Below are 112,943 nucleotides of genomic sequence, written 5' to 3' on the forward strand. Positions count from 1 at the left end.
TTGGCGTCGATTCGTCGCGGGCCCCGTGGGGCGCGGTCCGCGCGGTGCTCCACGGGGGTGTTCAGGACTGGGGTGGCTCGTATCCGGCGATGCGTTGGAGCAAGTTCCCGGCCCGCAGTAGAAGGTCCTGCTCTTCGGGGTCGAGGACCGTCTCGATGGCCTGGCCGAGCCAGGAGTCGCGTTCGCGCCGGCTTTGTGCGACCACGTCCTGGCCCTGGGGTGTCAGGACGACGCGGACCTTCCGGCGGTCCTGCTCGTCCCGTTCGCGAAAGACCAGTCCGGCCGCCTCGAGCTCCCGCAGGGCCGCGGCGATGTTCGAGGTGGTCATCTGCAACCGGTCGGTGAGATCGCCCGGCCGGGTCTGCGCCGAGCGCGCCGCCGCACCCAGCACGCGGGTCGCACTCCGAGAGAGTCCGGCGACCGGAAGCGCCTCTCGGCGCATCCGGTGCTGGAGCAGCTTGAGCTGATTGCGTAGTCGTTCGATATCCGCATCCTGCATGTTTGCTATGCTAAATAGCTATGTTCCATAGGTCAACGGGGGGCGGGTTCCTCCCCTCAGCCGAGCTGGCCAGGGGTCGCTGCTTGACAGCACTCGATGTGGTGCGCAACGTCGCGCGGACCTATCTCTGCCGCGAACAGGCGTGTCCTGCGACTGGCCGATCGGCGCCGCCGCGACGATCGCGGTCGGTGTGCCCGCCTGCCTGGGCGTGGCGCTCGGCCAGCAGAGCGACGGTATGTTCACGGCGATCGCGGCACGATTTCGAGACCGCCTTCGCGCCCGCGGTCGGCCCCCCGGTCACCGTGCACACCTGACACAACGCGCGTCCTCTATCGAGCGTTCGCCTGGCCCGTGAGCTTGCCCTTGCGCAGGTGGAGAACGTGGTCGGACTGGGCGGCCAGTTGTTGGGAGTGAGTGACAACGACCACGCATTTGCCCTGTTCGTGGGCGAGTTCGCGGAAGGTGTCGATGATGCCCTGGGCGGTGTCCTCGTCGAGGCTTCCGGTGGGTTCGTCGGCGAAGAGGATGTCGACATCGCACGCGAGGGCACGAGTGATGGCGACGCGCTGCTGCTGGCCGCCGGAGAGCTGCAGCACATTGCGGGTGGCCATTGCCCTGTCGAGGCCGACCTTCTCAAGCAGTTGCAGCGCGTGGGCCTTTCGGCTTCCGGTCGCTGGTTTGGTGCCGGTGATTTCCATGGCGGTGGTGACGTTCTGGAGGGCCGTCATGTAGGGGAGGAGGTTGTACTGCTGGAAGATCGTGGCGGCGTGCTTGTTGCGGTAGCGGCCCAGGCCCAGGGCGGTGAGGTCCTTGCCGTCGAAGGTGATCGCGCCGGAGGTGGGGGTGTCGAGGCCGCTGGCGAGACTGAGCAGGGTGGTTTTGCCACTGCCGGAAGGGCCCAGGATGGCGTAAAAGGTGCCGCGTTCGAAGGTGCAGTCGATGCTCTTGAGGACGGTGGTTTTGCGGCGCTGGCCGTAGTAGGTGTGGCTGACGTCAGCGAGACGCAGGACCGGTGAGGTGATGATGGCGCTGGTCATGACGGGTCATTTGCCCTTCGTGAGGATGGCGCGGGGGTTGAGGCGGAGCACGGCGCCGGCCGGGACCGCGGTGGCGAGCAGGCCGATGCCGAGGCCGACGGCTCCGACGGTGATGAGGTCAGCCGGGGCGAGCACCACCGTGATCTTGTCGATGGGGTCGGCATTCTCGACAGGCTTGTCATTCGGGTCGATGCCCTGGTCGATGCCGGTGCTGCCGGGAGCCGGAGGCTTCCACGAGTCGATCTTCTTCTGTGCGGAGGAGGCTTCTTCGCCGAGCAGCGACTGACTGGCGCTCTGGGTCAGGCTCGGGGCGAACAAGGAGCTCAGACCGATGGCGACGGCGGCGACCACGAGGATTTCCAGGGCCTGCTGGGCGATGAGCTTGCCCTTCTTCTCACCCATCGCCAGCAGGACGCCATACTCTTTGCGGCGTTGCTTGACGGCGAGGTTGACCAGGAGGGCGAGCACGGCCGCACCGGCGAGGGCCATCAGCCACATGGCGACGGTAGCCGTGGAGCGGATGCTTTTGAGTGGGCCCGTCATCTGTTGGATGGCCTTGTCGTTGACATCCAGCTTGAAGCCGTCGAGCGCCGAGCCGGCAATCCGCTTCGCCTTCTCCTCGAACGCGCCCTGCATATCAGCGTCCTGGAGGAGAAAGGTCGCCTGGCTCACCTGGAGCGGTCCGTTCCCTTCGGAGTTGAGTGCGGAGAGGCCGCCCACCGTCCCGTACAACATGTTGGCCGGGCTGACGCCGTATTCGGTGTCGGGTTCGGTGCTGGGGCGCGGGTCGCGGTAGATGCCGCCGACAGTGAAGTCGGCCGTTGTCTTCTCGTCGTTGCCGGTCAGTGTGATCTTGTCGCCGACCTTGAGACCGTTCTTCTTGGCCAGCCGCTCCTCGATCAGCAGCAGCTTCTTGTCCTTGTCGGCGACCGTGAGGTGCTCACCAGACAGGAGCTTGAACTTGCCGTTGCGGAAGTCGGGCAGCAGCGAGGTGTCGAGCATGCCGACGCTCGCGGTGCCGCCGGGGCCCATCGGGTCGGCCGGGCCGCCCTCGACCAACGTGTACTTGCCTTTGAGAATGGCGCGGTCAAACATCGAGTACGTGTACTTCTGCACCTGGGGGAGAGCCCCGAGCTTGTCGACGGTCGTGGCATCGATGCGCGGGGCCTGCATGCTGCCGCCACTGGCCATCTGACGCATATCCATCTCGAGGTTGACCTCGGCGCCCACGGAGCGCTTGGCGTCCTGCTCGGCCTGGGCCGTCGCGTCGTTGATCAGGACGCCGGCCAGGGCCATCACGGAGATGACGAGGAAAGCGGCGAAGACGATGAGGGTGCGGCCCTTGCGAGCCCACAGGCTGAGGCCTGCGCGTTTGACGAAGTTCATGGAGACTGGCTTTCTCGGTCCGGGCCGTCGGTGGCCGTTCGGGTGTTGCTGACCGGTCGTGCGGTCAATGCCGGCTATTCGATGTCAGCGAGGATGGAGCGGGGGTGCAGGCGCAGAATCCCGATTCCCGGGATGGCAGTGGAGACAAGGGAGATACCGAGTTCGATGCCAGCGACCTTGCCGACGATGGCCGGCTCGACCCGTAGCGTGGGCGGGGCGATATCGGCATCCGGTACACGGTCGGCCGCGGCCGGCTTGTCGTCCTGACGGCCAAGGAACGCGTCACCCGCGGGCTGTCCGGCCAACCGCCCGGCCAGCGCCGCGAGCGCGACGGCAGGCAAAGCCACAGCCGTCACCTCCACGGCGTGCTGGCCGATGAGCTTCCACTTCTTCTCACCCATCGCGAGCAACACTCCGAGTTCGGCGCGCCGTTCGCGGATCTGCAGCGTCACGATAAGGCCGAGGATCAGAGCACCGGCCAGCCCGACCACCCAGACGATCAGCGCCGCGAAGGTGCCCACCTGCTGAATGGGCCGGACCTGGTCCCGGTAGGCTTTGTCGTTGACGCGGAAGTCGAAACTGCCCGCTCCGAGGAGCCGCTCGGCCTGGGCGTGCAGCCGCTCGGCTTGGTCCGGCGATCCGATCCTGAACATCGCGTCGCTGACCGAAGCCGTACCGGTAGCGAGCTCCCGCGCCGTGCCCACCGGTACGTACAAGGTGTTGCCGGGCAGTTCGTGCGGTGGCGTCCACCCCGACGGGTCCTGGGTCGCGTCCTGGAAAACACCGACGACCGTCAGGGCTGCCGTGCGTTTGCCGTCCGTGGAGCGCACCTGGATGGTGTCGCCCACCTTCAGGTGGTTCTTGTCGGCCAGGCGCTGCTCGATCACCGCGGTGCCGCGGCCCGCGTCACCGGGATTGATGCCGCGGCCCGCCGTGATCTTCGTCGAGCCGTACGAGAACGGCAACAGCATGCCCGAGTCACGGACACCGTGCACGGTTAGCGGGACCTGCTGCTCCTCCTTCCCGGTGCTGCCGCCGCCCGGCTTCGGCGTGCTCGACGTCAGCGGCGTGAAGTCGCGCGCCCCAGCCCGGACCGGAAGCTCAGGGGTATAGCGGTGCACCAGGTAAAAGGTGCCGAGCCGGTCAACCAGGGCTGGGGTGAGACTCTTCTTCTGGACGGTCACGTCGACGCCGATGGTGCGTTGCGCGCCCGCTACCTGGCGGGCGGCGGCGGCCTGCAACAGGAAACCGCCGAAGATGAGGGCGCACATCACGACGAAGATCGCCAGCAGGGCCGCCGTCTTGGACTTTCTGCCGCCAAGGCTCATCCCGGCACGCTTGACGAAGTTCATGCCGAAGACACAAGCAGCCCGCTGTTTGCGGCGAGATAAGGGTGTTACAGCGGAATAAGGTTCCGTCTGGCCCTGACCGAGCACGCGGGTTTCGGATCCGGGCGTCTTCTCCGGCCGACGCGCTACAGCGTCGGCCAGCTGAAGCACATCGCCCGGCGCCTTTATTCGGCCGCAATCGCGGTCTTGGTTTGATGGGGGCATGAGAGTCCTGGTAGCCGAGGACCACCACGTCCTCGCCCGTACCATCGCCACCGGCCTGCGCCGCCAGACGATGGCCGTCGACATCGCCGCCACCGGCGACGAGGCCGAGCGGATGTGTCAGGCCACCGCCTACGACGTGCTGATCCTCGACCGCGACCTGCCGGTCATGACAGGCGACGAAGTGTGCTTGCGGCTGCGCGAACGCTCCGACGTGCCGCGAATACTGATGCTGACCGCGGCCGGCGGACTCTCGGACACGATTTACGGTCTTACCGCGCTCGGCGCGGACGACTACCTGGCCAAACCCTTCGACTTCACCGAACTTGTGGCCCGGGTGCGGGCGTTGGGCCGCCGCGTCCCCAAGCCGCCGCCCACTGTGCTGCGCTTCGGAAGCATCACCATGGACGAGACGCGGCGCAACGTGTCCGTGGACGGCCGGCCACTGGAGCTGACACCGAAGGAATTCGCGGTCCTGTGCCGGCTGCTCCGGGCGGACGGCGCCCCAGTGCCCCACGACGAACTCCTACGCACCGTCTGGGATGAACACCTCGACCCGCGCACCAGCGCGGTCCGTGTCACCGTCAGCCGGCTGCGCAGCAAACTCGGTGACGACGGCCTGATCCTCGTCGACAAGGGAAAGGGGTACCGGCTGTGCGAATGAATCTCCGGGCGCTGCTGAGGAGACTGCCTTTCCGTGCCCACCTCGCCGCGGCCATCTCCGGGCTCTTCCTGCTCACTGGGGTCGCCCTGCTGGCCTTCGTGGTGGTGCTCGCCCGCTACGGGACGGCGCAGCAGGTCGATGGAATGGAGACCACGTACGGTACGGAGGCCGGCAGCGCGGTCCCGAACGTGCCGTGGCACTCCACGGGGAGAACGCAACCATCCCTGGCCAGGCCCGACCACGATGTCGCCGAGATCCGGATGATCGACGAGACGGTGCAGGCCGTGCAGACTACCGCGCTGCGCCAGACGGTGCTCTGGTCGGCCGTCGGGCTGCTGATCATGGCACTCCTTGCCGGACTGCTCGGATGGTGGCTGGCCGGGCGGGCGCTGCGCCCCGTCGTCTCCATGACCGAGGCCGCCCGCCGCATCAGCGAACAGAACCTCCACCAGCGCCTCGCGCTCGTCGGCCCCGACGACGAACTTCACCGCCTCGCCGACACATTCGACACCATGCTGGATCGGCTGGAGAAGTCTTTCGAGAGTCGACGCCGCTTTGTCGCTAACGCCTCCCACGAACTCAAAACGCCTCTCGCCGTCCAGCGTGCCAGCCTCCAGGTCGGTCTCTCCGACCCCCTTCCCGAGGGCCTCGCCGCCGTCCGTGAGGACCTGCTCGCCGCCAACCGCGAGGCCGAACAGCTGATCAACGCCCTTCTGCTGCTGGCCCGCAGCGACCGCGCCCTGGAGCAGACCGAGAGCGTGGACCTCACAGCCACCGCAAGGCTCGTGTCCGCGGAACTCGGCTCCGAGGCAACCCGGAACGGCGTGCACGTCGATGTCGACAGCGATGCCCCACTGAATGTTTCCGGCGACCCCGTTCTGCTGCATCACCTGCTGACGAACGTGATCCGCAACGCCATCCAGTACAACCACCCCGGCGGCCACGTCCTCGTACGGTTCGACGCCCCATGGGTGACGGTGGCCAACACAGGCCCCCCCGTGCCGTCCGAACGGATACCTGACTTGTTCGAACCCTTCCGCCGCCTCGACGGGGATCGCACCGCTACCACGGGCCACGGGCTGGGCCTGTCCATCGCCTCTTCGATTGCCGAGGCCCACTGCGCCACGCTGACGGCGCGACCCGGCACCGAGGGGGACTCATTCTCACCCTGCGCTTTCCCTGAGCCATGACCGCCTCGCGCAAGCGCCGTTGGAAGGCAGACCGGGTCTGCACAGGGCGTTGTCGTATGCGTTGCCACCGAGTTCGCGCATCAGCCGCTCGACCGTGCAGCGGGTGACCTGGTGCCCCTGCCGCCGCTGGTGGTGCCGGATCTTGCGGGCCCCGTAGACGCGTAGTTGGTCTCGAAAACCTCCTGGGCCAGGACTTTCAGTTCCGCGTCGCGCACGGTTCGGGCCGAGGGCGGGCGGGCCTTGGCGGCGTGATAGGTGGACGGGGCGGTGCTGAGGCCGTGCTCGGTGAGCACGGTGCAGATCGTCTCGACGCCGCCGAAGCGGTCCCGGTGCTCGTCGATGAACGTCACGAGCGAAGATGTGGCCGGTCGAGCTCGGCCGCGAAGAAAGCCGAGGCCGCCTTGAGGATCTCGTTCGCCCGCCTGAGCTCGGCGACCTCCCTCTTCAGTGCTTTGACCTGCGCTGATTCCTCCGTCGTCGTCCCGGGCCGGGTACCGGAGTCGATCTGGTCCCGGCGGACCCACTGGCGCACCGTCTCGGCCGCACCGACGCCGAGGTTGCTCGCGACCGCCTTCATCGCGGCCCACTCGGTCTCGTAGTCCGGGCGCACCTCGGCGACCATGCGCACCGCACGTCGCCGCAGCTCAGCGGGATAAAGGGAGGACGTGCCGTGACTCGATCCTTTCACGAAATCGGTCTCTACCGAACCCGGAACGGTTCACTACCGCAGCAGGTTGGAAAATTGTGTCAGCCACTGTTAGCCAGAGTGACGACCCTCGGGGCCGCTTGCGTTTCCGAGGGATCTCGCCGCGTCCGGGCAGGCCAGGGCCGTTTTCTGTAGGGAAGTGGCGGCAGGGCACTCAGGCTGTACGACCGGCCCCCAGGGTAGGGGGCGCTGTCCTTCGGCTAGGCCGTCCAGGGCCGCTGACCAGTGCGAAGGTGGGGGAGTGGCTGCCGGGCGGGCCTGCACGATGCGTTCTGAGCTCGAAGAGAGCAGCAGTCAGGAGGCCGTGTGCGTTTGTGGCAGGTACAAGAAAGGCTCTGACCGGCGTTTCTGCTGGTCAGAGCCTTAGTCCGGTGGTGCCCCCGGCAGGATTCGAACCTGCGCACACGGCTCCGGAGGCCGGAGCTCCTTCCGGAATTTGCGCAGGTCAGAGCGTTATCTGATGCTTTATCATGCGCTCTGCGCCACAAATACGCCACTCGCTCCGAGCTGAAATCTGAGGTGCTGTCAGGCTGTCCGGCGTCGGTCGGTCACCGGGTATCGGTACCCCGTTCGGTGCGCTGGCAGTCCGTGGCCGTTCGGGGGGCGGATGGCGGCTTGGGTGATGGGCGACCCTGCCTCCTCGACGTGCGGGGAATGGGCCCGGTGCAGCAGTTGGTGCAGGGCGGGTTGACCGGTGTGGGTGGCGGGCTGGTGATCGGCCGCTGGCGGCAGCGGGAGTTCCGGGCGCGGGACGCGCGAGCACGACATCCCCGCTCGGGACCGGCTGGTCTGCAGGGTTCTCCGCGGCTGCGGTTGACGCCACCGTGCGCGAGCCACAGCTGGATCTTTGCTATCGAGCCGACCCGGCTGCGTGATGTCCTGCGGCGGCCCCGCGCCGCTGGGTGCGGGGCGGGGCCAGTGCGCAGGGCTGATTGGGGTCAGCCTTCGTAGCCGGGCGGGGATTCGATCCAGCTCGGTGGGACGGGGAGGGCGGTGCTGGTGTCGTCGTCACTGACGACCAGCGCGCCTCCTTGGAGGGTGTACGCGGTGAACGTGTTGGTCGGGTCGATCACGAAGGTGCCGTCGGCGGGCGTGGCGGTGACGGCTTGGGCCAGCCAGGTCGGCGGGACGGCGACGGACTGGGTGAAGTCGTAGCCGAGGTAGCCCTCGTCGTCGGAGGTGATCGGGACAGCGGTGCCGCCGACCAGGACGTACTGGTTGCTGTCGCTGCCGGTGGCGTCGTCGACCAGGGTGCCGTCGGCCGGCCTGGCGTGGTCGGCGGTGCCGAGCCATGCGGTCGGTACCGCGACGGGGGCGGCGAAGGCGCCGCCGGCGGCCTCGTCCGCGGTGAGCGGGACCGCCGCTCCGGCGAGCGTTTCGTACGTGGTGGGGTCGGCGCCGGAGGCGTCGGTGACGGTCATGCCGTCGGGCAGGGTGGTGGGCAGGTCCTTCCAGAGGCTGTCGGTGACGGTGACGGCGGAGCCGGTCTGGTAGATGTCGCCGTCCGCGGCGAGGTCGTCCTGGCTCAGGGGGAGGGCCGAACCTGCGAGGAAGACCCGGTACTGGCCGGGGTTGTCGCTGGTGGTGATGACTTCCTCGTCGGACAGGCCGGAGGGGTCGGTGACGACCGGGGCGCTTTGCGGGTCGCAGTCGGCGGTGTCGGGTGCGTCGGCGTAGGGCTTGACGGACAGGTGTTGTGCGGTGCCGTCGAAGGCGTCGGGGACGGTGCCGGTGGCGTCGGCGGTGGTGCCGCGTGCGCCCAGGACGAGTCGGGCGGTGGGGGTGAACTGCGGGCTGGTGACGGTTTCCGTGTCGGCGAGGCAGGAGTCCAGGTAGAGGGTGATGGTCCTGCTGGCGGCGCTGTAGGTGGCGACGAGGTCCTGGGTGCTGCCGTCGGCCCAGTCGCTGGTGCTCTGGGCGGTGACGGTGCCGTCGGCGCCGGTCATGGTGACGAACCAGGGGGTGCCCGGTCCGCTGTCGCCGAGGCACAGGTCCGCGGCCCCGGTGCCCGCCATCTGGCAGGCCACGTCCTGGGTGGCAGCCTGCGGCACGTCGCCGCTGGTGTCGATGGATTGCTGCGCGGTGACCTCCATGGTGAAGTCGTGACCGGTCGTCAGGGCGGGGGCGGCGGTGGCGAGGTAGTCGCTGGAGCCGTTGAAGCTGGCGGCTCCGGTGGCCTCCGCGTTGTCACCGGTCAGCACGGTGTTGCCGGCCGGGCCGGTTGCGGGGTTGTCGGTGTTGGTGTCGGCCGCGACCGCGACGGGGTTGCCGGCGGCGTCGGTGGTCGGGGTCAGTGCCCAGGTGTCGGCGTCGAGGGCTTGGGCCGGGGCGTTCGGGACGGTGTTGTTCAGCGCCCAGGAGGCAGCGGCGTCGGTGGCGACGGTGCCCAGGGTGGCCGGGGCCGCCAGGGCGGTGTCGGGGCCGTAGGCCGCGGAGTAGACGACCAGGCTACCGGGCGGGTCCTGGACACCTCGGCCTCGCTGCAGCAGTCCGACGCGGAAGTCGACCGCACGGACTACCGGTACAACGCCGCGGGCGAGATCACCGCGGTCGACGACTGGCAGATCGCCGAAGGCGCGCACGACCTCCAGTGTTTCGACTACAACTCGCTCCAGCGGCTGACCCAGGCATGGACCGACACCGGCACCATCACCGAGGACCCGTCCCAGCAGAGCCAGACCAGCGTGCCGGCCGGTGGACTCGGCGGCTGCACCAGCACCTCGCCCACGGCGACGGCGAACCCCGCACACCCGAACCAGACCACCGTCGGCGGGCCGGCCCCTACTGGCAGAGCTACAGCTACGACCTGCTGGGCGACCGGACCGAACTGGTCCAGCACGACCCGGCCGGCAACTCCGCCGCCAACACCGTGCAGCAGGTCGACTACCCGGGTGTCGATGCCACCAAGGCCACCACCGACCCGAACCGGGCCGGCAGCGTCACCACCACCGGTCCCGCCACCGACTCCAGCCAGCAGTTGGGCTACGACGACGCCGGCGACACCATCACCCGCACCACCAACGCGACCGGTACCGGCGCGGGCACCACCCACCAGGCGCTGACATACGACGTCCAGGGCCGCACCGCCACCGCAACCACCACAGGGCCGGACGGCACCGCCCACACCAGCAGCTACCTCTACGGCGGCGACGGCTCCCTCCTGGAGCAGGACGACGACGGCACCAAGACCCTGTTCCTGTTCGGCGGCGTCGAGCAGATCACGCTCAACACCCAGGGCGGCGCCTCCACCGAGAACGCGATCCGCAGTTACACCGGGCCGGACGGCACCGAGATCATCCGGGACAGCTCGGGCAAGCTCTCCTACCAACTGGCCGGGCTCCAGGGCACCGGCACGCTGCTGGTCAACGCCGCCAACGACGCGGTGACCCGCCGCTTCTACGACCCCTACGGCAACACCCGCGGGGCACTCCCTTCCGCGTGGGTCTCGCCGTACGACACCCGCGGCTTCCTCAGCCAGCCGTCCGACCCCGGCAGCGGCCTCGACCTGCTCGGAGCACGCCAGTACGACCCGGTCCAGGGCCGCTTCCTGTCACCCGACCCGATCTTCGAGGCGGGCGACCCGAGCCAAATGGGCGGTTACACCTACGCCGCCGACAACCCCGCAAGCGGCTCCGACCCGACCGGCATGGACAACTGGTGGGCCGATCCCACCGCGAACACCCCGACCATGCCCGGCGCGCCGCCGATCACGCAGCACCAGGCCCAGGAAGAGGGCTTCGGCGCGGACTGCACAGCGACGACGTGCAGCGACTACAACGCCCAGCAGGCGGACGCCGACCGTGCCGCGATCGAGGCGCAGTCGAAGAAGGAGGCGGCCTCGGCCGCCCGCGCCAAGCTGGAGAAGGGCGCCGTTGCCGAGGCCGCGCACCGGCACTGCTCCTGGTACAACGTGGGCTGCCAAGTCGAGGTGCATGCCGAGCAGATCCTGCTGGCGGCGTTGATCGCGCTGGCCATCGTTGCCGCGATCGCTCTCGTGGCCACCGCACCCGAGATCGCGGTCGCAGCAGGACAGGCGTTCCTGGAAGCCTCGGCAGGCGGTGCCGGCGCGAGCATGGCCACCGTCGCAGCCTCCGCCGCCGGCGTGAGTGTCGCCGCGGAGACAGCCGGTCTGGACACCGTCGCGGCGGGCTCCGCGGTCGTCGCGGACCTTGCAGGGGCCGACAGTTTCACTGCCGGAGAGGGCCACGGAGGCGGTGGTGGGGGTCGGCGGGCTTCCGGCGGATCCTCGGGGGACTGCAGTTTCTCTCCTGACACACCGGTCCTGATGAGCGCGGGCAAGACGAAGCCCATCGGCAAGATCAAGGCGGGCGACGAGGTCGAGTCGGCCGACCCCTCGACGGGCAAGCACAAGGGTCCCCGGAAGGTCCAGGCCATCTGGATCAACCACGACAAGGACCTGCTGGATGTAACGGTCGAGGGTGCGGACGGCAAGAAGGGCACCCTTCACACGACCTCCAACCATCCGTTCTGGGACGACACCGACAAGGCATGGGTCGCGGCCGGCAACCTGAAGCCGGGAGACGCGCTCAACACGGCGACGAACACCCACGTCACCGTTCTCGCCACCCAAGCCACCCCCGGAACCGCAAACCGCTGGAACCTGACCGTCCAGCAACTCCACACGTACTATGTTGTGGCGGGCGGTACACCGATCCTGGTGCACAATACTGGTTGCCCGACAAATTCAGCCCAAGCTGACTTGCCGGTTCATTCGCAGCCGACCAGATTCTATGCAAGGGCTGGAGAGATGCTGGACCGGGTTGCTGGAAACCCCACAAGTGACGAGCAGATGTATGGCAGCGTGGATGCTGGGCATGGAGGGGTCTCGGCTTTGTCGAATGAGGATCTGATTCGGTTTGGTGGGCCCAATGGGCGGGAGCCAATAACAGGATTCAGGGAATACGTACCGGGAGACGATATTAACTTCCCCGGATCGCGCCTCAATATCGTTGATGGCAATAATCGGACGGCTGAAATCGCCAATCGGGTTCTATCTGGGCGAATGGATCCCAACACGCTTGTCGAGATCATGATCGGAGGGCGATGAACGGCGTTGCGGTTCGACTGGACGCTCCGCTGCACTTCACCGCGTATGTGCTGCGCGGGGATGAGGAGCGCGCTGAGAGGACATGGGTCTGCGTCCGCGCAGCGGATTCGACGCCCCCGGTTTCATGGCTCGGATGTTGGAGCAGAGATTCGGAACCTGGATTTGGCGAGGTCAAGAAGCTCCTTCGGTTTCTCTCGCAGGCGGTCACCGCAGGCGCGGTGATTGGCCCGTATGGTCCAGCGCTAGGAAGGATCGACTCGTTCCAATCGTGGGATTCATGGGGGCCCGGAATGCCTCGCCCGATCGTCGGATATCGGCCTTGGGAGTTGCGGGATGGTCACGCCATGGCTGAAGTCTCCATTGATGATCTGAAACTGATTTGAGGGGTCTCCGCTTCAGCGTCGATGGAGCACGAGACTTCGCTTTTACGAAGGGCTAAAGAGCCCCACTGGATTTACTTCCTGTGGGGCTCTTTGAGTGTCTTGACGGCAGTAGTTGACGGCGATGTCAGCGGACGGGTGCTGCACAAACCGGCGGGTCGTCGCCGTTGTCGGCTCGGGAGAGGGCTGCTCAGGGTTCCCGAGTGCGTGGCCGAAGAGGTCGACGGCTTGTCGCTGGAGGCGGAGTCGGACGTGGGCGTAGACCGTCGCGGTCACGCCGATGTGGGCAGAACGGGGTTATCCCGCGACTGGGTTGGGCCGTTCGGGTGGTGGTGCGGATGGTGGCTTTGCTTGGTGGGCAGTCCTGCCTCCTCGACGTGAGGGGCGTGGGCATGGTGCAGCAGCTGGTGCAGGGCGCGTTGAGCGGGGCGGGCAGCGGGCTGGTGATCGGCCGCCAGCGGAGGCGGGAGTTCCGGCATGACGTCCCGGTGGCTCGCGGCCGGGGTGTGACTGCGGCGGCGGGTGAGTTCGGTGCGGAGCTGGCGCGGGCGATCCGGGTGGGGCTGGCTCCGTCCGGTCCGGGGCCTTACGGGTCTCGGGGGCCGTCGGAGCTGACCTGGTACGCCTTCGCTGTCGCCTACGCGCGTGACCACTGGGTGGGGCGGGCGGCGACGACGCGCAATGAGACGAGTGAGGCGCTGGCCCTGGTCACGAGGGCGATGCTGTGGGATGTGCCGGGCCGGCCTGGTGAGGATGTGCTGCACCGCGCGCTGCGCTCGTGGGCGTTCCTGGGCCCGGGTGCGAGCGAGCACGACATCCCCGCTCGGGACCGGTTGGTCCTGGCGTGGGTGGCGAAGGCATCGAGGCCGCTGGTCGACTTCCACGACCCGGTCGTGGCCCGCGGTGTTCTGGAGGCGCTGCGTCTGAGGCGCGACGGGAGCGCGGCGGCGCTGGAGACGGTGCGGCGCAAGCGCAAGGTCCTTGTGAACGCCCTGTATTACGCGATGGAGCAGGGGGACCTGGGCAGTCATCCGCTGAAGCAGGTGCGCTGGCGGGTTCCGAAGCAGGCCAGGTCGGTCGACCCGCGGTCGGTGATCAACCCCCTACAGGCTCAGAACCTGCTGGCCGCGCTCTCCTACGTTGGCGGCTACAGGCGGGCCAAGGGGCGTCGACTCGTGGGCTTGTTCGCGGGCATGTACTACGCGGGCTTGCGCCCGGAGGAGGCCGTCGCGGTGACCCTGCCGGACTGCACCCTGCCCGGGACCGGCTGGGGACGCCTGGTGTTGCACCGCACCCGCCCCCAGGCGGGCAAGAAGTGGACCGACAGTGGTGAGTTCCACGATGAGCGCGGGCTGAAGAACCGGCCGCCCGGCGAGGTCCGCATCGTGCCCCTGCCACCACCCCTGGTCGCGATCTGGCGCGACAGCGTCGAGACGTTCGGCACCGCGCAGGACGGGCGGCTGTTCTTCACCGAACGCGGCAACATCGTCGGCTACACCATCGTCCACCGCGTCTGGAAAGAAGCCCGCACCCTGGCCCTCCCGCCCGAACTCGCCGCCACCCCACTCGCCAAACGCCCCTACGACCTGCGGCACTCCGCCCTGTCCACCTGGCTCGCCGCCGGCGCCGACCCCGCCGAAGTCGCCCAACGCGCCGGCAACAGCGTCGAAGTCCTTCTCACCCGCTACGCCAAATGCCTCTACGACCGCCAATCCATCAACAACCAACGCATCGAACACCTCCTGACCGCCTACGACCAGCCGAATGAGCCGGATCAGGCGTTCAAGTAGCCAGGCCCGGGACGGTCAGGGCGTTGATGGCAAGTGTCACGTGCGGAATCTCAGAGCGGCGATCGAGGCACGGACGGACGAGAGGCTGCGAAACGAGGGAGGTTCTGAGTTTTATCGAGTAAAAGCTGTACTGCATAGCCAACCGTGCGCTGGGGCCGGGATCCGAGCCGGGGCGCCAATGAGCGGTGCCTAGATGTTCACGGCACCCAGGAGCATGCCGCTCCGGTCGTTGTCGATCGTCTCCACGGACGCTGTGTAGATTGTCCCGGGGTCCGGGGGCGGGGGCGGAGGGCGTCGCCGCAGACTCTGCGGGAGCTGTCATGGTTGGGAGCTCTGCGAACAACTGGTAGAGATCGGGCACGTGGGATCCCTTCTCGAAGTCTGGTGACCATCGAGTGTAAAGGCCAGCACTGACACGAACATGAGCGCGGAGATCACCGCCAGGGTGACTGCGTCTCGGAAGACGGTCAGGAACGTCCTGACGGTCTCTTCGCCAATGCTGACCTGGTGTACGTACGCGGCGGCCAGGTGCTTGACTGTCGGGCGAGGGCTTTGTCCTGCCAGGCGGGCGTCAGTACGTCCGAGGACTGCTTGCCCCGCGAGGACTGCGGCGGCTCCGGCTACGGCAAGGGAGGCCAGGAGGCACGACGCCGCCCACAGGGCGATGATCGGCCAGTGATGTGTGAATACGTCAGCGGATTTCGCGACTGCAGCGGCTGTGAGCCCGAGGGAGACGGTGGCCAGGGCGCCGGCGCGGTTCCGGATGCGTTCCAGATCTGCGCTCTGGCGGTCCAGTTGTCGGCGCCCCTCCTCTACTAGGTGGACGTGATCGGATTCTTGGAAGTGTTCCAGGTTCCCGGTATAGGGTGAGGGTTCCGCAAAGGTGGGAAGATTGTGGCCGGGATGCAGAAGAGTTACACAGTAGTGCAGGTAGAGGCGCGCCTCTACGAATCTACCGGTGATAGCGGTCAAGTCAGTTGCCTCGCAGCCATTTGGCAAGACGCTCGGCGACGCGCCGTGTCAGGCTGTCCGGCAGAAAGAGCCATTGACCACCGGGGTTGAGATCGACGAACGCTGGGCCATCGGAATCGACAATCCAGTCTTGGCAGCTGAATCCTGTTCCCAGCGCCCTGGCGAGATGCACTGCCTGGCGCTCCACTGTCGGCCAGCCAGCGGATTGTGCGAAGGAATGATGGGCCGACGCGGCCTCCCGCCAGTCCAGGGGAAGCCCGGTGGCGTCCAGTTCCGCTGTCCAGGCTTGTGCGCGAACGGTCACGACCCGCAGGTGTGCCTGGGCGACGAGCAACTGCTGGGCGAGGAACGGTGCGCCGAGCAAGTCAGCTCCGGCGAGCTCGTTGGCGGTGACGACCTGGGTGTGCACGATGCGATTGTTCCCTTGGTCATCCGTGAAACTTCCCGGCCCAAGAGGCTTGACGACAAAGCGTTCGCCGAAGGCAGCCGTGAGTTCGGCTGTTCCGGCACTCACCAGCGTTTCCGGTACACGTATCCCAGCGGCACGAGCCGCCCTGTATTGGACGATCTTGTTCTCTGCAGCGAAAAGAGAATCGACGTTGCACAGCCAGTTGGTGCTGGCGTCTCGCAGTAGGGCGGCCAGAAGAGTCATGCGCGAGGCCAGGCGTGCGGCTGCGTGACTCCCCAGTCTCGGGCCATCGTCCCAGCCAGCCGGGGCGAGGCGCCTGATCCAACCGCGGGCGGCGGGGTGTGAACCGGCGAGGTCGACGGGCTGTCCCGTCTCGTCGATCAGGGTGCTGTGCCCCAGGCCGAGGCGCTGCAGTATTTGCGGGAGCGTGGAGGCGTCGACGACGACGGTGCCACGTGCGGGCAGCTGCTCGACGACCGCTTTTATGTGCGGGTCTGCGCTGTCCCCGATGAGGAGCGCTTTGACCGACGGTCGGGCGCTATCTCCTGCGTCCTCGCGTGTCACCAGCCGAACTCCATCTGGACGGAGATGCCGTCGGTGATGTCGGTCTGCGCAGAGGGCGAGACCGTCACCGGTACACCGAGCTGAGTGGCGATGGGGGTGTACAGGTCGGTCGTGATGTCCGGGGTCCGCAGGGAGACAAGGAGCGCATAACTGACAGGTAGACCGATCCGGTCTGCGCGCTTGTTCGCCTTCCACCATCCGCCCACGGGGTAGACCGCCAGCATGCCGCAGTCCGCCAGTTCTGCGGCTGATCCGCGCCAGATGTCTGCGTGCAACGACCCGAGGTTCCGGAATTTCGGGCCAACCAGCCAGCGGGGGTTGGATTCGAACGCCTTCGGGCTGCCGGTTCCGTCGGATTCGTGCTCTGCCTGTTCGGCGAGCCGGCTCCGGAAGGCGTCCCCGGATTCGGTGGGGCCCTTGATCGCGAATCTCAACCCGTGCGAGGCGTAGCTGTAGCGGCCGAGCATGCCGCGGCGTCCGGGGTTGGGTTCGATCATGTAGGCGAGCGTGACGCGGAGGTCGACGGTTGTCTCAGCCAGATCGCGGAGTTGCTCCAGTGGCCAGGGCAGTTGGTGGAGTTTGAGTTCCGCCAGTTTGACCTGGCTGCCCGGTGCGCGTTTGAACGGCACCAGGGAATTTTCGACGATCATCGTGACGGCGTTGGAGGCGCTGCTGAGGATCCGTTCGGCGGTAGGCACGCCCCAGCCGTAGCGGCGGATCACCTGCCGCATCAGGATGCCCTTGGCGAGCTTGGGCGTACCAGTGGTCTTGAACAGTCCCTGGTCGACCATGGCGGGCGTCCACTGGGCTTCGTGGACGAGCAGGGCCCGGATCGTCTCAGGGCGAAGGCCGGGGTAGGTGCGCATGGCCAGGGCGGCAAGCGCGGCTGCCTGTGCGGTGGCGGCGCTGGTGGCGTTGGTCCAGGTCAGCTGACGGGCGGGGTCGTGATGGGTGGTGGCGACACTCAGCAGCTCGTGTTCGTCCAACAGGCTTTCGTCCGGGGCGACGAGCAGATTGCCGCCTTCCAGGACGATGTCGGGCTTGGTCACGGCTGCGTCGGTCAGTGCCACCGAGGTTCTGCTGAACGGCGACAGGCCACCGGGCGCGACCAGGGGACGGAACCCTTTGAACTCGGGTCGGTCAGGGACGGTGTCGAGGTCGGTGTAAGCGCCGACGGTCAGCACATTGTGCGCGTGCGCGGGCTCTTCGATGCGAGAGAGGTCGGATATCTGGAGCGGGTCCAGCCCGCCGGTCTCGGAGCGCATGTCCTGGGGCAGGGGCCCGCGGATGTTGCCGGCGCTCACGATGATCAGCCGCGAGGCGTCGGGGTCAGGCGCACCGATCAGTTCGATGCGGTCATCGCGTACGGCAACGTCCGTGCCCGCGGCCAGGGCGTCGAGGGTTGCTGACCACAGGGTTGGTGTGCCGTCGGTGCCGTTCACACCGTCGCCGGATTGCCGGGTGACGGCCATCGAGAAGACCCGGCCGGACGGTGCTGGCCCGCCGTTTCCGATCTCAGCCGTCGCTACCGCGTTGGCTGTGGTCTCGGCGAACGTGCGGGGAAGCGCGGCCGGGGCTTGGCTTTCGTGCAGGATCTTCACTGATTCCAGGCCGTGTCCGAGCACCACCGGGTCCTGGGATTCCAAGGCTGCGGCAAGGTCTCCGAACAGTGCCAGGCCAGCCATCTGGGTACCGTGTCCGGCGCGGTCGGCCCGCGTCGCCCCGGGCACGACGGAGTAGGCGCGCTCGTGAAGCGAGGGCTTGAGAAGCGTGTGCTCCTGGGCGATCCCGGTGTCCAGCACGCAGACGGCCGGCGCATGCGGGTCGGCCGGTTCGACCCGCTCGGTGAGATCGGCGACGAGAGCGGCACGGAAGTTTCGGTCGATGTCGTAGAGGCCCTCGGCGAACGTCGGTGTGCGGATCTCGGCTGGACAGGCGTTTGTCGCCAGCAGCGCCGTCAGTTGCTCTCCGGTCGTGGCGACATGGGCGACGACCCGTTCACCGACCTGGATGGCCCGGTCGCTGACCTGCCAGTGCCGCTCCTCGGCGAGGGCGCGCAGGATGGCCACCGGGTCGGTGGGCGAGATCCGCGGGTCGAACCACAGCTCCCACCACCTCTCCTCGTTCAGGGAAGGAAGCTCCTGCTTTTCCTGCCACAGGTTCCCGAGGAGAGCCCGGTGGATATGCTCCATGTTGGCCACCAGGGCAGCCTGCTGCGGGTTACCGCTGTCGGTGTCCTGAGCGAATGCGGTGATCCGTTCCGCGAACGAGGAGACCTTGTCGAAGGGCACCCAGACCATCACGTCCTGGGGAGCATCCTCGGTCTGGGGATGGCTGCTGAGCAGCGTCAGGCCCGAGCTGTCGAACTTCTCCAGCATCAGCGACTGATCCGGTGCGGCCTCCACGCGGATCGCGAAACCGTCTGGCTGATAGGCATCCGGTGTTACCTGGGCGAGCTGGGCGGCTTCCTGCTCGGCGGTCTCCAGGCCGTTGACGAGTCCGGCAGCGTGACCGGCCCGGTCTGAGCGGTCCAGCCGGGCGGGTCCGCTCCCGCCGGACGGTTCGGAGCGTGGAGTGAGAGTACGGGCCTGCCACGGGACTACCAGGTGAGGAGTGGGACTGCCTGAGGCTCCTGGCTCAGGCATGATGGGACGCGTGCCGCTCGGTCAGCGCCTCCAGCAGGAGCGCTTCGTCCACGGTGTCCTGCCCGGCGAGAATGGCGCGTTTGGCTGCAGATTCGGCGGCCTTGACCAGCTCGGCATGACTCAGCCCGGATGCACTTTCTGTCACAGCGTCCCACCGTAGTGTGCCGGTCTCCATTCCGGCCAGCCGTCTGCGCATAACGTGCACCGCTTGTTCCGGCGTGGGGGGACCGTAGGTGGCGATCATGTCGAAGCGGCGGAACAGCGCCCGATCCAAGAGCTGGTGATGATTGGTACCGGCCACGACCAGGCTTTCGGATGGGGCCTCGTCGAGGAACAGCAGGAATGAGTTCAAAATCCGGCGGGCCTCACCGACATCGTTGCCCGCAGTTCGCTCGGCCCCCAGGGCATCAAACTCATCGAACAGATACACGGCCCTCGTCTGGGCGACGGCGTCGAAGACCAGGCGCAGTTTCGTTGCCGTCTCACCCATGAACCGGCTGATCAGCCCGTCCAGGCGGATGGTGAACAACGGCAGCTTCAGCTCACCGGCCAGTGCCGCGGCGGTCATGCTCTTGCCGGTGCCCGGGGGGCCCGACAGCAGGATGCGATGAACAGGGGTGAAACCGAACCGCTCCAGCCGGGCACGCTGCCGCTGCTCGTGCAGCACCCGATCCAGGGATGCGCGCAGCTCGCTATCCAGCGTCATGTCATCCAGCCGCGCGTCCGGATACCCGGCTGTCAGCAGATTGGACAGCTCACCGCGCGGCTGGACCACGGGCGTCGCGCCCCGGCCAGCGCCCCCGCGGCTCTGGTTCTGACGCGCTGCCTCGACCAGCTCACGCAGCTCCACGGCGAACTTGCCCTGCCCCTGACGGGCGGACTTCGCCGCCACTTGCAGGGCCACGTTGTAGAAGCGATCGTCGTCGGCCTCGGCGTGGGCACTCACCAGAGCCTTCAGGTGCTCGGCGTTCGCTGTCATAGGCCTGTCACCCTTCCGCGGCTCGCTGTCGAAATGTCGCCCTACTGGGATTCCTACCCGGGATCCCGAGGGAACCCCGTCCGCATCGTACGGCCCGCCGCTCTGTGCCGCCGCCCGTACGCGAGCAGCCCGAGAGGTCGCGGCGCCTACGCGCACAGTGCCGGAAGGCTGCGATCTTGGTCGGATTGCAACGCTCGTGAGGGACCAGGCGGCTCATCGCGTGCGCTCTGGAACGCTGCGCCGACGGTGACGATCCGCGTGGTTGCGGTTGCAGGCCAGCCAGCTCTGCGGGGTAAACCCCACGGTGCGCAGGAAGGCTCGCCGCCGGGTGTCCTGTGACCACAGAACGCCGGTGTCACCACTTGCTAACGATCGGTAGCAGTCTGCTCGCTGCTGGCTACAGCACGCGCTACGCCGCGGCGATGGGCGACTGCTATCGGTGCGGTGACGGTGACAGAGGAATTGTCACCCGTGGTGATGTTGATGTTCTGTACGGCTTGTGCGACCTGGTCGGGTGTCGGGTCCTTCTGGCCGTGTGGCATAGCTGCCCGGAGCTCGCCGACCAGTTGGACGAGTCGGGTCCGCACCTGGTCCAGGATGCCTTCCAGGGCTGAGGGGTCCACCGTCCAGTACAGCCTGAGCACCTGCCGGTGGGAGTTCTGGCTCATGAGCACGGCGAGTTCGGCAGCCATGGGCGGGGCGATCCGCACGCTGTCGCCTGGTTGTCCGGCGATCAGCGACTCGATCTGGCCGATGCTCTTCCCGAACCGGATCCCGTCGCCCAGGCTGTCGCGGGCGAAGTCGGGGAGGTCGAAGGAGCTAACCGGTTGTTCCCGGAACTTGAATCTGGCGGTGAGACCGTCCATCACCAGAGGTGCCGGGATCCTCCGGTAGTCGGGGATCGGCACATCCGTGCCTTCGTAGCCCTGGAGCTCCCGCAGTGCCCAGGTCCTCAGCGGTTGGGAGTGGGCCTGGCCTCCCAAGGCGATGACCTGGCGCAAGATAGGGGCCAACCTGCGGTTCTCATCGAGGACATCGTCCTCCATCCGGTCGAGGCGGCCTCGGCGGAGTTTCACTTTGCCACGACCACCGTGGCAATCACGGCAGCGACGGCCGCGACTGCTGCGACAGCGCTCCAGATGACCGAGGTGCGGTGCCACCAGGGCTGCGGAGTCGGTGGCGTGGGTTCGTTGACGTTGGCGCTGGCGGTTGCTCCGCGGTCTGCCTTCGCGGTCGGGGCGACGATGTGGAACGTGGAGCCGTCGCCTCCGGTGATGTTGAGGGCCTGTTGTGCGGCTGACTCGATCTGGCTCGGATTGGGATTCTGCTGGCCGGCGGGCATGGACGTTCTCACTTCTGCAACGAACTGCGTCAGGTGGGTTCTGATGTGATCGAGGACGCCGGCGATGCTGGCTACGGAGACGTCCCAGTGCAGCGACGTGATGGTGGAGGCATCGTTTCCTAGCTGGTGCTGTTCCTGGGTCATCAACAGGGCGTACTCAGCCGAGCCGGGCGGGCTGAGGCGCAGCGTCCTGTTGCCGAGGGCCACCAGCGCTTCGAGTTCCTTTACCCCCTGCCGGATCGGTGCGCTCTCTCCGATTCCGCGGTCGCGGGCGGGGCGAGGGAGCTGTCCCGAGCTGATCCGTTGGGTGTTGCCCCGCACGATCTGACCCGGCAGGTAGAGGTCGGCCACGATTTCTAGCGCGGCCGGCACCCGGCGGTAGGGGGAAGCTCATCGGCTGACGGATATCCTTCCAGTTCCTTCAACGCCCAGCCTCGCAGCTGACGATGCTGCGCGTACCCTGCCAGCATCAAGCACTGCCGGAGGGCAGTAGCCAACGGGGTGTTGTCGTCCAGGACCGCGTGTTCGAGCCGTTCCAGCCCCCGGACGTCGGGTGTCGTCACGGATCCAGTCTGCCGTGCCCTACTGACAGTTCGGGCGCACCGCGTCACTGACTCTTGGCCACATACATGTCCCTGGGCGGCTGAGCACCTCTGCGCCTGCCACCCAGGTCACGTCTTCTCGGGAGCCCGTGTGCCGCAGGCGAGGGCCTGCGCCGATGGCGGAGATCAGTGCGAGGAGCGCGAAGCGCTGGGGGCAGCCGCCCAGGGGGCCTGCGAGGGCGGTTCCGGTGACGGGGGCGAGGGCGCCGGCGATGGTGACTGGAGCGGCGAGCAGGCCGGACAGGCCGCTGTAGTGGGCGGTGCCCCAGCGGTCGGTGACGGCGGTGTGCAGAGGGTGAGTTTGCCGCAGACCGTTCCGGCGAGCACGGCGAGGGCGATCAACAAGGGGATCGGGCCGGGGATGGTGGCGAGCAGAGCGGTGGTTGCTCCGCACGTGGGGATGAGGGCGGTGGTGTGCGGGACGGCGCCGGTCCGGCGGGCGAGGGCGGCGTAGAGGGTGCGGCCGAGGGTATGACCGAGGCCGCCGAGGCCGGGAGCCCGTGCGGCGTGGTGGTGCTCGCGCCGCGGAAGGTGAGGACGGGGGCGCAGCCGATGACGACGGCGTAGACGGCGAAGCCCGACAGGGTCAGTGCGGCGGCGAGCAGCAGGAACGGTCTGCTGCGGGCGACGGAGTCGCGGCCAGGTCGCGCTCCCGCCGGGACCGGGTGGCGCCGCCAGCCACCGGGCCCGCAGGCCGAGGGCGTGGGCGGGGATGGTGACGGCGGCCAGGATCGCGGCGTAGGTGCCCCGCCATCCCAGATGCCCGGCCAGCACGTCGGTCAGCGGTGCGAAGGCGGTGGCCAGGCCGCTGGCGAGGGTGAGAGGGTCAGGGCGCGGATGCGGGCGGCCCGTACCAGCGGGTGAGGGCGGCGAAGGCGGGTTGGTAGAACGCGGCGGCCATGGCCGTTCCGGGCGACGCTCCACGCGTGGTGAACAGGATCGGGTTGGGCGGGGCGGCGACTGCGGCCGTCCGCGTGGTGATGTCGACGGTAGGACCGGGCAGCGCTGCTGCCGCGGGTGGATCTGAGGCTGGTTCCCGGCCGCGCGATGCTGCCGAGGTGCTGCTGAACCTGGCCGGCCGGCAACTGCCAGCCTGTCTGGGCGGAGTCGGCGAACAGGACCTGGCCCGGGCGCTGGCCGCGTTCGCCGAGGAGCCGCAACCACCGGCGCCGGGCGCGCAGATCCGGCTGAGCAAACCAGGTGGCTCTGGCAGCACGGACAGCAGCATCAACGGCTCCTACACCGACTCGCACACTGCGGACAGTCGCTGGGCGCTCCTTGGCAGGCGATCAGGGTCACTGGTGGATGAGGACTACGGTGCGGCGGACTCCGGCATCCATCAGCGCCTGGGCGCGGTGCTGCCCGTTGATGTAGTGGCCTTCACCGCCGGGCTGGATCGCGTTGGCCAGGCTGAACAGGCTTCCCAGTGCCTGGCGCTGCCAGACGGTCGCGCCCTCCGCCCGGGCGTACTGGTCCGCGTAGCCAGCCATCGCCTCGGCAGGGACATCTTCGCGGCGGGCCAGATCCAGGACGGTGAGCGCGAGGGAGGTGATGGCGTGCCAGTCCCCGCCGTGGTACCAGCAGCAGGCCGTCCTGGCCGTGGGCAGAGCTGCGTGCAGCAGGCGCCTCCACCGCGGGGGGCCACCAGGCATGCACCGGGGTTCCCGGAACGGTTCGGGACGGGGCAGTCGACTCACCGGCCAGACCTCGAAGTACGGTTCGGGCTCCGGCTCGGCCGGCCGGGGCACGTATCCGGCGCCACGACCGGGGTCGACAGGAGAGCCGACCAGTTGGTCGAGTTGGTCGTCGGTCAGGGTGTGCCACCGCGGTATGTGGAGCTGGAAGGGCCCGACGTCGGCGAAGGTGACCAATTGCCATTGCTCCTCACCGTGGGCGCGCGGCGGGTCGGCCGACAGCTGCCGTTGTACCCACAGAGGGGGTTCGGGCTCGCGGGGGCAGTGCCGCTCCCAGACTGCCTCGGCGTAGCGCTCAGCGGCGTTTGTCAGGCTTGGGCTCTCGTCAACGGTCTGGGTGGCAACAGCGACCGGACGCAGCCCGGACGCGGTGAACAGCTGCAGCCGAAACGACGCCGTCGCCTTGAGCCCGAGGTCGTGACCGGGGTCGGGGTCGGGGCGGAACATGTGGTCGTCCACCACGAGTTCACGCGGCGCGGCCAGCTGCAATGCTGCCCTCACCTCAGCGGCGATCTCCTCGTCCATGCCGTGATCATGCCGCACCGCTAGCTCGTGCGTCACCGATCCGCGCAGACCAATGGGTTGACGTGGCTGGGCCCCGCATGGCTCTTCGCGGCTCTGCGATAGGCCCACTGGCAGGTTCGATTGGGAAGGAGGCACGGCATTGTCGAGATTGCGCTGACGGCATCCAGGGAGCGGCAGAAGCTGGGCCGCACAAGTTTCCGGCGGACTGCACCTCGCGCTCACAGAGGCGGCAGCTCGGCCGTACCGAGGCCGTGGCATTAGCCTCAATACCGGTAATTAGGTGCATTCTGGTCGTTGTTGGTGGTATGGCGAGAGCGGGTCAGCTGAAGTCATGTGGTGGGCGTCTGTCGGACCGGGTCGCGGTCGGGGCGCTGACGCAGGCGTTTCCTGCGGGGCTTGTGGAAGAGATGTTGGCGGGGACGGGCCGGGTGCAGCAGCGGAACCGGCTCTTGCTGGCCCGGCTGGTTGTCTACTTCGTGCTGGCGATGTGCCTGTTCTCGGAGCAGAGCTACGAGGAGGTCGCCCGGCTGCTGACCATGGGTTTGCAGGGTGAGCGGCGGTGGGGGGCATCGTGAGTGGTGCCGAGTTCGGCGGCGATCTGGAAGGCGAGGTCGAGGTTGGGGGTGGTGCCGCTGCGGGCGTTGTTCGCGCGGGTGTGCCGGCCGGTTGCGGCGCCTGGCACGCAGGGCGCGTTCTACCGCGGCTGGCGCCTGACCGCGGTCGACGGCACCACGTTCGACCTGCCCGACACGACAGGGAACGTTGAGGCGTTCGGCCGTCCGCCGCGCTCCGGGCGGGGCGAGCAGAACGTCGGCTACCCGCAGATCCGCATGGTCGACCTTGTGGAGTGCGGAACCCACGCCGTCTTCGACGCTGCGCTCGGCCCTCTGCGGACCGGAGAGCAGGCCCTGGCCCGGACCGTCCTGGGGTCGCTCGGGCCGGGGATGATGCTGCTGGCCGACCGCGGCTTCTACGGCGTGGACTTGTGGTGCAAGGCCGCGGCGACCGGGGCCGACCTGCTCTGGCGAGTCCGCAAAGATCTCGTACTACCCGTCGTTGAAGAGTTGCCGGACGGCTCCTGCCTCACGGAGATCTTCGACCGCAGCGACATCCACCACACCCGTCGCGGGGTCCCCGCACGCGCGGTGGAATACGCCATCGCCGGCCACGAGGGCGTCTACCGACTGCTCACCACGATCCTGGACCCCGGCAGGGCCCCTGCCGCAGAACTGGCCGAACTCTACGCACAGCGATGGGAATTCGAATCCACCCTCGACGAGATCAAGGCGCACCTCGGCGGTTCCCGCCTGGTGCTGCGTTCCCAGCACCCCGACTGAGCCGAGCAGGAACTCTACGGCTTCCTCCTCGTCCACCACGCCATCCGGCAGCTCATGCACCAGGCCGCGCAGCAAGCCGATCACGATCCCGACCGGATCTCCTTTGCCCGCTCGCTGCGTGTCGTGCGCCGCCAGGTCACCGACCAGGCGGCGTTTCCCCCCGGCAGACTCGCCCGCGCGGTCAAAGCCACCCACGCTGAACTCCTCGAACGCCTCCTGCCACCACGACGCCGCAGGGCCAACTCCCCGTCATCAAACGTAAAGTCGCCAACTGGCCCCTCAAACGCGCAGCCCACCAGGCTGCAGACCGCCCACGCGCCCCGGCCATCACCATTGTCAGCGCCACCAAACCCAAACGGTTCAAACGGGTCACAGTGCCCTAAGTTACCGGTATTGAGGTTAGGGGACGCGTCGCTTGCGGACGGGCAGGATGCTCAACGCCATGAGCGTGCCATCCGGACGCACCGAGAGGGGGCCGTTCCAGCCGGCCGACTCGGCAGCATGCCACGATGCGCGGAGCCGGAAGGCTTCTTCCCGATATTCTTCGACGCTGCCCTTCTTGATCAGCTCATACAGGCTGTCGGCCATTCCGGAGAAGGCTTCGACACGCACGGAGTCAATGCGGAAGACATGATCGGTGCCGACGAATCGCACACCGCCGACATGGAAATCGGCGTCGTCGGTACTTGATGTGGCGGCGGCGCTGGGAGTGTCGTAGTGCTCGCGTCCCTGGCGTGCTGTGAGGTACTGAGCGGTGTTCCGGCCCCCGCCCGAGAACGCGGACAAGCCGGCCGCGCCGGTGCGGGCGACGAGCTGGCCGAACCACGCGACGTCGCCTGTGTCGATCTGGAAGCCGTCGACGTTCCGGGCCCGCCTGCCCGCACGAGCCGGTATGCGGATGGCATTGGGGTACGGGACGCCCGCTTTGTCGGGGATTTCCTCGTCGGCGTTTCCGGGGGTGTTCGGCACGCGCAGGGGGAGAACGGCTTCTCCCGGTGACTGGAGGACATTGACGACGATCCCGCCCTGGCCGAGGATTTCGGTGGACAGCACCAGGCAGGGAACGCTGTTCCAGGGACCGATCTGCATGCCCTCGGTGAGCTCGGATCCCTTGACCAGTTGTTGGATGGTGGTGCTTCGGGTCCGGCCGGCGCGCTTGCCGGCCTTTTGGTGGTTACCCCGGCAGGCCACGAAGGTGACTTTGGACGGCTCGCCGGGCTTCCACGCCTCGATGAGGTAGTCGGGCCGGGGTCGACCCGTCTTGTTGCGTTGCGAGACGGCCAGAGGCCACCCGGCCCGCAGAACGGTGCTGGTCTCCACGACCGAGACGATGTGGTCCGGATACCGCTCCTGGACGAGGTGCTCCGCTGTCGCGAGCCCGAAGCCGACGGCCAACTCCCGTGCCTGCATGGACTTGTACCAGCGCTCCGGAGTACGGCCCTTGTCGGTAAGGTCCATCGCGCCAGCCCGGTTGCCATCCAGCGCCTCGCAGAACTTCAGGCTCAGCCAGTGCTCGGCGAGCCCACGGGCCATGCCCTGGCCGGCCAAGGCGTATCCGCGGGACAGTGCGTGCAGAACTTGCCATGGCGTCAGCTCGATTCCAGACTCCGCACGGGTGTCGATCGGGACGAGCATCGGCTTCCTGCGCAGAGGTTCTTGGCCCTTCTCCCGGCGCTTCTTGTCGCGTGCCGCCCCGGCGGACTCGACGCGCCCGGCGAGTTCGGCGGTGGAGTGGATATGCAAGGTCGTCGAGCGGCGCAGCGCGTTCATGGTCTGTCGTGCTGTCCTCGCCATGTTTCCCCCACGGTGATCGTGTGACCTGGCTGCCGCGGAACGTAGCCGGAGGCGTCGGGGCGCACACAAGTGCGCACACGGCGCACGGAACCGGTAGCACGAGACGGGGAGGGCAGCGGCGCTGAAGGCACCCGATGGGCACTGGCTCACTCGTAGTCGAAGTCGAAGGCCACGGGTCATCGAACACGAAGAGCGACGGAAGCCGTCCCCGTCAGGCGATGTGGCATCCCGGCTCACGTCTTCTCGCCGACGCTGCGAGCCCTTCGCGCCGGTCTCGGAAGTCCCCCCGCAGGGGCGTGTGCGACGCAGCGGATGCCTGTCGAAACTCTACAAAGTCAACTCGCCTATGGACGCTGTCGGTAAGGAGCAACGACCCTCGGGACCTCTTGCGTTTGTGGCATCCGTCGCAGGTCGTGGGGCTGCTTGTGCGGAACGCGGCCGGCGGGTGAGTCGGAACCGCAGGGTGCCCTCGGCGAAGGGGGAGGCGGTCGTCGCTCGATGACTGGCCGCTTGACCTGCGGCGCTGGCCGTACGGAGTGCGCTCAGTGCTGGTTTGTAGGGTTTTCCCGCCGAAAGAGCAACGGTCAGAAGACCGTGTGTGTTTTGGCAGGTACAAGAAAGGCTCTGACCGGCATTTCTGCTGGTCAGAGCCTCAATCCGGAAGTGCCCCCGGCAGGATTCGAACCTGCGCACACGGCTCCGGAGGACTGTTCGAATTGAAAAGTTTCCGCAGGTCAGCGCTTTACCTGACAGGGCATCGGCTCCGCCGTCCCGCGCATGTCCCGCACGGAAGATTCGTCCATGGATGTCCAGATTTCAGCCCTGCCTTCTCGGCTTTGCATCCCGCGAGGTCCACGAGGTGTTCGAGCGGACGCGACGAAGCACTGCAGCGGCACTGGTGCGGCACCGCTGCGCCAGCCGGTGTGCCGGCGGCGTGGCGAGGCCCCTACTGCGCTGGCGGCGCTGGTTAGGGACGTTCGGCGGCGTGCTGGCCGTGGACGGTCCGAGACCCATGCCTGCACTCAGACAGTGGTGGGTATCAACGGCGAACTACCTCCAGATGCTGGGCTGGGCGACGCCCGGCGACGGTTGCAACAGGCGAGTCGGCTGACAGTCCGACCGCTCGCCTGCAAGAGGGCGTGCGCCTTACATCCGGGCAGGCTCGCGCGCCTGCGGCGCGGGTCCGCCCGGATCGGTGTCGTGGGCGCCGGTGTCGGTTGTGGTTCGTATGCTGCGACCATGCCAGACGCCTGAGATCACAAGGACCTTCTTGACCTGCACGGCAAGGCGGCCGTGCTGGAAGCGCAACGCGCTGCGGATGCTGCGTGGGCGGCTGTGGAGGACTACCGCAAGCGGGTGGACGCGGAGCGGAGGGCCGGTGCGGAGCCGCCGCAGCGCGGGGAGCGCCAGGTGCTGCGTCCCTGGACCGATGAGGAGGACAAGGCGTTCGGCGAACTGCACGCTGCCGCGGCCGCTGCGGGTGTCGAGCGGGTACGGGTTCTGGAAGAGGCCGGCCTCGCCTCGCCCTACGAAGTAGAGGTCGAGGTGCGCAAGCACTCCCGGAAGGCCCGCGCAGCCGACGGGTGAGACCGAATCGCCGCGCTGGCTGGCACGCTGACGCTTGAAGTGACTTAGCCGGGACGGGGGCGTCAGGCGGTGAGGTCCTTGCAAACGCAGCGACAGGTAGCCAGTGGCGATAGTTGCGGAAGCGAGAAACGGCTGGATTCCGGCTTGGTCTCAGTTTGTTTCTGATCATCCGATCATCCTCTCGTTGAGCTAAGGTGTGGATTTTGCGCGTAAGGGATGCTTGCTCGGCCGGTCTGCCAGGATGTTCTTCGGCGTGAGAGGTATAGGTATGGCCTGGTAGTCGGCGCTGATCTTTCTCCGAGGGGGCAAGTGTGGGTAAGAAAGTTCCTCCCGAGGTGCGTGAGAGGGCCAGGGAGCGGTCGTGTCCGGACTGCCATGTCTTGCCGGGGGAGAAGTGTGCACCGGATAGGGGTGGGCGCTCTCAGTTGCACAGCGGGCGGATCTGGTCGGCAAGGAGGAGTATGGCGCCGATGCCGGCGCGCCAGATTCTTCCCCTCGACGGGGAGCGCCACTATATGCCGCTGGTGCCCGACGACTCAGAGTCGCTTATCTTGTCGATCCACCAAAATGTTGTGCACGCGTTGGTGCTTGATCATGACGAGTTCGGCCTGCTCGTGGAGATCGCCATGCGGCAGGAGTCGCGGCTGCGAGGACACCCTCTGCCTCTGGCCAACCCCATTGTCGGCTTCTTCCTTGCTTCGCTGCGAAGCCTCACGCTGCAGGAGACTTGGGAGACTGCTGACCGACTGGTCGCTCGCGGTTTTGCCGTCATGCCCGAGGAGCACGGATACGCGGTGGACGAGACTGCGATCAGGATCGTCGAGAGGTCGGCGCTGTCTGCTTCCTTTCTGATGAGTTGGAATGCGGCCAAGGTGGGATGGGACCGTGCGACGACCTCCTGAAGACGGCGCGTTCGATGATGAACCCGGGCACAGAAGCCGCCTTGTGAGCAGAGGGCCGGGGGCGTTGGGGCGGGGAACGGGCCTTTCTCTCGATGGGCATAAAGAGGTGGGCAGAGTCCTGTCGGATATGCACGAGAGGCTTGTGGGAGTGGTTGTCGACCTGGGGGCTGCTTATCCTGTGCGTTCGCCGGGCGGTCGTGCCGTCAGGCGCATGGAGAATATCCTGTGCCTGCTGGCCTGTGTGCGATCGGAACTGGAAGAAACGATGTTCCGTGAGCACCGGGGGCGGGGGGATGGGTCCGTTTATTTTCCCAGGGCGTCTGCTGGTCCTGGTGGCCCGGTGGGGAATGCTCGGCCGGGCGGGACGGCGGTGCCGCACGGTGCGCGGTCGCAGGAGCGTGTGGGTGTCGTGGCGCTGCCTGAGTCCTTCTAGGGCGGAGTTGGTTCGTGATCGTCGGATTTTTTGTGTGAGGAATGTGCAGTGGCGGGCCGTGCGGTGATGGCCGGGGTCGGTATCGGCGAGGGCCTCGCAGCGGGGTCGGAGCGTTTCGCGCGGGCCGACCCGGAGGTCTTTTATCGGGTGCTGAAGGGGAATGCTCGCCGGGAATTGCCTGCGCCCGGGCTGGAGGAGGAGATTCTCCGGCGCTGCGCGGGCGGGGAACTGGGTGTGCGCGAACTGGAGGTGCTGCTGCTGCGGACGGCCGGATCCGGGTGGCGGCGTGTGCGGGAAGCGGCCATGGACGCGGTGGCCTCGTATCCGGCCTGGGCGGTGAGCGTGCTTGCCGCTCACGCCCAGACCGGTGGCTGCTCGGTGCCGGAGTATCGCGACGAGAGCGAGGGCCGGCCGCCGGACCAGAGTTTCCGCGCCGTCGCGGTGATCAGTGCGCCGGCGGAGCTGGTCGGGCACGGTGGCCCCAGCCGTGTCCTGAAGCAGGCCCGGCAGGCAGCCGCTGTGCAGGTGCTCGCTCAGTTGGCGGGAGTGCTTGCGCCGCGTGTCGCCTTTCCCGAGTCCAGCCCGCAGCCGGTGCGTCTGCGGGTCGGCGGCCACCCGGTGGCCGCGCTCAACGAGTTCGCGCAGAGCAGCGGCATCAGCATGCCGGTCTACGGCGGGCTGACGCGTACCGGGCCGGCGCACCGGCCGCGGTTCACGATCGAGGTTTCCTGCCGGTTCCCGCCGGACGGTCCGATGGTCCACGCCTCGGGCAGCGGGCGCTCGAAGGGGGACGCGCGCACGGCAGCGGCGGCGTCCCTGGTGGCCCAGTTGCAGCAGTTGATGCTGCCGGGCCAGGCCCGTGGCGAGAACGTGGTCCCCCAGGTGCCTGCTGCGGTCGAGAGGGCGGGCACGGGTGCGCTCCCGCGGCCCGCGTCGTCGCAACCGCAGACGCGGCGCTCCTCCGCCGAGCAGACGTCGGAGGCTTCACACCCGGCGTCCTGGGAGTCGGTTCTGGCCGACCCGCGTGCTCGGCTGGAGTTCCGGCCCGGCAGGGCGCCGGGCGACGGAACGTTCCGGGTCTTGGGCGCGGGCGTGGCGCGCAGCGCGCCGTTTGGGGAGCTTCTGCCCCTGCTGCTGGCGTGCTCCCGGGATGCGCCGGCCGGAGGGGAGGTGCAGGCGGGCGGCTGTCGTCCGCCGTGGGGTGGAGTACGTGCGGGACGGGCGCGTGTATGCCGGTGTCAGCGACAGCGGATTCGCCGCATGGCGTGTGGGCCGCCCGGACCGGGTTCTGCAGGCTCAGGCCGAGGCTCTGGCCGGTGCGGAAGCCGGGCCGGCGCAGGCCGCCACGGTCTGGCTGGTGTGGCACGAGATCGCCGACCTCCTGGTCCGCGGGCCAGGGGCCCGGCTGACCGTGGGGGAGGGCCCGTTCACCGGGCGGCCGGTCCTGCTCGATGCACGGCAGGCGGCGGCTGCGGACGCCGCGTCATCCGCCAAGGTGATCGTGCCGTCGATGATCTTGCGTATCTCAGCCCCGGCCGGGCCGTCCCGCGGTGTCCCGGCCAAACTGATCGGCTGGCTCATGACGACCGGACCCGACGGCGTGGCCGCTTCCCCAGTGGTCTGGTCGGCGCTGGGGGAGGCCGAACGCGAGGGGTGCCGCCGCCGGCTTCGCCGCGCTGCAGTGACCTGCCCGCAGCTCGAACCGCTGGCCCGGCAACCCGACCCCGCCACGGCGTTGCTGGAGCCCAGGACCGTGCTGGCCGTGCACGAGTGCGCCGCGGCTCTGACGGCGGCAGGGCTCCCGGTGAGGTTCGACGCGCAGGTGGGCAACGCGATCGCCGTGCACGCGAGCGTCGGCTCGCCGACCTCAGCAGGACCCGGGGCGCTGTCCTTGGACCGCCTGGTGGATTTCCGGTGGCGCTTCACCATGGCCGGGCAGCCGTTGACCCCGGCCGAACTTGACGCTCTGGCCCATGCCGTCGAGCCGCTGATCCGATTGCGCGACCAGTGGGTGCTCGTCGACCCGGAGACGCAGGCCCGTGCCCGCCGCCCGCGCTTGGACCCGCTCCCGGCCGGCCAAGCGCTCCTTGCCGCGCTGACCGGAACGGTCAGCATCGACGGCGCGGCCGTCGACTGCGTCGCCGAAGGAGAGCTGCAAGCCGTCGTCGGCCGGCTCCACCAACCGGAGACGGCGCCCGCGCGTGTTCCCGCAGCGGTTGCCACCACGCTCCGGGACTACCAGCACCGCGGCTTCCAGTGGCTGGCGGCGCGAACGGACCTCGGGCTGGGCTGCATCCTCGGCGACGACATGGGGCTGGGCAAGACGCTGTCCGCGCTGGTGCTCCACGCCCACCGCCAAGCCCGCGCCGAGCGTCCCAGCCTGGTGGTGTGCCCGACCACGCTGTTGGCCGGCTGGGTCCGCGAAGCCGCCCAGCACACCCCGGCCACCCACGTCGTCCGCTACCACGGCCCGCAACGCACGCTCGCCGACGTACGGCCCGGCACCCTCGTCGTCACCTCCTACGGAACCCTGCGTGCAGACCTGGAGAAGCTGGCGGCACTGCGCTGGGACATGCTCACTGCCGACGAGGCCCAGTTCGCCAAAAATCCCGCCAGCGCCACCGCCCGCGCCCTGCGGCGACTCGATGCCCGCGTCACTCTCGCACTGACCGGGACACCGCTGGAGAACAACACCACGGACCTGTGGGCGCTGCTCGACCTGACCAACCGCGGTCTGTTCGACACCATCCGCGGCTTCCGCGCCGCCTACGGCAAACCCGCCGAGGACGATCCGCGCGGCCCCGCCGCCCAGCGGCTGCGCAACCTCGTCCAGCCTTTCATGCTGCGCCGCACGAAGGACGATCCGGCGATCCTGCCCGAACTGCCGTCCGCGGTCATCAAGACCCAGCCGGTGCCGCTGAGCCCGCAGCAGACCGGGCTGTACGACACCGTCGTGCGCCGGCACCTCGACCAGATCGAAACCGCCGACGGCATCCAGCGCCGCGGCAAGGTCCTGGCCCTGATCTCCGCGCTGCGGCACATCTGCAACCACCCCGACCAGTACCTGCACCGCGAGCCCGCCGCCATCGCCACCGAACCCGACTGCGCCGCCCGCTCCGGCAAACTCCAGGCCTTGGACGAACTGGTCGCCGCCATCGCCGAACGCGACGAGCACGCACTGGTGTTCACCGTCTCCGCCCGCACCGCCCGCCTGCTGCACCACCACTTCGAGCGCCGCGGCCACGCCTGCGCACTGATCACCGGCGACGTTCCTGCCGCCGCCCGCGAGCAGACCGTCGACACCTTCCAGACCGGCCGACACCGCCTGCTGATCGCAACGACCCAGTCCGCCGGCTACGGTCTGACCCTCACCCGGGCCCAGCACGTCGTGATGTACGACCTGCCCTGGAACCCGGCGAAAGAAAAACAGGCCATCGACCGCGCCCACCGCATCGGCCAGAACCGCACCCTGCACGTCCACCGGCTGCTCGCCGAAGGCACCGTCGAAGACCACATCGACACCCTGCTCGCCGGCAGACGAGAACTCGCGGGCGCTCTGGTCACCCAAGGCGAAGCAGCCCTGAGCGAACTGAGCACGCACGACCTGACCGCTCTCGTCACCCTGAAAGCCCCCACCCCGTGAAACCACCCACCCCCACCCTCACCGACCCCTGGGCCCGCGCGTGGGCAGCCGAGACCACCCGCCTCATGCCCGCTCCGCTCACCGCCCGCGCCGCCCAACTCCGCCACGACGGCGCCATCAGCCAGGTCACCACCACCTACGGAACCATCCGCGCCGAAGTCAGCAGCGGCAGAAACAACCCCGCCCACACCGCCGAACTCCACCTGCCCGCCTACAGCGCCGTGCAGTGGGAGAAGATCACCACCGCCCTCGCCGGCAGACCCGGCCTGCTGACCGCACTGCGCGCCGGAACCCTGCCTGCCGGACTCGTCGATCCCGCCCACACCGCAGGGCTGCCGCTCGCCCCCGCCCCCGGGGAGATCACCACAGGCTGCACCTGCCGAACACCAGGAACAGCCTGCCTCCACGCGGCGGCCCTCGCCCACGAAGTCACCGGCCAGCTCCAGCAGCGAAGCGGACTGCTCCTGCTCACCCTCCGCGGCCTGACCCCGGCCAGCCTCATCGACCGCCTCACCCCGCCGGCATCACCCACCCCCCACAATCCCAGCGGAGCGACTCGCGCGAAAACCTCCACCCCAGGTCCCAGGAATTCCCCCGACGCCTTCGCCCAGCGGCCCGACCCCTTTCTACCGAGCAAGCCCGACCAGGAATTCCTCCTCATCGACGCGGCCTTGCGCGCACGACAACTTCTGGACGGCCAACCCCTGATCACCGACCCCTTTATCGACGCCGTCCGCGCCCTCGCCGCCCCGCACGGACAAGCCCGGCTCACCGCCGTCGCCTCCCGCGCCGACCGCACCCCGGCGGAAACCAAGCACATCCTTCTCGCCTACCGACACAACGGACCCGGCGGCGCCCACACCGCCGCGCACCCCGACAACAGCGACATCGACGCCGGCCTCGCACGCGAGTGCCTGCACACCGTCGCGACCCGTCGCACAACCGGCGGAGAACTACGCCTGGACAACGGCCACATCACCGACCTCGGCGCCGGCATCCAACTCCGCTTCGGACCTGACAACCGCTGGCACCCCTACACCACCAGCCCGACCGGGCACTTCATCCCGGCACCGGGCGCCGACACCAGCGCCACCACCGCATACGAGGCAGCCCGCAGGGCGCGCCGCCAACGCGGCAGATAACCAGCTTCCGTCGAGACAGCACGCCAGTGCCAGTCCCGGCGGGAGAGCAGAAGGTCCGTCGGGCGATCATCCATGCCTGTGCGCTCCAGGTGCACGTCCGAACGTGCGAATCCTGGAAATAAAACGCGCGGTCGCGGCGCTGGTGATGATTCCGGATTGGTCAGTTGGGGGGTGGGGTCGCTGAGGTTGTTTCGCACCGTAGGCGGGGTGCACGAGGTGATGTTGCGGTCCGCCGGAGCTGAGGTCGAGGTGCAGCGTCTGGTCGAGGCGCACATGGACACGATGCTCGGCGTGCGGTTCCTGGCGAGCGAGTACGGCACCGGTCCTGTGCACGGGGGCCGGATCGACTCGCTGGGGATCGACGAGAACGGCTCGCCGGTCGTGGTCGAGTACAAGCGCGGGCGCGACGCCGGCGTGATCATGCAGGGCTTGTTCTACCTGGCCTGGCTGACCGACCACCGCTCGGAATTCCAAGCCCTCGTCCGCGACCGGTTCGGACCGGCGGCTGCGTCCGGGGTGCGGTGGCACGCGCCCCGGCTGATCTGCGTCGCGGAAGACTTCACCCGCTATGACCGGCACGCGGTCCGTGAGGTCCGGCGCAGCATCGACCTGGTGCGCTACCGGCTCTTCGGCAGCGAACTGATCGGCCTGGAGACGGTCGTGGCCGCCGGAGCGGCGAGCCACAGGCGGCAGACAAGCGCCCGCTCCCTCCGGCCTGCGAGGCAGGGACCGGCCGGGGCGAGCGCGGCCGGGGAACTGCGGGCGGCGCTGGACGAGACGCTGGTGGCGCTCGGAGGGGACGTGCGGCGGATCGAGCGCAAGCAGTACCGGGCCTACCGGCGGCTTCGCAACTTCGCCTGCGTCGGCCGCAGCCAGCGCCGCGAAGTCCTGGTCTACCTGCGAGCCGACCCCGAACACGTCGACCTCATCCCGGGCTTCACTCGCGACGTGACCGGCGTGGGCCACCACGGGACCGGCGACCTGGAATTGCGGCTGCGCTCGGAGAAGGATCTGGAACGCGCCTGCGGGCTGCTTCGGCTCAGCTACGCCGCCGCATAAGACTTCGTTTCTTATGGCGCGATCGTTCGTTGTTCCGTGCATGACGGATCTGGTTGAGCGGTTGGTGCCGGACGAGTTGTGGGTGTTGTTCCGGCGGGTGGTGCCACCGACTGAGGTGATACGTCCGCAGGGCGGCGGCCGACGCCGGGCTGGTGACCGCGAGGCTCTGGCTGCGATCATCTTCGTGGCGACGTCGGGCTGCACGTGGCGGCAGTTGCCGCCGGTGTTCGGGCCGGCCTGGCAGACGGTCTACCGGCGGTTCGCCCAGTGGAGCCGGGAGCGGGTCTGGGCGCGGTTGTATCGCGTGATCCTCGACGAGCTCGGGGCGCGGGGCGAGTTGGACTGGTCGCGGTGCGCTATCGACTCGGTCAGTCTGCGGGCGACAAAAGGGGGCCTTTGACGGGACCGAATCCGACCGACCGCGGCAAACTCGGATCGAAGATCCACCTGATCACCGACCGGAACGGGCTGCCCCTGTCCCTGGGGATTTCCGGCGCGAACATGCACGACAGCCAGGGCCTGGAGCCGCTCGTGCGAGGCATCACGCCCATCCGCTCCCGCTGCGGGCCCCGGCGACGGAAGCCGGCGAAACTGCACGCCGGCAAGGGCTACGACTACGACCACCTGCGCCGATGGCTCCGCGAGCGCGGCATCCGCCCCCGCATCGCCCGCAAAGGCATCGAGTCCTCACAACGGCTGGGCCGACACCGCTGGGTCGTGGAGAGAACCGTCTCCTGGCTGGCCGGCTGCCGACGGCTCCACCGCCGCTACGAACGCAAGGCCGAGCACTTCCTCGCCTTCGTCGGCATAGCCGCAATCCTCATCGGCCACCGCCGACTCGCCCGCCTAGATGCGCAAGGGCATTCAGTGTGAGGTTCCAACGCTGCTGGTGCAGACACGCAAGGGCGCGATCTCAGGCTCCGTCATGACCTGCTCCAAGTGGCCGTCCGCCTCGTCCAGCTCCGGCCAGGCGACGACCCCTGGCATGTTGTCGGCCAGGAAACCCTCCACGATCGGACCAAGTTGGTCGGCAACCCTGTAGGTGCCGTCGAACGGCAACTCCTCCGGAGGAACGGAGCCGGTCGAGCACCGGAGCTGCCCGGCCTGCCCGTCGTGCCACACATAGAACGTCGCCACTCCGGAGAAGCCCAGCTCGCGGATGCGTTCCCGGATGCCGGCAGCAGTCTGTTCGAAGGCAGCGACCACCTCGGCAGCGGACAACGGCCGCCCGTCCTCGTCACCTGCACCCAGCGACCAGGTGTTCGTCTCCCACTCCACCCGCCGGTTACCCGGCTCCAATGCAAGCGGCTCTTCGGCCACCTCAGCGATCCATGTCAACAGCACTGAAAGCAGTATCCCCGCCTGGAAGGGGGTGGGGCCGACCATAAGAAACGATGTCTAAGTCTCCGCCGCACGGCCAATGATCGATTTTCATCCTGAATTCGCAGGTCGGGCCGCTGGTGTGGGTGGCGATTGACGCGCTCGCGCTGCTCTCGGCCGTGATCGTTAGCAGGTGATCATCTGCCACGGGCCGGTTCGCGGATTCTGGGGTGGCGCATCCGGGCGTCTCGTAGGTTCCGCAGCGGGAGGGAGGCGCATGGTGGACGTGCTGACGTGGACGATCGAGCGGCGGATGCGGCTGACGGAGCGGGCGGAGCTGCTGCGCAAGGAACTGGCGGAGATCGACGTCGAGCTGGGCCGGCTGGAGGCGGCCGAGGTGGTGTTCGGGCAGTGGGCCGAGGCGACGGACGGAGGAAGGCGGCCGTCGGGCATCGTGGAGCCGGAGCCGGAGCCGGAGCCGGAGCCGGAGCCGGAGCCGGAGCCGGAGCGGGTGGTGGTGGTGACGCCGGGGGCGGCCGGGATGCGGCTGGTTCCCGACCGTGAGGAGGGCATGGGGGTGGAGGTGCTGACGCCGGAGTACCGGCGGATCATGGAGATCGTGACGGCTGCGGCGGGGCCGGTGATGGCCAAGGACGTCGCGCTCGCGCTGGGCCGGGAGAACACCCCGGGGAAGGTCGAGCCGGTCCGAGGGCAGTTGCGCAAGCTGTCCGGCCGGGGCTGGCTGGCCCGGAACGGCTCCGGGCGCTATCTGCCGTGCTGACCACGCTGACGCCGGGCGGATCGGCCGGTTTCGGCCGTAACGTGAGGACCCCCGGCAGGAGTTGGCGCCTGTGTGAAGAAGCAGCCGCCCGCCGGGGGCTCTCCCGGTGTTGTCTACCAGGTCCGGCTTCCCGTGTCGAAGCGGACCGTCGATCTCGTCGCCGGACTGATACGCCGGCGCCGCAAGCAGCTGGGCACGCGCTGGCGCAAGGCCGCCCCCGGCACCCAGGCGATCGTCGTGCTCGCTGTCCTGCGTCACGACCAGCGCCTGGCCGACATGGCCGGCGGCAACGCGGTCTCGGCCGCCACCGTCCGACGCTGGGTCCTCGAAGTACTCGACCTGCTGGCCGCGAAGGCCCCACGTCTGGACCGCGCCCTGAAGAAGATCGCCCGTTCCGGCGGTGCGGTGGTCCTGCTGGACGGCACCCTGGTCCGCACCCGCCGCCGCACCGGGGCGGCCAACCGCAAGAACTACAGCGGGAAACACAAGGCCCACGGCCTGCTCTTCCTTGCTCTCACCGATGAGAAGGGCAACCTGATCTGGATCTCCTCGGCCCGTCCCGGCCGGGCCAGCGAGATCACCGCCGCCCGCCACGACCACATCACCGCGCATCTGCGCGAGGCCGGCCTCGGCGCCCTTGCCGACCTCGGCTTCGTCGGACTGGACGACGACCCTGACGACAATCCCGTGATCATCACCGGCCGCAAGGCGACGCGCTCCCGCCGCCTCACCGACGCCGAGAGGGAGGCGAACCGGCTGGTCAGCCGCGAACGCGCCGCCGTTGAGCACGGCTTCGCGAACCTGAAGACCTGGCGCGTCCTGACCAAGGTCCGCATGAACGCCCGTCACGCCACCACCCTGCTGCGGGCCCTGCTCGTCCTAGCGAACTCCGAGGTCCGACGGTGACGAACGATCACCCCAAGACGATCAGGCCCTCGGCCTGCACGAGCACCCCGTCACGGACTCACACCAGTACCGCGACCTGCGAATTCAGGGTGAAACGATCTCAGTGGGACGACGGCTGCACGCCGATTGCGTCTAGGTAACTTATAGAGTCAGATATGTGCACTTGATGTTAAATCGGGTGGATCCTTATCGTTTCCCACATGAACCTCACCGTCCTCGCGGCCTCGGGCCGCACCGGAATTGCCCTCACCCGGCAGGCACTGGAGCGTGGCCACTGTGTGACCGCCATCGCGCGTCACCCGGAGCGGATCGCTCTGCCCGATTCTGCCAACCTGCGGAAGGTGGCGGGAGACGTGAACGACGCGGTCGGCATCGCCGCCGTTGTGAACTCGGATTCCGTCGTCCTGTCCGCACTCGGCACCGATCAGGCGGGGACGCTGCTGACCGGAGCGCGGGCTGTGCTCGCAGCCAGCCGCAGCGGGTGATCTGGCTCGGCGCCTACGGCACCGGCGCGTCGGCTGACGCAGCGGGCGAGGGTGCACGTGTGCTCGCCACCGTGCTCGGCGACCGGCTGGCGGACAAGATCGAAGCGGACAACCTTGTGCTCGCGGCCGGAGGCACCGTATTCCATGCCGGGGTGCTCGACGACGGGGCGGAAAGCCCCCGACGGCGCACCGCCGGCCTGGACGGCGGGCCTCTGTTCGACCTCGGCGCGAAGGTCAGCCGGGAAACCGTCGCCGCGGCGATGCTCGACGAGGCCGAGAAGCCTCGTTTCCCCGGCGCCGTGGCACTGCCGTTGGCGCAGTAGCTCACTAGGCGGCGATCTCCACGAGTGAGGCCCTGACCTGCTCACGGAGCCAGACGTGCGCAGGGTCGGAATCGAAGCGCTGGTGCCAGTTGCAGTTGATGGCCGCCGCCTCGGACTCCACCGGCAGCGGCCGTTCCACCAGGCCGAACGCCTTGATGAGCGGGCGCCCCAGCATCTCCGTGCAGGTAACCAGCGCGTCACTGCGGGCGGCGATCTGCAGGGCGGTGGACACGGTGGCCACCGCTGCTACCACTTGTCGCCGCAGACCTTCGCCAGCCAGCACCTCATCGATCGATGCGGTGAGGCGGCCGCGCCGGGAGATCACCACATGCGGCTGCGCCGCGTAGGAGCCCAGGTCCAATGCGGCGGCGCACGGATGGTCCGCGCGCATCGCCACGACGAGCCGGTCGGCACCGAGCAGCTCGGAGCGGAACTCGGGCAGACCCGGCCGGCTTCCACCGAGTTCCAGCTCGACCCGGCCGTGCCGCAGGTCGTCCGTGTCCACGCGGTTTTCTGCCAGCACCCTCAACTGCACCCCGGGAGCCCGCTGCTGGATCCGCTCCACCAGCACCGGCACCAAGGCCGCGGCCACCGCGTCATGACACTGGACCGTGAAGATGCGCTGCAGTTCAGCCAGGTTCAGCTCGCGGGCCGGTGACAGCACTTCGTGCGCCTGCCTGACCAGCCGGTGCACCTCCTCCCGTACCGAGACCGCGTACGGCGTGGGGGTCATGGAGTGGCCGGTACGCACCAGGATGTCGTCCCCCGTGACGGCGCGAATGCGGCCCAGCGTGCGGCTGACCGCAGGTGACGACAGGTGCAGTCGCTCGGCCGCGCCCCTGACGCTGCCCTCTTCGAGCAGTGCATCCAGCACGGTCAGCAGATTCAAGTCCAAGTGCATGAAAGTAAATCTTAGCCAGCATTAGGTCCATTTCGATTAACTCTGAAGTGCCCGTGAACCAGCATCTGCTTGCCGCGACCGTCGACGCTGTCCGTCAGGCCGGCGCCCAGATGATGACCCGCTATTCGTCTACCGGGCTCCGTCCATCCGGCCTGCCGGAGCTGCTCACACAACTCCGGGCCAACGACGCGGCCGTCGTCGAGTCGTTGCGGCCTGCCCTGGCCGAGGCGCTGCCGAATGCGGGTTGGATGAATGATGAACACGGATCAGGTCCGATTGCTGCGGGCCAGTGGTGGCTCATCGACCTGGTCGGCGGCAACGTCAACGCCGTGCACGGACGGCCCGACTGGAACATCGGCGTGTGCCTGGTCCGTGACGGCCGCCCGGTCCTTGCCGTGGTCTATGTGCCTGCGCTGGACGAGATGTTCACCGCGACCGAGGGCGGCGGGGCGTTTCTGAACGGAGTCCGGCTGCAGGTTTCGTCCAAGACGTCGCTGGACGGCACACTGGCCGGGACCGGCCAGGCCAAGCCGGGGCACGACCCGCAGCTCGCGGTGCGGACGGGCTCCGCCGTGACGGCGATGCTGCAGTTGTCCGCTTTGTGCGTGCAGGTCTCCATTCCGGTCAGCGGCCAGCTCACCCAGGTCGCCGCCGGCCGGGTGGACGTGCACTTCACTGGCAGTTCGACAATGTCCGCTCCCACGCAGCAGGCGTCCTCCTGGTCCAGGAGGCCGGAGGCGTGGTGACCGGCATGGACGGCACACCCTGGGAGCTGGCCACCAAGAGCTACCTCGCTGCCGCACCCGGCGTGCACGGCGCCGCGCTGGAGGTCCTCCCCATCTGACGGGGAACCTGCCGCTTCGCACGCTTGTCGACTACTTCATGCGCGCGTGGAGTGCGTGGCCGCCGCGTTGTGCCACGTGGCCCAGCAGGGCCCACACGGCTGCGGCGGCCAGCAGCCACACCACGGCGACGGAGGGCAGTTCGTCCCCGACGAATCCGACCGCCAGCGTCACGGTCAGCGGCGGAAGCAGGCGGCCGAGCAGTCCCGTCCAGCTCGCACGGGTGTCCTCGGCGGGTCGCGCCACCAGCGCGGCGAGTGCGGCGATCACCACGTAGCCGGCGAAGCTCGCACAGAGCACCCAGCGCACACTGGCCGGCAGGTGGTCGTGCCGGTGCTCTATCAACGCGCCCAAGCCTGCGGCCAGGGCCGTGAGGGAGCCGGTGGTGATGCAGTGCAAAAACAGCACCAGGCGCGGCGGGAGGGCGAATTCGCGCAGGTTGGGCACTCCGCCGTATCCGTGCACCAAGGAGAGCTGCCAGATGCACACCAGCAGCAGGAAGCCGGCGGAGCCCGAGTGCCTGCAGGGTGCGGTCCCACGTGGTGTCGGAGCTGGCGATCACGAGCTGGGCGATGCCCTCGCCGAGGACGATGATGGTGAACAGACCCAGCCGCTCGCCCAGGTGCGTCGGTGCGATGTGGGTGAAGGTGAAATCGAGCTCTTGCTTGTCGCGATCACTGAGGCCGCCGTGGTGCTCGGCGCGCTGCTTCAGCGCGGTTCGGCGGGCCTGGATGTTCTCTTGGAGGTTGCGGGCGGACAGGGTGAGTGTGGCCCACAGGTCGACGGCAAGGCCTGCGGCCCAGAGCCAGTAGCGGGCGGGCCCGTCTACCCAGATGGAGACGATCCAGGGCATCACGCCCGCGCCGAACTGCGCGAGGGGCCAGTCGACCAGCAGTTCTCGGCGCCGGCGCCAGACTCCGCTTGCCACGAGGCGGAGCAGGACATAGGTGATGGCGAATGCCTGCAGATGCTCGCCTTCGTGCACACCTGCAACGGACGCGGCCAGGATCGCCATGCCGAGCATGGCGCTCAGCATGGTCCAGCTGCGCGCCCGGTCGCCGGCGGCGTTGCCGTAGACCGTAAGCACATCCAGATCGTCCAAAACGCGAGGAAGAGAAGGATGTACTGTCCGACGTCCCGCAGAGACGGCTCTCCGTGCAGCACGTGCGCCAGTTGTGCCGTACCGACGACGACGATCAGGTCGAAGAAGAGTTCCAGCCAGGTAGCATGCCGCTCCTCATCCGTGGGTCGCGGTGCGTTCTCTTCACTGGGTGCATCGGACACAAAATCCCCTAAGACATGCTGGCTTGGACGCTCTCCCTCCACGTCACCGATCCTGCGGAGTCCCCCAGGAGGCAGATGACGCGGGACCGCTGGTTTCGGCTTCGCGCCGGGCTGCGACCCTGCGAGTGCTTCGCTTCAGGTCAGCAGTGTGGTCAGCAGTCTTGCTTGCCCGACGCTGTCCGCTCAGCAGGGACACGTGGTGGGGGCGGGATCTCGCTCACCACAAGTCCTGCGCGCGCTGGACGGTCCATGCGGGGGCCTGCGAGTGATCGGTGGCGGTGATCACGACATCGTCGCCGGTGTCGGCTGCCCGTCTGCGTGCGGGGCCGAGCAGGGCGATCAGGCCGAGCTGATAATCGTCGGGCAGTCCGCCTCCGCCTCGCCTGTCGGCGAGAACGATAATGCTGCCATCGTCCAGCGTGGCCGTGATCTGCTGCGGCGAACTCGTGAGCGCGGAGACAGTGTCGGATCGGGCTAGGACAGCAACGAGCCCCAGGGCGCTATCAGTGCGCTGGCGGCGTCCGTAAATCCATACGTGGGCCATGACGGGCGAGTTCCTCGATCGTCGCGGTCTTGCGGGGTGTCGGAACTCATTTCGGCTCTCTTCTTACTCATGGGCTCGCGGAGCCTTGACTGGCGTGACGGGGGCGAAGTAGTTACCGGCAAGGATCAGCCGGAGAACATCGTTGAAAGCACGGACCTGCTCCTCGGGCACCCGGCCGACGAACTCCTGGAATGTCTGGCGACGGTGAGCGAGATCCTCACCGAGGATTTCCTGCGCGCGCGATGTCAGAGACACGAGCTTGACCCTTCGATCAACGGGGCTCTCTCGTCGCTCGACCAGCCCGAGCTTCACCAGACGATCCACGTTCCGCCCGGCCGCGTGCACGGACAGCCCCAGTCGTTCAGCCAGAGACTTGATCGGCATCGGTTCCGAGTTGGCCATCGATGTCAACACGCGGACCTGGGTGAACGACAGCTCGTAGTCGGCCATGAAGCTCAACCCTTGGGCGACGATCAGGTTTTGGAGTCGCTCGCCGAAATCCTCAAGGTTCTCAAACAGCGCTGCACGATCATCCATAGCCACGATGATAGCGGTGGCGCGATAAAAATCCTAGCGCAACTATCGCTATCGCTGGGACATAAGGCCTCCAGACCGCGCCCCCCTCCAGGCAAGATCAGCTTGAAGACGGGCCTAGTCTGCCACCGTGGCGGATTGGGGTGCTGCAGAGGGGGTCGTCGGCTTGGGTTGGGCACGCGGCAACAGGAACGACAACGGGGTGCCGAGTGCCGCGAAACCGGTCGCGCACCAGAAGGCCGTCTGAAAGCCGCCGACGGTGCCGCTGCTCGTCGAGGCATGGAGGATGACGGCCAGAACTGCGACCCCGAAGGCGCCACCGATCTGGGTGGCAACGCGGCTGATGATGCTGGCGTGCGGGACATCAGAGCGTTCGATTCCGACGTAGGCCACGGACATGAGCGGGATCGTGACCGCACCCAATCCGAAACCGCGCACCAGCAGGGCAGCCATGAGAAGCCACTCGTTCGTGGCGGTACTGGCGAACGCGAACGGAAGCGTGCCAGCGGCAACGATCGCGAATCCCACGACACACACCCACCGAGCGCCGATGCGGTCGGACAACTTCCCGGCCGTCGAGCGGCTGAAGAACGTGCCGATCCCCTGCGGAATGAGGAACAGTCCCGCCCCGAGCGCGTCCGCACCGCGGAGCTGCTGCCAGTACAGGGGAAGCACGAGCATCGCGCCGTAGAGAGCGACGCCGGACAGGAAAAGCAGCGCGGAGGAGGTGGCCAACGGACGGTGGGCCAGCAAGCGCACGTCTACCAGCGCCAGCTTGCGGCGCTTGCGAGCCCAGGCGACGAAGTGAGGTTCCCCCGCTGCGCGGGAGTGGCTGACTAGCTGGTCAGGGCGGGTTGACGGGGTTTCAGGTTCACTGGTTCGGTCGCTGCCTGGTTGGCGTAGTGCTTCTCCTCGACCGGTTCTACCGCGCCGACACTGCCCGAGGCCGTACCCACAGCGGCGGCGCCGGCCTCGGCCTGTCCATCGTCCACTCCCTGATCACCATCCACGGCGGCCGAGTGGAAATCGACACCTCCCCCGGGCAGGGCGCCACCTTCCGCATCGTGCTCCCACTGCACACCGACACCGCCGTCTCCTGAACACGCCGCGGTATGCCCGCGTGCACCAACGACTGATGGCTACACAGGCTCCGCGTCGCGTCTTGGCGTCGGCCTACATCGTTCCACCGATGCACGCATTCACCTCCGTCGAGTGATCATCTCTTCCTCAGACTGTGGAGTATTTCTTCGGTGTGTTCTCCCAGGTCCGGGCCTGGGTGGTCGATCGGCAGGGACACCGGTCCGAGCAGCGGCACGATGCCTGGAAACGTGACGGTGCGTTCGCGTCCATTGATTTCGGTTTGAAAGTCCTGCAGCATTCCGCGCGCGATGAATTGCGGGTCGACGAGAATGTCCGCGGCGGTGTTAATTGGCCCTGCGGGGACATCAGCCTGGTCCAGGGCCTTCAGCACCTCTGTGCGGACGAGAGTCGAGGTCCACGTTTCAAGGGCGTCGTCGAGTATGTCTCGTGCCGCCCATCGCTGGGCGTTGGTGGCCAGGTTCGGGTCGCGCGCGAGGTCGGGGCGGCCGATGGCTTCCATGAGCCGAACGAAGATCGAGTCGCCATTGCCCGAGATCACGACGCTGTTGCCGTCCTTGCAGCGGTAGGCGTTAGACGGCGCTATGCCTTCGAGTCGGCCGCCGGTGCGTTCACGTTCGATCCCGTACGCAGTGAAGTCCGCGACAAGGGACTCCATGACCGAGAAGACGGCTTCGTGCAGGGCGACGTCGACGGTCCGCTCCGCGGGTGCCCGCCCCCGTTCTCCCGCCTGCCTGCGCCGTTCGCGCTCAAACAGGGACATCACCGCGCCGAAGGCCCCATACAAGCCGCCCAGCGAGTCGCCCAGCGACACACCGGTGCGCGAAGGCGGTCGATCGGGTTCGCCCACCAGCGCTCTCAACCCGCCCCATGCCTCCGCGACAGCCGCGAACCCCGGACGTGAAGCCAGGGGGCCTGTCTGCCCGAATCCAGAGATGCGCACCAAGATGAGTTCCGGGTTGATCTCTGTCAGGTAATCCGGGCCCATGCCCCAGCGTTCGAGTGTGCCAGGACGGAAGTTCTCGATGAGTACGTCGGACTGCCCGATGAGTTCGAGGACCGCACGCCGACCCTCGGGCGTGCGCAGGTCGAGCACCACGGACTTCTTATTGCGATTGATCGTGCGGTAGAGCATCGAGGTGGATCCGGCATACAGGCGCCAGTTGCGCAGCTCGTCGCCGGTCCCAGGCCTCTCGATCTTGATGACCTCCGCGCCGAAGTCCGCGAGCAATCTACCCGCGGTGGGCGCCGCTATATAGTTCCCCAGCTCGATGACGCGGACGCCGGACAGGGGGCGCTCCGCGCGAACTGGACCGCGCATCTCGTTTCGCGTCATGGGCTGGTCCTCGGTGCTTGCGGGAAATCGCCCGCGCGTGGAAGAAGGCTGCGAAGAGGGCTGCCGAGTTGTTGGGCGAGCCACTCAGCGGTTGTGGTCAGGGACGCGAGGTCCACAGAGGTGTGCGGGATGTCCTCTTGTCGCAGCAGGTAGCCGAGATCCTCGGTCGCAATGTTGCCTGTTGCCTTGGGGGCGAACGGACATCCGCCGAAACCTCCGACTGACGCGTCCAGCGCCACAGAGGGCAGGCCCACAAGGCGCGCGGCTCGATGCGCGTTGGCGTAGCCGGTGTTGCGGGTGTTGTGGAAGTGGAATCGGAGCCGTGCTTTCGTTCCGTGCCGTGTCGTCATCTCGGCCATGTCAAGGACTTGACGCGGTGATCCGACACCGATGGTGTCGGCGAAGGCGATCTCGTCCACGCCCAGGGCAGCGATCCTGGTGTAGACGCTCTCCAAAGCCGCGAGAGGGACGGGGCCGCTGAAGGGGCACCCGAACGCCACGGCGAGCGTCACCGTGACCTGGATTCCTGCCTCTTTGGCGATCCGGACGCAGTCCGCGGCTGCGGTGATCATTCCGCTCACGGTGGTGTTCTGGTTGCGCACGCTGAACGCGTCAGTGACGGGGACGACGATGTTCATCTCAGCGCAGCCGGCCAAGGCTGCCCGCTCGGCTCCCCGTCGGTTCAGCGCCAGGCCGATGTAGCTGAGATCGGGACGCCTCGGCAGCTGCGCGAGCACCTCCTCGGCACCGGCCATCTGCGGTACGCGGTCCGCCCGCACAAAGCTGACTGCCTCGATGCGTCGGGCGCCGCATTCCACAAGGTGACGGATGAGCTGCACACGCGCGTCGATGGACAGTGCGCGGCGTTCGTTTTGCAGGCCGTCGCGTGGTCCTACTTCGACGATGTCCACGAACGGCGCAGATTGGTTCGCTGGCATTTGAAGCAGTCACATCCCCGTTGTGGTCGCCGGTGGGCCGATCGCCGAAGGAAGACGGGTGGGCTCAGCACGAGAGCGACCAGCCTTGGTCGAGGACCTTCAGTGCGGTTCCCTCTGGCGCGAACGAGGAGACGACAGCCCGGTGTAGCGCTCGGTGTGCGGGGGCGAGGCCTGCGTCGTGGATGGGGATGACGGTCCTGGGCGCGACGGCGCGGACGAAGTCCACGCCGTCGGCGAGTTTCATCCAGGGGCCGGCCAGTGGGGCGAGCAGGACGTCGACCTCGCGGGTGGGCAAGGCAAGGGCATCACCGGGAACGAACACGCGACCGGCGATCATGTATGACAGGTTCTCTGGCAGGGGTACCCCCGGGTAGAGCGTCTCGTGGGCGGTGCGGGTGGCGGTGACAGGCACACCGGAGATCTGGAACGCCCCGCTCTCCACCACCGTCACGTGCGTGTCCGTGCCCCGCAGTTCCCCCTCGACGTCCGCGGGCCCGAAGACGGGAACGGTGCCGGATGCGGTCAGGCGATGGATCTGCGCGGGATCGAGGTGGTCGGGGTGGCTGTGCGTGATGAGCACGGCGTCAACGGGTGCGAGCTTCTCCAGCGGCGGGGTGAGGTTTCCGGGGTCGAGGAGAATCCGAGTCCCGTGGCCGCTTGGTGTCCTCACCTCGATGAGGAGGCTGGAGTGCCCCAGGTAGGTGATCTCGATGGATTCCGTGGGGGTGTTCAGTTCCGGCATGGCGGTTGTCTTCCGAGACGGGGGCGGGTTCGGTTGCGGTGGCTGTGCATTCATGAGCGGCTTCACGTCCGCATTCCGGTGCGGGATCCGGCCGGCGGCTGCGGACCGCGCCCGCTGCCCGTGGTGTGAGACCGCACTGCTCCGTCCGAGACCACGGTCACGCGCAGCGGCGCACCGAGGCCCGACAGCTCGAGCGTGATGTCGTCGCCGTCAAGTATTTCGTCGACGCCGGCCGGGGTGCCCGTGGTGATGATGTCGCCGGGCTGCAAGGGACTGATCCACGACGCGTACTGGACGAGTCGGGCAACGTTCCAGATCAGGTCGCGGGTGTTGGCCTGCTGGCGGATACGACCGTTCACCGCGCACACCAGGTCGACGGAGTCGGGATCACCGAATTCGTCTGGTGTCACGATCCAGGGACCGAGGGGGGTGAAGGTCGCAAAGGACTTACGTGTCGAGCGGTCCTCGCCGCCGCGCATCGTGATGTCGAGCAGGCCCGTATAGCCGAACACCGCGGCAAGGGGGTCCTCCTGCAGCTGGAAGGCGGGCTGGCCGACGACGACCGCGAGTTCGCCTTCCTGGTCGAAGCGACGATCAAAGTAGGGCAGTCGAACGGTGCCCGCGGGGCCGATGACCGAGGAGGGGGCCTTGAGAAACAGGCCCAGAGAACTCACCTGGGCATTCACCTTCATCTCGGCCTGGTGGTCCGCGTAGTTCACCGGTGCTGCGAGGATCTTCGACGGATCCGGGATGGGTGCTTGTGGAGTCACTTCGTTCAAGGCGTACCGGGGGCCGTCAAAAGCCCCCGCGCGGTGACCTAGCTGCGACCACTGCGAGATCAGACGACGCATAGAGCTGACAGAGCTGTAGCCGTCCGAGCAGTCCAGCAAAGGAGTCAGGTCCACCACGTGGTCGCCGTCGACCCTGCCCACCCGGCCTGCATTGAAGCTAACCAGTCGCATGACTCGGCCTCCGATGGTTGCTGACCGGGCGGTGCCCGTAGAGCCAATGCACCTGCCTGAAATCGCTACTGCGTCGCGCGCGCAGCAGCTCGTTTCGAAGGTCGGCGGTAGTTCCGCTGGCGTGCACGATGCGTCCCATCGCCCGCGCCCAGCGCTGGACGGTGCCCGCAACATGTGCCCGCTCGGCCTCGTATCTTTTGAAGGCAGTCTCGATGTCGGTCTCTGACGTGACGCACTCGGCAAGGCAGGCGACGTCTTCCAGTGCTTGGCAGCCGCCCTGCGCGAGGTACTGCACCATGGGGTGCGCTGCGTCACCGAGCAAGGTGACGCGGCCGTCGGACCAGCGTGGGATGGGTGCACGGTCGACGATCGACCAGACACGCTTTCGGTCGAGCTGGGCTGCACCTTCCATGACGAGGGGGTGCTTGCCCTCGAACCGTTGCGCGAACTCGCTGGCGTGATCCCAGCCGGATGTGTCAGGGCCACGGTGGCTGCCGGAGAAGACGGCTACCTGGTTGTAGAGCGACTTTCCTCGCACCGGGTATTGGATCAGGTGCATGGACGCGCCGACCCACCAGGTCATGTCATCTTTTCCCTCCCGGTCGGCTGCGTCGGCGTAGGGCACGGTGCCGCGGTAGGCGAAGTCCCCGGAGTGCACCAGTTCGTCGGGGCCTACGACGTGGCGGCGTACCACGGAGTGAAGACCGTCGGCTCCGATCAGTGCGCGCGCGTGGAGCTGTTCGCCGTTTGCGAGTGACAGCCCGATGTCGCCTTTGGCGTCCTTGCTGATGCGGGAGAGTCGGCAGCCGGTCCGGATCCGCACGAGCCCGGTGGCCTCCGCCGCCGTGAGCAGCCCCGCGTGAAGGTCACTGCGGTGGGTGACCATGTACGGGTAGCCGAAGGCAGCCAGGAACTGGCCCCCGAACTCGAGCTGGGTCAGGACCTCGCCCGTGGTGGCGTCGCGCATGGTGGCGGCGGGCGGGAACACGGCGTTCTCACCGACGACCTCCAGGACGCCGAGGTGGTCGAGCACCCGCAAGGCATTGGGGCCGAGCTGGATTCCTGCGCCGATCTCGCCGGTCTGAAGCGCTTGTTCCAGGACGAGCACGGGGTGGCCGTGCCGGGCGAGGGCAAGGGCGACACCGACGCCTCCGATGCCAGCGCCCACGACGACAAACGGCAACGCCGAGTGAGTGTTCATGTGCGGTTACCTTCCGGGGTTTCGCAGCCTCTGCAGCGTCGGCAATGCCGGCCGGCCAAGGTGGGGTTAGAGCAGTTCCCGTCGGCCGAGCCCGATCCGTTCCAGGACAGGGCTGTCCGAGAGCACGAACAGGTCGCTGCGGGTGTGGGCACGGTGCACGACTGCCTGCCATGAAGGGATGACGAACACATCACCGCGCTTCCATGACAGGTCTCGGTCGCCGACCGTGGACATGCCTTCGCCGTGATGCACGAGAACGACCGAACTGCCCACTTGCCGTTGCTTGCCCGTGGACCCTGAACGGCGGATGCGCAGCATTTCTGCGCGCAGGGTCGGCATCACGTCATCGCCGGTCGTGGGGTCGGTGAAGCGGAGCAGCGCGCTGTCTTCTCCGGATTCGGCGAGGTGCGCTTCGAGCGCTTGGTCGGTGGCTTTCCAGCGGTAGGCGAGAAGAGGCGAATGCCTGCCCAAAGACGCATCCGGCATCACCTGTCGGGCTGGCGTCAGGCCGACACCCCCGTACAGCTTCTCGGAGCGGCTCTTGACCGACGCTTCGTAGAGTTCGCCGTGGCCCGCCCCGTCCTCGAAGAAGACGGCGTCCAGGCTCTGGACCATGGGCAGGTCGAGGCCGTCGAACCAGATCATCGGGGAGTCGCTCGGATTGTCGTGGGCGTGCCAGTTGAAACTGGGCGTCAGTACAAGATCTCCCGGCTCCATGAGAACCGGGTCGCCGTTGACCATGGTCCAGACGCCGCTGCCCTCCATCACGAACCGGAGCGCTCCGGGACTGTGGCGGTGCGGTGGAGCCGCCTCACGGCCGTTCAAGAACTGGATGCCGGCCCAGAGCGTGGGCGTGGCGAAGGGCTTTCCGTTCAGGTCCGGGTGCGCAAGGGCCAGGACGCGGCGATCGCCTCCGCCCTCGACCGGGACGAGTGCACCTGCCTCCCTGGCCAGGTTGCGGATCGTCTCCCCGGCCCAGAGGTGCGGCGTGATGGTCCGCGGTGTCTGGGGCAGGAGCCCGGATTCGCGCCACAGGGGCCTGACGCTTGCCCTCGTGAAGTCTTCGTACATGCGCTGCAAGCGATCCGTGCTCGTCTCACTCGCCATGATCGACTCCCATCGGGACATTACTGTTCGTGTACGGAGCTTATGCTGGCGGAGACCTTGGGTCAACAACGGGATCCCGTGGACGCTCTCCTGGTCAGCCGACCGCGTCGGCGCGGCGCACCAGGTAGTCGTATCCGGCCCGGTATTGCTCCTCCGACCACACGGTCTCCCGCTTGCTGGCGATCTCGGCTTCGTTGGACCAGCGGGCGGGGCCGCCGGCGGAGAGGGCTTGGAGCTGGTTTCGGCACGCGCGTTCCAGCAGCACCGCGCGCATGACAGCGACGGCGAGGCTCGAGCCGACCGTCACCAGGCCATGCCCCGGGATCAGCGCACCGGCCGAGTCGCCCACGGTGTCCGCGAGCGCCGACCCCGTCCGGTCGTCGCGGATGAGGTCGCCCGACTCGTAAAACCGCGGGATGTCAGGGGCGAGGAAGGGCACCGCGTCATGGGACAGCGCACGAAGCGGAACGTCCAGGGAAGCGAAGACACACGCGGACGGGGCATGGCTGTGCACCACCGACGCGACGTCCAAACGTGCCTCCATGAGCCGGGTGTGGATGGGGTATTCGATATGCCGCCCGCCTTCCCCGAGGAGGACCTCGCCCCCGGGGAGACGAGGACCACCTGCCGTGCGGTGATCTCCTCGAAGCCCCAGGAAGCGGCCTTCATCCACACCCCGCGCCCGTCGGGGTCGCGCGCGCTCACGTGCCCCCACACCATGTCGGTCTGCCCGGCGAAGGCGAGAGCGCGGTGGGCCCGAGCAACCGCTTCAGTTGGGTCAGTACTCATGGCATCCATCTCATCCGTTCGTATGCGGACTATCTGCGTCGATGGGGTCTGCGTATGCTCAGCCTGCAGGCCCAGGCTGATGGTCTCTATCGGTAGGCGACTCGCCGCAGCTGGTTCAACAGGCTCTTCAGCTCTGCGGGCGAGAAAGGCTCAGCCAGGATCTCGTTGACTTTTCGGACGGCCGGCTCCAGTTCAGTGAGCAAGGCCATCGTGCCGGCGGCCGGGCGTAGCAGCTTGCGCCGCCGGTCTGCGGGATCGAACTCGCTGTCCAGCAGGCCGCGTCGCATGAGGCGGCCGACGATGTCCGACGTGCTTGACTTGTCCAGCGAGGCCCGTTGACCGGCTTCGCGCTGGTCGAGCCGGGCGTCCGTCGCAACGGCGGTGAGCAGACCGTACTGTGCAGGTGTGAGCACCGATCCCACGTGTGACTGCCAGTGGGTCGCGTGGACCTGTTCGGCGCGGCGGATGAGGTGGCCGGGCGTGGTCTCCAGCCTCATGTGCGCGATGCGCGCGTCCGTGGCCCCGTCGGTTCGCTCGGGGGCCGTGGGTGGGTTGCCGGCGTAGGCCAGCGCGGCGAGCAAGTCCACGAAGCCGGGCCGCTCTTCGAGGGAGAGCGGTTCCAACAGCGCGCGCTGCACGGCCTCCACTCCCACCCACAGGTAGCGCAAGGAGGTCTGGGTGGCGGGGGTGGGCGTGATGGCGTTGCGGCGTGCGTCGAGAGGATCGCGGACGCGGCGAATCCACCCATCGCGTTCCAGCCGGGCGCAGACTCCGGCGGTGGTGGCCTTGTCGAGCGACACAATCTGCCCGAGAGTGTTTTGGTCCAGTGCTCCGGCTTGGACCAGAGCGGTCAGCGCTGCGATCTGCGGGCCGGTCACATCCCCGCTGAACTCAAGCGTCCACAGCGCGGTATGGGCTTGCTGCGCCCGACGCAGCAAGTGCCCCAGCGTGCTCTCCAGCGGCATGGTGGGCGGGCGTTTTGCGCCCTGCTTCCTGGAGTCGCGTGCAGACGAAGGGGCAGACACGGGCACTGGCTCCTCTCGGAAACGGTCCTTCGATTGTCCCTGCATCTGACTTAACGCTCCCAGGAGGCGAGCGCACCGGTAGAACATAGTGGATCCGTGATCCAGGAATCATCGATGTGCGATCGGGCCTCTGTGGGCGCCGAGGTGTCGGTCCTTCGATGGGCCACCGGCGCGTGGCTGACATTGGAAGTCGCCTCGCCGCTCCCCCGCCACAGCGCTGTGCACGGACTCGTCAGCCGAACGGCTTGTCAGGGTCGGGGGCCGGCACTTCGACGATCGGATCATCCACGTTGTCGTACTCGAGCCGGAGTGCTCGGATCATCGTTCCGTGCGCCATGTAGAGACTGACGATGTAGGAGAACTCTAGGATGGCCTCGTCGGGGAGGCCATCCTGCAATACCTCGACTACCTTCGGCTCCACCCGCCCATGCTCCGAGGTGATCGCATCTGTCAGTGTGAGCAGTGCCCGTTCGACGGGTGTGAACAGAGGGCTCACCTGCCAGTTGGGGATCGCTGCGATTTCCTCGTCGGATATTCCGGCGAACATCCGTGCGGACTTGCAGTGTTGCGAGAAAATGAACTTGCAGCCGTTCACCCACGCCTGCCGCAGGACGCCCAGCTCCCGATGCCGGGGCGACAGACTCAGCTTGGATTCGGGATCGGCGGCCATCAGAAGGAAGTCGGCGCTGTTGCGAAGGACGCTGGGCGAGAGGGCGAAAGTGGTCCACCAGTCGCCAGGAGTGCCGCTGGCGGTACCGGGTTCGGCGACCGGATCGCGGTCACCGAACGTTCGCCGGTAGTGCTCTCGGATGTCCGCATCCTTGACCTCGTGGAGTGATACCTGTCGAAGCAACGGCATGGGTCGCTTCCCCTCTTCTCTGTTTCATCCAGCTTCATGAGCACGTCGGTCGGCGCCGCAGAGCCTGGACCTCAGGCCCCTGCGGCTCCGGGCTTGGTGCGGATCGTCGGTCAGTGGGCGCCGGGAGGGCCGGCGTTGAACTTCTCCGCGGCGCTGTAGTCCGGGATTTCGTACTGCTTGAACGCGTCGGTGAAGTGCACGGCCCGAAGGGTGTCGATGTTCAGCATGTACATGGGCATCCGGGTGAACAGGCCCTTGCCGGACATCTCCAGCATCATGGCGTTCGGCCCGTGGCTCATGCCCCCGGGAACCACCGCCGTGAACCCGTCCTTCGGTCCACCCGGAATGGGGTCGCCACCGCCGAGCATGAGCATGATCTCGTCGTAGTCGACGTTGCGGTGGTACGGCTGGATGGGAGCGGCATCACCCGTCTGCAGCGGGCGCGGGCACATCGTGACGATCCAGACGCCCTCGGCCTCGAACGTTGCATGGGTGACGGGCGGTACGTCGAGGCGTTCCGATGTCAGGGGCCTGATGTCGGACAGGCGAAGCCGGAACGGGGTGACTGATCCCTGCCAGCCTTCCACATCCAGGGGGTCGAACGGGTAGAAGATGGAGGACAGTTGTTCCTCGCGCTTGACGACGATCTCCCATTCTCCCTGCTCCTGGGAGGGCGGTTCATTCCGCTCGAGTTGTGGTGTGTCCAGGACGCCGATGTCGAACGGCAGGAACTGGCCGAGGAGTCCACGGTCCGGGATCCGGATGGCCGACCTGGTTTCGATGATGTAGGCCAGGGTTTCGCCGCCCTCGGGTATCAACTTGTAGTTGGTGCCTTTCGGGATGACGAGGTACTCCAGGGGGCCGTACTCCAGGACTCCGTAGTCACATACCAGGCGGCCTGTTCCTCGTTGAGTGAGGATGGTGACGTCCCCGTCGGTGTTACGGATGTAGTAAGGGGTCGGTGTGGACCGCCTGCTCACCGAGACCTTCATATCGGCGTTGTACATGAGCAGTGTCGGCGTGGCACGGAGGTCCTCGGCGTCTTCGGCCGGGATCTCGTCCAGTTGAATACCCCGGGGGCTGATGGGCCCTTCGACCCTGGTCCAGGCGGTTGTGGGGTGTCGTCGGTACAGCTGGGAGCAGTCTCCCGCGAACCCGTCTCGGCCGTGATGCTCCTCGAAGGTGCCCTCTGGCCAGCGCAGGTGCGCCTGTCGGTTGACCGTCCCTTGCGAATGCTTGGCATACATAGCGCGGTGGAGCTCCTTTGCTGAGAGTTGTGCCCCCGTGCCAGCGGAACCGGCTGCGGGCGCAGCCGCCGCGGGTGGCCGGCAGACGGCCGTGCTGCGGGAGGTGACGTCGCCTCAACCGGATGAACGCGTGGTGTTGCGTCGGGGCGGCGGTTACTGAAGGGATTCCCGTGCCCAGTGGCCGGCACTGGCGGCCAGGTCGTCGGGAGCCGGTTCAGGTTCGGCCGGTTCTGTGACCTCGCCCGCCTGCTTCTCGAGGGCCGCGATGCCGGAGAAGAGGCGGAACGAGCCTGGCGGCAGCTCTCCGACCTGGCGCGCCGAGGAGAGGGCGTCAGACCACCAGGCGAGGTCGTCGAGTGTTACGGACAGGGCGACGTCGGTGACGGGGTCGACCGGCTCGTCCCGGTCGTTGAACGCCTGTTGCACGTCACCGATCAATACGGAGTTGCGCAGCGGCGCCATCTCGCTCTCGATCGCGACGTGAGAGAGGTGCTCCACGGCGCGCACACCTCCGTAGGGGCCGCTGCTGTATCCCACGAACGCGGCCGGCTTGTTCCTCAGGGCGTAGCTGATCCAGATGCTGTCGAGCGCGTTTTTGAGTTCGCCCGGGACGCTGTGGTTGTACTCCGTGGTGACGAACAGATAGGCGTCGCCCTCTGCGATCTTGTGGTTCCACTTCCGAACGATGGGCGTGGAGTAGGTGGGGTTGGAGAAGTCCCCGACCGTCGCGAAGGTCTCTTGGAACATGGGCAGCGGCCAGTCGCGCAGGTCGATCAGCTCGACGTCGAAGCGCTCGTGCTCGCCGGCGCGGCGGAGCACCCAGGGAACAACGCGGTCTGCGGCCCGGCCGGGCCGGGTACTCCCGACGATCACCTGCAAGCGGTGCGATTCAGTCATGAGGCGCTCCTCGCGTCCGTGCGTGCGGCGGTCCGGATAGCCGCCCTAAGGAAGCGACGGCAATGTACTCCGTGTACTAACGTATGGAGCCTCGCGGGGGCTGTCAATACGAAGGACTTCGCCTATGTGGCTAAAATTTGTCCGTATTTGACCTCAACAAGCGAGGCCTCGTAGCGCTGAGGAATTGAATACGTGTACAAACTAAGGGTGCTGTGGGTTGCGGCGTGCCGTGCTGCACTCAGCAGCTCGGTGCCTTGCATGGAGACCGGGCGCCTCGTGGGCGCAGCCCGGCCGGATGAGGTGTCCGGGGCCTGCTGCCGCTGTCGTCGTGCACGCAATGCACACGCCGCCGACGAGCCATGCCTGGTGTGCGGCTGGGCTGGCCGTTCTGCCTGCGCAGCAGATCCCGAGACTCACGCACTGGTGGGGTCGTGCAGGGTGTCGTTGGGCTGCTGCTCGACCGCTCGGCTTGAGCAACTGGCGCCGGCCGTCAGGCAGTTGGATCGCGCAGGTGGCCTGCGTCTGCTGCTGCTGTGCCCGCCGAGGCGGGCGCAGCAGCAGTGAACTCCACTGGCCCCGCCTCGGCGTCGGCCCAACTGCCCCGCCTGCAGCCGGAGAAGCATCCCCTGCCCACGAGGCACTACTGGCTAGTTGACCAGCAGGACCAGGCGGCCTCGTACGCGTCCGCTCTCGCTGACGCGGTGGGCTTCGGCGATGTCAGCGAGGGGGAAGGTGCGGTCGACGGGAAGCCAGAATCGTCCGCTCTCGATGAGTTCGCCGATGGTGGCAAGAGAGTCGAAGCCGTGGCCGTCGACGAAGCCGTTGCTGAAGTGCACTCCGTGCTCTTTGGCCCCGTGGAAGTCGGCGAGGGTGATGACGTTCTGTGCACCGCCCGCCATGTCGATGAGCTGGGGCAGAACACCGCTTCCTGCGATGTCGAGAGCGACATCGACGCCGTTCGGGGCGAGAGCGTAAACGCGCTCGGTCATGCCGTCGCCGTAGGTGACGGGCTCTGCGCCGAGCAGGCGGAGGTAGTTCTGATTGGCGGCGCTGGCCGCGCCGATGACGCGTGCACCTCGGGCGACGGCGAGTTGGATGGCAGTGCTGCCGATGCCGCCGGAGGCGCCGTTGATGAACAGAGTCGTTCCGTTGGTGACGCCGAGTTGGTTGAGCGATCGGGTGGCTGTCTCCAGGGCGATGGGGAGTCCGGCGGCGCCGACGAATCCGAGGGAGGGCGGGATGATGGCACGGAAGGTCAGCAGTGCCAGCTCGGCGGCCCCGGCGCCGTCGTCGGAAATGCCGAACACGCGGTCGCCGACGGCCACGTCGGTGACGCCTTCGCCGACCTCGTCGACCACGCCCGCGACATCGCGGCCCGTGGTCTGCGGAAGCTCCGCACCGAAGCTGAGCTGGCCCTGGCGCAGCTTCCAGTCGGTGCCGCTGATACCGGCGGCACGGACGGCGATGCGGACCTGGCCGGGGCCGGGGTGCGGATCCGGCAGGTCCACGATCTTCAGGACCTCCGGGCCCCCGTACTCGCTGAACTGTGCTGCTTTCATGATTTTTCCCTTCAGATGCATGGGGTTGACGCAAAGGGTGCTATCTGCACCCTGCGGGAGGATCGGTGCGGGGGCACCGGCAAGACGGGGCGGGTACGCCGCCCGGGGTAGTGCGGGGCTGGGACGTCAGTGGGCGGCGACCGGCGCGGCGTTGGGATCGACCTTCAGTGGGCCGCTGCGGAACAGAGCGGCGGTCAGGATGGCGCACACCAGGAACACGGCCGCCGCGATCCAGAACACCAGGTGATAGCCCGCGATGGTGGCGTTGGCCACGGTTGCCGCCTGGGTGGCCGACTCTGCGTGGTCCTTCAGGTAGGCGGTCATCGCGGTGACGGCAAGCGAGCTGAACACGGCTGTGCCGATGGATCCGCCGATCTGCTGCGTGGTGTTGACCATGGCGGACGCCACTCCGGCCTCTTGGGACTGGACCCCGCTGGTGGCGGCGTTCGTCGCCGACCCGAAGATCATCCCGGATCCGAGGCCGAGGACGAGCAGGCCAGGAAGCACGCTTCCGGCGTAGGCGGTGCTGGTCCCGATGCCCGTGAACAGCGCCATGCCGATGACTGCGAGCAGGCACCCGGCCGGCACCAGCGGGCGCGGCCCGACACGTGGCAGCAGAGCTCCCGAGATGATCGCACCCACGATGAGCAGGCCGACCATCGGCAAGAACGCGATGCCGGTCTGGACGGGGCTGAACCCTAGGGCGTCCTCGAGGTAGTAGGTGAGGAACAGGAAGACCGCGAACGATCCCACCCCGGCCAGTCCGATCGACAAAAACGCCGCTCCCCTGTCGCGGTCCAAGATGACACCCAGGGGCAGCAGTGGGTGGCGGGTGCGACGCTCGATCAGTACGAAGACGGCCATGAGCAGCAGACCGGCGACCACCGGCCCGAGCGTTGATGCATCGGTCCAGCCCTTCGAAGCGGCGTTACCAAGGCCGAACACGACTCCGAACAGGCCCAGCACGCTGACGCTGGCGCCCCATATGTCCAGGCCAATCCGCTCCGGCCGGTCGCCTTCGCGGAGCCAGAGCAGGGCACCGATGAGGGCGACCGCCGCGATCGGCAGATTCACATACAGGCACCACCGCCACGACATGCTCTGCGTCAGAACGCCGCCCAGCAGCAGTCCCACGGCGCCGCCGGCCCCGAGACTGCGCCAAAGATTCCGAAGGCACGTCCCCGTTCGGTGGCGTCGTGGGCGAAGGTGACCGAGACCAGGGACAGCGCTGCCGGAGCGAGCATCGCACCGAACGCGCCCTGGGCGATGCGAGCGGCCAGCAGCATCGGGAAGCTTTCGGCCGCGCCGCCGAGTGCGGATGCCAGGGCGAAGCCACCGACGCCAATCAGGAACAGCAGCTTGCGGCCGAAGAGATCCGACAGACGGCCCCCCAGCAGCAGGAGACTGCCGAAAGCCAGGGCGTATCCGGTCACCACCCACTGCCTGGCATCGGTGGAGAACCCTAGATCTTGCTGGGCGGTCGGCAGCGCGATGTTCACGATGGTCGAATCCAGGACGACCATCAGCTGCGCCAGACTCAACACGCCCAACGCCGTCCAGCGCCGGGCCGCTCCCGATGCGCTGCTTGCACTACCGTGGTCGCCGACCTCGAGGAGAGCCGTCTGTCGGCTGCTTCCTGTCGGCGGGGTGTCGGAACTCATGTGGTGTCTCTCTTCTTACTCATCAGCTCGGTGCTTCTTGGCCGGTGTGACGGGGGGCGAAGTAGCTGTCGGCAGGGGGCAGTCGACGGAGAGCCGTTGAACGCACGGATGCGCCCCTCGGGCGCTCGGGAAAGCCGCACGCCTTGCGAACCGGCGGTCCAGCGCGCATATCGGGCCTGGCGCGCAGGAGGACTTCGGCGAGGGCTCGCCGTGCGTTCCTCCTGCACCGGCCCGGCCCTGCCGTTCAGGTTCGGCAGTGGCCTGCTGAAGCCCTCAACGGTCGCGGTCAGTGCTGCACGATCACGCACGCCGAAATACTAGCGATGGCGCAACTAAAACACAACTGCGAATATCGCTACCCCCTACCTATCGCTAGGTGGCCATGATGCGCGCCGAGTACGCATCCATGGGAGCGTGCCACTCCGTGGCACGCATCGAGACCCGGCGCAGAGCGGGCCGCGTTCCGGCACCGAGCTCGGGCTTCCCGAAGAGGGAGCGGCCGGAGCCGACAAGCGATGGTCGCCGGCCCCGACATTGACGCTTCCCGGCCTGCCGCCCCGAGGCGGGCCGGCGCCACGACAAATGCTGGATTATCAGCAGTGGAATAAGTCTGTATCAACGTTTCACTGGTGTATATCGGCCCGCCTTCCCTACCGTCGGAAGCACTCAATGCCCAGGAGGGCGCCGTGGACATCAGCGTCTGCCCATCGCGAGCACCATGACCCCCGTCCCCCGGTATGCCAGCACAGGTAGGTGGACGGTGAGGGCACCGTCGTGATCATCCGCCGGGGATGGAAATGGAGATTCCACAGCTGCGCGCCAATGCCGCCGGAGCCTGCCCCTGGATTCCGGCCCACTGCGCCGACGGTCTTCGACCATCTCGGCGTCGGCGTCCCGGTGCCCGAATCGACGCGCCCACCGGGACGTACATCCACGATCCGGCCGGACGGCTGCTCAAGACCCCGACGTTCGATCCTGAAGACCGTCAATACCTGCTGGCCCACCGGAACAAGCTGATCGAGCTCGTCTCCCCGACGCGGTACGACGGCACAAATCCGGCTGTCCACTGGGCTGCGGCGCACGGAGCAACGTGGCCCGTGGCACAGGACCCGTGAACCTCAGAGGATCGCTCACCGGTGCGTGCCGTGTGACGGCTCGGCCTCCGAAGGCCAGGCGAACACCGGCTCATCCACCACTGGAGGGTGGCGCACACACTCCACAGGGCTCTTGCGTCGCCCACGAGTTGGCCGTCGACGGGCCGGCTTGGCGGAGGCCGCGAGGAACGCACAGAAGAGGAAAGCATGTTCTACGAGATACGCACCGAGCACGCCCGTCCCGGCAGTGGCCCCGAACTGACCCGCTATATGGACGTGACCGTCATCCCACTGCACCAGGAAAGGGGGATGCAGGTGCTGGAGCATTCACGGTGAGCGATGACGAGAACAGCTTCGTCTGGATCCGCCGCTTCGAGGACGTCGCGGATCGGCAACGGGTCTTGGACGCCGTCCACCAAGACCCCCGATGCGCGTCCATCGTGGCGACCGTGTCCGCGCTGACGGACGGCATGGCGTCCACCATCCGCCTGAATCCCACCCCCTGGTCGGGCCTCAGGTGATCGCGTTCACATTCCCGCCCATCTAGCCATCGACGGCGGCCGTTACCTGCGTCTTCGAACGCGGGCCCTGGTGCCCACGATCGTCCGCCTCCGTCTCGCCTCACCTAGCACAGCCGAACGACATGATCGCCGATCATCCCTGAGGGATGCCCTATGACCGTCCATGCGCGCCTGATAACGAAGGTCGGCGGCCTATGATCGACTGGCTGGAACTGGCCGAATCAGTCATTTCCTCACCGTGGTTGTACGCGGTGCTGGCTGCGGTGTCCTTCCTCGACTCATTTCTTCCGCTGATACCGAGCGAGCCAGTCGTGATCGTCGCAGGTGTCTATGCCGCTTCCGGGGATACCTCGATCGTGCTCGTCATCGCAGCCACCACGTTGGGCGCATTTCTCGGTGATTGCGTACCCTACGGGGCCGGACGGCTGTTGAGTGAACGAATTCTCAAACGTCTACCGCCCGGTTCCAAACGCCGGACAGCGCATGACTGGTTCGCCCGCGAACTCGATTCCCGTGGTGGCTTCATCCTGGTGACGACCCGGTTCATCCCAGTGGGGCGTTACCTGGCCACCCTATCCACGGGTCTCGTGGGGTTTCCCATGGCCAAGTACGCACTCTTCGTCGGATTCGCGACGGCGGCATGGAGCACCTACACCGCCCTCACCGGCTACCTGGGGGGCGTCGTATTCCAGGAGAACACGCTGCTGGCTATCGCCGTCGGCGTCGGGCTGGCTTTCGTGGTGACTGGTGTTATCGAAGCCATTCGCTATTTCCGCCGCCGCAGGGGCGCGGTCGCGGCGGACCCGGCCCTCAACTGAAGTGCATCTGCTCAACCTTCCGTTCCGGTGCCGGAGGCTGGCAGCCGGGCAGATAAGAGGAGGAGATCTCACGAATTGCAGTGGACTGCGCGCACCCATGACAAATCGTCGCAGTATGCCCACCGGTCGGCCATCAGGCATCCCTTCCGCGGAATTTGGTACCCATGGACGTTGGACACATACTGCTGCTGGTCTTCGCGGGTGTGGTGGCCGGCGGAATCAACTCACTCGCCGGCGGGGGCTCGCTGATCACGTTCCCCAGCCTGATGGTGACCGGTCTTCCCACGGTCGAGGCAAACGTCACGAACTCGGTCTCGGTCTTTCCCGGCTACGTCTCCAGCGTGCTGGGCAGCCGGGCCGACCTCACCGGGCAGTGGCCCCGTATCCGGGCCGTGCTGCCCGCCTGCGCCGCCGGTGCGGCCACCGGCTGCGCGGTGCTGCTTGTCACGCCTGCCCGGGCCTTCGAGCTCATCGCGCCTTTTCTCGTGCTCGGCGCGGCTGCGACGCTGTTCTTCCAGGAACGTCTGCGCGGTCTGGTGGGTCATCCGCGGGCGCTCAGCCACCGCCGCCGAACGGTCACTCTGCAGGTGGTCGTCTTTGTCGGCGCTGTCTACGGCGGCTATTTCGGCGCCGCCCTGGGCGTCATGTACGTTGCCGCACTGGCTCTGGTTCTCGACGAGCCTCTCCATCAGATCAACGCCGTCAAGAACGTCCTCACCGTCACCGTGGGCGGCGTCACTCTTGTGACGTTTTCACTCTTCGGTCCGGTCAACTGGTTCGCCGTCCTGGTTCTGGGCCCGCGACGGTCGCGGGCGGTTACACGGGGGCGATTTTGGCTCGGCGTCTGCCGGGCCGCCTCCTGAAGGCGCTCATCGTCACGTTCGGCACGACGATCGGCGCCGTCTTGCTCATTCGTGCGCTTACCTGACACTCGCCGTGAACAACGCCGAGGCTTAGCTGGGGGTTCCCCGGCACTACGGAAATGACCGGTGCATGCCTCGTAGCGACCGGAAACTCGACCCAAGGCAGCCGGCGTTGCAGCCGATGGAACTGAATTGCATGCCAGTAAACCGAGGATTTACCACATGGCACTGGATGGCATAAATGTCACGATCTAACGCGGTCGACATGGACACGACACTGCTCGGCCGTATGCGGATTGCCGACCTGGTCGCCAATCTGGCGCATGCTCAGGACTCTAAGGATTGGGGACTCTTTCGGAGCCTTTTTGCCGATCGGATGACGCTGGATCTGACCGAACGGTCCGGCGAGCCCGTCGAGGAGCTGACGGCAGACGAGATAACTGCGAAGACACGTACCATCATTGATGGTTTTACCTGCACGCACCACGCCAGTTCCAATCTGCTCGTCGATATACACGGTGAGACCGCACGGTGCCGTGCACATATGGTCGCCTATCACCACGTCCCGACCCCGGGTGTCGACCACCTCACCATGCGGGGCTATTGGCACCTAGACCTCGCCAGCGCGAACGGGAAATGGGTGATACGGCGATGGGCGATCGTGCGGGCCGCACCGTGGGAAGGAAATCAGGACCTGTACCGCATCGCTCGCGAAGGAGCTCAAACCGCTTTGCCGGATTCTCACTGAAAGGGCCACGGCTGGCGTGTGCCCTTTTCCGTGGGCTCACAAATTTCGGCAGCGTGGTTTTCTGATGCCGACCGCATCCCCCTTCCGGCCTGACTGACATCGACGCCGCGCCCGGCGCGGAAAAGCAGAGAATTCTCAGCTCGTTCAGGAGGTACGACACGTGCGTGCAGTTATTGTCGGCGGCGGGATCATTGGACTCACCACTGCGATCGCGTTGCGCAGGCAGGGCATCGAGGCGATGATCCACGAGCAGGCACCCGCGATCCGGGCGGCCGGTGCGGGGCTCGGGTTGTGGGCGAACGCGGTGGCAGTCTTCGACGAACTAGGACTGGGCGAGCAGGTGCGCGCCATCGGCCGGCCCGCGGAGATGTTCTTCCGGAACCACGCGGGCGAAGTGATCCATCCGTCCGGGTACTCCGACGACAACCACCGGTATCTGCTGGTGCACCGGGCCAAGTTGAACGACTTGCTCGCCGAGGCGGTGGGCCCCGACCACATCCGCCTTGACTCGCGCCTAGTCGGCTACGACGAGACAGACACCGGCGTGACGGCTCATTTCGGTGATGGCACCAGGGCCGGAGCGGACCTGCTCGTCGGCGCCGACGGCGTGTACTCGATCGTTCGTTCCCTGCTGCTTCCGGGCAGTGAAGCCGTGGAGCACAAGGGTCACCACGCGTGGCGCGCGGTCGTCCCGCCGCCGGCGGGCACCACCATCGACCGCAGCGTCATCGTGCTCGGCGAAGAGCGCACCCGTGGCGGATACGTGCCCACCGCCGACGGCACCGTGTACTGGTTGGTCAACCAGTTCGGCGTCGATCCGCTGCACGGCACGCCCAAAGAGCAAGCCGCAGAACGTGCAGCGTTCCTCGACACGACGGGCTGGAACCCGGCATTGCCCGCCCTGATCGCATCGACGCCGGACGAGCAGGTGCTGCACAACCAGGTCATGCTGGTGCCGCCGTTGGCGCGGTGGGTGTCGCAGCGGGTGGTTCTTGCCAGGCGATTCCGCTCACGCACTTTCCCCGCACATCACCGCGGGTGCGTCGCTGGGTGTGGAGGACGCGCTGTTGCTGGCCCGGCTGCTCACCTCCTGCGATGGCGTGGCGGCCGCGCTGGCCGCCTACGAAGCCGACCGGATCCCGCACTACCAGAGGGTCAGCGAGTTGGCCAAGACGGTGGAGGACTCTGCGACGCCGGAGGAATTCGCCGCCCACTATGCGGCCTTCAGACACTGGATGCTCAACCGGTAGCGGCACTGACGACTTGGAGAACCGGATGAGCCTGTACATCGAAACCAACGTCGCCGTGCCGATGCGCGACGGTGTCACGCTGGCAACCGATCTGTGGCGACCGGCCGGAATCGGCCCGTGGCCGGTCCTGCTCGCCCGCACTCCGTACGGCCGGACTGGGCTTGATCCGCTTTGACGGACATTCGAGATCAGGGGCTCTGCCCCGGGAGGATGTCCATCATGGAGAGCATGGGGAAGAAGAAGCCGCGCCCTCGCCGCTCGTTCACGCCGCAGTTCAAGGCCGAGATCGTCGAGCTGTGCCAGCGTGGCGACCGCACGGTCGGCCAGATCGCGAAGGACTTCGACCTGACCGAGACGGCGGTACGCGACTGGGTCAAGCAAGCCGAGGTCGACGCCGGCGAGCGCGACGGCCTGACCAGCAGCGAACGCGAGGAACTGGCTGCGCTTCGGCGGGAGAACCGCCGGCTGCGTGAAGACGTCGACATCCTCAAGCGGGCCACGGCTTTCTTCGCGAAGGAGACCCGGTGACGGTTCACCCGTTCATCGAGGCGGAGAAAAGCGCAGGTCACAGCGTCAAACGCGCCTGTGAGCTACTTCAGGTCTCCCGAGCCGCCTACTACGCCCGCCGCACCGGCACCCCCGGCCCCCGCGCGGTCCGCGACGCCGAACTGACCGAGCAGATCACCGCTGTCCACGCCAGGTCGCGGGGAACCTACGGTGCCCCACGCGTCCACGCCGCCCTGGTGCGCGACGGCGCTGCGTGTGGGCGTCGCCGTGTCGCCCGGCTGATGCGGGCGGCCGGCCTGGCAGGCCGACACCGCAGACGACGGCAGCCGACCACCGTCCCCGACCCCCGGGCGGTCACCCGTCCCGACCTCATCAGCCGGGACTTCCAGCCCGACCCCACCGGGCTTGACGCCCGCTGGTGCGGCGACATCACCTACATCCCGACCGAGGAAGGCTGGCTCTACCTGGCCACCGTCATCGACATCGCCTCACGCCGCGTCGTCGGCTGGGAAACCGCCGACCACATGCGCACTGATCTGGTCGCAGACGCCCTGACCACCGCCTGCCGGCAGCGTCGCCCGATGCGACCGGTGATCTTCCACTCGGATCGCGGAAGCCAGTACACCAGCCAGCAATTCGCCGCCCTGGCAGACCAGTTCGGGGTCCGTCTGTCAGTCGGCCGCACCGGGCAATGCTGGGACAAGGACAACGCACTGGCCGAATCGTTCTTCGCCACCATCAAACGCGAACTGCTCGACACGACCACCTGGCCCACCCGGGCCGCCGCCCGAACCGCGATCTTCGACTTCATCGAGGGCTGGTACAACTTGCACCGACTGCACAGCAGCCTCGACTACCGCAGCCCCGCCGAGTACGAGACCGCACTCGCAGCCTGACCACCACACCAACGGTGTCCGCCAAAGCGGAACAAGCTCAGGCTTGCGGTCACTCACGCAGTCACCTCAGCACGGCGCCAGCCCCGCGACCTGCCGGAGGCGGCAAGGCCACACGTTCAGGCGACGACAGAGCGGATTTAATCTCTCATTCCGCCCTCTCAGATCCTCAGGATCCAGTGTCTCGTGTGTCCAAGATCAGGGGTCAAGGCCCCTACACGCCTTTACCCGGGGTCTGGACCGCGACCTCGACGCCGTGATCGCCGGGCTCACGCTTCCCTACAGCAACGGCCCCACCGAGGGCGTCAACACCAAGACCAAACGGATCGCGCGCCAGATGCACGGACGAGCAGGCTTCACCCTGCTCCGGCACCGCATCCTCCTCGGATAACAGCACGCTCCGTCACCACCGAAAGTGAGACAGGGCCGAACGTTTTACAGTCCCGGAGAGGGCCGACCGCCGAGTTTGGCGATCTGCCGCCGAGTCGCGTCGACGGGGCGGGGCGGCGCTACAGCCACGCGGAGCCAGCCGCGTCGCCTCCTGCCCCGATCAGCGACTTCGACAGCGAGCTCAAGGCACTGGCGCAAGGGGGACCGCACCGGCCGCTTGACCGACCTCCCCGCGGTGTCCTGCGCATCGCGTCGCCATGGGCGGGAGCAGCAATCTGTGTGGTGCCAGGTGCTGGCCGGGGGCCAGAGTAGGCGCTCGCAGCTGTACCGGCCGTTGGCGCCCTGCCCGCAGAACCACCGGGCTCCTCCTGGTCAAAGGTCGATGGTGAGGGTGGGTGACAGCGACCGTGAGACGCAGCAGTACATGCGGCCTAGCGAGGCGCCGATGTCGTCGCGGTGTTCCGGCTCTCCGTCGGTGACGATGATTTCGCAGCTGCCGCAGACACCCTCACGGCACCCGGACGGGATGCGGAACCCTGCATGGTTCAACGCGTCCAGCATCGAGTCCTCCTCTCCGACGTGGACGGTCCGTGCCGATCGGGCGCAGTTCACCTCGAAGGCCGCGTTGGGCGCGAACTCCCGGACGGTCGACCGGAAACGCTCAACGTGCAACCGCTCCGCGGGGAACACCGCTTCGGCCGCGTCGAGCATCGCGGTGGGACCGCAGCAGTACACGAGCGCCTCAGCACTCAGCGCTGCAGCCTCTGCGGTGAGGTCGGGCGTGCCGTATGTGTCTCTGGAGTGGATGCGCACCCGCCTCCCGTAGCCGGATTGCAGCTCGTTGACGAACGGCATGGTGGCCAGGGACCTGCCCGCGTACAGCAGGCTTGCCGTGGCGCCGGACTCTACCGCCGCGTTCAGCATCGGCATGAGGGGGGTGATTCCGATCCCGCCGGCGAGGAACAGGTACTCCGGGGCTGGCAACAGGGGGAAGTTGTTGCGGGGCAGCGAGACGTCGAGGGTGCGGCCCTTCCTGAGGAACAGGTGGATGTATTCCGAGCCGCCCCGGCTGAGCGGGTCGTGGCGGACGGCGATTTGGTAGGTGTCATGGTCGTCCTGGTCACCGCACAACGAGTACGTTCGGGTCAACCAGTTGGGCAGGACCAGATCGATGTGGGCGCCCGGCTCCCACGGGGCCAGCGGACCATCAACTCCGCGTAGGAGGAGCGAGACGACGCCCTCGGCGACCGGCTCCACCGTCTCGACAATGGTTCGTTGCATGCTGGTGCCGTCCTCAGTACAGGTGCCGATAGTCGTCTTCGAGCATGGAGTCCAGCGCGGACGGATCGGCGTCAACGCTCATTTGGTCGCGGGCGATCTCGCCCATCGACGGCAACTCGTCCGCCAGCGCCTGGGCGGCCGGGTCCCACAGCCGGGAGCGGATCAGTGCGCGGCCGCAGTGGAAGAAGACTTCCTCCACGTCCACGATGATCGCCAGCAGCGCGCTCTTCCCCTCGGTCTGCATCCGGGCGAGAACGTCCGCTTCGTCGGTGGGATAAGCGCGACCGTTGATGCGCAGCACTTCCCGCATTCCGGGGACGATGAACATCAGCCCGATCCCGTCGTTCTCGGCGAGATTGCGGAACGAGTCGGCGAGGTTGTTGCCCGGCCGGTCGGGGATGGCGAGCGTACGCTCGTCGAGCACCTTCACAAACCCGGGGTAATCACCGCGGGGTGAGCTGTCGGGCAGCCCTGCCGCGTTCGCCGTCGCCATCGTCAGGAAAGGCGAGTGGGCGATGAAGCGGCGGCAATGGTGGTCCAGCCTGTCATGAACCTTACGCTTGATCATGTCATCCGGCTCGCCGATCCGGGCACGCACCTCCGCGTAGGAGATCCGGCTCGGACGAGCCCTGGGGGCCGCGCGGCCGCTGGTCTCATGATCCTCATGAGTGATCATTCGGGTTGCTTCCTACTCGGCTTGGTCCAGTCCCGGGTCGCGAATCCCGTGACTCTCATCTGACGACGTCGTGCGGCCGCACTTGCGTGGTCCGCCGACCGACCACCGCTGTGGCCAGCGAGGTCAAGTGGGAACAGGCAGATGCGGACGCCCGTGGGAGTCTTCCCTGGGTTGATCGCGTGCCTCCGACGTTAAGGAACGCGGGCCGATATACACCAGTGAAACGTTGATACGGACTCATTCCATTAGTGATAATCCGGGGATGGACCATGCCGATTTGAATTTGATCAAGGCGTTGGATGCGCTGCTCGCCGAGAACAGCGTGACGAGGGCCGCGGCCCGCCTGCACACCTCGCCACCGGCGATGAGCCGCTCCCTGGCACGCCTGCGCCGGATCTTCGACGATCCGCTGCTCGTCCGAGCCGGACGTGACCTCGTGCCCACTCCCCGGGCTCTGGAGCTGCGCGGGGAGGCGCACGCGATTTCCGTCCGGGCGCAAGCACTGTTCGGGCCGTCCGTCACCACTGATCCCCGCACCGCGGTGCGCACGTTCAACCTGCGGGTCAACGACATGCTGTCCACGGCTTTCATTCCGCCCCTCCTCGAGGATCTGCGAGTTCAGGCGCCCGGTATCTCTCTGCGTCTGCGACCGGAGAACATCGAGGACACCCCATCGCTGCGCGATGGGCTGGTCGACCTGGAGATTGGGATCGTGCACCCCAGCGACCCCGAGACCCGCTCGGAAACACTTTTCACGGAGACACTGATCGGGGTCGCACGGTCGACTCATCGCCTGGCGAGGGCGAAGACCGTCACACCACAGCGGTTCGCCGCCGCCGACCACATCGTTGTGTCGCGACGGGGTCAGGCTCAGGGACCGATCGACGAGCGACTCGCCGACTTGGGCCTAAGCCGGCGCGTGGTCGCCGTGGTCCCCAGCGTCGCGACCGCGCTGTTCTTGGCCCGCGACACCGATGTCGTCAGCATTGCCCCAGCCGGGCTGAGTCGGCCGATGGTGGACACGCTCGGTCTGCACGCGTTCCGGATCCCCCTGGAACTGCCCCACCTGGCCATCGGCATGGCGTGGCACCCTCGCAACCACCATGACGGCACGCACCAGTTCCTGCGCGAGCGCATCCGTCACATCATGACTACCACTGCAGCGGGCGATGGACAGCAGTGACCTCACCGCGCCAGCCAAGCGCTCAGCGCGCCGGTGGTGGCCGGGCTCCACAGCGGGTCGTGGAAAAGGCAGTGGTGATTGTCGAGAAGATGGCGGCGGCGTCCGCGGGGGTCGCGACCCGGGCGGGGGCCGGGCGGCACATGCTGGTCATCGCGTAATCGCGCGGGGCGGGTGTGTCCAGTTAACGGCCCTGTCTCACTTTCGGTGGTGACGGAGCGTTGTGAGGGTCGTTGACCTTCATGTGATGGATGTCAACGAGCTTGTGCAGGCGGTCTTCTCGGGCCTGTCGCCGCTGGTCATCGAGGATGTGGCCGACGAAGGTGAGTGGATCTTGGTGCGGGCACGGACTCCGCTGGCCACCGCGGTTTGCCCGGTGTGCGGGGCCTCGTCGGAACGCGTGCATGGCTACCACTGGCGGACGGTGGCCGACATTCCGATCGACGGGCGGCGGGTGGTGGTCCGTGTGCGGCGCGGCGTCTGGTGTGCCCCACGCGAGGCTGTCGCCACACCTTCCGCGAACAGGTCCCCGGGGTGCTGGAGCGATACCAGCGACGCACCGCTCGGCTGACCATGCAGGTCAAGGCCGTGGTCAAAGAGTTAGCGGGCCGGGCGGGATCACGTTTGCTGGCAATACTCACGGTGAGCCTGTCGCGTCACACGGCCCTACGCGCCCTGCTGAGGATGCCGTTACCCACCGGGCGGGTGCCCCGTGTGATCGGCGTCGACGACTTCGCCCTGCGCCGGCGCCACCGCTACGCCACCGTGATCATCGATGCCGAGACCCATGAACGGATCGACGTGCTGCCCGACCGCACGGCCGACACCCTGGAAGCATGGCTGCACGAACATCCGGGCATCGAGGTCGTGTGCCGCGACGGCTCGGCGACCTATGCCGAGGCTATCCGCCGTGCCCTGCCCGACGCGGTACAAGTCGGTGATCGCTGGCATTTATGGAAGAATCTGTGCGAAGCCGCCCTGAGCGAGGTGAAAGCACACAGCGCCTGCTGGGCCACCGTACTGGACGCGCCGATCTACGACGGGCCCCGCGCCCAGACCACCCTCGAACGCTGGCACCAGGTCCATGGCCTGCTCGACCAGGGCGTGGGCCTGCTCGAATGCGCCCGCCGCCTGCAACTGGCCCTGAACACCGTCAAGCGCTACGCCCGAGCCGACCGGCCCGAGCGCATGCTCCGCGTCCCCAAGTACCGTGCCAGCCTGGTCGATCCCTACCGCGAGCACCTGCGCAAACGCCGGACTGAAGACCCCGGCGTCCCCGTCCTGCACCTCTTCGAAGAGATCAAGACCCTCGGCTTCACGGGCTGCCTGAACCTTCTGCACAAGTACATCAACCAAGGCCGCGCGGACGCCGACCGCAGCCATATCTCACCCCGTCGCCTCGCCCGGATGCTGCTGACCAGGCCCGACAACCTCAAGGCCGAGCAGCACGAGCTCCTGACCAAGCTCACCGCTGCCTGCCCCGAGATGACCCAACTGGCTGTAGCTATCAGGGACTTCGCCCCGCTCCTCACGCCACACACCGACAACGCCGATGCGCTCACGCACTGGATCACCCAAGTCCGAACAGCGGACCTGCCCCACCTACACGCCTTCACCCGGGGTCTGGACCGCGACCTCGACGCCGTGATCGCCGGGCTCACGCTTTCCTACAGCAACGGCCCCACCGAGGGCGTCAACACCAAGACCAAACGGATCGCGCGCCAGATGCACGGGCGAGCAGGATTCACCCTGCTCCGCCACCGCATCCTCCTCGGATAACAGCACGCTCCGTCACCACCGAAAGTGAGACAGGGCCGTTTATTAGACACTCCCTTGTGATCTCGTGGGGCCTCGGTCCGGGAGGGTCGGGGCCCTTGGGGTAAAACGGTGGGGTGTCTCGACCTCAACTTTCGGATGCTGAGTGGGAGTTCATTTCCCCGTTCCTGCCGGTCGGTGAGTACGGGCCGTACCCGGAGAACCTGCGGGCGCACTTCGAGGGTGTCGTGTGGCGGTTCAGGAACGGGGCGGAATGGCGGGAGTTGCCCGAACGGTTCGGGCACTGGTCCACCGTTTACGGCAGTGGCGGGATGCCGGGGTGTTCACTGCGGTGTTCCAGGGGGCGATCGCCGAGGCGGCCAAGCGGGGCCTGGTGGAATTGTCGCTGGTCAGCGTGGACTCGACCACGGTCCGGGCCCACCATGATGCCGCCGGGATGATCATGGAGCCCGGGACTCTGGACGCGATGGAGGAGGCCGCCGCGGAAAAAGGGGCACCGACCAGGAACAAGACGGGCAGATGGACCCGGAGCGGGAAGAACGACGGCGCGTGAGGCGTCGCCGCAGGGCCCGGCTCGCCGCCGCCGAATTGGGGCGTTCCCGCGGAGGACTGACCACCAAGACGCACCTGTCCTGCGTGCCGCAATGCCTGCCCCTCTCGCTCAAGATCACCGCGGGGCAAGCCGGGGACAGCCCGCAGTTCATCCCCGTCCTGAACAAGATCCGCGTCCCCGGCCCGGCCAGCCGGCCCCGCACCCGGCCCGGCGCAGTCGCCGGCGACAAGGCGTACTCGTTCCGCAAGAACCGTTCCCACCTGCGCAGACGTGGGATCAAAGCGGTCATCCCCGAGAAGAAGGATCAGGCCGCCCACCGCAAAAACCGCGGCTCACGCGGAGGACGGCCCGTCACCTGGGACAAACAGCTGTACAAGCTCCGCAACAGCGTCGAACGCATCATCAACAAGATCAAGGACTGGCGCGGCCTCGCCGTCCGCTACGACAAAAAACCTGAAAGCTACCAGGCGGGACTCGAATTATGCGCCGGTCTCCTCTGGATCCGACACCTCGGATCACAGCCATGATCACAACTCCACACAGACCCTAGATCCCGGCGAGGATGGCGCCTCCGTCAACGGTGAGCACGGTTCCGGTGACGAAGCGGTTCTCCATCAGATACAGGTGCGCCGCGGCGATCTGGTCCGCTTCGCCGATCGAATTGGTGAGTGTCCGATCAGCGAGGGTCGCGAACAGCGCGGCACGCTGCGGCTCCGGAACCGGGTCCCACAGCGGGGTGCGGATTGCTCCCGGCCGGACCGCGTTGACGCGGATCGGGGCAAGCTCGGCAGCCAGCCCTCGCGTCAGGCCCTCTGTGGCGGCGGCGGCGCCGGCCGCGAGCGCTGTACCGGGTGCGGGGCGAACAGCGACCGTTCCGGACGTCAGCACGATCGAGCCTCCCGGCCGGATGCGCCGTGCCGCGTGCTTGACCGCGGCGACTGCTCCCCAGAAGCGGACCTCGAACAGCTCCCGGGCGGCGTCGAGCGGCAGGTCTGCCAGCGGCTGCGGACGCACCGTATCACCCGCTGTGTAAACCACGTGATCGAGCTCGCCGACGCGGGCGAACAGGGCAGCGACGCCAGCCTCCTCGCGGGTGTTGACGACGGCCCCGTCGCACGTGTCCGGCAACTGCGCGAGCGCGGCCTCCAGACGCCCCTGGTCGCTCGACGCGATCGTGACTGCCGCCCCGGCCGCCGCTGCGGCGCGGGCCGCGGCCAGTCCCATCCCTGAACTGCCACCGATGATGACGATGCGCTGGCCTGAAAGAGTCATGATGCCTACTCCTATGCCTCAACAGTGATGACTCGGCGGGTCATCACTGTAGCAGCGATGACGACCCATTGAGTCATCACTGTTAGGATGGCGAGCATGCCGCGATGGAACCCACACGCCGAAGACCGGCTCCGCGAGGCAGCGCTGGAGCTGTTCCTCGAGCACGGGTACGAGAACGTCACCGTCGCGGAGATCACCGAGCGGGCCGGGCTGACCCGACGCTCGTTCTCCCGTTACTTCACGGACAAGCGGGACGTGCTGTTTGCTGAATCCGAACAACTTCCGGCCGCCCTCGCCCGCTCCGTCCGGCACGCTGGCGACAGCCTCTCGTCCTTCGAGGCCCTCCTGGCCGCTCTCGTGGACGTCGCCGACATGCTGGCCGACCAGGCCCCGGCCCCCCTCGCCGCACAACGGCGCGCGGTTGTCCGGGCCAGCCCGGAGCTGCAGGAACGGGGGCGGACCAAGTTCGCCGCCGTGACGGACGCAGTGGCGGACGCGTTGCGGGACCGAAGCGCCGCTGAATCGGAGGCGACGCTGCTCGCGCAAGTCGGCGTCGCCATCTTCCGCACCGCGTTCGAGCGCTGGACCGACCGGCCGGACGACGTCGGCCTACCGGCCCGCATCTGGGAGGCAGCCGCCGAACTCGCCACAAGCCTGGGCGCGGTGGACTTCACCACGCCGCCCCCGCCCGTGACGCGATCACCTCGCATGGATGAGCGCTACTTGCGGACTCCCAGGCACTAAGAGGTCGCGCGAATAGGCGCCGTTTGGGTCCCTAGCAACGGAACGGGCACAAGCCCTTGTGATCAGGAGTTATGACACTCTGTGATCACTGGAGGCCTGTGCCTGCGCTTCCACGATGTTCGACGCCCTGTGCCCGGCGGGGCCGTTGCACCTGGCCAGCCCCCGCACCAGATCTGCGCTCGCTACCTCTTGTTCAGGTCGAGCAGCGCTGAAGTGGCCTCCCACAGTTGCGGTCCGATGGGCGGCGCCTTGATCGTGCGGGGTTTGCCGTTCTCGTAGTACGCACCGGACACGACGCTGTCCTCGGGTGCGGGGGTGACGAACCGCAGCAGCTTCCGTGCCGCCTTCTGCGGGGACTGGAAGAACAGGCGAGGCACAGGTGTCCGGAACAGTGCGCCCACAGGGCTTCGGCTGGTCCTGGCGAAGTTCGACGAGACACCCCGGGATGGAAGGCAACTGCGGACAGGCCCTGCTCGTGGTACCGGTCGTGCAGTTCCCGGGTGAAGAGGACAAGTTCCAACTTGGCGTTGCCGTAGGCGCGTACGGGTGAGTAGTTCCGCGCATTGTCGAGATCGTCCAAGTCGACGCGTGCTGACAGTCGTGCGGCGTTACTTGATGTCTGCACGACGAGGGCCTGGGAAGCCAGCAGGGTGTCTAGCAGCAGGTTGGTCAGCAGGAACGGTGCGAGGTAGTTGACCTGGAACGTCTCCTCAAAGCCGTCTGCTGTGACATGGCGGTCCCCGAGGATCACCCCAGCGTTGTTGACCAGTACGTCGATGCGCGGGCAGTGATCGGCGAGCTGTGCCGCAAGGGTACGCACCTGGTGCAAGTGGGCGAAGTCGGCGACGAAATAGTGCACGCCGAGCTCATCCGCGACCGCCTTGGTCTTGGCCGCGGACCTGCCCGCGACGACCACATGGTGTCCATCACGCACCAGTTGGCGCGCCGCGGCGGCGCCGGTTCCATCGCTCGCACCAGTGATGACAACGGTCTTCGGCAAGACAGGTTCCCTTCGACCGGATGCGGTATGGGCGCCACGGAGCAGCGTGTGTCACGTGATCCGTTCGGTTAGGCCCGAACGCGCGTGTCCTTCATGCTTGTTGTTGGCAGGCGCGGGCGAACTCCGGACAGAAGCACGTCCTCGCACAGCATAGTTGGCGGTTTCACCGATGCGACGTGGGAGGCTCGTCTGGCCGCTTGAAGCCGGCACAGATCGGCGGCGTGGGAAACCCTCAGTAGGGCCGGGCACAGGCCTCGGTGATCATGGAATTGAGACGCTTCACGATCGTCGGGAGGCTTGTGCCTGCACTGCCATCATGGCTGACCGAACCCCTCTGGAACCAATTCGCGGCGCTGCTGCCCCACAGGCCGGTCTACGATCCGGCCCACCCACTGGGCTGCCACCGCCCGCGGATCAGCGACCGGATCATCTTCGACAAGCTGCTCCAGCTCCTCCGCTTCGGCTGCTCCTACCAAGCCATAGCGGACACCACCTGCTCGGCCACCACGATCCGCAACCGCCGTGACGAGTGGATCCGACTGGGCGTCTTCGCCCAGCTTCGGCACGTCGCCTTGGAGGCGTACGACCGAATCGTCGGCCTCGTCCTGGACCAGATCGCCATCGACGGGTCGATCACCAAAGCACCCGGAGGCGGAGAAGCCGCCGGACGCTCACCGGTCGACCGCGGCAAACAGGGCCTCAAGCGCTCAGGTATGACGGACCGTTATGGAATTCCGCTGGGCCGGGTTCTGGCCGGAGCCAACTGCCATGACGCGCCGCTGCTTGCCCCGACCCTGGACCTGTTGGACGACCTCGGCCCACTGCCTGAAGACATCACCGTGCACCTCGACGCCGGCTACGACTCGGGCAAGACCCGCTCCACCCTCGACGCACGCGGGCTGCGAGGCCAGATCGCACACAAGGGCGAGAAGGCCCCTATCCAGGCCACCCAGCGCTGGCATGTAGAGCGCCCACGCCTGGCAGAACGCGTTCTACCGGCTCGCACGCTGCTACGAACGCCGCACCAGCGTCATCAACGCCTTCTTCGACCTCGCGGACACCGTCATCACCGTGCGTAGCACCATCCGCCGCGCCTGGACCACTCACCGCTGGAACGACCGCCCCACCCGACGACCATGACCCCACGCCTATCTGCGCGAGCTAAGCGGGACTGTAAAACGTTCGGTGTAACTCCTGATCAAGGAAGATGCATCGATGACCAGTGAGAACGTGACCGAGGCCGAGTCCGTTGAGGCGTCTGAGCCGCAGTCGGCGAAGACGGTAGACGACCAGCTCGTTGACGAGCTGGTGGGCCGCGCCCAGGCCGAGGGCCTGCAGCTGACGGGCGAGGGAGGGCTGCTCCAGCAGCTGACGAAGCGGCTGCTGGAGTCCGCCCTCGAGGGTGAGATCACCGACCACCTGGGCTACGACAAGCACGATCCGGCCGGGAAGAACGGCGGCAACAGCCGCAACGGGACCCGGGCCAAGACCGTGCTCACGGATGTCGGGCCGGTGGAGATATCGGTGCCCCGTGACCGTGAAGGCTCGTTCGAGCCGAAGATCGTCAAGAAGCGGCAGAAGCGTTTGTCCGGCGTGGACGAGATGGTCATCTCCCTGTCCGCGAAGGGCCTGACGACCGGTGAGGTCCAGGCCCACCTGGCCGAGGTCTATGGCGCCGAAGTCTCCCGCCAGACGATCTCCACCATCACCGACAAGGTCATGGACGGCATGGCCGAATGGCAGAACCGGCCCCTCGACGCCGTCTACCCGGTCATCTTCATCGACGCGATCCACGTGAAGATCCGGGTTCTGTCGACGATCTTGTGATGCGGACGGCGATGCGCCGGGCCGTCGTGGTTCGCGATCATGAACCGCGTGTTCTCGTGATCTCTTGCAGCAGCTGTTCCCGCACCTGTCCGCGCTCACCGTTGACCAGGTCGAACGAGGTTCGTCCGCCGTGGTGTTGAGGGCCCGGGTGGCTGGGGAGGGCGGCCGGTGCCGGTGCGGGCGGTGGTCTGGGCGGGTCCACGGCCGTTACGTCCGCAGCCTTCGAGATGCCGCGGTGGGCGGCGCCGGCGTGATCATAGAGCTGCAGGTCCGCCGGTTCCGATGCCAGAACCCGGCCTGTCCGGCGGTCACGTTCGCCGAGCAGGTTCATGGCCTGACCAGGCCGCACAGCCGCTTCACCCCGTTGCTGCTCGGGTTGCTGGCGCGGATCGGGCTCGCCCTCGCCGGCCGTGCGGGAGCCCGGCTGACCGCAGCCTTGGGCATGGCGACCGGCAGGGACACCCTGCTGAGGCTGCTCAAGGCCCTGCCAGAGCCGGAGACCGGGGCCGTGGAGGTGCTCGGCGTCGACGACTTCGCGTTCCGCAAGGGCCGCCACTACGGCACCGTGCTGATCGACATGGCGACCCACCGCCCGCTGCACCTCTTCGACGGCCGAGAAGGCGAGGACCTGGCCGCCTGGCTGCGGCAGCACCCCGAAGTAAGGGTGATCTGCCGGGACCGCTCCAGCGGCTACGGTGAGGGATCCCGCCAGGGTGCCCCGCAGGCCGTGCAGGTCGCCGACCGCTGAGGTTCCCCCGCTGCGCGGGAGTGGCTGACTAGCTGGTCAGGGCGGGTTGACGGGGTTTCAGGTTCACTGGTTCGGTCGCTGCCTGGTTGGCGTAGTGCTTCTCCTCGAACTCGATGGGGCTGAGGTAGCCGAGGCGTTTTTGGATGCGGCGGGGGTTGTAGAAGCCGTCGATGTACTCGAAGAGCGCGAGGTTGGCCTCGGCTCTGGTGTCAAAGGTCCGGCCGCGGACGCACTCGGTCTTGATCAGCATCCACAGGTTCTCCGCCAGGGCATTGTCGTAGGAGTCGCCGACCGAGCCCATAGACGCCCCGATACCCGCTCTGACCAGGCGTGTTGTGAGCTTGATAGACGTGTACTGCGTGCCGTGGTCGGCGTGGTGGACGAGTTCGCCGGGGACGACCTCCCGGCTGGCCAGCGCGTACTCCAGCGAGGTGAGGACCAGGTCGGCGTCCGCGCGGGCGGAGGTCTCCCAGGCCACGACTCTGCGGGAGAAGACATCTCGGATCGCGGAGAGCCACAGTGGTCCCTGAAGGGTGGAGATCATGGTCAGGTCGGTGACCCACAGCCGGTTCGGCCCGCTCGCGGTGAAGTCGCGTTGCACGAGGTCGGGGGCGAGTGCGGCGTCGGGGTCGCGGTGGGTGAACCCTTTGCCCCGGCGGGGGCTGATCCCGGCGAGGCCGGCCTGGCGCATGAGCCGCTCGACCCGTTTGCGGCCGACGTGGACGCCCTCGCGTTTCAGGACGGCGTGGACCCTGGGCGATCCGTAGATCCCGCCGGAGTCCTGGTGGATCTGCCGGATCCTCCCGGTCAGCTCGGTGTCCTGGCGGCGTCTCTCGCACGGCTCGGTCCCGGCCTGGCGCCAGCGGTAGTAGGTGGAGGAGGGGATGTGCAGTTCCCGGAGTACGGGCTCGACCCCCAGGTGCGGGTGCTCGGTAAGGAGCGCGGTCACCTGGGCCGGGTCGGGTCGAGCTGTGCGGCGAAAAAAGCCGAGGCCGTCCGCAGGACCTCATTCGCCCGGCGCAGTTCCTTCACCTCGCGCCGCAGCTGGGCGAGCTCTTCCTTCTCCTCGGTGGTGAGCAGGTCACCGCGCTCGCCGGCATCAGCCTCGGCCTGCCGGATCCAGTTGCGCAGGGCCTCATGGTGCACGCCGAGGTCCTCGGCCATACGGCGGATCACGGGCTTCGGATCGGCAGTCCGGTACATCCGCACCGCACGCTCACGCAACTCCAGCGGGTACTTCCTCGGCGCAGGCATCGTCTGGACTCCTCTCATGAGACCCATCTGACCTGCTGTCACCATTCCCCGCATCTCGGGGGAACCTCAGCTTCCACCTGTGGCAGAACCTGTGCCAGTCGGTCGAGAAGGCGGTCAGCACGCTCCGACCGCACCTGGCCGGGCCGGCCCCGCAAGCGGAAGGCGACGGACTCGAAGCCGAGCCGGACATCATGAAGCCCAACCCCGAACTCAAGATCGTGGTCAGGTTCAAGGAACAGCACGCGGCAGCCCACGAGTTGCGGGCCCAGGGACTGTCCAAGGCGGCGATCGGCCGCAAGCTGGGCCCGCACCAGGCGACGGTCCGCAAGCTGATCAACGCCGCCACCGCGCAGGAACTGACGGCGAAGACCCTGCACCGCACTCACCTGGTCGACCCCTGCACCGGCTACCTCCACCGGCGTTGGAACGAGGGCATCCGCAACGCAGCCCAGCTCTTCCGGGAGATCCGCCAACTCGGCCACTCCGGCGGCGAACTGGCCGTCCAGCGTCACCTGCGGCGCTACCGCACGCACCGCGGCCACATGCCGGCACCAGGCCCCAAGCCCCCGTCGGTCCGTGAAGTCACCGCCTGGATCACCACCCACCCCGACCACCTCGACGGCACAGACGCGGACAAGCTGGCCACCCTGCAGTCCCGCAACCAGGATCTCGACAGGCTCACCCGGCACGTCAGGGCCTTCGCGGTAATGCTGACCCACCGCGAGGACCACCGCCTCGACGAATAGATCCACACCGCCGAGACCGACAGCCTCACCTCGGTCGCGTCATTCGCCCGCAACCCCCGCCGCGATATCGACGCCGTCCGCAACGGGCTCACCCAGCCCTACAGCTCCGGCGCGGTCAAAGGGAACATCAACCGCCTCAAGATGCTCAAACAGCAGATGTTCGGACGGGCCAGCCTCGACCTCCTGCGCAAGCGCGTCCTCCTCGCCCGATGAACACACCGCCCGCATCACAAGATCGTCGACAGAACCCGGACCTTCACGTTGATGGCATCGACGAACAGAACGGGACAGACACGGTCGAGCGGCCGGTTCTGCCATTCGGCCATACCCTCCATCACCTGGTCGGTGATCGTGGAGATCGTCGTCTTCGACACGCTGGCGCCGTAGACCTCGGCCAGGTGCGCGGAGATCTCCCGTGGGTGAGGCCCTTCGCGGACAGTGACAGCACCATCTCGTCAACACCGGTCAGCCGCCGCTGCCGCTTCTTGACCAACTGCGGCTGGAAGCTGCCGGCCCGGTCCCGGGGCACCTCGATCTCGACCGGGCCGACGTCGGTCACCACCGTCTTGGAACGGGTGCCATTGCGGTAGTTCCCACTCCCGTCCCCGGTCGCATCGTGTTTGTCGTAGCCGAGATGGTCGGTGATCTCGCCATCCAACGCGGACTCCAGCACCCGCTTCGTCAGCTGCTGGAGCAGCCCGCCCTCACCGGTCAGCTGCAGCCCGCCGGCCTTCGCCCGGTCGACCAGCTGACCGATCAACTGGTCGTCCAACAGGTCCGCCGGCAGCTCGACCGGTCGACTCACCTCAGACGCCTCGACAGAGACGATCACGTCACTCATCAGGTATTCCCTTGATCAGGTTTACACCGCTGACGGTACAGGCCCGCCTGATCGTCTTGGGGTGATCGTTCGTCACCGTCGGACCTCGGAGTTCGCTAGGACGAGCAGGGCCCGCAGCAGGGTGGTGGCGTGACGGGCGTTCATGCGGACCTTGGTCAGGACGCGCCAGGTCTTCAGGTTCGCGAAGCCGTGCTCAACGGCGGCGCGTTCGCGGCTGACCAGCCGGTTCGCCTCCCTCTCGGCGTCGGTGAGGCGGCGGGAGCGCGTCGCCTTGCGGCCGGTGATGATCACGGGATTGTCGTCAGGGTCGTCGTCCAGTCCGACGAAGCCGAGGTCGGCAAGGGCGCCGAGGCCGGCCTCGCGCAGATGCGCGGTGATGTGGTCGTGGCGGGCGGCGGTGATCTCGCTGGCCCGGCCGGGACGGGCCGAGGAGATCCAGATCAGGTTGCCCTTCTCATCGGTGAGAGCAAGGAAGAGCAGGCCGTGGGCCTTGTGTTTCCCGCTGTAGTTCTTGCGGTTGGCCGCCCCGGTGCGGCGGCGGGTGCGGACCAGGGTGCCGTCCAGCAGGACCACCGCACCGCCGGAACGGGCGATCTTCTTCAGGGCGCGGTCCAGACGTGGGGCCTTCGCGGCCAGCAGGTCGAGTACTTCGAGGACCCAGCGTCGGACGGTGGCGGCCGAGACCGCGTTGCCGCCGGCCATGTCGGCCAGGCGCTGGTCGTGACGCAGGACAGCGAGCACGACGATCGCCTGGGTGCCGGGGGCGGCCTTGCGCCAGCGCGTGCCCAGCTGCTTGCGGCGCCGGCGTATCAGTCCGGCGACGAGATCGACGGTCCGCTTCGACACGGGAAGCCGGACCTGGTAGACAACACCGGGAGAGCCCCCGGCGGGCGGCTGCTTCTTCACACAGGCGCCAACTCCTGCCGGGGGTCCTCACGTTACGGCCGAAACCGGCCGATCCGCCCGGCGTCAGCGTGGTCAGCACGGCAGATAGCGCCCGGAGCCGTTCCGGGCCAGCCAGCCCCGGCCGGACAGCTTGCGCAACTGCCCTCGGACCGGCTCGACCTTCCCCGGGGTGTTCTCCCGGCCCAGCGCGAGCGCGACGTCCTTGGCCATCACCGGCCCCGCCGCAGCCGTCACGATCTCCATGATCCGCCGGTACTCCGGCGTCAGCACCTCCACCCCCATGCCCTCCTCACGGTCGGGAACCAGCCGCATCCCGGCCGCCCCCGGCGTCACCACCACCACCCGCTCCGGCTCCGGCTCCGGCTCCGGCTCCGGCTCCACGATGCCCGACGGCCGCCTTCCTCCGTCCGTCGCCTCGGCCCACTGCCCGAACACCACCTCGGCCGCCTCCAGCCGGCCCAGCTCGACGTCGATCTCCGCCAGTTCCTTGCGCAGCAGCTCCGCCCGCTCCGTCAGCCGCATCCGCCGCTCGATCGTCCACGTCAGCACGTCCACCATGCGCCTCCCTCCCGCTGCGGAACCTACGAGACGCCCGGATGCGCCACCCCAGAATCCGCGAACCGGCCCGTGGCAGATGATCACCTGCTAACGATCACGGCCGAGAGCAGCGCGAGCGCGTCAATCGCCACCCACACCAGCGGCCCGACCTGCGAATTCAGGATGAAAATCGATCAATGCTACGGTGCGACGTCGTACCGCGCTGGGGCCGGAGACGGAACTACGACCGGTTTCGAGCTACGGGTGCGCGTCCTACTCTGTAGTCCATGGCTTGGACGACGCTGGCCAGCGCCATCGTGGGTGCCGTGATCGCGACGGGGTGCTCTGCGTTACTCGACCGAAGTCGCTGGCGGCGTGAGCAGGATGATCGCCTCATCAGTGCACGGCGTGCGCTGTACGGCGAGTACCTGGCTTGTCTGTCCCGGGCCCGCAACGACTTCCGAAGCCTCGTCCGTAACGAGAGCGCGAATCCGGCGGAGCGCGAGCGCTCCGCCCGAGAGAGCTTCGCCCCGTGCTTCGGCATGCGCTACCAGATGTCCATCACAGCCGCATCGAAGGTATTCGATGCCTCCGAGCGCGCGTTTCGCCGACTGCGTGATGTCCGGGACCTTGCCGCGGCCGGCATTCTCGCGGGAGACGAGGCGTACTCGGACGGCCGCGCTGAGTATGAGGTTGCTCTGTTCCGACTTCGTGAGGCGATGCGCCTTGATCTGGGAGCTGACCGGGAGCCTGCGATAACCCAGCTGAGGCGCTCGCGGGCAACCCGAGCACGAGGACCGCACGACGCGTAACAGGCAGCGGAGGTCACCGCCGGAGAAGGGGCCCGGCGGTACGGGCAGCCGCCGGACCCGGCCGACTCGTCGCGGCTGGGATCGACCGGGTGCCCTGGCTGGCGGCTTCGTCGACTCCAAGAGGTCCCCGCTGCGGAGGCGTCTCCGGACGTTCGGGGATGTGGTGGTGTTGGGGGTGGGGTGGGCGGCCGACGCGGTGGGTGAGGTGGTCGGCGGCGCGGGCCAGGGCGGCGGCGTCGTGCGCGAGTTGCTCGGCGATCGGCCAGAGGTCTGCGGCGTGTAGGTGTTCGGTCGGCTGCCGGTGCTGGTCGTGTTCGGCCGGGGTGTGGGCGGTGTTCGTGGTGGACGTGGTGTCCGCGGTGGTGGTCGCCCAGGTGGTGATGGTCTGTCGTGCTCGGGCGAGTGCGGCGTCGATGCCCTGGGCTCGGTGCAGGTCCGGTCCGGTGGCGGGATCGTGGTAGTCCTCGGGGCGGGCCGTGCGGCGCACGGCGTCCAGGAGCTGCGGGGCGTGGGCGAGCAGGACGTCGACGTAGCGGTGGGCGGCGGCGTTGCGGGCGGCGGTGATCGCGGCTTCGCCCGACGCGTTCGGGGCGTCCCGCGCGGTGAGGCGCGCCTTCGCCTGCTGGTCGGCGTTGCGGATGCCTGCGGCTGCATCGGAGACGATCTTGGTGCGCAGGGTCCAGACGGCGTGTTCGTAGCGGGGCAGCAGGCGTGCGGTGATCCGGTGGGCGGCGCGGGCGGGCTGGGTGGCGGGTAGGTGGATGGCGTGGGGGATGTCGGGGCCGGTGCTCAGGTCGTACATCTGGTGGGTGCCGGGCAGGGCGAGCGCGCCGGTGATGATCGTGTCGGTGCGTGTGGGGTGGTCGACCATGATCAGCCGGAGGGGGGCGGAGGAGAGGATCGCGGCGCGGGGCAGGGGGTGTTCCCAGCTGGCCCACGACACCGATCCGCCGTCCCACAGGTTGTCGTTGGCCTGGGTACGTATGCGGGGTGACGTCGTCCAGTCCTGGTCGGTGACGGTCCAGGTGCCGGGCAGGCGGTCGGCGACGGCGTGGGCGAGGTGGGAGAGGTCGGCGCGGCGAGCGGTCGATGGCATGACGACTTCCTCGGAAGGTCGGAGCGGTGGCGGGGTGGAACGCGCGTGATCAGCGGGGGCGCCGGCCGGCCGGGGCGGACGGAGGCGCTGGGACCGTGGCGGTGGTGTGGGCAGCGGCGGCCTGGGTGTGCTCGCGTTCGGCGTTGGCGATGGCGTGCAGGACGCCGCCGTGGTCGATGAACGCGGTGATTACGTGCCATGCTTCGGCGTTGCGGGTGTGGCGGGTGTCGCTGTAGGTGTGCCAGCGGTCGGGGTCGTTGTGGTGGTCGAGCACGAAGTCCAGGCGCGTTTGCCAGATGTCGCGGATGTCGGTGCCTTCGGCCAGCGCGCCGCTGAGAGCTCTCAGCTCGCGGCTCCAGCGGTCGACGGTGGCGGCGGGAAGCGGCAGCGAGGCGAGCGCCCTGGTCGCGTGGCCGATCGCCGCCTCGCCGTGGAAGAGGAAGGTGTCGAACCCGGCCCAGGCGGCGGCGTCGCGCTGCGCCTTCCGGGTGCCATAGGCGTCGAAGTCCAGTGGCACGCCGTGCTCGTCGCAGAGTGAGTCGGAGACGTCGTCCCAGTCGGTCAGGGCCTTCTCGGCCCGCAGGTGGGCCGCATGCAGCGCGGGGACCCGGACCGCATCGACGGCTTGCCGGTAGCGGGGCAGCAGGCGCCGTCCCACGTCCGCTGCGGCGCGCGCGGGGTGCTCGGGAACGGCGATGCCGTGGGGCGTGTAGCGGTTGCGCAGGACGGAGTAAACTCCCGGCGGCGCGAGGGCGGCCACCAGGAACTGCCCGGGGTGACGCGGCCGTTCGATGACCACGAGCGATTCCCCGCCGGGCCCGTTCAGCAACGCGGCCCGGTCGGGGACCCGGTCCTGTAGGACTCGCGTGGTCTGACCGCGGTCCCACAGGCTGTCGCGCACGTCGGCGTACATGTGGCTGTACCGGAAGTAGTCCTTGGTGAAGGCGCTCCAGCTGCCGGGAAGGCGGCGCGCAAGGGCGTCGCTGAACGCCCGCAGCCCGCCGGGATCATCTCGGCTGCGCAGGTGAGGGGCTTCGGATAGGGGCGCCTTCGGATCGGGTGCGGGCATGGCGGGTCCAATACGGGGAGCGGAGCGGGTGGCTGGTCGGGGGCTGCGGGGACGGGTGAGGCGCCTGCGGGTCGTGCTGGAGGGAACGGGCCCCGGCGATCGGTAGTCGGCCGCGGCAGCACGAGCTGCGCCGACGGCGGGGCGCGGTGCTGGTGTTTGTGCGGTTCGCGGCGTGGTGCCGTGGCGGCTGCTGCGCGGCGGCGCGTCGGACGTGCTTTCAGGCCCCGAAAGGGCTGTTGAGAATGCCGCTGGGGGCGATGCCGCCTCGGGCGGATGCCGCCGCTCAGGCGCGGGCCGTCACTGGTTCCGGTCGGTGCCTGGGGTGCGGAGCGGAGGGATCTCGCGGTAGAGCCCGGCGGGGTAGAGGTCGATGTCCAGTGCTGCTTCGAGACGGGCGAGGGTTCCCAGGTCCGGGAGCACCATGCCCTCCAGGATCCGGCGGATCGTGGTGCGGCCGACGGTCGAACTGTCGGCGAGCTGGCGCTGGGACATCGAGCGGGCGTCCAGAGCGTGGGACAGGCGGCGGGCGACGGCCAGTCCGTAGTGGGCGCTCAGCGGGGCGTCGGCGCTGAGTCTGACGTCGGGGTCCGGCCAGCGACCGGAGACCAGGTAGTGGAGGGGGACGTGATCGTTCCTCACGTCGACTCGGGCCTCCTGATGCGCCGTTCCCATGCTGTTCCTCCTCATCATGGCGGGCGGGACCGCCCCCCGGTGCGGCGACCCACGCGTGGGCCTTATAAGGTCCACCCTAGGTGGTGCTTCGCGCCTCCGAGAGCGGGGTGGGCTACGCCTATTTCGAACCCGGGCCGTGAGCCCTGACCTGGAGAACGGCGCCGCCCCGCTCGGCAGTCGCGACGACCAAGGGAAGGGGTGGGTGCGGATGCCGCGGTTTTTCGGCGGGATCGACTACTCGGAGGGGCTGAACGACGTCGCGGTCATCGACGCCGCGGGGACGACCGTTGCGCATATCCGGGTGGAGGAGTCGCCGCAGGGTGTGAAAGAGATCCTGGCCGTGCTGCGCGGCCTCAGCGCCAGCCACCGCTTCAGCCGCAGGCAGGTGCCGCTGGGCATCGAGACCCGCCGTGGCCTGCTGGTTGCCGGGCTGCTGGCGTCCGGGCAGCCCATCGTCCCGTTGAACCCCGCGATGGTGGCCCGCTACCGGGGCCGGTTGAATCCGGCGAGGCGGAAGTCCGATCGCACTGATGCGACGCTGCTGGCGCAGATCCTGCGCACCGACGGCCATCACCACCGCGGCATGCCGGCCGACAGCGACGAGGTTCAGGCGCTCAACGAACTGGTCCAGGCCCAGTACCGCGCGGTGCGCTCCCAGCGGTACGGCGCCAACCAGCTCAGAAGCCTGCTGCGGACCTATTACCCGGCTGCGATCGAGGCGTGGTCCGAGCTGCCCGGCAAGCTTGTGCGCGCCGAGGCTCGCGCACTGCTCGCGCTGGCGCCGACCCCGCGGGAGGCATCCCGGCTGTCCAAACGTGCCATCGCCGACACGCTGGCCGCGGCCGGCCGCACCCGCCTGGTCGACGCCCAGGCCGCACGGCTGGGGGAAGTGTTCGCCCGGCCGTGGTTGCGACAGCCCCCTGCTGTGGAGGAGGCGATGGGCCAGGCGATGCTCGCCACTCTCGCGCAGCTCAACTCCGCCTGCCGCGCGGCGGAAATGACCACCGTGCTGGCCGAGACGGCGTTCCGCGCGCACCCTCAAGCCCCCGTCTACCTGTCGCTGCCCGGGTGCGGCCCCTTGATCGGCGCGAGGCTGCTGGCAGCGATCGGAGACGACCCCGAGCGCTTCGAGACGGCGAAAGGACTTCGCTGCTACGCCGGGGCCGCGCCCCTGACGTGGGCGAGCGGCGGCAGCAGGGCGGTGACCGCGCGCCGGCGCGCGGTGAACCTGAAGCTGAAAGGGACGGGGCACATCTGGGCGTTCGCGTCGCTGACGCGCAGCCCGGGGTGCCGCGCCTACTACGACCGCTGCCGCGACCGGGGCGACACCTATCCCACCGCCCTGCGCAAGCTCTACGGCCGCCTGCTCAACATGCTCCACCACTGCCTGGCCCACGATGTCCTCTACGACGAGGCCGTGGCTTTCCCGGCCGTGGGCGCAGCAGTTACGCCACGGGCCGGAGCAGCGGATTAAGCCGGGCGGCCGGGACGCACACCCAGGAATAGCCAGGGCCACGAGCCCTTTCGCGGGAACGGTGCCCGGCCGCCCAGTCCACGCACTGTCCGCCCGGAGTTTCCCGGCCGGACCGTCGACCGCGGTGCGAGCGGACGGCGGCCAGTTCGGGGCACGGACCGGCGGCCGGGAGAACACCCGACGTCACCTCGGGCCCTGAGCCCTGTGAGCGGAAACGGTGCCCGGCCGCCTCCCGGAGCCGCGCCCGACCCTCGTCAAAAGCACGGCGGAAGACTTCGGCCGGCGGGCGAACAACGCGTGCGCGTCGGGCCGCACTGTGCGGGCGCGCGGCAGGACGCGGCCGGCTTCGGCGTCCAGCCGTCCCGGGCTCAGCTGCGGTGGCGGGGCGGTTCTTGCGATGCCAACGAGGCCGGACCAGTGCGGCGCCCGGTGCCGGTGCCGGTGCCGGTGCTGGGTGCTGCGTTGCGGCGAGCACCGGCTGCGGTGCTGCGGGGGTTGCCGGCGGTGAGGGTTTGCTTGATGCTCTCGATGGCGGTCAGCGCGGGGTAATGCGAGGCGAATGTCTCCATTGCGGGCCATCCTGCTGCGTGGCGCAGCAGGAGTCCGGCGGCGAAGCGGGCCTCCTGCTCCGGGTCGCGTGGCGCGTTGGCGAGGGGGGCGAGAATCTTGTCCCAGGTGTCGCGGGCGTGTGTGCCCTCGGAGATCGCGCCGGCCAGTATCCACAGGCTGTGGCTGAGTCCGCTGGCGGTGGCGGCGGGCAGGCCGAGTCCGGCGAGATCGGTGTGGGCCTGGTGGATGGCGCCGGGCCCGTGGGCGAGGACGGTTTCGAGTGCGGACCAGGCGTCGGCGTCGCGGCGGGCGCGCTGTTCGTCGAGTGCGCGTCGGTTGAGGAGCCGTCCGTCATCGTCGAAGAGGAGGTCTACTGCGTCGTTCCACCGGTCGAGGGCGTGCTGGGTGGCGGTGTAGGCGTGGAGCAGGGCGGGTCCACGCAGAGCGACGAGCGCGTCGACGTAGCGGGGCAGCAGTCGGCGCCGGATGGCGGCAGCGGCCCGCGCCGCAACTGCGGGGACGGCGATGTCCCGGGGCGCGGCGGCTCTGCCCTCCGAGCGGGTGATCCCCGGCGGTCTCAGGATGGCGATCAGGATTTGCCGCGCGTGCACGGGGCGTGGGAGGGCGACCAAGAGCGCTTCGCCGGGACCTGCCAGGAGCGCTGCTCGCTCGTGCACGAATTCCTCGACCGCGTAGGCTGCTTGGCCCTCGTCCCACAGCCGCTCCATGATCTCTCCGCGAAGCGGGCTGTCTTGGAATTTTTCCACGACCGTTGCGGTCCAGCGCCCGGGCAGGCTCTCGGCGATGCCTTCGCTGAACTCCCGCAGGTCGGGCCCTGTGAGGCGCCGTGGGCGGGGTGCGGGTTGTGACGGCGCGGTCTGAGGTGCGGGAATCGCGGTCTCCTGAAGGTGAAGAGTTGGGGCAGGGCAGAGGCGATGCGGCGAGCCGTGGGTTCACCGGGACTGCGCGCTTTCAGCGCAGGACCCGCAGACCGCGGCCAGACGGGGCCGCTGCTGCTCCGGCGCCGGGGTGCGGCGTGATCTGTCCGGGCCGGGGCGCGGTCGCGGTGCCGGGGCTTTCGACCGAAGGTCGGTCGAAGCGGTCGGCCGCGCGTTCCCAGATCCCTTCGGCGCGGTCTTCCCGGCTGATGCGGCGGCACTGCGCGCGGTGTTCGCCCAGTGTGCCGTGCAGGGGTGCGAGCGTATGGGGAACTGCCGTGGCGAGAAGCTGCGCGTAGCTCCGGCCGCCGAGGAAAACGACGTTGGCGTCGCCGAGGCCGAGGGCGGCGGCGTCCTGTGCCAGGCGCAGGGGCGTGATGGAGCCGGGGTCGCCCAGCCGCACGTCGTAGGGAAACAGCGGCCGGTTCAGGGGGACTAGGCCGTGCCGGGCCGACAGGATCCAGATCAGGTCTGGGTGAGTGAGGGCGTCGGCCGCCTGCCGCAGCGAGCGGTGATAGGCGCCGGTGTAGAGCTGCCCGGCTGGGATGACGTCCCGGTACCCGTACCTCGCGTAGTCCGGCGTGGCCTTCCTCGAACCGCACGCGGAAGCGCGTGGGTTCCAGAATTCCTGGATGTCCAGAAGCGGGAACCCGATTGCCCGACCCCATTAGAGGTGGGATGGCGGCACGGGTTCTCTCGGGATGTCAGACGGTTGCCTGCACCGACTCCAGGCCCGCGGGTACGTCATCACTGGCGGAGTCGTAGTGCTCGCGCCCGGGTCGCTCCTTTGACCTGCTGTACTGAGAACAGGACGTGAACGGGTGGCCGTATGTGCGGCCTGGGCGACGCTGGTGTACGGCTCACTGAACGGCACCTTACGGCGCCTCTGGCCATGTTCGAAGCGATGCTGGACGGCCCAGCAAGCCAGCCCGTCCTCGGTGTGCTGGCCTCATGAGTCGTCACAGCATGTAACATGCGACGAAATAGCCGAAAAGCTTGGGTGTGCCGGGAAGTCTGGTCGGCGTCGAAGGGGCCTGTGGCCCGTGTGCCGATTCCTGGAGGTTTGTTCGGTGTGTGCTGCCCGGCGTGAGCGTTCGGTGTTGTTCGGTCTGCTGCCTTGGCCTGAACGGGTGGAGGTGGCTCGTGCTCTGCGCACGGAGACGGTCGGCGGGTTGGTGCTGCTGGCGGCGGCCGTGGTGGCGCTGGTGTGGGCAAACTCCCCGTGGAGCGGGACGTATGAGCGTGTCCGTGATTTCCACTTCGGTGTAGCGGCGCTCGGGCTGGATCTGTCGGTGCAGCACTGGACTGCTGACGGGCTGCTGACCGTCTTCTTTCTGGTCGCCGGTATCGAGCTGAAACGCGAGCTGGTGGTAGGCGAGTTGCGAACCGCGGCCACTGCGGTGCTGCCGGTGGTCGCCGCGGTGTGCGGCATGGGGGTGCCGGCGGCGTTCTACCTGGCCACCACGGGGCTTGCCGGCGGCAGCCGGTCGGGGTGGGCGGTGCCTATGGCCACCGACATCGCGTTCGCGCTTGCGGTCCTGGCGGTGCTGAGCACGCACCTGCCCTCGGCCCTTCGGGCGTTCTTGCTGACCCTGGCCGTTGTCGACGATCTCGGTGCGATCCTGGTGATCGCGTTCTTCTTCAGCAGCGGTCTGAACCTGGTTGCGCTGGGCGGAGCCCTTGTCGGACTGGTTGTTTTCTACTTGCTGCAGCGCTTCCGGGTGGGCGGCTGGTGGTGGAATGTGCCGCTGGGGGTGGTGATCTGGGCGCTGATGTACAACGGCGGGATCCATGCCACGGTGGCCGGCGTGGCGATGGGGCTGATCCTGCGCACCAGGCGCGACCAGGGTGAGGCCGTCTCGCCGGCAGAGCGCGTGGAGCATCTGCTGCGGCCCTTCTCTGCAGGTGTGGCGGTACCCCTTTTCGCTTTGTTCGCTGCCGGGGTGGGTATCTCGGCTTCGGCGCTGGGTGAGGTGTTCACTCGCCCGGAGCCGCTGGGCGTGATACTCGGTTTGGTGGTCGGCAAGACGGTGGGAATCTTCGCAGGTACTTACCTGGCGGCCCGGTTCACCCGGGCCCGGCTCAACCCGGATCTGGCCTGGGGGGACGTGTTCGGCTTGGCGGCACTGGCCGGGATCGGGTTCACCGTGGCCCTGCTGATCGGTGAGCTGGCCTTTCCCGACCCCGCAGCCGGTGAGCACATCAAGGCCGCGGTTCTGGTCGGCTCGCTGATCGCAGCCGCCCTGGCGGCACTGCTGCTGAAGCGCCGCAACGGGGTCTACCGCCGCCTGAGCGAGGCCGAGGACCGGGACGAAGATGCCGACGGCATCCCCGACATCTACCAGCACCACTCATGAGGTGCGCCGTGCAGAAAATCCCTGACGCTGTTGTCAACTTTCCGACGGTCGCGTTCACTGCCGTACTTGTCCACGTCAGCGCATTTTGGGTGTTCGTCCTCATCACCAGACCTGGGTGGGAAAGTCGTCACCTCACCGGAGCGCTGAAACGAGAAGACATCAAGCTGATGAGGGCGGCCTCTGCCGTCCTCGTCCTTTCCGGCATTTTCAGTCTGGCCGGCTCCCTGCTCCTGCACAGCGTGGATTGCGCCGCCCCCTTGCATACGGTGTTGGACCTGCTCCTCCTGATCGCCTCTGTGGCGCTTGGGTTCCTCGCCACACGCATGGCGGCATGGGCATGGCGCCATGCGCGAGGTGACGCGGGCTAGGCAGCACCCGTCGTCCCGCCAACGCTCTCACCGACGATTGGGCGGCTCCTGCTTCGTTGAGTACATCCGGCCCTGCCGCCTTTGCCGGGTATTACCGGCGCCTGAGCGACACAGGAGGTGCGATACGCATAACGCACAGTGATGATGGGTGCATGGATGTCGACGAGGTGCTGCTGCCCGGCGTGGGGCTGCGCTACGAGTTCGTCAACCGCCAAGGCGACCGGATCGGTGTGATCGCCCGGCGCTCGGGTCGCTTCGACCTGATGGTCTACGAACGCATGGACCTGGACACGGCACGGTTCGTGCTGCAGCTCACCAACGAGGAGGCCGACACCTTGGCTGAACTCCTGGGCGCCCCCCGCATCGCCGAGCGGTTCGCCGACCTCACCAAAGAGGTGCCGGGGCTCAGCGCGGGGCAGGTCGAGGTACGCGCGGAGGGCCCGTTCGCCGACCGTCCGCTGCGAGAGACCCGAGCCCGCACACGGACCGGCGCGTCGATCGTGGCAATCGTGCGCGGCGAGGAGGTGATTCCTTCGCCGGGGCCCGAGCAGGTGCTGCGTCCCCAGGATGTGCTGGTGGTGATCGGCACCCACGACGGGATCGCCGCGGTGGAACAGATCATTCGGGGTTGAGCAGGTGCAGATCTCGGGCGCTCTGCTGCTGGAGCTCGGCATGATCCTGACCGCGCTCAGTGTGCTCGGGGCGTTGGCGCGGCGTTTCGCGCTGTCGCCCATCCCGCTCTACCTCTTGATGGGCCTGGCGCTGGGCGAGGGGGGCATCGCCCCGGTGCCGGCCGCCGGAGCATTCGTGGAGACGGGGGCCGGCATCGGGGTGGTCTTGTTGCTGCTGGTGCTGGGGCTGGAGTTCACGGTGTCCGAGTTCACCGTCAGCATGCGCCGCCATCTGCGTTCGGCAGTGCTCGACCTCGTGCTGAACGCGGCCCCCGGGGCCATGGCCGGATGGCTTCTGGGACTGGATGCGGACGGCGTCCTGGCGCTCGCGGGAGTGACCTACATCTCCTCCTCAGGCATCATCGCCCGGCTCCTGGGCGACCTGGGGCGTCTGGGCAATCGGGAAACTCCCGCCGTGCTGTCCGTGCTCGTGCTGGAAGACTTCGCGATGGCCGTGTATCTTCCGCTGCTCGCCGTCATCGCGGCCGGTGGGACATGGCGGCAGGCGCTGGTGGCAGTGGTGCTCGCCCTCGGCACGGTGCTGGCCGCGTTCGCCCTGTCGTACTGGTGGGGACATCACGTGGGACGTCTGCTGTTGCATCTGCGTCCGGAGGGCGAGCAGCTGCTGCTGCGAGTCCTCGGGCTGACGCTGATCATCGCCGCCCTCGCCGAGGCCGTTCACGTCTCGGCCGCCGTCGGGGCGTTTCTCGTCGGGCTGCTGCTCACGGGCGAGGCGGCAGACCGGGCGCGGGAGGTGCTGAGCCCACTGCGGGACCTGTTCGCCGCTGTCTTCTTCCTCGCCATCGGTCTGTCCGTCAGTCCGAAATCCCTGCTCCCGGTGCTCCCCGCCGCCCTGCTGCTGGCCTTCGTCACCGTCCTGACGAAACTGATCTCAGGCTGGTACGCCGCGCGGCGGGAAGGCGCGGGGCTTCGCGGCCGACTGCGGGCCGGCACCGCCCTCATCGCCCGGGGCGAGTTCTCCATCGTCATCATCGGCCTGGCCGGTGCGCACCAGGACCGGCTCGGTGCCCTGGTGGCCGCGTATGTCCTGCTGCTTGCCGTGGCCGGGCCCGTGGTCACCCGCTTGGCGGACCTACGCGGCACCACCGGTCCGCCGCATCCGATACAGACGACAGTGCCCTGAGGAGAGGTCCCCAGCCCGGCAACGTGACTGGCCCCACCAGCAGCAAAGGAGACCCACAACCAAGGCGCGCGCGAGAGTTCTCGGGTGAGGCGGCCAGCGAGTCGTGAACATTACCTGGGCAGTCCCACGCTCCCGCTCTCGGCGTGGCGTATCGCGGTAGTCTGGAACTGCCGGGACCCTAAGGAGGGGGTTTCGATGCCATGGTTCGCGTGGCTGCTCCTTGCCGCAGTTCTGGGCGCTGCGGAGTTCTTCTCCCTGACGCTGGTCTTCGGTTTGCTGGCGGGCGGCGCATTGATTGCCGCCGTTGTTGCCGGTGTGGATGTCGGCCTTCTTGGTCAACTCGTGGCTTTTGGGGTATCCGCAGCGGTCGGCCTTCTCGTCATCCGCCCTATTGCGATGCGGCATATGAGGCACCAGTCGCCATATCGTGAGGGAAGTGACGCGCTGATCGGTAGGCGGGCCGAGGTCATCCGGGAGGTCACGGCGACCCGTGGTCTGGTCAAGCTCTCCGGCGAACAGTGGTCTGCCCGCCCCCTCGACGAGAGCCTCGTGATCCCGGTTGGAGTGGTGGTGGACGTCATGGCGATCGAAGGCGCCATGGCCATCGTCTACCCGCGTGAGCCACTCCCGTGAACGGCCGAATACGCTTCTGGAGGACCCGTGGATCCAGTGGTCATTCCCATCCTCGTGGCAGCAATAGTTGTCGTTTTCCTGGCTTTTTCCACAGTGCGGGTTGTTCCGCAGGCTCGCCGTTACAATATCGAGCGGTTCGGTCGATATCGCCGGACGCTGCAACCGGGCCTGAACTTCGTCGTTCCGGTGGCCGACCGCGTCAACACCAAACTCGACGTGCGCGAGCAGGTCTATTCCTCCGACCCGAAGCCGGTGATCACAGAAGACAACCTCGTGGTGAACATCGACACCGTGCTTTACTACCAGATCACCGACCCACGGGCGGCGGCCTACGAGGTCTCCAACTATCTGCAGGCCATCGACCAACTCACCGTGACCACGCTGCGGAACGTCATCGGCAGCATGGATCTGGAGGAGACGCTCACCTCGCGCGAGGAAATCAACACCCGGCTCCGCAACGTTTTGGACGACGCCACCGGCAAGTGGGGCATCCGGGTCAACCGCGTGGAGATCAAGGCCATTGACCCGCCGCACACGATCAAGGAAGCGATGGAGAAGCAGATGCGGGCCGAGCGTGACAAGCGCGCCGCCATCCTCCACGCCGAAGGCGAGCGGCAAGCCAAGATCCTCACCGCAGAGGGCACGAAGCAGCAGGAGATCCTTGAGGCCCAGGGCACCCAGCAAGCCACCATCCTGCGGGCGGACGGCGAGGCAAAGGCGGTGGAACGCGTCTTCCAGGCAGTCCACCGCAACAACGCCGACCCGAAGGTCCTGGCCTACAAGTACCTCGAGATGCTTCCCACCCTGGCCGGCAGCGACAACAACACGTTCTGGGTGATCCCGGGAGAGCTGACCGAAGCGGTTCGAACGGTCACTTCTGCGTTCACCGACCAGTCGCAAGCCGGTGCACCCGAACCGGCGCGCCCAGGAGAAACTGCCACCTCAGATGGCAAGGCGGCCATGGACAGGGACAGGACTGCGGAGTTGGAGCCAGGACCTGATGCCCTTGAGTCCGCCGAGGCCGCCGAGGAGGCTGTGAAGCAGGCCGCCGAAGCCGTGAGCGACGCAAAGGCGGAGGCTGAGGCCGCAGCGCCGCCCCAGAAGCCGCGGCGCGGTCAAGGCCCTGATGGTTGAGCCCCGCAACGCAAGCCGACTACTCCACTTGTATTGAGGTCCATGCGCCATGCGCATGGTACGGCCACCATCCACGCGGCGGCCTGGAGGGACCTCTGAAATCAACCAGGGTCGCGTCGCCCCACTTGGTCTGTTGTTCACCGAGCGGGGAGATCCAATTGGTACTCGGTGAGGGTGTCGACGAAGAAGCTCTCCTCGTCCTGGACCGAGATTTTAGCTTGCCGCCGACGCTGCAGCGTGACGACGTCCGCCAGCCCGGTCTCGATCGGCCCCGGCTCCTCATCAGCAGCGGCCGTCGGCGGTACGAGCGTGAGCGTGCGACTTTCCGTATCTGACGCGAAGACGCAGATTACGCGTCTGACTCGCGAATTCTGCGAGTTGCTGCTGAGATTCCACACCCAACGAGTGACGGCCGGAAACCGGGGATCTACCTGCCCAGATGCCGCTTCAAGTCACCGAGACACCGCTCGGGAACCCGCGCGTACTCCACTAGCAGGGGCAGCAGCGCGGTGGGAATCTCGCCGACGACGTCGGCAAGGAAGCTAGCCGACCCGATGATCTCTACTGCAGGAGTTCGGTGATCTGGCGGGCTGCGTCGCGGGCGGGCCGGCCGACGCCGATGAGGGTGGCCGATGCCGGGCCGGTCCAGTCGCCGTAGCCGAACAGGTGCAGTCGCGGCTCGTCCACGGCGCGGGTGCCGTCGGTGGGGATGTGGCCGCGCGGGGTGCGCAGGTTCAGCGGGGCGAGGTGGGCCAGCGCGGGGCGGAAGCCGGTGCACCAGATGACCGCGTCCGCACCCGCCTCGTGGCCGTCGTCCCACCGTGCGCTGGTAGCGGTCAGGCGGGTGAACATCGGCTGCGCGGTCAGGAGTCCAGCGTCGCGGTCTGCCCGCACCGGAGGTATGGCGACGATGTCGCCGAGTGAGGCGACGCCGCCGGTGTCGGTGCGGCCGGCGTTGAGGGCTTGGCGGTGGGCGGTCGCGGCGTCGAACAGGGCGCGGCCGTCGATGTCGTCGGCCAGGTAGCGCGGCGGGCGCTGGGTCACCCACGTCACCTCCGCCTCGCCGGCCAGGGCGAGGTCTGCGGCGATCTGGGCGCCGGAGTTGCCCGCGCCGACCACGACCACGCGCTGCCCGGCGAAATCAGTTGGGCTGCGGTAGTTCACCGTGTGCAATTGCCGCCCGGTGAAGATGTCGCGGCCGGCGACGGCGGGCAGGAAGGGCCGCGACCAGGTGCCGGTGGCGCTGATGACCGCCCTCGCCGCCCACGTTCCGGTGTCGGCTTCGACCAGGAGCCGGTCGCCCTGGCGGCGCACGGCGCCCACGCGGGTGTTGCGCTGGATGGGCAGGTGGTATCGCTTCTCGTAGTCGGTGAGGTAGTCGGCCACGTGGGAGGCGTCGGGGTAGGTCTGGCCGGGCTGGGGCGGCATGGGCCGGCCGGGCAGGGAGGAGTAGGCGGCCGGGGAGAACAGGTGGAGGGAGTCCCAGGTGTGCTGCCAGGCCCCGCCCGGGGCCGCCTGGGTGTCGAGGATGACGAACTCGATGCCCAGGCGGCGCAGGTGGTAGCCGGCGGCCAGCCCTGCCTGGCCGCCGCCGATCACCACCACGTCCACCGGCCGGGTCACGGCGCTGTCGTCACCGCGTCCGGAGCGAACTTCTTTCGCCAGGCGAGTGCGACGTAGACCAGGCCGATCAGGACGGGCACCTCGATCAGGGGGCCGACGACACCGGACAGGGCCTGGCCGGAGGTGACGCCGAAGGTCGCAATCGCCACGGCGATGGCCAGCTCGAAGTTGTTGCCTGCGGCGGTGAATGCCAGCGTCGCGGTGCGGTCGTAGGTCAGACCGAGGCCCTTGCCGAGCAGGAAGGTGCCGAAGAACATGATGGCGAAGTAGACGAGCAGCGGCAGGGCGATGCGGGCGACGTCGCCGGGCTGGTGGGTGATCGTCTTTCCCTGGAGGGCGAAGAGGATGACGATCGTGAACAGCAGCCCGTACAGCGCCCACGGCCCGATTTTCGGCAGGAACTTAGCCTCGTAGTTCTCGCGGCCCATCTTCTGCTCGCCGATGCGGCGGGTCAAAAATCCGGTCAGCAGTGGCACGCCGAGGAACACCACGACGTTGACCGCGATCTTCCACACCGGCACGTTCAGCCCTTGGCCGTCGCCGAGCCCGAGCCAGCGGGGCAGGCCGTCGAGGTAGAGCCAGCCCAGCAGGCTGAAGGCGAGGACCTGGAAGACGGAGTTGAGCGCGACCAGGACGGCGGCTGCCTCGCGGTCGCCGCAGGCGAGGTCGTTCCAGATGATGACCATGGCGATGCAGCGGGCAAGTCCGACGATGATCAGGCCGGTGCGGTAGGCGGGAAGGTCGGACAGGAAGATCCATGCCAGAGCGAACATCACCGCAGGTCCGACGATCCAGTTGATGACCAGCGAGGAGACCATCAGCTTCTTGTCGCCGGTGACGCGGTCGAGGCGGTCGTAGCGGACCTTGGCCAGCACCGGATACATCATGATCAGCAGGCCGACCGCGATCGGCAGGGACACCCCGCCGATCTCGACCTTGGCCAGAGCACTGTTCAGCCCGGGGATCGCCCGGCCCAGACCGATCCCGACGCCCATGGCGATCAGGATCCACACCGCCAGGTAGCGGTCCAGGGTGGAGAGCTTTCTGACGATCGAGTCCTCCCCAGCAACCGGGGCGGCGCCCTGGGCGGGGGCGGTGGTGGGCTCGGTGGAGGTCACGGGCAGGCCCTCTTGTTCTCGGCAGCGGTACGGGCGGAGGCGGCAAGCTGCGCGAACTGCTCGGACAGGCCGGCCAGGACCTCGGGGCGCAGCTTGTAGTAGGTGAACCGGCCGCAGGGCTCGGTATCCACCACGCCCGCTTCGCGCAGGACCTTCAGGTGGTTGGACAAATTGGTCTGCTTGGCGCCGGTCTCCTCGACCAGGTGCGTGGTGCACAGGGTCTCGCGGGCGAGCAAGGTCACGATCTGCAGCCTGAGAGGGTCGGCCAGAACCCGCATCAAGTCAGTGTCGACTGACGTCATCATGGGCTGATACTGTCACATCATTCAGCACTGACACCAGTGCGAGCTGAACCGTTGGGCCCGTCGAAAGGGTACCCATGTCCGCCTCACCACCTCCCGCCTGGCCCGACGAGCGGCTCAGCACCGGAGCCGCCCGCCTCGCCGCCCGCCACCAGGGCCAGTTCTCCGCGGAGACCGTGCAGCAACTGCTCATCGACTCCTACCGGCTCCTCGCCGAGAACGCCCGGGTCCGCACCCACCTTGTGGTACTGGCCGAGCGCCTGACCGCTGAGCGGCTCGACGCCCTCGCCCACACCCGGACGCCGGCCACCGGCGGCGCGGTGCGGGTGCTGTTCGTCTGCGGGCACAACGCCGGCCGCTCGCAGCTGGCCGCAGCCCTGCTGGCCCACCGGGCCGGCGAGCGCGTGGTCGTCTCCTCCGCCGGGACCGACCCGGCAGCCGAGGTCGAGCCGCACGTCGCTCAGGTCCTCACGGAGTCGGGCTTGCCCGTCGCGGACGCCTATCCCAAACCGTTGACCGGCGAGGTCGTCCAAGCCGCCGACTACGTGATCACGATGGGCTGCGGGGACGCCTGCCCCGTGGTGCCGGGCCGGCACTACCTGGACTGGGACGTCGCCGACCCCGACGGCGCCCCGCTCGATGCCGTACGCGCCATCCGCGACGACATCGACGCCCGCATCACCGACCTACTGGCCGCCCTCCCCAGCGCCTGACCGCTGCATTTCCGCACCTCCTGCTGAACCACCTCGCCAAGGGATGAACGATGTCCGACAAGCCTTCCGTCCTGTTCGTCTGCGTCCACAACGCCGGTCGCTCGCAGATGGCCGCCGCCTGGCTGACCCACCTCGCCGGGGACCGTGTCGAGGTCCGCTCCGCCGGCTCCAACCCCGGTGACGCCGTCAACCCGGCCGCCATCGCGGCGATGGCGGAGGTCGGCATCGACATCTCCGCCGAAACCCCGAAGATCCTCACCGTCGACGCGGTGAAGGAGTCCGATGTCTGCATCACCATGGGCTGCGGCGACACCTGCCCGGTCTTCCCCGGCAAGCGCTACCTCGACTGGGATCTCGAAGACCCGGCCGGGCAGGGCGTCGAGGCCGTCCGTCCGATCCGCGACGAGATCAAGACCCTCGTCGAGGGCCTGATCAAGGAGATCGCCCCGGAGAAGACGGCATGAGCGAGATACGCGACGTCGTCATCATCGGCTCCGGCCCCGCCGGATACACCGCCGCCCTCTATACCGCCCGCGCCCAGCTCAGGCCCCTGCTGTTCGGCTCCAGCATCTTCGTCGGCGGCTCGCTCACCACTACGACCGAGGTGGAGAACTTCCCCGGCTTCCCCGAAGGCGTCGACCTGCCCGCCTTGATGGAGAACATGCGGGCCCAGGCTGAGAAGTTCGGCGCCGAGATGATCGACGACGACATCACCGCCGTCGACCTGACCGGTGGCGTCAAGCTGCTGACCGACTCCGAGGGCACCGTCCACCGCGCGAAGTCGGTGATCATCGCGACCGGCTCCGGGTACCGCAAGCTCGGCCTGCCCCGCGAGGAGGAACTGTCGGGGCGCGGGGTGTCGTGGTGCGCCACCCGCGATGGGTTCTTCTTCAAGGGTCGGGACATCGTTGTGGTTGGCGGCGGCGACACCGCCATGGAGGAAGCGACCAGCCGGTCGGAGGGCACCGACGGCGGAACCGTGGTGATGCCCGCGAAGACGAGACCGCGGGTGGGGTCTTTGAAGATCACACGTTCTTGTCGAAGCGCTTTGAAGATGTTGCGCACCACGATGTGGATGGACCGGGCGGGGGTGCCGGTGCGGGTCGCGATGGCCGCTTCGATGTCCTCGCGGGTGATGGACCGCAGAGTCACGGTGCCGTTGGCGATCCATCGTTGCAGCACTGGTTGGAGCACGTCGAAGTAGCGGGCGATGCTGCGGTAGCTGCGCGCGGGGCGCTCCCATCGGCCCTCGCCGCGGACGGCCCGCACCCAGGTGCGCATCTCGCGGCCGATGGCGTCCGGCAGAGCGGCCATCTCGCGTTCCAGTCGGGCCTGGTGGCGGTCTCGGTGCAGGTCGGGGTCGGTGCGAAGCATCCCGCGCTCGCGCAGGAACCGGGCGGCGCGGCGCGCACTGAGATGCTCATCAGCGTGGGCCAGGTCGTGGAGGTCGCCCTCCAGAACAGGCGCGTCCGCTCCCAGCCAGGACAGCAAGATCGTCAGCGTTCGCTTGGTGGAGGTGATCGGGGCCCTGCTCCCACCTTTCATGTTTCGCCAGTGCGACCATCTCAGCCAGGAGCACCTCAGCCGCAGGCGTCAGCACCGGCAGTAGGCGAACGGGGGTACCGATTAGCGGGCGCCAGTCGCGCCGCGCCGTGAACAGCAACTCCTGCCCGGGCAGGGCCAGGTGCTCCGACACCTTTCGGCCGTCGTCCTTCCCGACAACGGACCCAGCCAGGCGGCGCATCAGTGCCGGACCGGTGGGAAGAGGCTCGCCGAACCAGAGCTGCGTGAACGGCTCGCGCTCGGCGCCAGGGCCGTGGGCGGCGATGTGGGTGCGGCAGCCGCGGCAACGGCCCTCGACGAGCGGCCCGGACCGTTGGCAGCGGCTGCACACTCCCATCACCGCGTCAGGCTTGTGCGCCTCAGCACACCGCAGGCATCGCTGTCGCCGTGTCGCGATGAACCAGCAGTCGCACAGCACGCACGACCGCGGTGTCGGGTCCGGCCATGTCCGGGTCCGACGCATGCCGGTCTGCCGGGGCCGCGCGGACCGCGTTACCGCAGACCGATGCAGGGGGAAGGGGCCGGCGGCGTCGGCCGCAGCATCCCGGCTCGCTCCAGGATCGCGCGCACCGAGCGGGTGTAGTTGGGGATGTCATCCAAGACGTGCTCGTCGACCAGGTCGTCTCCGTGCGCGTCGCGAACGGCGAGGGCGAGCCGGAGCATCTCGACCAACTTGCGCTGCATCGGCCTGCCGATGCCGGTGTCGGCCGCGTACGCGGCGGTGTGCACTACCAACTCGTCGTAGCCCTCCAGCGGCCGTTGCAAAATGCGACGGCAGACCTGGATGGAAAGCCGATGCCTGACCGGAAAGAGCGCGAGCTGCCCCCGCAGCGCGGCTGGCAGGACGGCGGGGTCGTCCCGACACGGCCCTCGGGATGCGTTGCGGGCTTCCAGCCACTGCAGCCGCTCCCGCCCGCCGACCGTGCGGCGGCCGGGCTTACGCAGCGGCTGAGCATGCGTGGGCGCCAAGCCGTAGAACACCAGCTGAAGCTGCAGATCACGGGGGCGGCACATCTGCGGGGCCGTCACCCACTCAGCGTCCGCCTCCAACCGGACCGCGTGGAGGCACGGCCGGCACAGGGGGTCGGAGTTCAGGTGCCGGGTGTGTCTGCAGCGTGGGCACCGGGCACGCTCGGGGTGCAGTCGGCGCCACTCGGTGCAGCCCTGGCAGATGTGATGCCGACCCAGCAGGCCCCATCCGAGGCACTCCCGGCACTGCCGGCCTCGATTCGAAGCGGTCACGGGTCAGTTCGGTGGGAGCGAGCGCGGGCCGCTCTTCTGCCGTGGACTGGGGCGCACCGGCCGGCTTGCCGGCTCGGGCCCCCCGACGGCCCGAGCCTCCGGCATCGCGTATCCGTGCTCGGCCGACAGTGGCTCGGCCTGGAGGAGATCGCCCACGGTGCATTCCAGCACGGCGCAGATCTTGTCCAGGTCGTCCAGGCGGACGGTGACCGGGGTGCCGCTCCACATCGCGGCGACCTTGCTGAGAGACGGGGTGAAGCCCACGGTCTTGAACGCTTCCAGTAGTTCGGTGGGGCGCCACAGGTCGCGCTGAGCGGCCACCATCCGCAAATTCCACTTCACCGCAGGTTCCCCTTGTCCATCATCAGACGCTGAGCGGCGCGGTTGCTCGCGGCCAGACTCGCATCCTCCGGGTCGGCCTGAGCGGTCGCCATGTATCGCACGGTGGTGGTGGCCCAGTCGTGGCCGAGGACGCGTTGTACCTCCCACAACGTCATCCCACGCTCATAGTTGTGGGTCGCGCAGGCGTGCCGCAAAAGGTGTGGGAACAAATCGGTGACCGGTCCCCGCAGATGCGCTGCCGCCGCGTTGTGCAGCACACGGCGAAAGGCGGGAGGCCCGAGCGCCGGCGCGATTGGCAGATTCAGCGCGGCCACTGCCTTCGGGCTGCGCTCGGAAGGCCACAGAGGCGCCCGCGGATGGTCGGCGTCGTCCCCGAAATCCCCGCGAATCTCTTCCACATACCACCACAGCAGCTCGCGGCCCTCCTTGAACAGGTACGCCTCACGCTGCCGCGGGCCGGAGCCGCGCGATCCCTTGCCCTGGACGACGAAGCGACCCCACTGGCCGTTCTCCCAGTGCACATCCTCCAGACACACCCCGCACAGCTCCGCCGCCCGCACGCCGGATAGATAGGCGATCTTCGCCATGACGTAGTCGCGGCAGGCCACCGCGTACTTCCTGGCAAAGGGAAGCTGCTCCCGCCAACGGGAGAAGAAGTCCTTCATCGCCGCTTGCGAAGGCGGGATGCGCAACCCGAAGTCACCACGGTGGTGCGGGCGGTTGAACGGGTCGATCGGCGACTCGACCGCGCACCCGAAGCGCATCATGATCTCGTGGGCATAGCGCTGTTCGAGAAAGGCGAAGTACGCGTCGATGTAGTTGCACTTCTGCCGCATCGTCGACCGAGCACGCTTGCCCGGCCCGGCGAAATACTTGTCGACCTCACGCGGCGAAAGCTGCCAGGGCACCGTGCCGTAGAAGTCGCAGACCTCGATGACCGGCTTGACCAATTGGTCGATCGTCGACGCCGCGAGACCGGCGGCGTCCCGCGCCCACTGGTACTCGGTGAGGGTGTCGACGAAGAAGCTCTCCTCGTCCTGGACCGAGATCCTGGCCTGACGCCGCCGCTGCAGCGTGACGACGTCCGCCAGCCCGGTCTCGATCGGCGCCGGCTCCTCATCAGCAGCTGCCGTCGGCGATACGAGCGTGAGCGTGCGACTTTCGGTATCTGACACAAAGACGCAGATTACGCGTCTGACTCGCAGATTCTGCGAGTTGCTGCTGAGATTCCACGCCAACGAGTGACGCCCGGAAACCGGGGATCTACCTGCCCAGATGCCGCTTCAAGTCACCGAGACACCGCTCGGGAACCCGCGCGTACTCCACTAACGATCACGATGCGGCGGCGGCCCACGGGTCTGGCGGTGTGCCATCCCGCGTACACGCGGCCGGCGGGCGTCAGGTAGAGATCCCGGCCGGTGTCGTTCCAGGTGACCGGGCCCTGGTCCCAGGGCTGCGGCCGGATGTCGGCGTATCCGGCCCGGTACACGACAGCCAGGGTCCTGGCGTTGAACCACCGCTCTTTGGCCCAGTAGGCGGCGGAGCTGATGCCGGGAACGAGATGGTCGGGGCGCTCCGCTGCGGCGAGCACTGCTTCGTGAGCCGGGCCGTTCAGCTTCGGGCCCGGGCTCGGGGGCGGGGCGGCAGGATGCGGGGGAGGATCGCCGGAGCGGGGATCGGTCACGTGTTCCTTGTAAGAGCTGGAGCGGGTGCGCGGCCCGCGGGCGCTGTGTTGCGCCGTGCGGCCAAGGCGGGTGGACGGGGAGCCGGCGGGGGATCTGCTGGCGGCGGGGCACGGCGTCTGGTGACCTGGGCGAGTTCGCTCAAGGCCCGGCGGGCGCCGAGGATGAGATGGTGGGGTGCGCGGGTGGGGTCGCCGGTGAGCGTGGTGATGTGATGTCCGGCGGTTTTGGCCGCGGTCAGTAGTGCCCGCTGGTGGATGCGGCGTGCCCAGTGGTCGGCCGGGCCGGCCGGACGCTGCAGGACCGCGAGAAGGTCGGCGGGATCGCTTTCGCCCAGGGCTCCGTCCTGCCACACCTGCCACAAGACGGTGACCGGATCGATGAGGGCGCCGCGTCGGATCATCAGGTCGAGCGCGGCGAACACGCGTCCGTGCAGGGCCGAGTTGAAGTCTTGGGGGCGCAGCCCCCGCAGCGTGGCGTGGTCTTCGGGACGGGCGGTGACGGCGGCGAGGAGGAGTTGCTCTTCGTCCAGCGTTTCCCGCGAAGGCTGACCCACGGGGGGAGCGACGGGTTCGGCTCGGGGGACGGGGCCGGACCGGTGGGGCCAGTGGGGCTGGTTGCGGTCGAGGAAGGCCAGGAGGCGGCCAGCTTCGTCCACGACGGCCGCTGCCGGGTCGGGGTGGCTGATGTCGCCGGCGGTCTGCGCCAGGCGGATGGCGTGCTCCCGCAGATCCCGGCGGAATGCTTCGGCGCGGATCATCGATGCGTAGGCGGCGGCGTGGGCGGGGGCGGGGCATGCGGAGATCAGGAGGTGTGGGCTTGATCCGCTTTGACGGACATTCGAGATCAGGGGCTCTGCCCCGGGAGGATGTCCATCATGGAGAGCATGGGGAAGAAGAAGCCGCGCCCTCGCCGCTCGTTCACGCCGCAGTTCAAGGCCGAGATCGTCGAGCTGTGCCAGCGTGGCGACCGCACGGTCGGCCAGATCGCGAAGGACTTCGACCTGACCGAGACGGCGGTACGCGACTGGGTCAAGCAAGCCGAGGTCGACGCCGGCGAGCGCGACGGCCTGACCAGCAGCGAACGCGAGGAACTGGCTGCGCTTCGGCGGGAGAACCGCCGGCTGCGTGAAGACGTCGACATCCTCAAGCGGGCCACGGCTTTCTTCGCGAAGGAGACCCGGTGACGGTTCACCCGTTCATCGAGGCGGAGAAAAGCGCAGGTCACAGCGTCAAACGCGCCTGTGAGCTACTTCAGGTCTCCCGAGCCGCCTACTACGCCCGCCGCACCGGCACCCCCGGCCCCCGCGCGGTCCGCGACGCCGAACTGACCGAGCAGATCACCGCTGTCCACGCCAGGTCGCGGGGAACCTACGGTGCCCCACGCGTCCACGCCGCCCTGGTGCGCGACGGCGCTGCGTGTGGGCGTCGCCGTGTCGCCCGGCTGATGCGGGCGGCCGGCCTGGCAGGCCGACACCGCAGACGACGGCAGCCGACCACCGTCCCCGACCCCCGGGCGGTCACCCGTCCCGACCTCATCAGCCGGGACTTCCAGCCCGACCCCACCGGGCTTGACGCCCGCTGGTGCGGCGACATCACCTACATCCCGACCGAGGAAGGCTGGCTCTACCTGGCCACCGTCATCGACATCGCCTCACGCCGCGTCGTCGGCTGGGAAACCGCCGACCACATGCGCACTGATCTGGTCGCAGACGCCCTGACCACCGCCTGCCGGCAGCGTCGCCCGATGCGACCGGTGATCTTCCACTCGGATCGCGGAAGCCAGTACACCAGCCAGCAATTCGCCGCCCTGGCAGACCAGTTCGGGGTCCGTCTGTCAGTCGGCCGCACCGGGCAATGCTGGGACAAGGACAACGCACTGGCCGAATCGTTCTTCGCCACCATCAAACGCGAACTGCTCGACACGACCACCTGGCCCACCCGGGCCGCCGCCCGAACCGCGATCTTCGACTTCATCGAGGGCTGGTACAACTTGCACCGACTGCACAGCAGCCTCGACTACCGCAGCCCCGCCGAGTACGAGACCGCACTCGCAGCCTGACCACCACACCAACGGTGTCCGCCAAAGCGGAACAAGCTCAGTGGAGGTAGGGAGCGGTCAGCGCGGGCGCGCGCGGGACGGCCGCAGACAGCACGGCCGCAAGCCACACCGGCTCGCGCCGGTGCGCCTCGGACGCAGGCGGCTCCAGGCCGAGCATGGCCTGGTAGACCGCGGCGTGGACGGGGCTGGCGAAGTGCTCGGGGCGCAGGCCGGTAGCGGCGGACATCTCGTCGGGCTGGAGCAGAAGCGCCCCGAGCAGGGCCTGCTCGGCGTAGTGGAGTGGCTCGGGCGGCGTCGGCTCGACGGGTCCGTCAACGTCAGGGGGATGGTTCTGCGGTCGCGCGGTGGTCCGGGGCTGGGGCCGGGTGCAGGGCGGAATGGTGGGCATCAGGCTGCGAGGGTGAAGTCGTCGCGGTTGAGCGTGGCGCCGAGGTGTTCGGCGAGCAGATGGCCGGCGAGCAGCGGGGGGACGGCGTTGCCGATCTGCGTGAACTGCTGGCTCTTGTTGCCAGCCCACGGGTAGTCGGCGGGGAACGTCTGCAGAATTCCGGCCTCGGCGGCGGTGATCCGGATCGGCTCCGGCACCGTGCCGTCGGCTGCGTCGGCTGCGTCGGCTGCGTCGGCTGCGTCGGCTGCGTCGGCGGTATCCGGGGTGAGGGGGTCGGAGTCGGGTTCGGCGGTGGGGCGGAGGTGGGCGCGGTCGGGTCGGGGCGGTTCGGGGACCCACAGGCACTGGTTGGAGCGGTGACCGAAGAAGAGGGTGCTGGCCGGCTGGTCGAGGCGCCGGACGGCTGAGTGGGCCTGGCTGTTGGTGCGCAGCGACCAGGACCAGCGGTGGGCTTCGGCGGTGAAGGTCGGCGCCGGCGCGTTGGCGCTGCGGTTGTCTCGGCTGCCGGTGCTCGCGGTCCAGCCCGGGCCGTCGCGGCGCGAGCGCAGCTCCACCGGTTGGTCCGTCCCACTGTGTTCGAAGGGGTGCCAGCGGCCCCAGGCGCGGGCTCCGGCCAGGGCCTTGCGGGAGCCGCTGGGGAAGGGCTCGGGCCCGCCGCCCGGTCCGCCGCCGGCGCACACGGTGGGCACCGGCCGGTCAGTCGCGCCCCATCCCAGGGCCTGGGCCATGCTGACCCACTGCTGGCGGCCCGGCCCGAAGAGCGTGTCTGGCTCGGGGCGGGCGGCGTGCGTGGGCGGCGGGGGTGCTGCGGTACGGACCCGAGAAGCCAGCAGGATCGCTCGCCTTCTGGTCTGCGGCACTCCGTAATCGGCCGCGTTGACGATGCCGGTCCAGACTGAGAACCCCCAGCCGCGCAGGACCTGCGCGTACTGTCGCCACAGCGGCAGAACGTCCGGCACCTCTTCCATGGCCACCCACTCGGGCTGCCCGGCCTGGTGCAGGGCGTGAAGGTAGCGCATCGGCTCGGCCGCGAGCAGCGACCGCGCATCGCGGCACCCGGACAGCAGCGCGGCGCGGGTGTCGCGTCCGGCGGCGAGGTCCGTCACCGCCTGGTGGACCAGCGGCTGGTCGAGCAGACCGAGCCGCTTGCCGGCCATCGACCACGCCTGGCACGGCGGGGACGCGATCAGCCCCCACGTCCGCCCGACGAACGGATGCACCGGGTATTGCGCGACGTCGGTGCGCACGGTGAGGAGTCCCGCCGCGGCGCGGGTGCGGCACGCCCAAGGGTCCCACTCCAGTCCCACGTCGCGTACGCCCAGGACGGCAGCGGCGTAGGACCAGCCGCCCGGGCCGGCGAACAGGTCGAGCACCAGTCCCGCGAAGCCACTGTTCACGCGGCCAGCCCGAAGTCGTCCTGCGTGGCGGCCGGTTCGTCGCCGCGGCACGCCCACGGCGAGCAGCCCCCGGGCACACCGTGCTCAAGCTCGGCCAAGGTTCCATCCGCTGGCGCGGCGTCCAAAGCGGTCTGCCGGTCGGCCCATTCGCGGGCGGTGACGTGGTCGATCGGCGCTTGGGCGAGCGGCACGCGCGAGCGGTGCAGGAACGCCTGGCCCAGCAGCCGGTTGCCCGTGGCGTTGGCTCGGGCGTTGCCGGCGCGGATCGCCGCGTCGAACGCGACGACGTCCTCCCATTCCTCGGGAGAATGGTCACGGATGTTTCTCCACTGTGCGTTTCCGTGAAAGGGGCAGCCCAAGCAGCTGGATTTTGGGGTGTCGGTCAGGCCGCGTGATTCCAGGTATCGGACGCAATCGGCGCGGGACCAGTCCATGTCCACAATGAGGGGGTGCCGGTTGCGCATGTAGGCGACATCGGCGTCCTTCGCGCGGTGGAACTCGTCCGTGGAGATACCGACCCACTGCTCGACGAAAACATCCTTTGGGATGCGTTGCGGATAGGGGTACCCGAGGATCGCCCGGACTTGCTTCTTGATCGGCTTGATCTTGTATTCGCCGGTGCACTGCCGCCGCGTCATCCCAGGCCGACCGTCCTGGTTGAGGATGTAGAGCGGCATGGAAGCGAAGCGGCGTTCAGGGTCGAGCGCGTCGTTTCTGATGTTTCCCGTCGACACGCGCAGAACTGGTATACCTGCGGGTTCGGCTATCTCGCGCTGAATACGTTCGAGATGGGAGTAGACGGATTTTGGCTCCCAGCCCGTGTCGGCGAATATCGCATAGTCGATTTTTGGGAGGACGCCTTGCGCGGACAGGCTGAGCAGTGTGGTGGACTGGACTCCGGCGCCGAGGGACAGAATGCGGTAGGCGGGGCGGGCGGGCTGTGACAAAGGCGTGCGGGGCTTCCTGTTCTGATGGGCCGGGCGACCAGCGGGCCCGGGGCGGGCCGGTGGGCCTGGGACACGGGGTGATGCCGCAGGTGTCGGCGGTGGCTGCGCGAGGCGCTCGCACGGGCCGATGCCGTGGTGGTGTTCGCCTGCGTGGGCCAGGCGCACGGCGACGCGGTGAACGGGCCGGCAGCGTCTGTCAGGTCCGCAGCGACACCGCGAGGAGATTCGGTGCCCGTGGTGAGCGCCTGCTGACCGCCCGCGTCAAGCAAGCGGCTCAGGGCCGGCAGGAGCCCGCAGACGTCGTTCGCGATCAGGTCGGCCAGACCAGCGGCAGCGTCCCGGTGCTGGGCACCGGACGTCGCTGCGGCAAGGGCCTGGAGTTAGTCGCCGAGGCGGTCTCCGCCGTCGCCGTCAGGGCCGGCGTTCTGGGTGGTGAGGTCGGGAATCGAGATCGACGCGGTATCCGGTCAGGACGAGCATGTGCGCCGTGTGTGTGGCCTGCTCGTTCTTCGGTGGTCCAGGGGCGTCAGCGTGCGTGACGGTGCCGCCCTGCGGACTCGGCCGTCGGTGCCGGTGAGGTGAGGGGCGGGGACGAGGGGGGTTCCCGGCGGGCATCGGTGGCGGGGTGCACGGATGGGTGGCGCTGGGCGGTGCGGCGGCACCGGCCCTCGGCGAGCTCGAAGGCCAGATCCTGCAGGACCGCTGCGGGGGTCTGCGAGGACAGATGGATGGCCCACACCGGGCGATCGGCGTTGTCGCCGCCCCAGAGCGTCCAGGTCCGGGAGTCGCGGCCGGGCCGTGCTTGGGCGGCGAAGGCGTCGAATCGTACGCCCGCGCCGTCAGCTCGCGGGGGCGCCCACCGGATGAAGCGCCCTTCCACGCTCTGAGCCCAGCCTGCCAGTGGCCGGGCCACGTGAGCGACGGCCTGCTCGCTCACCGCGCCATCATCTGTCGAAGCCGCTCCGGACGTGAGGGAGTCCAGGAGCGTGGACACCATCTCCACGGGGGTGGAAGCGGTCGCAGTAGCGTGCCACAGGCGCTCGCCGACCTGCGACTCGTAGGCGGCGACCGTCCACCTGGGTTCGCCGGCACGGGGCTCGTGGACGAACTCCACGCGCAGCAGGAGGGATTCATGGCTGGCGATGGTGGTCTCGTCGTGCGGCCGGTACCTCTCCCACTCGCCGTCCTGGGCGAGAAGGGACTCGAGCAGCTCCGTATGGTCGCCGGGGTCCCCGTCGTACACGGGCACCGTCGTTAGAGGCGTTGGGGCCGCTTGCTCGGTCTGCGTGTCCCGCTTCCCGGCGGGGTTGAGGACGCGGGCGATGCGCTGTTCGGCGCGGGTGGCGGGTGCGGGGCCGGGGCGTACGAGGTCGCCGTACTGATGGTAGAAGTCGGCTACGGCTTCGTCCCGGCTGCCGAAAGCACGTGCCACCTGCCGCAGGTGGTCGTGGCCGTGCAGCAACACGCTGTGCCCGGCGGCGTAGGTGCCCACCGCGGCGACGGTGCGCCAGACGGGGACGTGATGGTGGATGACGAGGTGGCCTGTGGCGATGTCGTCGTAGATCTTCTGGGCTTCGGCGCCGACGTCGCGGATCTCCTGCCGGCTGAGTTGGGACATCGGGTACTCGGCCCAGGTCAAGTCGGTGTCGAAGTCCTGCTGGAGTGCGAAGTCGGCGCCGACGGTGATGCCCGCTTTGCGCAGCTCACGGGTGGCGGCGTCGGCGTAGTGGGCCTCCTGACGGTCGATGCGCACGAGCACCAGCGTGTCCGCGCGGCGGCCAGGCGCCGGTCGGAAGGCGTGGGCGAGCAGGATGCGGCGGGCTGCGTTCGCATGTGGTCCACCGATCCGGGCGAGGACCGCACTGTTGTCCTTGGGATGCGGGTCGAGCCTGACGTCGGTGGTGGTGTGGGTCATGTGCCTCCTGCTTCTTGGCGGTGCTGGATCAGCGGCTGGGGCCGCGGGCGGCGGTCAGGGGGATCGCGTAGAGACGGGTGGCGCTGGTGTCGTGGACCCGGGCGGTGATCTGGCTGGGCTTGGGGACGGCAGAGCGTGTGAGGTGGCGGGCGGCGGCCTGGCGGATGAGGGCCTGCTGCACGTGCTCGGGCTGGGCGTCGATCGCGGTGATCAGAGCGGGCAGCTCGGGTGCGAACAGCCCCGGCGAGGTGCTGGTTGTGACTTCGGCGACCAAGCGTGCGGTCTCGGCCTCGACCAGCGGAGCCCAGGCGAAATCCAGGCCCTTGTGCTCGCAGGCGAACAGGCCGCCGCCCTCCAGGGACGCCGAGAACGGGTAGGCGTCGTCGAGCATGTCGGCCATGCTGTGCAGGAGAAGGCCGACGGCCTCGTGCAGCTTCCGGGCCAGTCCGGGGTCGCGGAGCCATCGGATGCTCTCGGCGGGAGCAGCGGCCGGCACGGGCTCCTGGTGGGAACCGCGCGTGGTGGGGGACTCGGGCATGAAGGCTCCTTCGGGGAGTGTGCGGCGACGGTTGGCCGCGGGCGGTGGGCTTAGCGCCGGGCGTGTGCGGGCGGCTGTGGCGGGTGGCGGAGTCAGCGGCGCCGCTCGGTCGGCGGTGGCGGCGCGGGCCGGGCGACCGGGGCAGCGGGGGGCAGGGCGCTCAGGACCGCGTGTCCGGCATCGGTGACGTAGAGTCTTTGCCCGCGGTACAGGCTGGTGCTCGGGTCGCGGGCGACCAAACCGAGGCGGCCCAGCGCTGCGTAGGTGGACATCGTGATCCGCACCCCGCCCCCTGCGGAGATGCGCGCCGTTCCGATCCGTCCAGGTTCGTACATCGTCACGCCGCCCGCCGCGATGGCCCGCAGTGCGTTGGTCTGTGCGGCGGTGAGTCGGCGGGAGCGGGTCGGAGCTGGCGCGTGAGCGGTCTCGGCGGCTGGGGTGCTGCGGGCGTTATCGCTGCTGGTTGCGGGTGCCGTGCCGGTGGGGTAGTCGGTCAGGGGTGCTGCGGCATACAGGCACGCCGTCGCGCAGGACTGGAGCGTGCGGGAGGCGTCGCGCAGCTTCTCAGCGATCGCTTGCCGTGCCCTGTCGTGCTCGGGGTCCTGGGGGCCCTGCCCGGACTGAGGCTGGGAGACAGCAGCGGCGAGGGGGAATGCGGTGACGGCATCGGTGAGGACCAGACCGGCTTCGGTGGTGTCCCGGGCGACAGTGGCCACGGTCCTCAGGACCTGCAGATGCTCGGGGATGTCGGAGGTGGTGAAGGCGGTCAAGGCGCGCAGTCGTTCCAGGACGCGACGGGTGAGGGCCTGGGTGTCCAGGACGCGGGCGCTGAGCCATGTCAGGCCGTCGGTGTCCAGGTGGGGCGGGCCGTCGGCGAGGGCGAAGAGCAGGTCGGTGTAGTCACGCGAGAGGTGGCGGAGCTTGTCGACCTCGTCGTTGGCGGTGGTGATGGGCAACTCCTTGCGGGAGGACGGGGATCGAAGTGATCAGGGCAGTGGATGCGGGGCGGATGGGTTCGCGTGGGGGAAGCGCAGGGCGGATGCGGCGGCGTAGCGGGGATCGAGGTCGATGGCGATCCAGCGGCGGCCGAGGCTTTCGGCGGCCTGTCCGGTGGTGTTGGAACCGGAGAAGAAGTCCACAACCAGGTCACCGGGCGTGGTGCACAGCGTGATGAAGAACTCCGGCAGCCCAGGCGGTTAGCGGGCCGGGTGCGGGCGGATGCCGCGGTTGCGGCAGGAGCGCTGGTAGGCGTCGTTGGAGGCGCTGTTGGGCATGGTCAGCAGGTTGGCGGGCAGGGCTCCGCCCTGGTCGGCGTCGAAGGCGGCGCTGACGGTGTGGCCCGAGGGCCGCGGGCCCGGGGCGAAATGCCGCCGCGGGTCGGCCAGCAGCCGCCGCATCGACGCCGAGTACGGAGTCTTCACCCCGCGGGTGTCGGCCTTGGGATGCGGGGTCTTGGACAGCCACCAGATCGGGGTGACGGTGTCCTTGGCGCGGATCTTGCGTTTGGTGACCCACTGGGCCGGTGTCGGGAGCCGGGAGGGGTTGTGCCAGTAGAAGTCCTGGGCGAGGTGGAACCCGAGGCGGTCGGTGCAGGCCAGCAGCAGCCGGAACTGGTGCAGCGAGCGTACGGGCAGTCCGCGCTGGTAGGCGCCGCCGATGTCCACCACCAGGCTCCCGTCCGGCTTCAGCGCCCGGTGGGCGGGCCGAAGGAACTCCAGCAGCCAGGCGACGTAGGTGTCCTGGTCGGGATTGCCGTACTCCTTCGGGCGCAGCAGCGGGAACGGCGGCGAGGTCACGAACAGATCCACACTGCCGGCGGTCAGTTCCTGCAGGAGCAGGCGGCTGTCGCCGCTGTACTGCGCACCCAGCGGGGTCGTGTAGTGCAGCAGCCCGGACGGAAGCTGCACATGCTCGGTGGCTTTCGCCCTGCCGCTGCCCCGCCTCCGCCCGGGGTCCGGGGCCGTCATGCAGCCTGCCCGGCGTAGCCCCTGGACAGGGATTTAGCGATGGCGCGGGCGGTGATGGCCTTGGAGGCCGCAGCGGAGGCCGCGGACAGCTGTTCGGCGCCAGGCTCCTGATACCAGGGGCGGAGGGTGAGCATCGCGGCGCGAAGCCCCGTGGCGAACAGCAGCGCCGATCCCTTGGCCAAGGCGCGGATTGCGTCGGGGGGAAGGATCCGCTCCTGCCGCATCGAGATGCTCGTGGACTTGCCCGAGTCGCTGTGGGAGGTGGAGGTGGTTTCGACGTCGTGGTCGCCGATGAGGCGGGAGAGTTTGTCGGCGAAGTCTGGGTCGTCGATGCCGGAGCCGATGACCTTGATGGTTGCCGCCGACCACATGGCGTCCATGCCGGCCTCGCCCCAGACCTTCTGGCCCTGACGGTAGGACTGCAGGATCGTCAGCGGGATGATCCCTCGGGAGCCGAGGTGGGAGTACAGGTCCGGCAGGTCGCTGATCTTGCAGACGTTGGCGGCCTCGTCCAGGATCGCGATCAGCGGCGGGTCGAGGCGTCCGCCGGCGCGTTCGGCGGC

111 protein-coding genes and 15 pseudogenes (1 of these 126 cut by a window edge) are annotated in these 112,943 nt (G+C 68.2%); 52 read left to right on the top strand and 74 right to left on the bottom strand.

Features of this window, described 5'->3' with window-relative positions; all coding sequences use genetic code 11:
- Positions 1-61: 61 nt before the first annotated feature.
- The 4 genes from VSR01_RS27445 to VSR01_RS27460 all read right to left on the bottom strand — a co-directional run bounded on the left by VSR01_RS27445 (position 62) and on the right by VSR01_RS27460 (position 4,274).
- Positions 62-499, bottom strand: coding sequence for a MarR family winged helix-turn-helix transcriptional regulator (locus VSR01_RS27445; protein WP_326451766.1), 438 nt, complete (start codon positions 497-499; stop codon positions 62-64).
- Positions 500-828: 329 nt separating this feature from the next.
- The gene (locus VSR01_RS27450) at positions 829-1,536 is read right to left on the bottom strand and encodes an ABC transporter ATP-binding protein (protein ID WP_326451767.1); all 708 of its coding nucleotides are present in this window, start codon (positions 1,534-1,536) and stop codon (positions 829-831) included.
- Between the two features lie 6 nt (positions 1,537-1,542).
- Positions 1,543-2,922, bottom strand: coding sequence for an ABC transporter permease (locus VSR01_RS27455; protein ID WP_326451768.1), 1,380 nt, complete (start codon positions 2,920-2,922; stop codon positions 1,543-1,545).
- Positions 2,923-2,996: 74 nt separating this feature from the next.
- Positions 2,997-4,274 carry an ABC transporter permease gene (locus VSR01_RS27460; RefSeq protein ID WP_326451769.1) on the bottom strand — a complete coding sequence of 426 codons (1,278 nt, stop codon included), beginning with the start codon at positions 4,272-4,274 and terminating at the stop codon, positions 2,997-2,999.
- A gap of 199 nt (positions 4,275-4,473) precedes the next feature.
- Between VSR01_RS27460 and VSR01_RS27465 the strand changes: the two genes are divergently transcribed.
- A complete protein-coding gene (locus VSR01_RS27465) occupies positions 4,474-5,136 on the top strand; it encodes a response regulator transcription factor (protein ID WP_326451770.1) in 663 nt (220 codons plus the stop codon).
- Complete coding sequence (locus tag VSR01_RS27470) at positions 5,133-6,326, top strand: sensor histidine kinase (RefSeq protein ID WP_326453850.1); 1,194 nt, start codon at positions 5,133-5,135, stop codon at positions 6,324-6,326. Before VSR01_RS27465 ends, VSR01_RS27470 begins: the two co-directional genes overlap by 4 nt.
- Here VSR01_RS27470 and VSR01_RS37970 read toward each other — a convergent pair.
- The 5 genes from VSR01_RS37970 to VSR01_RS27490 form a co-directional block, all read right to left on the bottom strand.
- A complete protein-coding gene (locus tag VSR01_RS37970) occupies positions 6,300-6,467 on the bottom strand; it encodes a hypothetical protein (protein ID WP_442785711.1) in 168 nt (55 codons plus the stop codon). The genes VSR01_RS27470 and VSR01_RS37970 overlap by 27 nt on opposite strands.
- Positions 6,407-6,676, bottom strand: a complete 270-nt coding sequence (locus VSR01_RS37975; protein ID WP_442785557.1) for a hypothetical protein — start codon at positions 6,674-6,676, stop codon at positions 6,407-6,409. Before VSR01_RS37975 ends, VSR01_RS37970 begins: the two co-directional genes overlap by 61 nt.
- Positions 6,673-6,948: a hypothetical protein gene (locus VSR01_RS27480; RefSeq protein ID WP_326451771.1), complete on the bottom strand. Its 276-nt coding sequence runs from the start codon at positions 6,946-6,948 to the stop codon at positions 6,673-6,675. Before VSR01_RS27480 ends, VSR01_RS37975 begins: the two co-directional genes overlap by 4 nt.
- 1,022 nt (positions 6,949-7,970) lie before the next feature.
- A complete protein-coding gene (locus VSR01_RS27485) occupies positions 7,971-9,614 on the bottom strand; it encodes a hypothetical protein (protein ID WP_326451772.1) in 1,644 nt (547 codons plus the stop codon).
- Between the two features lie 17 nt (positions 9,615-9,631).
- Positions 9,632-9,871, bottom strand: coding sequence for a hypothetical protein (locus VSR01_RS27490; protein WP_326451773.1), 240 nt, complete (start codon positions 9,869-9,871; stop codon positions 9,632-9,634).
- 30 nt (positions 9,872-9,901) lie between these two features.
- Here VSR01_RS27490 and VSR01_RS27495 point away from each other — a divergent pair, with 30 nt between their 5' ends.
- Both VSR01_RS27495 and VSR01_RS27500 read left to right on the top strand, forming a co-directional pair.
- Positions 9,902-12,100, top strand: a complete 2,199-nt coding sequence (locus tag VSR01_RS27495) for a polymorphic toxin-type HINT domain-containing protein (RefSeq protein ID WP_326451774.1) — start codon at positions 9,902-9,904, stop codon at positions 12,098-12,100.
- Between the two features lie 772 nt (positions 12,101-12,872).
- Complete coding sequence (locus VSR01_RS27500; RefSeq protein WP_326451775.1) at positions 12,873-14,270, top strand: tyrosine-type recombinase/integrase; 1,398 nt, start codon at positions 12,873-12,875, stop codon at positions 14,268-14,270.
- A 318-nt stretch (positions 14,271-14,588) separates the two neighbouring features.
- On the opposite strand, the gene VSR01_RS27505 is transcribed toward VSR01_RS27500, so the two are convergent.
- The 8 genes from VSR01_RS27505 to VSR01_RS27535 all read right to left on the bottom strand — a co-directional run bounded on the left by VSR01_RS27505 (position 14,589) and on the right by VSR01_RS27535 (position 24,002).
- Positions 14,589-15,242 (bottom strand): hypothetical protein, encoded by a 654-nt coding sequence (locus tag VSR01_RS27505; RefSeq protein ID WP_326451776.1) that lies wholly within the window; start codon positions 15,240-15,242, stop codon positions 14,589-14,591.
- A 1-nt stretch (position 15,243) separates the two neighbouring features.
- Positions 15,244-16,215 carry an ATP-grasp domain-containing protein gene (locus tag VSR01_RS27510; RefSeq protein WP_326451777.1) on the bottom strand — a complete coding sequence of 324 codons (972 nt, stop codon included), beginning with the start codon at positions 16,213-16,215 and terminating at the stop codon, positions 15,244-15,246.
- Positions 16,212-18,593 (bottom strand): S8 family peptidase, encoded by a 2,382-nt coding sequence (locus tag VSR01_RS27515; protein WP_326451778.1) that lies wholly within the window; start codon positions 18,591-18,593, stop codon positions 16,212-16,214. Before VSR01_RS27515 ends, VSR01_RS27510 begins: the two co-directional genes overlap by 4 nt.
- A 259-nt stretch (positions 18,594-18,852) precedes the next feature.
- A complete protein-coding gene (locus VSR01_RS27520) occupies positions 18,853-19,839 on the bottom strand; it encodes an AAA family ATPase (RefSeq protein WP_326451779.1) in 987 nt (328 codons plus the stop codon).
- 365 nt (positions 19,840-20,204) lie between these two features.
- Positions 20,205-20,885: an AbiTii domain-containing protein gene (locus tag VSR01_RS27525; protein ID WP_326451780.1), complete on the bottom strand. Its 681-nt coding sequence runs from the start codon at positions 20,883-20,885 to the stop codon at positions 20,205-20,207.
- Positions 20,886-20,911: 26 nt separating this feature from the next.
- Positions 20,912-21,532, bottom strand: coding sequence for an AbiTii domain-containing protein (locus VSR01_RS27530; RefSeq protein WP_326451781.1), 621 nt, complete (start codon positions 21,530-21,532; stop codon positions 20,912-20,914).
- Between the two features lie 5 nt (positions 21,533-21,537).
- Positions 21,538-21,792, bottom strand: a complete 255-nt coding sequence (locus VSR01_RS37980; protein ID WP_442785558.1) for an AbiTii domain-containing protein — start codon at positions 21,790-21,792, stop codon at positions 21,538-21,540.
- Positions 21,793-23,078: 1,286 nt separating this feature from the next.
- A complete protein-coding gene (locus VSR01_RS27535; RefSeq protein WP_326451782.1) occupies positions 23,079-24,002 on the bottom strand; it encodes a hypothetical protein in 924 nt (307 codons plus the stop codon).
- Positions 24,003-24,307: 305 nt separating this feature from the next.
- On the opposite strand from VSR01_RS27535, the pseudogene VSR01_RS27540 reads away from it, so the two are divergent.
- Positions 24,308-25,501: pseudogene (locus tag VSR01_RS27540) on the top strand (IS4 family transposase); the annotation flags it as partial.
- Positions 25,502-25,738: 237 nt separating this feature from the next.
- On the opposite strand, the gene VSR01_RS27545 reads toward VSR01_RS27540, so the two are convergent.
- The gene (locus VSR01_RS27545) at positions 25,739-27,109 is read right to left on the bottom strand and encodes a hypothetical protein (protein ID WP_326451783.1); all 1,371 of its coding nucleotides are present in this window, start codon (positions 27,107-27,109) and stop codon (positions 25,739-25,741) included.
- A 1,317-nt stretch (positions 27,110-28,426) separates the two neighbouring features.
- On the opposite strand from VSR01_RS27545, the gene VSR01_RS27550 reads away from it, so the two are divergent.
- The 8 genes and pseudogenes from VSR01_RS27550 (at position 28,427) to VSR01_RS27580 (ending at position 36,772) form a co-directional block, all read left to right on the top strand.
- The gene (locus tag VSR01_RS27550; protein WP_326451784.1) at positions 28,427-28,720 is read left to right on the top strand and encodes a hypothetical protein; all 294 of its coding nucleotides are present in this window, start codon (positions 28,427-28,429) and stop codon (positions 28,718-28,720) included.
- Between the two features lie 335 nt (positions 28,721-29,055).
- Positions 29,056-29,166: pseudogene (locus VSR01_RS37985) on the top strand (zinc finger domain-containing protein); the annotation flags it as partial.
- A 15-nt stretch (positions 29,167-29,181) separates the two neighbouring features.
- Positions 29,182-29,622, top strand: coding sequence for a hypothetical protein (locus VSR01_RS27555; RefSeq protein WP_326451785.1), 441 nt, complete (start codon positions 29,182-29,184; stop codon positions 29,620-29,622).
- A 1,093-nt stretch (positions 29,623-30,715) separates the two neighbouring features.
- A pseudogene (locus VSR01_RS37990) lies at positions 30,716-30,826 on the top strand (hypothetical protein); the annotation flags it as partial.
- Positions 30,827-31,412: 586 nt separating this feature from the next.
- A complete protein-coding gene (locus VSR01_RS27565) occupies positions 31,413-33,698 on the top strand; it encodes a DEAD/DEAH box helicase (protein WP_326451787.1) in 2,286 nt (761 codons plus the stop codon).
- On the top strand, positions 33,695-34,840 hold the full coding sequence (locus VSR01_RS27570; protein WP_326451788.1) for a hypothetical protein: 1,146 nt from the start codon (positions 33,695-33,697) through the stop codon (positions 34,838-34,840). Before VSR01_RS27565 ends, VSR01_RS27570 begins: the two co-directional genes overlap by 4 nt.
- A 171-nt stretch (positions 34,841-35,011) precedes the next feature.
- On the top strand, positions 35,012-35,899 hold the full coding sequence (locus tag VSR01_RS27575; RefSeq protein ID WP_326451789.1) for a DUF5655 domain-containing protein: 888 nt from the start codon (positions 35,012-35,014) through the stop codon (positions 35,897-35,899).
- 40 nt (positions 35,900-35,939) lie between these two features.
- Positions 35,940-36,772, top strand: a protein-coding gene (locus VSR01_RS27580) for an IS5 family transposase (protein WP_442785559.1) whose coding sequence is annotated in 2 segments (ribosomal slippage) — positions 35,940-36,294 and positions 36,294-36,772 — 834 coding nt in all. Because the reading frame shifts where the segments join, the coding sequence is not laid out codon by codon here.
- Here the strand turns inward: VSR01_RS27580 and VSR01_RS27585 are convergent.
- Positions 36,764-37,285 (bottom strand): hypothetical protein, encoded by a 522-nt coding sequence (locus tag VSR01_RS27585; RefSeq protein WP_326449134.1) that lies wholly within the window; start codon positions 37,283-37,285, stop codon positions 36,764-36,766. The two genes, VSR01_RS27580 and VSR01_RS27585, sit on opposite strands and share 9 nt — an antisense overlap.
- A gap of 211 nt (positions 37,286-37,496) precedes the next feature.
- Here VSR01_RS27585 and VSR01_RS27590 point away from each other — a divergent pair, with 211 nt between their 5' ends.
- From VSR01_RS27590 to VSR01_RS27605, 4 genes are all read left to right on the top strand, one after another.
- Positions 37,497-38,000 (top strand): hypothetical protein, encoded by a 504-nt coding sequence (locus VSR01_RS27590; protein ID WP_326451791.1) that lies wholly within the window; start codon positions 37,497-37,499, stop codon positions 37,998-38,000.
- A 72-nt stretch (positions 38,001-38,072) separates the two neighbouring features.
- On the top strand, positions 38,073-38,906 hold the full coding sequence (locus tag VSR01_RS27595) for a transposase family protein (protein WP_326449367.1): 834 nt from the start codon (positions 38,073-38,075) through the stop codon (positions 38,904-38,906).
- Positions 38,907-39,106: 200 nt separating this feature from the next.
- Positions 39,107-39,391: an NAD(P)H-binding protein gene (locus tag VSR01_RS27600; RefSeq protein WP_326451792.1), complete on the top strand. Its 285-nt coding sequence runs from the start codon at positions 39,107-39,109 to the stop codon at positions 39,389-39,391.
- Between the two features lie 59 nt (positions 39,392-39,450).
- A complete protein-coding gene (locus tag VSR01_RS27605) occupies positions 39,451-39,714 on the top strand; it encodes a hypothetical protein (RefSeq protein ID WP_326451793.1) in 264 nt (87 codons plus the stop codon).
- 4 nt (positions 39,715-39,718) lie between these two features.
- On the opposite strand, the gene VSR01_RS27610 is transcribed toward VSR01_RS27605, so the two are convergent.
- Positions 39,719-40,615: a LysR family transcriptional regulator gene (locus tag VSR01_RS27610; RefSeq protein WP_326451794.1), complete on the bottom strand. Its 897-nt coding sequence runs from the start codon at positions 40,613-40,615 to the stop codon at positions 39,719-39,721.
- A gap of 53 nt (positions 40,616-40,668) precedes the next feature.
- Between VSR01_RS27610 and VSR01_RS27615 the strand changes: the two genes are divergently transcribed.
- On the top strand, positions 40,669-41,361 hold the full coding sequence (locus VSR01_RS27615; protein ID WP_326451795.1) for an inositol monophosphatase family protein: 693 nt from the start codon (positions 40,669-40,671) through the stop codon (positions 41,359-41,361).
- A gap of 5 nt (positions 41,362-41,366) precedes the next feature.
- Positions 41,367-41,459 (top strand): hypothetical protein, encoded by a 93-nt coding sequence (locus VSR01_RS27620; protein ID WP_326451796.1) that lies wholly within the window; start codon positions 41,367-41,369, stop codon positions 41,457-41,459.
- A gap of 31 nt (positions 41,460-41,490) precedes the next feature.
- Here the strand turns inward: VSR01_RS27620 and VSR01_RS27625 are convergent, their stop codons facing one another.
- The 7 genes and pseudogenes from VSR01_RS27625 to VSR01_RS27645 form a co-directional block, all read right to left on the bottom strand.
- A complete protein-coding gene (locus tag VSR01_RS27625) occupies positions 41,491-41,946 on the bottom strand; it encodes a hypothetical protein (RefSeq protein ID WP_326451797.1) in 456 nt (151 codons plus the stop codon).
- Between the two features lie 40 nt (positions 41,947-41,986).
- A pseudogene (locus tag VSR01_RS37995) lies at positions 41,987-42,544 on the bottom strand (low temperature requirement protein A); the annotation flags it as partial.
- Complete coding sequence (locus tag VSR01_RS38000) at positions 42,487-42,783, bottom strand: low temperature requirement protein A (RefSeq protein WP_442785560.1); 297 nt, start codon at positions 42,781-42,783, stop codon at positions 42,487-42,489. The gene VSR01_RS38000 and the pseudogene VSR01_RS37995, both read right to left, overlap by 58 nt.
- A 175-nt stretch (positions 42,784-42,958) precedes the next feature.
- Positions 42,959-43,285, bottom strand: coding sequence for a hypothetical protein (locus VSR01_RS27630; protein ID WP_326451798.1), 327 nt, complete (start codon positions 43,283-43,285; stop codon positions 42,959-42,961).
- 63 nt (positions 43,286-43,348) lie between these two features.
- Positions 43,349-43,822 carry a MarR family winged helix-turn-helix transcriptional regulator gene (locus VSR01_RS27635; protein WP_326451799.1) on the bottom strand — a complete coding sequence of 158 codons (474 nt, stop codon included), beginning with the start codon at positions 43,820-43,822 and terminating at the stop codon, positions 43,349-43,351.
- A 114-nt stretch (positions 43,823-43,936) separates the two neighbouring features.
- A complete protein-coding gene (locus VSR01_RS27640) occupies positions 43,937-44,164 on the bottom strand; it encodes a hypothetical protein (RefSeq protein WP_326453851.1) in 228 nt (75 codons plus the stop codon).
- A pseudogene (locus VSR01_RS27645) lies at positions 44,138-44,620 on the bottom strand (MFS transporter); the annotation flags it as partial. The pseudogene VSR01_RS27645 and the gene VSR01_RS27640, both read right to left, overlap by 27 nt.
- A 101-nt stretch (positions 44,621-44,721) precedes the next feature.
- On the opposite strand from VSR01_RS27645, the gene VSR01_RS27650 reads away from it, so the two are divergent.
- Positions 44,722-44,919: an ATP-binding protein gene (locus tag VSR01_RS27650; protein WP_442785561.1), complete on the top strand. Its 198-nt coding sequence runs from the start codon at positions 44,722-44,724 to the stop codon at positions 44,917-44,919.
- A 116-nt stretch (positions 44,920-45,035) separates the two neighbouring features.
- Here VSR01_RS27650 and VSR01_RS27655 read toward each other — a convergent pair whose 3' ends face one another.
- The 13 genes and pseudogenes from VSR01_RS27655 to VSR01_RS27715 form a co-directional block, all read right to left on the bottom strand.
- Positions 45,036-46,253 (bottom strand): CaiB/BaiF CoA transferase family protein, encoded by a 1,218-nt coding sequence (locus VSR01_RS27655; protein ID WP_326451800.1) that lies wholly within the window; start codon positions 46,251-46,253, stop codon positions 45,036-45,038.
- Positions 46,250-47,164 (bottom strand): hydroxymethylglutaryl-CoA lyase, encoded by a 915-nt coding sequence (locus VSR01_RS27660; RefSeq protein WP_326451801.1) that lies wholly within the window; start codon positions 47,162-47,164, stop codon positions 46,250-46,252. Before VSR01_RS27660 ends, VSR01_RS27655 begins: the two co-directional genes overlap by 4 nt.
- A 91-nt stretch (positions 47,165-47,255) precedes the next feature.
- The gene (locus VSR01_RS27665) at positions 47,256-47,933 is read right to left on the bottom strand and encodes an MBL fold metallo-hydrolase (RefSeq protein WP_326451802.1); all 678 of its coding nucleotides are present in this window, start codon (positions 47,931-47,933) and stop codon (positions 47,256-47,258) included.
- Positions 47,934-47,995: 62 nt separating this feature from the next.
- Positions 47,996-48,895 (bottom strand): fumarylacetoacetate hydrolase family protein, encoded by a 900-nt coding sequence (locus VSR01_RS27670; protein WP_326451803.1) that lies wholly within the window; start codon positions 48,893-48,895, stop codon positions 47,996-47,998.
- On the bottom strand, positions 48,882-50,096 hold the full coding sequence (locus tag VSR01_RS27675; RefSeq protein WP_326451804.1) for an FAD-dependent monooxygenase: 1,215 nt from the start codon (positions 50,094-50,096) through the stop codon (positions 48,882-48,884). The genes VSR01_RS27670 and VSR01_RS27675 overlap by 14 nt, the downstream gene beginning before the upstream one ends.
- Positions 50,097-50,162: 66 nt before the next feature.
- Positions 50,163-51,203, bottom strand: coding sequence for a cupin domain-containing protein (locus VSR01_RS27680; RefSeq protein ID WP_326451805.1), 1,041 nt, complete (start codon positions 51,201-51,203; stop codon positions 50,163-50,165).
- Between the two features lie 94 nt (positions 51,204-51,297).
- Positions 51,298-52,001: pseudogene (locus VSR01_RS27685) on the bottom strand (class II aldolase/adducin family protein).
- Positions 52,002-52,078: 77 nt separating this feature from the next.
- Entirely contained in the window at positions 52,079-52,957 is an 879-nt protein-coding gene (locus VSR01_RS27690; RefSeq protein WP_326451807.1) for a MarR family winged helix-turn-helix transcriptional regulator, read from the bottom strand.
- A gap of 292 nt (positions 52,958-53,249) precedes the next feature.
- Positions 53,250-53,876: a carboxymuconolactone decarboxylase family protein gene (locus VSR01_RS27695; protein ID WP_326451808.1), complete on the bottom strand. Its 627-nt coding sequence runs from the start codon at positions 53,874-53,876 to the stop codon at positions 53,250-53,252.
- Between the two features lie 110 nt (positions 53,877-53,986).
- Positions 53,987-55,123 (bottom strand): homogentisate 1,2-dioxygenase, encoded by a 1,137-nt coding sequence (locus VSR01_RS27700; RefSeq protein WP_326451809.1) that lies wholly within the window; start codon positions 55,121-55,123, stop codon positions 53,987-53,989.
- 153 nt (positions 55,124-55,276) lie between these two features.
- Entirely contained in the window at positions 55,277-56,020 is a 744-nt protein-coding gene (locus tag VSR01_RS27705) for an NADPH-dependent FMN reductase (RefSeq protein WP_326451810.1), read from the bottom strand.
- Positions 56,021-56,667: 647 nt separating this feature from the next.
- Positions 56,668-57,579, bottom strand: a complete 912-nt coding sequence (locus tag VSR01_RS27710) for an NADP-dependent oxidoreductase (protein WP_442785712.1) — start codon at positions 57,577-57,579, stop codon at positions 56,668-56,670.
- 126 nt (positions 57,580-57,705) lie between these two features.
- Positions 57,706-59,240 (bottom strand): annotated as a pseudogene (locus VSR01_RS27715) (DHA2 family efflux MFS transporter permease subunit).
- A 791-nt stretch (positions 59,241-60,031) separates the two neighbouring features.
- On the opposite strand from VSR01_RS27715, the gene VSR01_RS27725 reads away from it, so the two are divergent.
- From VSR01_RS27725 to VSR01_RS27775, 11 genes and pseudogenes are all read left to right on the top strand, one after another.
- The gene (locus VSR01_RS27725; RefSeq protein ID WP_326451814.1) at positions 60,032-60,355 is read left to right on the top strand and encodes a hypothetical protein; all 324 of its coding nucleotides are present in this window, start codon (positions 60,032-60,034) and stop codon (positions 60,353-60,355) included.
- Positions 60,356-60,541: 186 nt separating this feature from the next.
- A complete protein-coding gene (locus VSR01_RS27730; RefSeq protein WP_326451815.1) occupies positions 60,542-60,670 on the top strand; it encodes a hypothetical protein in 129 nt (42 codons plus the stop codon).
- Complete coding sequence (locus tag VSR01_RS27735; RefSeq protein WP_326451816.1) at positions 60,667-60,855, top strand: NIPSNAP family protein; 189 nt, start codon at positions 60,667-60,669, stop codon at positions 60,853-60,855. The genes VSR01_RS27730 and VSR01_RS27735 overlap by 4 nt, the downstream gene beginning before the upstream one ends.
- A gap of 194 nt (positions 60,856-61,049) precedes the next feature.
- Positions 61,050-61,673 carry a DedA family protein gene (locus VSR01_RS27740; RefSeq protein WP_326451817.1) on the top strand — a complete coding sequence of 208 codons (624 nt, stop codon included), beginning with the start codon at positions 61,050-61,052 and terminating at the stop codon, positions 61,671-61,673.
- Between the two features lie 164 nt (positions 61,674-61,837).
- The gene (locus VSR01_RS27745) at positions 61,838-62,536 is read left to right on the top strand and encodes a sulfite exporter TauE/SafE family protein (RefSeq protein WP_326451818.1); all 699 of its coding nucleotides are present in this window, start codon (positions 61,838-61,840) and stop codon (positions 62,534-62,536) included.
- A gap of 265 nt (positions 62,537-62,801) precedes the next feature.
- The gene (locus tag VSR01_RS27750) at positions 62,802-63,284 is read left to right on the top strand and encodes a nuclear transport factor 2 family protein (protein WP_326451819.1); all 483 of its coding nucleotides are present in this window, start codon (positions 62,802-62,804) and stop codon (positions 63,282-63,284) included.
- Positions 63,285-63,444: 160 nt separating this feature from the next.
- Positions 63,445-64,563, top strand: a complete 1,119-nt coding sequence (locus VSR01_RS27755) for an FAD-dependent monooxygenase (RefSeq protein ID WP_326451820.1) — start codon at positions 63,445-63,447, stop codon at positions 64,561-64,563.
- Positions 64,560-64,709, top strand: coding sequence for a CocE/NonD family hydrolase (locus tag VSR01_RS27760; protein ID WP_326451821.1), 150 nt, complete (start codon positions 64,560-64,562; stop codon positions 64,707-64,709). Before VSR01_RS27755 ends, VSR01_RS27760 begins: the two co-directional genes overlap by 4 nt.
- A gap of 44 nt (positions 64,710-64,753) precedes the next feature.
- Positions 64,754-65,062 carry a transposase gene (locus VSR01_RS27765; RefSeq protein ID WP_442785482.1) on the top strand — a complete coding sequence of 103 codons (309 nt, stop codon included), beginning with the start codon at positions 64,754-64,756 and terminating at the stop codon, positions 65,060-65,062.
- On the top strand, positions 65,059-65,937 hold the full coding sequence (locus tag VSR01_RS27770) for an IS3 family transposase (protein WP_326450238.1): 879 nt from the start codon (positions 65,059-65,061) through the stop codon (positions 65,935-65,937). Before VSR01_RS27765 ends, VSR01_RS27770 begins: the two co-directional genes overlap by 4 nt.
- A 211-nt stretch (positions 65,938-66,148) precedes the next feature.
- A pseudogene (locus VSR01_RS27775) lies at positions 66,149-66,325 on the top strand (transposase); the annotation flags it as partial.
- Positions 66,326-66,696: 371 nt separating this feature from the next.
- Here the strand turns inward: VSR01_RS27775 and VSR01_RS27780 are convergent.
- Complete coding sequence (locus VSR01_RS27780) at positions 66,697-67,605, bottom strand: PDR/VanB family oxidoreductase (RefSeq protein ID WP_326451822.1); 909 nt, start codon at positions 67,603-67,605, stop codon at positions 66,697-66,699.
- Between the two features lie 13 nt (positions 67,606-67,618).
- A complete protein-coding gene (locus VSR01_RS27785; protein ID WP_326451823.1) occupies positions 67,619-68,281 on the bottom strand; it encodes an MSMEG_1061 family FMN-dependent PPOX-type flavoprotein in 663 nt (220 codons plus the stop codon).
- A gap of 262 nt (positions 68,282-68,543) precedes the next feature.
- Between VSR01_RS27785 and VSR01_RS27790 the strand changes: the two genes are divergently transcribed.
- The 3 genes and pseudogenes from VSR01_RS27790 to VSR01_RS27800 all read left to right on the top strand — a co-directional run bounded on the left by VSR01_RS27790 (position 68,544) and on the right by VSR01_RS27800 (position 72,317).
- Positions 68,544-69,464: a LysR family transcriptional regulator gene (locus VSR01_RS27790; RefSeq protein ID WP_326451824.1), complete on the top strand. Its 921-nt coding sequence runs from the start codon at positions 68,544-68,546 to the stop codon at positions 69,462-69,464.
- Between the two features lie 244 nt (positions 69,465-69,708).
- Positions 69,709-71,240 (top strand): annotated as a pseudogene (locus VSR01_RS27795) (ISL3 family transposase).
- Between the two features lie 113 nt (positions 71,241-71,353).
- Positions 71,354-72,317, top strand: a pseudogene (locus tag VSR01_RS27800) (IS5 family transposase).
- A 19-nt stretch (positions 72,318-72,336) separates the two neighbouring features.
- Here the strand turns inward: VSR01_RS27800 and VSR01_RS27805 are convergent.
- Positions 72,337-73,062, bottom strand: a complete 726-nt coding sequence (locus VSR01_RS27805; protein ID WP_326451825.1) for an SDR family oxidoreductase — start codon at positions 73,060-73,062, stop codon at positions 72,337-72,339.
- A 96-nt stretch (positions 73,063-73,158) separates the two neighbouring features.
- Between VSR01_RS27805 and VSR01_RS27810 the strand changes: the two genes are divergently transcribed.
- Positions 73,159-73,806, top strand: coding sequence for a TetR/AcrR family transcriptional regulator (locus tag VSR01_RS27810; RefSeq protein WP_326451826.1), 648 nt, complete (start codon positions 73,159-73,161; stop codon positions 73,804-73,806).
- A 182-nt stretch (positions 73,807-73,988) separates the two neighbouring features.
- On the opposite strand, the gene VSR01_RS27815 is transcribed toward VSR01_RS27810, so the two are convergent.
- Positions 73,989-74,183, bottom strand: a complete 195-nt coding sequence (locus VSR01_RS27815; RefSeq protein ID WP_326454020.1) for a hypothetical protein — start codon at positions 74,181-74,183, stop codon at positions 73,989-73,991.
- Positions 74,184-74,299: 116 nt separating this feature from the next.
- Positions 74,300-74,740: pseudogene (locus VSR01_RS27820) on the bottom strand (SDR family NAD(P)-dependent oxidoreductase); the annotation flags it as partial.
- A gap of 365 nt (positions 74,741-75,105) precedes the next feature.
- Between VSR01_RS27820 and VSR01_RS27825 the strand changes: the two are divergent.
- From VSR01_RS27825 to VSR01_RS27835, 3 genes and pseudogenes are all read left to right on the top strand, one after another.
- A pseudogene (locus VSR01_RS27825) lies at positions 75,106-75,946 on the top strand (IS5 family transposase).
- A 75-nt stretch (positions 75,947-76,021) separates the two neighbouring features.
- Positions 76,022-76,612, top strand: a pseudogene (locus VSR01_RS27830) (IS256 family transposase); the annotation flags it as partial.
- Positions 76,613-76,781: 169 nt separating this feature from the next.
- On the top strand, positions 76,782-77,381 hold the full coding sequence (locus VSR01_RS27835) for an ISL3 family transposase (protein WP_326453852.1): 600 nt from the start codon (positions 76,782-76,784) through the stop codon (positions 77,379-77,381).
- 28 nt (positions 77,382-77,409) lie between these two features.
- Here the strand turns inward: VSR01_RS27835 and VSR01_RS27840 are convergent, their stop codons facing one another.
- Complete coding sequence (locus tag VSR01_RS27840; RefSeq protein WP_326451827.1) at positions 77,410-78,330, bottom strand: IS3 family transposase; 921 nt, start codon at positions 78,328-78,330, stop codon at positions 77,410-77,412.
- On the bottom strand, positions 78,327-78,635 hold the full coding sequence (locus VSR01_RS27845; RefSeq protein ID WP_326451828.1) for a transposase: 309 nt from the start codon (positions 78,633-78,635) through the stop codon (positions 78,327-78,329). The genes VSR01_RS27840 and VSR01_RS27845 overlap by 4 nt, the downstream gene beginning before the upstream one ends.
- Before the next feature lie 191 nt (positions 78,636-78,826).
- Between VSR01_RS27845 and VSR01_RS27850 the strand changes: the two genes are divergently transcribed.
- Positions 78,827-79,381, top strand: a complete 555-nt coding sequence (locus VSR01_RS27850; RefSeq protein WP_326451829.1) for a hypothetical protein — start codon at positions 78,827-78,829, stop codon at positions 79,379-79,381.
- 39 nt (positions 79,382-79,420) lie between these two features.
- On the opposite strand, the gene VSR01_RS27855 is transcribed toward VSR01_RS27850, so the two are convergent.
- The 4 genes and pseudogenes from VSR01_RS27855 to VSR01_RS27870 all read right to left on the bottom strand — a co-directional run bounded on the left by VSR01_RS27855 (position 79,421) and on the right by VSR01_RS27870 (position 81,686).
- Entirely contained in the window at positions 79,421-79,609 is a 189-nt protein-coding gene (locus VSR01_RS27855; RefSeq protein WP_326451830.1) for a hypothetical protein, read from the bottom strand.
- A gap of 20 nt (positions 79,610-79,629) precedes the next feature.
- Positions 79,630-80,222 (bottom strand): annotated as a pseudogene (locus tag VSR01_RS27860) (transposase); the annotation flags it as partial.
- A 72-nt stretch (positions 80,223-80,294) separates the two neighbouring features.
- The gene (locus tag VSR01_RS27865) at positions 80,295-81,128 is read right to left on the bottom strand and encodes a transposase family protein (RefSeq protein WP_326449367.1); all 834 of its coding nucleotides are present in this window, start codon (positions 81,126-81,128) and stop codon (positions 80,295-80,297) included.
- A 72-nt stretch (positions 81,129-81,200) separates the two neighbouring features.
- Complete coding sequence (locus tag VSR01_RS27870; RefSeq protein ID WP_326451831.1) at positions 81,201-81,686, bottom strand: hypothetical protein; 486 nt, start codon at positions 81,684-81,686, stop codon at positions 81,201-81,203.
- Positions 81,687-81,952: 266 nt separating this feature from the next.
- On the opposite strand from VSR01_RS27870, the gene VSR01_RS27875 reads away from it, so the two are divergent.
- A complete protein-coding gene (locus VSR01_RS27875) occupies positions 81,953-82,477 on the top strand; it encodes a hypothetical protein (protein ID WP_326451832.1) in 525 nt (174 codons plus the stop codon).
- Between the two features lie 13 nt (positions 82,478-82,490).
- Here the strand turns inward: VSR01_RS27875 and VSR01_RS27880 are convergent, their stop codons facing one another.
- From VSR01_RS27880 to VSR01_RS27890, 3 genes are all read right to left on the bottom strand, one after another.
- A complete protein-coding gene (locus tag VSR01_RS27880) occupies positions 82,491-83,573 on the bottom strand; it encodes a hypothetical protein (protein WP_326451833.1) in 1,083 nt (360 codons plus the stop codon).
- A gap of 49 nt (positions 83,574-83,622) precedes the next feature.
- Positions 83,623-84,642: a hypothetical protein gene (locus tag VSR01_RS27885; RefSeq protein WP_326451834.1), complete on the bottom strand. Its 1,020-nt coding sequence runs from the start codon at positions 84,640-84,642 to the stop codon at positions 83,623-83,625.
- A gap of 297 nt (positions 84,643-84,939) precedes the next feature.
- A complete protein-coding gene (locus VSR01_RS27890) occupies positions 84,940-85,281 on the bottom strand; it encodes a helix-turn-helix domain-containing protein (RefSeq protein WP_326451835.1) in 342 nt (113 codons plus the stop codon).
- A gap of 169 nt (positions 85,282-85,450) precedes the next feature.
- Here VSR01_RS27890 and VSR01_RS27895 point away from each other — a divergent pair, with 169 nt between their 5' ends.
- A complete protein-coding gene (locus tag VSR01_RS27895; protein WP_326451836.1) occupies positions 85,451-86,788 on the top strand; it encodes an IS110 family transposase in 1,338 nt (445 codons plus the stop codon).
- Between the two features lie 368 nt (positions 86,789-87,156).
- Here the strand turns inward: VSR01_RS27895 and VSR01_RS27900 are convergent, their stop codons facing one another.
- Together VSR01_RS27900 and VSR01_RS27905 are read right to left on the bottom strand one after the other, a co-directional pair.
- Positions 87,157-88,065 carry a hypothetical protein gene (locus VSR01_RS27900; protein ID WP_326451837.1) on the bottom strand — a complete coding sequence of 303 codons (909 nt, stop codon included), beginning with the start codon at positions 88,063-88,065 and terminating at the stop codon, positions 87,157-87,159.
- Between the two features lie 244 nt (positions 88,066-88,309).
- Positions 88,310-88,930: a DUF6884 domain-containing protein gene (locus VSR01_RS27905; protein WP_326453853.1), complete on the bottom strand. Its 621-nt coding sequence runs from the start codon at positions 88,928-88,930 to the stop codon at positions 88,310-88,312.
- Positions 88,931-89,375: 445 nt separating this feature from the next.
- Between VSR01_RS27905 and nhaA the strand changes: the two genes are divergently transcribed.
- The 6 genes from nhaA (at position 89,376) to VSR01_RS27935 (ending at position 94,582) form a co-directional block, all read left to right on the top strand.
- Complete coding sequence (gene nhaA, locus VSR01_RS27910; protein WP_442785562.1) at positions 89,376-90,632, top strand: Na+/H+ antiporter NhaA; 1,257 nt, start codon at positions 89,376-89,378, stop codon at positions 90,630-90,632.
- An 8-nt stretch (positions 90,633-90,640) separates the two neighbouring features.
- On the top strand, positions 90,641-91,000 hold the full coding sequence (locus VSR01_RS27915; RefSeq protein ID WP_326451838.1) for a hypothetical protein: 360 nt from the start codon (positions 90,641-90,643) through the stop codon (positions 90,998-91,000).
- A 152-nt stretch (positions 91,001-91,152) separates the two neighbouring features.
- Positions 91,153-91,632: a cation:proton antiporter regulatory subunit gene (locus tag VSR01_RS27920; RefSeq protein WP_326451839.1), complete on the top strand. Its 480-nt coding sequence runs from the start codon at positions 91,153-91,155 to the stop codon at positions 91,630-91,632.
- A gap of 4 nt (positions 91,633-91,636) precedes the next feature.
- Positions 91,637-92,815 (top strand): cation:proton antiporter, encoded by a 1,179-nt coding sequence (locus VSR01_RS27925; protein ID WP_326451840.1) that lies wholly within the window; start codon positions 91,637-91,639, stop codon positions 92,813-92,815.
- 195 nt (positions 92,816-93,010) lie between these two features.
- Positions 93,011-93,448, top strand: a complete 438-nt coding sequence (locus tag VSR01_RS27930) for an NfeD family protein (protein WP_326451841.1) — start codon at positions 93,011-93,013, stop codon at positions 93,446-93,448.
- A gap of 27 nt (positions 93,449-93,475) precedes the next feature.
- Positions 93,476-94,582, top strand: coding sequence for an SPFH domain-containing protein (locus VSR01_RS27935; RefSeq protein WP_326451842.1), 1,107 nt, complete (start codon positions 93,476-93,478; stop codon positions 94,580-94,582).
- A 137-nt stretch (positions 94,583-94,719) separates the two neighbouring features.
- Here VSR01_RS27935 and VSR01_RS27940 read toward each other — a convergent pair whose 3' ends face one another.
- The 4 genes from VSR01_RS27940 to VSR01_RS27955 form a co-directional block, all read right to left on the bottom strand.
- The gene (locus tag VSR01_RS27940; RefSeq protein ID WP_326451843.1) at positions 94,720-94,980 is read right to left on the bottom strand and encodes a hypothetical protein; all 261 of its coding nucleotides are present in this window, start codon (positions 94,978-94,980) and stop codon (positions 94,720-94,722) included.
- A 163-nt stretch (positions 94,981-95,143) separates the two neighbouring features.
- Positions 95,144-96,205 (bottom strand): ArsO family NAD(P)H-dependent flavin-containing monooxygenase, encoded by a 1,062-nt coding sequence (locus tag VSR01_RS27945; protein WP_326451844.1) that lies wholly within the window; start codon positions 96,203-96,205, stop codon positions 95,144-95,146.
- The gene (arsB, locus tag VSR01_RS27950) at positions 96,202-97,323 is read right to left on the bottom strand and encodes an ACR3 family arsenite efflux transporter (protein WP_326451845.1); all 1,122 of its coding nucleotides are present in this window, start codon (positions 97,321-97,323) and stop codon (positions 96,202-96,204) included. Before arsB ends, VSR01_RS27945 begins: the two co-directional genes overlap by 4 nt.
- Positions 97,320-97,628 carry an ArsR/SmtB family transcription factor gene (locus tag VSR01_RS27955; protein ID WP_326451846.1) on the bottom strand — a complete coding sequence of 103 codons (309 nt, stop codon included), beginning with the start codon at positions 97,626-97,628 and terminating at the stop codon, positions 97,320-97,322. The genes arsB and VSR01_RS27955 overlap by 4 nt, the downstream gene beginning before the upstream one ends.
- A gap of 74 nt (positions 97,629-97,702) precedes the next feature.
- Here VSR01_RS27955 and VSR01_RS27960 point away from each other — a divergent pair, with 74 nt between their 5' ends.
- From VSR01_RS27960 to VSR01_RS27970, 3 genes and pseudogenes are all read left to right on the top strand, one after another.
- On the top strand, positions 97,703-98,338 hold the full coding sequence (locus tag VSR01_RS27960; protein WP_326451847.1) for an arsenate-mycothiol transferase ArsC: 636 nt from the start codon (positions 97,703-97,705) through the stop codon (positions 98,336-98,338).
- 50 nt (positions 98,339-98,388) lie between these two features.
- Entirely contained in the window at positions 98,389-98,802 is a 414-nt protein-coding gene (locus VSR01_RS27965) for an arsenate reductase ArsC (protein WP_326451848.1), read from the top strand.
- A pseudogene (locus VSR01_RS27970) lies at positions 98,799-99,323 on the top strand (NAD(P)/FAD-dependent oxidoreductase); the annotation flags it as partial. The gene VSR01_RS27965 and the pseudogene VSR01_RS27970, both read left to right, overlap by 4 nt.
- A 1,070-nt stretch (positions 99,324-100,393) precedes the next feature.
- On the opposite strand, the gene VSR01_RS27975 reads toward VSR01_RS27970, so the two are convergent.
- From VSR01_RS27975 to VSR01_RS27995, 5 genes are all read right to left on the bottom strand, one after another.
- The gene (locus VSR01_RS27975; RefSeq protein WP_326451849.1) at positions 100,394-100,930 is read right to left on the bottom strand and encodes a hypothetical protein; all 537 of its coding nucleotides are present in this window, start codon (positions 100,928-100,930) and stop codon (positions 100,394-100,396) included.
- A gap of 216 nt (positions 100,931-101,146) precedes the next feature.
- Positions 101,147-101,485, bottom strand: a complete 339-nt coding sequence (locus tag VSR01_RS27980; RefSeq protein ID WP_326451850.1) for a helix-turn-helix domain-containing protein — start codon at positions 101,483-101,485, stop codon at positions 101,147-101,149.
- Entirely contained in the window at positions 101,482-102,660 is a 1,179-nt protein-coding gene (locus tag VSR01_RS27985; RefSeq protein ID WP_442785563.1) for a tyrosine-type recombinase/integrase, read from the bottom strand. Before VSR01_RS27985 ends, VSR01_RS27980 begins: the two co-directional genes overlap by 4 nt.
- Before the next feature lie 113 nt (positions 102,661-102,773).
- Positions 102,774-103,169, bottom strand: a complete 396-nt coding sequence (locus VSR01_RS27990; protein ID WP_326451851.1) for a hypothetical protein — start codon at positions 103,167-103,169, stop codon at positions 102,774-102,776.
- Positions 103,166-103,927, bottom strand: coding sequence for a DnaB-like helicase N-terminal domain-containing protein (locus tag VSR01_RS27995; protein WP_326451852.1), 762 nt, complete (start codon positions 103,925-103,927; stop codon positions 103,166-103,168). Before VSR01_RS27995 ends, VSR01_RS27990 begins: the two co-directional genes overlap by 4 nt.
- A 117-nt stretch (positions 103,928-104,044) precedes the next feature.
- Here VSR01_RS27995 and VSR01_RS28000 point away from each other — a divergent pair, with 117 nt between their 5' ends.
- Both VSR01_RS28000 and VSR01_RS28005 read left to right on the top strand, forming a co-directional pair.
- On the top strand, positions 104,045-104,353 hold the full coding sequence (locus VSR01_RS28000; protein WP_442785482.1) for a transposase: 309 nt from the start codon (positions 104,045-104,047) through the stop codon (positions 104,351-104,353).
- Positions 104,350-105,228: an IS3 family transposase gene (locus VSR01_RS28005; protein WP_326450238.1), complete on the top strand. Its 879-nt coding sequence runs from the start codon at positions 104,350-104,352 to the stop codon at positions 105,226-105,228. Before VSR01_RS28000 ends, VSR01_RS28005 begins: the two co-directional genes overlap by 4 nt.
- A 37-nt stretch (positions 105,229-105,265) precedes the next feature.
- On the opposite strand, the gene VSR01_RS28010 is transcribed toward VSR01_RS28005, so the two are convergent.
- The 9 genes from VSR01_RS28010 to VSR01_RS28050 form a co-directional block, all read right to left on the bottom strand.
- Positions 105,266-105,616, bottom strand: a complete 351-nt coding sequence (locus VSR01_RS28010; RefSeq protein ID WP_326451853.1) for a DnaB-like helicase N-terminal domain-containing protein — start codon at positions 105,614-105,616, stop codon at positions 105,266-105,268.
- The gene (locus VSR01_RS28015) at positions 105,616-106,992 is read right to left on the bottom strand and encodes a DNA cytosine methyltransferase (RefSeq protein ID WP_326453856.1); all 1,377 of its coding nucleotides are present in this window, start codon (positions 106,990-106,992) and stop codon (positions 105,616-105,618) included. The genes VSR01_RS28010 and VSR01_RS28015 overlap by 1 nt, the downstream gene beginning before the upstream one ends.
- Positions 106,993-107,009: 17 nt before the next feature.
- Entirely contained in the window at positions 107,010-107,894 is an 885-nt protein-coding gene (locus VSR01_RS28020) for a hypothetical protein (protein WP_326453857.1), read from the bottom strand.
- Between the two features lie 592 nt (positions 107,895-108,486).
- Entirely contained in the window at positions 108,487-109,875 is a 1,389-nt protein-coding gene (locus VSR01_RS28025) for a DUF317 domain-containing protein (protein WP_326451854.1), read from the bottom strand.
- Positions 109,876-109,903: 28 nt separating this feature from the next.
- The gene (locus VSR01_RS28030) at positions 109,904-110,413 is read right to left on the bottom strand and encodes a hypothetical protein (protein WP_326451855.1); all 510 of its coding nucleotides are present in this window, start codon (positions 110,411-110,413) and stop codon (positions 109,904-109,906) included.
- Positions 110,414-110,505: 92 nt separating this feature from the next.
- Positions 110,506-111,369, bottom strand: coding sequence for a hypothetical protein (locus tag VSR01_RS28035; RefSeq protein WP_326451856.1), 864 nt, complete (start codon positions 111,367-111,369; stop codon positions 110,506-110,508).
- 30 nt (positions 111,370-111,399) lie between these two features.
- Entirely contained in the window at positions 111,400-111,600 is a 201-nt protein-coding gene (locus VSR01_RS28040) for a DNA methyltransferase (RefSeq protein WP_326453858.1), read from the bottom strand.
- 9 nt (positions 111,601-111,609) lie between these two features.
- Positions 111,610-112,320 (bottom strand): DNA methyltransferase, encoded by a 711-nt coding sequence (locus VSR01_RS28045; RefSeq protein ID WP_326451857.1) that lies wholly within the window; start codon positions 112,318-112,320, stop codon positions 111,610-111,612.
- A gap of 56 nt (positions 112,321-112,376) precedes the next feature.
- Positions 112,377-112,943, bottom strand: the 3' portion of a protein-coding gene (locus VSR01_RS28050; protein ID WP_326451858.1) for a type IV secretory system conjugative DNA transfer family protein. The gene runs 1,230 nt beyond the window's last position; the window shows 567 of its 1,797 coding nt (coding positions 1,231-1,797); the start codon falls outside the window, past its right edge; its stop codon occupies positions 112,377-112,379.

The organism is Actinacidiphila sp. DG2A-62 (assembly GCF_035825295.1).
Taxonomy (GTDB): domain Bacteria; phylum Actinomycetota; class Actinomycetes; order Streptomycetales; family Streptomycetaceae; genus Actinacidiphila.

Bases quoted from the DNA above. Each gene is read 5' to 3' on its own strand.
- VSR01_RS27655 (WP_326451800.1), bottom strand. From the start codon at position 46,253: ATGACGCGAAACGAGATGCGCGGTCCAGTTCGCGCGGAGCGCCCCCTG.
- VSR01_RS27450 (WP_326451767.1), bottom strand. From the start codon at position 1,536: ATGACCAGCGCCATCATCACCTCACCGGTCCTGCGTCTCGCTGACGTC.
- VSR01_RS27610 (WP_326451794.1), bottom strand. From the start codon at position 40,615: ATGCACTTGGACTTGAATCTGCTGACCGTGCTGGATGCACTGCTCGAA.
- VSR01_RS27930 (WP_326451841.1), top strand. From the start codon at position 93,011: ATGCCATGGTTCGCGTGGCTGCTCCTTGCCGCAGTTCTGGGCGCTGCG.
- VSR01_RS27855 (WP_326451830.1), bottom strand. From the start codon at position 79,609: ATGCGGGCGGTGTGTTCATCGGGCGAGGAGGACGCGCTTGCGCAGGAG.
- VSR01_RS27555 (WP_326451785.1), top strand. From the start codon at position 29,182: ATGGCGCCGATGCCGGCGCGCCAGATTCTTCCCCTCGACGGGGAGCGC.
- VSR01_RS27780 (WP_326451822.1), bottom strand. From the start codon at position 67,605: ATGCAACGAACCATTGTCGAGACGGTGGAGCCGGTCGCCGAGGGCGTC.
- VSR01_RS27710 (WP_442785712.1), bottom strand. From the start codon at position 57,579: ATGAAAGCAGCACAGTTCAGCGAGTACGGGGGCCCGGAGGTCCTGAAG.
- VSR01_RS27745 (WP_326451818.1), top strand. From the start codon at position 61,838: ATGGACGTTGGACACATACTGCTGCTGGTCTTCGCGGGTGTGGTGGCC.
- VSR01_RS27810 (WP_326451826.1), top strand. From the start codon at position 73,159: ATGCCGCGATGGAACCCACACGCCGAAGACCGGCTCCGCGAGGCAGCG.
- VSR01_RS28000 (WP_442785482.1), top strand. From the start codon at position 104,045: ATGGAGAGCATGGGGAAGAAGAAGCCGCGCCCTCGCCGCTCGTTCACG.
- VSR01_RS27675 (WP_326451804.1), bottom strand. From the start codon at position 50,096: ATGAACACTCACTCGGCGTTGCCGTTTGTCGTCGTGGGCGCTGGCATC.
- VSR01_RS27790 (WP_326451824.1), top strand. From the start codon at position 68,544: ATGGACCATGCCGATTTGAATTTGATCAAGGCGTTGGATGCGCTGCTC.
- VSR01_RS27600 (WP_326451792.1), top strand. From the start codon at position 39,107: ATGAACCTCACCGTCCTCGCGGCCTCGGGCCGCACCGGAATTGCCCTC.
- VSR01_RS27700 (WP_326451809.1), bottom strand. From the start codon at position 55,123: ATGTATGCCAAGCATTCGCAAGGGACGGTCAACCGACAGGCGCACCTG.
- VSR01_RS27690 (WP_326451807.1), bottom strand. From the start codon at position 52,957: ATGCCGCTGGAGAGCACGCTGGGGCACTTGCTGCGTCGGGCGCAGCAA.
- VSR01_RS27455 (WP_326451768.1), bottom strand. From the start codon at position 2,922: ATGAACTTCGTCAAACGCGCAGGCCTCAGCCTGTGGGCTCGCAAGGGC.
- VSR01_RS27785 (WP_326451823.1), bottom strand. From the start codon at position 68,281: ATGATCACTCATGAGGATCATGAGACCAGCGGCCGCGCGGCCCCCAGG.
- VSR01_RS28030 (WP_326451855.1), bottom strand. From the start codon at position 110,413: ATGCCCGAGTCCCCCACCACGCGCGGTTCCCACCAGGAGCCCGTGCCG.
- VSR01_RS27460 (WP_326451769.1), bottom strand. From the start codon at position 4,274: ATGAACTTCGTCAAGCGTGCCGGGATGAGCCTTGGCGGCAGAAAGTCC.
- VSR01_RS27665 (WP_326451802.1), bottom strand. From the start codon at position 47,933: ATGCCGGAACTGAACACCCCCACGGAATCCATCGAGATCACCTACCTG.
- VSR01_RS27955 (WP_326451846.1), bottom strand. From the start codon at position 97,628: ATGATGACGTCAGTCGACACTGACTTGATGCGGGTTCTGGCCGACCCT.
- VSR01_RS27900 (WP_326451837.1), bottom strand. From the start codon at position 88,065: ATGGAGCGGCTGTGGGACGAGGGCCAAGCAGCCTACGCGGTCGAGGAA.
- VSR01_RS27920 (WP_326451839.1), top strand. From the start codon at position 91,153: ATGGATGTCGACGAGGTGCTGCTGCCCGGCGTGGGGCTGCGCTACGAG.
- VSR01_RS27965 (WP_326451848.1), top strand. From the start codon at position 98,389: ATGTCCGACAAGCCTTCCGTCCTGTTCGTCTGCGTCCACAACGCCGGT.
- VSR01_RS27525 (WP_326451780.1), bottom strand. From the start codon at position 20,885: ATGGAGGACGATGTCCTCGATGAGAACCGCAGGTTGGCCCCTATCTTG.
- VSR01_RS27630 (WP_326451798.1), bottom strand. From the start codon at position 43,285: ATGGCCCACGTATGGATTTACGGACGCCGCCAGCGCACTGATAGCGCC.
- VSR01_RS27850 (WP_326451829.1), top strand. From the start codon at position 78,827: ATGAAGCCCAACCCCGAACTCAAGATCGTGGTCAGGTTCAAGGAACAG.
- VSR01_RS27730 (WP_326451815.1), top strand. From the start codon at position 60,542: ATGTTCTACGAGATACGCACCGAGCACGCCCGTCCCGGCAGTGGCCCC.
- VSR01_RS27515 (WP_326451778.1), bottom strand. From the start codon at position 18,593: ATGCTGGAGAAGTTCGACAGCTCGGGCCTGACGCTGCTCAGCAGCCAT.
- VSR01_RS27960 (WP_326451847.1), top strand. From the start codon at position 97,703: ATGTCCGCCTCACCACCTCCCGCCTGGCCCGACGAGCGGCTCAGCACC.
- VSR01_RS27705 (WP_326451810.1), bottom strand. From the start codon at position 56,020: ATGACTGAATCGCACCGCTTGCAGGTGATCGTCGGGAGTACCCGGCCC.
- VSR01_RS27845 (WP_326451828.1), bottom strand. From the start codon at position 78,635: ATGCCTGCGCCGAGGAAGTACCCGCTGGAGTTGCGTGAGCGTGCGGTG.
- VSR01_RS27520 (WP_326451779.1), bottom strand. From the start codon at position 19,839: ATGACAGCGAACGCCGAGCACCTGAAGGCTCTGGTGAGTGCCCACGCC.
- VSR01_RS27500 (WP_326451775.1), top strand. From the start codon at position 12,873: ATGGTGCAGCAGCTGGTGCAGGGCGCGTTGAGCGGGGCGGGCAGCGGG.
- VSR01_RS27680 (WP_326451805.1), bottom strand. From the start codon at position 51,203: ATGGCGAGTGAGACGAGCACGGATCGCTTGCAGCGCATGTACGAAGAC.
- VSR01_RS27765 (WP_442785482.1), top strand. From the start codon at position 64,754: ATGGAGAGCATGGGGAAGAAGAAGCCGCGCCCTCGCCGCTCGTTCACG.
- VSR01_RS27880 (WP_326451833.1), bottom strand. From the start codon at position 83,573: ATGCCATCGACCGCTCGCCGCGCCGACCTCTCCCACCTCGCCCACGCC.
- VSR01_RS28010 (WP_326451853.1), bottom strand. From the start codon at position 105,616: ATGCCCACCATTCCGCCCTGCACCCGGCCCCAGCCCCGGACCACCGCG.
- VSR01_RS27995 (WP_326451852.1), bottom strand. From the start codon at position 103,927: ATGATCCGCGCCGAAGCATTCCGCCGGGATCTGCGGGAGCACGCCATC.
- VSR01_RS27545 (WP_326451783.1), bottom strand. From the start codon at position 27,109: ATGAACGCGCTGCGCCGCTCGACGACCTTGCATATCCACTCCACCGCC.
- VSR01_RS27445 (WP_326451766.1), bottom strand. From the start codon at position 499: ATGCAGGATGCGGATATCGAACGACTACGCAATCAGCTCAAGCTGCTC.
- VSR01_RS28025 (WP_326451854.1), bottom strand. From the start codon at position 109,875: ATGACCCACACCACCACCGACGTCAGGCTCGACCCGCATCCCAAGGAC.
- VSR01_RS27875 (WP_326451832.1), top strand. From the start codon at position 81,953: ATGGCTTGGACGACGCTGGCCAGCGCCATCGTGGGTGCCGTGATCGCG.
- VSR01_RS27870 (WP_326451831.1), bottom strand. From the start codon at position 81,686: ATGGTGGACGTGCTGACGTGGACGATCGAGCGGCGGATGCGGCTGACG.
- VSR01_RS27480 (WP_326451771.1), bottom strand. From the start codon at position 6,948: ATGGTCGCCGAGGTGCGCCCGGACTACGAGACCGAGTGGGCCGCGATG.
- VSR01_RS27670 (WP_326451803.1), bottom strand. From the start codon at position 48,895: ATGCGACTGGTTAGCTTCAATGCAGGCCGGGTGGGCAGGGTCGACGGC.
- VSR01_RS27740 (WP_326451817.1), top strand. From the start codon at position 61,050: ATGATCGACTGGCTGGAACTGGCCGAATCAGTCATTTCCTCACCGTGG.
- VSR01_RS27470 (WP_326453850.1), top strand. From the start codon at position 5,133: ATGAATCTCCGGGCGCTGCTGAGGAGACTGCCTTTCCGTGCCCACCTC.
- VSR01_RS27465 (WP_326451770.1), top strand. From the start codon at position 4,474: ATGAGAGTCCTGGTAGCCGAGGACCACCACGTCCTCGCCCGTACCATC.
- VSR01_RS27750 (WP_326451819.1), top strand. From the start codon at position 62,802: ATGGACACGACACTGCTCGGCCGTATGCGGATTGCCGACCTGGTCGCC.
- VSR01_RS27760 (WP_326451821.1), top strand. From the start codon at position 64,560: ATGAGCCTGTACATCGAAACCAACGTCGCCGTGCCGATGCGCGACGGT.
- VSR01_RS27885 (WP_326451834.1), bottom strand. From the start codon at position 84,642: ATGCCCGCACCCGATCCGAAGGCGCCCCTATCCGAAGCCCCTCACCTG.
- VSR01_RS27805 (WP_326451825.1), bottom strand. From the start codon at position 73,062: ATGACTCTTTCAGGCCAGCGCATCGTCATCATCGGTGGCAGTTCAGGG.
- VSR01_RS27620 (WP_326451796.1), top strand. From the start codon at position 41,367: ATGGACGGCACACCCTGGGAGCTGGCCACCAAGAGCTACCTCGCTGCC.
- VSR01_RS27535 (WP_326451782.1), bottom strand. From the start codon at position 24,002: ATGGACGAGGAGATCGCCGCTGAGGTGAGGGCAGCATTGCAGCTGGCC.
- VSR01_RS27725 (WP_326451814.1), top strand. From the start codon at position 60,032: ATGGAAATGGAGATTCCACAGCTGCGCGCCAATGCCGCCGGAGCCTGC.
- VSR01_RS27585 (WP_326449134.1), bottom strand. From the start codon at position 37,285: ATGGTCGGCCCCACCCCCTTCCAGGCGGGGATACTGCTTTCAGTGCTG.
- VSR01_RS27635 (WP_326451799.1), bottom strand. From the start codon at position 43,822: ATGGATGATCGTGCAGCGCTGTTTGAGAACCTTGAGGATTTCGGCGAG.
- VSR01_RS27590 (WP_326451791.1), top strand. From the start codon at position 37,497: ATGGTGGACGTGCTGACGTGGACGATCGAGCGGCGGATGCGGCTGACG.
- VSR01_RS27695 (WP_326451808.1), bottom strand. From the start codon at position 53,876: ATGCCGTTGCTTCGACAGGTATCACTCCACGAGGTCAAGGATGCGGAC.